99 protein-coding genes, 1 tRNA gene and 1 pseudogene (2 of these 101 cut by a window edge) are annotated in these 111917 nt (G+C 72.4%); 51 read left to right on the top strand and 50 right to left on the bottom strand.

Annotated elements, in window-relative coordinates:
• Both ACT3SP_RS09140 and ACT3SP_RS09145 read left to right on the top strand, forming a co-directional pair.
• Positions 1 to 895, top strand: partial view of an efflux RND transporter permease subunit gene (locus tag ACT3SP_RS09140; RefSeq protein ID WP_444586967.1) — the final stretch only. Its footprint begins 2561 nt before the window's first position; 895 of the gene's 3456 nt are visible here — the last part of the coding sequence; its start codon lies off the left edge, out of view; its stop codon occupies positions 893 to 895.
• A 186-nt stretch (positions 896 to 1081) separates the two neighbouring features.
• Positions 1082 to 2020 carry a glycosyltransferase family 2 protein gene (locus ACT3SP_RS09145; protein ID WP_444586968.1) on the top strand — a complete coding sequence of 313 codons (939 nt, stop codon included), beginning with the start codon at positions 1082 to 1084 and terminating at the stop codon, positions 2018 to 2020.
• Positions 2021 to 2062: 42 nt separating this feature from the next.
• Here ACT3SP_RS09145 and ACT3SP_RS09150 read toward each other — a convergent pair whose 3' ends face one another.
• The 3 genes from ACT3SP_RS09150 to ACT3SP_RS09160 form a co-directional block, all read right to left on the bottom strand.
• The gene (locus ACT3SP_RS09150; protein ID WP_444586969.1) at positions 2063 to 3238 is read right to left on the bottom strand and encodes a phenylacetate--CoA ligase family protein; all 1176 of its coding nucleotides are present in this window, start codon (positions 3236 to 3238) and stop codon (positions 2063 to 2065) included.
• Between the two features lie 173 nt (positions 3239 to 3411).
• Positions 3412 to 4368, bottom strand: coding sequence for a glycosyltransferase family 2 protein (locus tag ACT3SP_RS09155; protein WP_444586970.1), 957 nt, complete (start codon positions 4366 to 4368; stop codon positions 3412 to 3414).
• Complete coding sequence (locus ACT3SP_RS09160; protein WP_444586971.1) at positions 4365 to 5318, bottom strand: glycosyltransferase family 2 protein; 954 nt, start codon at positions 5316 to 5318, stop codon at positions 4365 to 4367. Before ACT3SP_RS09160 ends, ACT3SP_RS09155 begins: the two co-directional genes overlap by 4 nt.
• Before the next feature lie 228 nt (positions 5319 to 5546).
• Here ACT3SP_RS09160 and ACT3SP_RS09165 point away from each other — a divergent pair, with 228 nt between their 5' ends.
• The 6 genes from ACT3SP_RS09165 to ACT3SP_RS09190 all read left to right on the top strand — a co-directional run bounded on the left by ACT3SP_RS09165 (position 5547) and on the right by ACT3SP_RS09190 (position 16253).
• Positions 5547 to 6275: a CDP-alcohol phosphatidyltransferase family protein gene (locus ACT3SP_RS09165; RefSeq protein ID WP_444586972.1), complete on the top strand. Its 729-nt coding sequence runs from the start codon at positions 5547 to 5549 to the stop codon at positions 6273 to 6275.
• Complete coding sequence (locus tag ACT3SP_RS09170; protein ID WP_444586973.1) at positions 6265 to 6873, top strand: arsenate reductase/protein-tyrosine-phosphatase family protein; 609 nt, start codon at positions 6265 to 6267, stop codon at positions 6871 to 6873. Before ACT3SP_RS09165 ends, ACT3SP_RS09170 begins: the two co-directional genes overlap by 11 nt.
• Before the next feature lie 139 nt (positions 6874 to 7012).
• A complete protein-coding gene (locus ACT3SP_RS09175; RefSeq protein ID WP_444586974.1) occupies positions 7013 to 7747 on the top strand; it encodes a hypothetical protein in 735 nt (244 codons plus the stop codon).
• A 32-nt stretch (positions 7748 to 7779) separates the two neighbouring features.
• Positions 7780 to 13554 (top strand): PKD domain-containing protein, encoded by a 5775-nt coding sequence (locus tag ACT3SP_RS09180; protein WP_444586975.1) that lies wholly within the window; start codon positions 7780 to 7782, stop codon positions 13552 to 13554.
• Positions 13555 to 13563: 9 nt separating this feature from the next.
• Entirely contained in the window at positions 13564 to 14895 is a 1332-nt protein-coding gene (locus tag ACT3SP_RS09185; RefSeq protein ID WP_444586976.1) for a hypothetical protein, read from the top strand.
• Positions 14892 to 16253, top strand: a complete 1362-nt coding sequence (locus ACT3SP_RS09190; RefSeq protein WP_444586977.1) for a polysaccharide biosynthesis tyrosine autokinase — start codon at positions 14892 to 14894, stop codon at positions 16251 to 16253. Before ACT3SP_RS09185 ends, ACT3SP_RS09190 begins: the two co-directional genes overlap by 4 nt.
• Here the strand turns inward: ACT3SP_RS09190 and ACT3SP_RS09195 are convergent.
• Positions 16244 to 17311 carry an acyltransferase family protein gene (locus tag ACT3SP_RS09195; RefSeq protein ID WP_444586978.1) on the bottom strand — a complete coding sequence of 356 codons (1068 nt, stop codon included), beginning with the start codon at positions 17309 to 17311 and terminating at the stop codon, positions 16244 to 16246. The genes ACT3SP_RS09190 and ACT3SP_RS09195 overlap by 10 nt on opposite strands.
• Positions 17312 to 17775: 464 nt before the next feature.
• Here ACT3SP_RS09195 and ACT3SP_RS09200 point away from each other — a divergent pair, with 464 nt between their 5' ends.
• Positions 17776 to 18795 carry a Coenzyme F420 hydrogenase/dehydrogenase, beta subunit C-terminal domain gene (locus ACT3SP_RS09200; RefSeq protein WP_444586979.1) on the top strand — a complete coding sequence of 340 codons (1020 nt, stop codon included), beginning with the start codon at positions 17776 to 17778 and terminating at the stop codon, positions 18793 to 18795.
• Positions 18796 to 18874: 79 nt separating this feature from the next.
• Here the strand turns inward: ACT3SP_RS09200 and ACT3SP_RS09205 are convergent, their stop codons facing one another.
• The 4 genes from ACT3SP_RS09205 to ACT3SP_RS09220 are packed head-to-tail and all read right to left on the bottom strand — an operon-like array spanning position 18875 to position 23778.
• A complete protein-coding gene (locus ACT3SP_RS09205) occupies positions 18875 to 20335 on the bottom strand; it encodes a lipopolysaccharide biosynthesis protein (RefSeq protein ID WP_444586980.1) in 1461 nt (486 codons plus the stop codon).
• Entirely contained in the window at positions 20325 to 21476 is a 1152-nt protein-coding gene (locus ACT3SP_RS09210; RefSeq protein WP_444586981.1) for a polysaccharide pyruvyl transferase family protein, read from the bottom strand. Before ACT3SP_RS09210 ends, ACT3SP_RS09205 begins: the two co-directional genes overlap by 11 nt.
• The gene (locus tag ACT3SP_RS09215; RefSeq protein WP_444586982.1) at positions 21473 to 22639 is read right to left on the bottom strand and encodes a glycosyltransferase family 4 protein; all 1167 of its coding nucleotides are present in this window, start codon (positions 22637 to 22639) and stop codon (positions 21473 to 21475) included. Before ACT3SP_RS09215 ends, ACT3SP_RS09210 begins: the two co-directional genes overlap by 4 nt.
• The gene (locus ACT3SP_RS09220; RefSeq protein WP_444586983.1) at positions 22636 to 23778 is read right to left on the bottom strand and encodes a DUF1972 domain-containing protein; all 1143 of its coding nucleotides are present in this window, start codon (positions 23776 to 23778) and stop codon (positions 22636 to 22638) included. The genes ACT3SP_RS09215 and ACT3SP_RS09220 overlap by 4 nt, the downstream gene beginning before the upstream one ends.
• 268 nt (positions 23779 to 24046) lie before the next feature.
• Here ACT3SP_RS09220 and ACT3SP_RS09225 point away from each other — a divergent pair, with 268 nt between their 5' ends.
• The 3 genes from ACT3SP_RS09225 (at position 24047) to ACT3SP_RS09235 (ending at position 27004) form a co-directional block, all read left to right on the top strand.
• On the top strand, positions 24047 to 25708 hold the full coding sequence (locus ACT3SP_RS09225; protein ID WP_444586984.1) for an ATP-binding protein: 1662 nt from the start codon (positions 24047 to 24049) through the stop codon (positions 25706 to 25708).
• Positions 25705 to 26394, top strand: coding sequence for a response regulator transcription factor (locus ACT3SP_RS09230; protein ID WP_444586985.1), 690 nt, complete (start codon positions 25705 to 25707; stop codon positions 26392 to 26394). Before ACT3SP_RS09225 ends, ACT3SP_RS09230 begins: the two co-directional genes overlap by 4 nt.
• A gap of 142 nt (positions 26395 to 26536) precedes the next feature.
• Entirely contained in the window at positions 26537 to 27004 is a 468-nt protein-coding gene (locus ACT3SP_RS09235) for a hypothetical protein (RefSeq protein ID WP_444586986.1), read from the top strand.
• A 125-nt stretch (positions 27005 to 27129) separates the two neighbouring features.
• Here ACT3SP_RS09235 and ACT3SP_RS09240 read toward each other — a convergent pair whose 3' ends face one another.
• Entirely contained in the window at positions 27130 to 27918 is a 789-nt protein-coding gene (locus ACT3SP_RS09240; protein WP_444586987.1) for a ferritin-like domain-containing protein, read from the bottom strand.
• Between the two features lies 1 nt (position 27919).
• Positions 27920 to 28852 carry a hypothetical protein gene (locus ACT3SP_RS09245; protein ID WP_444586988.1) on the bottom strand — a complete coding sequence of 311 codons (933 nt, stop codon included), beginning with the start codon at positions 28850 to 28852 and terminating at the stop codon, positions 27920 to 27922.
• A gap of 133 nt (positions 28853 to 28985) precedes the next feature.
• Between ACT3SP_RS09245 and ACT3SP_RS09250 the strand changes: the two genes are divergently transcribed.
• The 5 genes from ACT3SP_RS09250 to ACT3SP_RS09270 are packed head-to-tail and all read left to right on the top strand — an operon-like array spanning position 28986 to position 33480.
• Positions 28986 to 30911, top strand: a complete 1926-nt coding sequence (locus tag ACT3SP_RS09250) for a hypothetical protein (protein ID WP_444586989.1) — start codon at positions 28986 to 28988, stop codon at positions 30909 to 30911.
• A gap of 48 nt (positions 30912 to 30959) precedes the next feature.
• The gene (locus tag ACT3SP_RS09255; RefSeq protein WP_444586990.1) at positions 30960 to 31535 is read left to right on the top strand and encodes a hypothetical protein; all 576 of its coding nucleotides are present in this window, start codon (positions 30960 to 30962) and stop codon (positions 31533 to 31535) included.
• Positions 31536 to 31551: 16 nt separating this feature from the next.
• Positions 31552 to 32556: a DUF4097 family beta strand repeat-containing protein gene (locus tag ACT3SP_RS09260; protein WP_444586991.1), complete on the top strand. Its 1005-nt coding sequence runs from the start codon at positions 31552 to 31554 to the stop codon at positions 32554 to 32556.
• A gap of 53 nt (positions 32557 to 32609) precedes the next feature.
• Entirely contained in the window at positions 32610 to 32936 is a 327-nt protein-coding gene (locus ACT3SP_RS09265; protein WP_444586992.1) for a GNAT family N-acetyltransferase, read from the top strand.
• A gap of 34 nt (positions 32937 to 32970) precedes the next feature.
• Entirely contained in the window at positions 32971 to 33480 is a 510-nt protein-coding gene (locus ACT3SP_RS09270) for a mycothiol transferase (RefSeq protein ID WP_444586993.1), read from the top strand.
• Here ACT3SP_RS09270 and ACT3SP_RS09275 read toward each other — a convergent pair.
• The 4 genes from ACT3SP_RS09275 to ACT3SP_RS09290 all read right to left on the bottom strand — a co-directional run bounded on the left by ACT3SP_RS09275 (position 33468) and on the right by ACT3SP_RS09290 (position 37340).
• Positions 33468 to 34895 carry a carbohydrate-binding domain-containing protein gene (locus tag ACT3SP_RS09275; RefSeq protein WP_444586994.1) on the bottom strand — a complete coding sequence of 476 codons (1428 nt, stop codon included), beginning with the start codon at positions 34893 to 34895 and terminating at the stop codon, positions 33468 to 33470. The two genes, ACT3SP_RS09270 and ACT3SP_RS09275, sit on opposite strands and share 13 nt — an antisense overlap.
• Before the next feature lie 144 nt (positions 34896 to 35039).
• The gene (locus ACT3SP_RS09280; protein WP_444586995.1) at positions 35040 to 35906 is read right to left on the bottom strand and encodes a VTC domain-containing protein; all 867 of its coding nucleotides are present in this window, start codon (positions 35904 to 35906) and stop codon (positions 35040 to 35042) included.
• The gene (locus ACT3SP_RS09285; protein WP_444586996.1) at positions 35903 to 36535 is read right to left on the bottom strand and encodes a DUF4956 domain-containing protein; all 633 of its coding nucleotides are present in this window, start codon (positions 36533 to 36535) and stop codon (positions 35903 to 35905) included. The genes ACT3SP_RS09280 and ACT3SP_RS09285 overlap by 4 nt, the downstream gene beginning before the upstream one ends.
• Positions 36536 to 36842: 307 nt before the next feature.
• On the bottom strand, positions 36843 to 37340 hold the full coding sequence (locus ACT3SP_RS09290; protein ID WP_444586997.1) for a DoxX family protein: 498 nt from the start codon (positions 37338 to 37340) through the stop codon (positions 36843 to 36845).
• 215 nt (positions 37341 to 37555) lie between these two features.
• Between ACT3SP_RS09290 and dnaB the strand changes: the two genes are divergently transcribed.
• On the top strand, positions 37556 to 38932 hold the full coding sequence (gene dnaB, locus ACT3SP_RS09295; RefSeq protein ID WP_444586998.1) for a replicative DNA helicase: 1377 nt from the start codon (positions 37556 to 37558) through the stop codon (positions 38930 to 38932).
• Positions 38933 to 39088: 156 nt separating this feature from the next.
• Here the strand turns inward: dnaB and ACT3SP_RS09300 are convergent, their stop codons facing one another.
• A complete protein-coding gene (locus tag ACT3SP_RS09300; RefSeq protein WP_444586999.1) occupies positions 39089 to 39565 on the bottom strand; it encodes an SRPBCC family protein in 477 nt (158 codons plus the stop codon).
• A gap of 166 nt (positions 39566 to 39731) precedes the next feature.
• Here ACT3SP_RS09300 and ACT3SP_RS09305 point away from each other — a divergent pair, with 166 nt between their 5' ends.
• The gene (locus ACT3SP_RS09305; RefSeq protein WP_444587000.1) at positions 39732 to 40070 is read left to right on the top strand and encodes a DUF485 domain-containing protein; all 339 of its coding nucleotides are present in this window, start codon (positions 39732 to 39734) and stop codon (positions 40068 to 40070) included.
• The gene (locus tag ACT3SP_RS09310; RefSeq protein WP_444587001.1) at positions 40070 to 41656 is read left to right on the top strand and encodes a solute symporter family protein; all 1587 of its coding nucleotides are present in this window, start codon (positions 40070 to 40072) and stop codon (positions 41654 to 41656) included. Before ACT3SP_RS09305 ends, ACT3SP_RS09310 begins: the two co-directional genes overlap by 1 nt.
• Positions 41657 to 41721: 65 nt before the next feature.
• Here ACT3SP_RS09310 and ACT3SP_RS09315 read toward each other — a convergent pair whose 3' ends face one another.
• The 3 genes from ACT3SP_RS09315 to ACT3SP_RS09325 form a co-directional block, all read right to left on the bottom strand.
• Entirely contained in the window at positions 41722 to 42699 is a 978-nt protein-coding gene (locus ACT3SP_RS09315) for a hypothetical protein (protein ID WP_444587002.1), read from the bottom strand.
• Positions 42700 to 42730: 31 nt separating this feature from the next.
• Complete coding sequence (locus tag ACT3SP_RS09320) at positions 42731 to 43168, bottom strand: OsmC family peroxiredoxin (protein WP_444587003.1); 438 nt, start codon at positions 43166 to 43168, stop codon at positions 42731 to 42733.
• 374 nt (positions 43169 to 43542) lie between these two features.
• A complete protein-coding gene (locus tag ACT3SP_RS09325; RefSeq protein ID WP_444587004.1) occupies positions 43543 to 45480 on the bottom strand; it encodes a solute carrier family 23 protein in 1938 nt (645 codons plus the stop codon).
• Between the two features lie 180 nt (positions 45481 to 45660).
• On the opposite strand from ACT3SP_RS09325, the gene ACT3SP_RS09330 reads away from it, so the two are divergent.
• The 3 genes from ACT3SP_RS09330 to ACT3SP_RS09340 all read left to right on the top strand — a co-directional run bounded on the left by ACT3SP_RS09330 (position 45661) and on the right by ACT3SP_RS09340 (position 48607).
• Positions 45661 to 46914 (top strand): MFS transporter, encoded by a 1254-nt coding sequence (locus ACT3SP_RS09330; protein ID WP_444587005.1) that lies wholly within the window; start codon positions 45661 to 45663, stop codon positions 46912 to 46914.
• Positions 46915 to 46943: 29 nt separating this feature from the next.
• Entirely contained in the window at positions 46944 to 47771 is an 828-nt protein-coding gene (locus ACT3SP_RS09335) for an alpha/beta hydrolase fold domain-containing protein (RefSeq protein WP_444587006.1), read from the top strand.
• A 125-nt stretch (positions 47772 to 47896) separates the two neighbouring features.
• The gene (locus ACT3SP_RS09340; RefSeq protein ID WP_444587007.1) at positions 47897 to 48607 is read left to right on the top strand and encodes a hypothetical protein; all 711 of its coding nucleotides are present in this window, start codon (positions 47897 to 47899) and stop codon (positions 48605 to 48607) included.
• An 8-nt stretch (positions 48608 to 48615) separates the two neighbouring features.
• Here the strand turns inward: ACT3SP_RS09340 and ACT3SP_RS09345 are convergent, their stop codons facing one another.
• The 3 genes from ACT3SP_RS09345 to ACT3SP_RS09355 all read right to left on the bottom strand — a co-directional run bounded on the left by ACT3SP_RS09345 (position 48616) and on the right by ACT3SP_RS09355 (position 51209).
• Entirely contained in the window at positions 48616 to 49938 is a 1323-nt protein-coding gene (locus ACT3SP_RS09345; protein WP_444587008.1) for an alkaline phosphatase family protein, read from the bottom strand.
• Between the two features lie 129 nt (positions 49939 to 50067).
• On the bottom strand, positions 50068 to 50934 hold the full coding sequence (locus ACT3SP_RS09350; RefSeq protein WP_444587009.1) for a hypothetical protein: 867 nt from the start codon (positions 50932 to 50934) through the stop codon (positions 50068 to 50070).
• On the bottom strand, positions 50931 to 51209 hold the full coding sequence (locus ACT3SP_RS09355; protein ID WP_444587010.1) for a hypothetical protein: 279 nt from the start codon (positions 51207 to 51209) through the stop codon (positions 50931 to 50933). The genes ACT3SP_RS09350 and ACT3SP_RS09355 overlap by 4 nt, the downstream gene beginning before the upstream one ends.
• Before the next feature lie 88 nt (positions 51210 to 51297).
• Between ACT3SP_RS09355 and ACT3SP_RS09360 the strand changes: the two genes are divergently transcribed.
• Positions 51298 to 52743 carry a serine/threonine protein kinase gene (locus ACT3SP_RS09360; protein ID WP_444587011.1) on the top strand — a complete coding sequence of 482 codons (1446 nt, stop codon included), beginning with the start codon at positions 51298 to 51300 and terminating at the stop codon, positions 52741 to 52743.
• 76 nt (positions 52744 to 52819) lie between these two features.
• Here ACT3SP_RS09360 and ACT3SP_RS09365 read toward each other — a convergent pair whose 3' ends face one another.
• From ACT3SP_RS09365 to ACT3SP_RS09380, 4 genes are all read right to left on the bottom strand, one after another.
• Positions 52820 to 54415, bottom strand: a complete 1596-nt coding sequence (locus ACT3SP_RS09365) for a serine hydrolase domain-containing protein (RefSeq protein ID WP_444587012.1) — start codon at positions 54413 to 54415, stop codon at positions 52820 to 52822.
• 28 nt (positions 54416 to 54443) lie between these two features.
• Positions 54444 to 55181: an SWIM zinc finger family protein gene (locus tag ACT3SP_RS09370; RefSeq protein ID WP_444587013.1), complete on the bottom strand. Its 738-nt coding sequence runs from the start codon at positions 55179 to 55181 to the stop codon at positions 54444 to 54446.
• Entirely contained in the window at positions 55178 to 58258 is a 3081-nt protein-coding gene (locus ACT3SP_RS09375) for a DEAD/DEAH box helicase (protein WP_444587014.1), read from the bottom strand. Before ACT3SP_RS09375 ends, ACT3SP_RS09370 begins: the two co-directional genes overlap by 4 nt.
• A 63-nt stretch (positions 58259 to 58321) precedes the next feature.
• Positions 58322 to 60010, bottom strand: coding sequence for a MinD/ParA family ATP-binding protein (locus tag ACT3SP_RS09380; RefSeq protein ID WP_444587015.1), 1689 nt, complete (start codon positions 60008 to 60010; stop codon positions 58322 to 58324).
• An 89-nt stretch (positions 60011 to 60099) separates the two neighbouring features.
• On the opposite strand from ACT3SP_RS09380, the gene ACT3SP_RS09385 reads away from it, so the two are divergent.
• Positions 60100 to 60855, top strand: coding sequence for a protein phosphatase 2C domain-containing protein (locus tag ACT3SP_RS09385; protein WP_444587016.1), 756 nt, complete (start codon positions 60100 to 60102; stop codon positions 60853 to 60855).
• Positions 60856 to 61520: 665 nt separating this feature from the next.
• Here ACT3SP_RS09385 and ACT3SP_RS09390 read toward each other — a convergent pair.
• On the bottom strand, positions 61521 to 62285 hold the full coding sequence (locus tag ACT3SP_RS09390) for a winged helix-turn-helix domain-containing protein (RefSeq protein WP_444587017.1): 765 nt from the start codon (positions 62283 to 62285) through the stop codon (positions 61521 to 61523).
• Between the two features lie 210 nt (positions 62286 to 62495).
• Here ACT3SP_RS09390 and ACT3SP_RS09395 point away from each other — a divergent pair, with 210 nt between their 5' ends.
• Positions 62496 to 62624 (top strand): hypothetical protein, encoded by a 129-nt coding sequence (locus ACT3SP_RS09395; RefSeq protein ID WP_444587018.1) that lies wholly within the window; start codon positions 62496 to 62498, stop codon positions 62622 to 62624.
• Positions 62625 to 62728: 104 nt separating this feature from the next.
• Here the strand turns inward: ACT3SP_RS09395 and upp are convergent, their stop codons facing one another.
• Positions 62729 to 63367 (bottom strand): uracil phosphoribosyltransferase, encoded by a 639-nt coding sequence (gene upp / locus ACT3SP_RS09400; protein WP_444587019.1) that lies wholly within the window; start codon positions 63365 to 63367, stop codon positions 62729 to 62731.
• Positions 63368 to 63534: 167 nt separating this feature from the next.
• Here upp and ACT3SP_RS09405 point away from each other — a divergent pair, with 167 nt between their 5' ends.
• The 6 genes from ACT3SP_RS09405 (at position 63535) to ACT3SP_RS09430 (ending at position 68407) form a co-directional block, all read left to right on the top strand.
• The gene (locus ACT3SP_RS09405; protein WP_444587020.1) at positions 63535 to 64473 is read left to right on the top strand and encodes a helix-turn-helix domain-containing protein; all 939 of its coding nucleotides are present in this window, start codon (positions 63535 to 63537) and stop codon (positions 64471 to 64473) included.
• The gene (locus ACT3SP_RS09410) at positions 64470 to 65012 is read left to right on the top strand and encodes a dihydrofolate reductase family protein (protein ID WP_444587021.1); all 543 of its coding nucleotides are present in this window, start codon (positions 64470 to 64472) and stop codon (positions 65010 to 65012) included. Before ACT3SP_RS09405 ends, ACT3SP_RS09410 begins: the two co-directional genes overlap by 4 nt.
• A gap of 24 nt (positions 65013 to 65036) precedes the next feature.
• On the top strand, positions 65037 to 65540 hold the full coding sequence (gene tadA / locus ACT3SP_RS09415; RefSeq protein ID WP_444587022.1) for a tRNA adenosine(34) deaminase TadA: 504 nt from the start codon (positions 65037 to 65039) through the stop codon (positions 65538 to 65540).
• 175 nt (positions 65541 to 65715) lie between these two features.
• The gene (locus ACT3SP_RS09420) at positions 65716 to 66504 is read left to right on the top strand and encodes an ABC transporter ATP-binding protein (protein WP_444587023.1); all 789 of its coding nucleotides are present in this window, start codon (positions 65716 to 65718) and stop codon (positions 66502 to 66504) included.
• Positions 66501 to 67322, top strand: coding sequence for an ABC transporter permease (locus tag ACT3SP_RS09425; RefSeq protein ID WP_444587024.1), 822 nt, complete (start codon positions 66501 to 66503; stop codon positions 67320 to 67322). Before ACT3SP_RS09420 ends, ACT3SP_RS09425 begins: the two co-directional genes overlap by 4 nt.
• 56 nt (positions 67323 to 67378) lie before the next feature.
• On the top strand, positions 67379 to 68407 hold the full coding sequence (locus ACT3SP_RS09430; RefSeq protein WP_444587025.1) for an ABC transporter substrate-binding protein: 1029 nt from the start codon (positions 67379 to 67381) through the stop codon (positions 68405 to 68407).
• A gap of 1 nt (position 68408) precedes the next feature.
• Here ACT3SP_RS09430 and ACT3SP_RS09435 read toward each other — a convergent pair whose 3' ends face one another.
• From ACT3SP_RS09435 to ACT3SP_RS09445, 3 genes are all read right to left on the bottom strand, one after another.
• Complete coding sequence (locus tag ACT3SP_RS09435; protein ID WP_444587026.1) at positions 68409 to 69047, bottom strand: response regulator; 639 nt, start codon at positions 69045 to 69047, stop codon at positions 68409 to 68411.
• Positions 69044 to 70213, bottom strand: coding sequence for a sensor histidine kinase (locus ACT3SP_RS09440; RefSeq protein WP_444587027.1), 1170 nt, complete (start codon positions 70211 to 70213; stop codon positions 69044 to 69046). Before ACT3SP_RS09440 ends, ACT3SP_RS09435 begins: the two co-directional genes overlap by 4 nt.
• Positions 70214 to 70322: 109 nt before the next feature.
• On the bottom strand, positions 70323 to 70832 hold the full coding sequence (locus ACT3SP_RS09445) for a hypothetical protein (protein ID WP_444587028.1): 510 nt from the start codon (positions 70830 to 70832) through the stop codon (positions 70323 to 70325).
• 295 nt (positions 70833 to 71127) lie between these two features.
• Here ACT3SP_RS09445 and ACT3SP_RS09450 point away from each other — a divergent pair, with 295 nt between their 5' ends.
• From ACT3SP_RS09450 to ACT3SP_RS09465, 4 genes are all read left to right on the top strand, one after another.
• Entirely contained in the window at positions 71128 to 72801 is a 1674-nt protein-coding gene (locus ACT3SP_RS09450; RefSeq protein ID WP_444587029.1) for an ABC-F family ATP-binding cassette domain-containing protein, read from the top strand.
• A 189-nt stretch (positions 72802 to 72990) separates the two neighbouring features.
• A complete protein-coding gene (locus ACT3SP_RS09455) occupies positions 72991 to 74007 on the top strand; it encodes a methionine ABC transporter ATP-binding protein (protein ID WP_444587030.1) in 1017 nt (338 codons plus the stop codon).
• Positions 74004 to 74705 (top strand): methionine ABC transporter permease, encoded by a 702-nt coding sequence (locus ACT3SP_RS09460; RefSeq protein ID WP_444587031.1) that lies wholly within the window; start codon positions 74004 to 74006, stop codon positions 74703 to 74705. The genes ACT3SP_RS09455 and ACT3SP_RS09460 overlap by 4 nt, the downstream gene beginning before the upstream one ends.
• A 103-nt stretch (positions 74706 to 74808) precedes the next feature.
• Positions 74809 to 75648 (top strand): MetQ/NlpA family ABC transporter substrate-binding protein, encoded by an 840-nt coding sequence (locus ACT3SP_RS09465; protein WP_444587032.1) that lies wholly within the window; start codon positions 74809 to 74811, stop codon positions 75646 to 75648.
• Between the two features lie 235 nt (positions 75649 to 75883).
• On the opposite strand, the gene ACT3SP_RS09470 is transcribed toward ACT3SP_RS09465, so the two are convergent.
• Complete coding sequence (locus ACT3SP_RS09470; protein ID WP_444587033.1) at positions 75884 to 77998, bottom strand: S9 family peptidase; 2115 nt, start codon at positions 77996 to 77998, stop codon at positions 75884 to 75886.
• Positions 77995 to 80127, bottom strand: a complete 2133-nt coding sequence (locus ACT3SP_RS09475; protein WP_444587034.1) for a prolyl oligopeptidase family serine peptidase — start codon at positions 80125 to 80127, stop codon at positions 77995 to 77997. The genes ACT3SP_RS09470 and ACT3SP_RS09475 overlap by 4 nt, the downstream gene beginning before the upstream one ends.
• Positions 80128 to 80665: 538 nt before the next feature.
• On the opposite strand from ACT3SP_RS09475, the gene ACT3SP_RS09480 reads away from it, so the two are divergent.
• The 3 genes from ACT3SP_RS09480 to ACT3SP_RS09490 all read left to right on the top strand — a co-directional run bounded on the left by ACT3SP_RS09480 (position 80666) and on the right by ACT3SP_RS09490 (position 82833).
• The gene (locus tag ACT3SP_RS09480; RefSeq protein WP_444587035.1) at positions 80666 to 81661 is read left to right on the top strand and encodes a helix-turn-helix domain-containing protein; all 996 of its coding nucleotides are present in this window, start codon (positions 80666 to 80668) and stop codon (positions 81659 to 81661) included.
• 133 nt (positions 81662 to 81794) lie between these two features.
• Complete coding sequence (locus tag ACT3SP_RS09485) at positions 81795 to 82655, top strand: universal stress protein (RefSeq protein ID WP_444587036.1); 861 nt, start codon at positions 81795 to 81797, stop codon at positions 82653 to 82655.
• Between the two features lie 90 nt (positions 82656 to 82745).
• A tRNA-Ser gene (locus ACT3SP_RS09490) sits at positions 82746 to 82833 on the top strand.
• Positions 82834 to 83021: 188 nt separating this feature from the next.
• Here the strand turns inward: ACT3SP_RS09490 and ACT3SP_RS09495 are convergent.
• Together ACT3SP_RS09495 and ACT3SP_RS09500 are read right to left on the bottom strand one after the other, a co-directional pair.
• Positions 83022 to 83303: an HPr family phosphocarrier protein gene (locus ACT3SP_RS09495; RefSeq protein WP_444587037.1), complete on the bottom strand. Its 282-nt coding sequence runs from the start codon at positions 83301 to 83303 to the stop codon at positions 83022 to 83024.
• Between the two features lie 200 nt (positions 83304 to 83503).
• Complete coding sequence (locus tag ACT3SP_RS09500) at positions 83504 to 84355, bottom strand: hypothetical protein (RefSeq protein ID WP_444587038.1); 852 nt, start codon at positions 84353 to 84355, stop codon at positions 83504 to 83506.
• A gap of 97 nt (positions 84356 to 84452) precedes the next feature.
• On the opposite strand from ACT3SP_RS09500, the gene ACT3SP_RS09505 reads away from it, so the two are divergent.
• Positions 84453 to 85154, top strand: coding sequence for a TetR/AcrR family transcriptional regulator (locus tag ACT3SP_RS09505; RefSeq protein WP_444587039.1), 702 nt, complete (start codon positions 84453 to 84455; stop codon positions 85152 to 85154).
• 88 nt (positions 85155 to 85242) lie between these two features.
• Here the strand turns inward: ACT3SP_RS09505 and ACT3SP_RS09510 are convergent, their stop codons facing one another.
• Both ACT3SP_RS09510 and dps read right to left on the bottom strand, forming a co-directional pair.
• A complete protein-coding gene (locus ACT3SP_RS09510) occupies positions 85243 to 86601 on the bottom strand; it encodes a M20/M25/M40 family metallo-hydrolase (protein WP_444587040.1) in 1359 nt (452 codons plus the stop codon).
• A 58-nt stretch (positions 86602 to 86659) separates the two neighbouring features.
• Positions 86660 to 87151 carry a DNA starvation/stationary phase protection protein Dps gene (gene dps / locus ACT3SP_RS09515; RefSeq protein ID WP_444587041.1) on the bottom strand — a complete coding sequence of 164 codons (492 nt, stop codon included), beginning with the start codon at positions 87149 to 87151 and terminating at the stop codon, positions 86660 to 86662.
• A gap of 264 nt (positions 87152 to 87415) precedes the next feature.
• On the opposite strand from dps, the gene ACT3SP_RS09520 reads away from it, so the two are divergent.
• On the top strand, positions 87416 to 88243 hold the full coding sequence (locus ACT3SP_RS09520; RefSeq protein WP_444587042.1) for a hypothetical protein: 828 nt from the start codon (positions 87416 to 87418) through the stop codon (positions 88241 to 88243).
• Between the two features lie 82 nt (positions 88244 to 88325).
• On the opposite strand, the gene ACT3SP_RS09525 is transcribed toward ACT3SP_RS09520, so the two are convergent.
• From ACT3SP_RS09525 to ACT3SP_RS09535, 3 genes are all read right to left on the bottom strand, one after another.
• Positions 88326 to 88754: a PadR family transcriptional regulator gene (locus ACT3SP_RS09525; RefSeq protein WP_444587043.1), complete on the bottom strand. Its 429-nt coding sequence runs from the start codon at positions 88752 to 88754 to the stop codon at positions 88326 to 88328.
• Positions 88755 to 89239: 485 nt separating this feature from the next.
• Positions 89240 to 89689: a SufE family protein gene (locus ACT3SP_RS09530; RefSeq protein ID WP_444587044.1), complete on the bottom strand. Its 450-nt coding sequence runs from the start codon at positions 89687 to 89689 to the stop codon at positions 89240 to 89242.
• Complete coding sequence (locus ACT3SP_RS09535; protein ID WP_444587045.1) at positions 89686 to 90600, bottom strand: sulfurtransferase; 915 nt, start codon at positions 90598 to 90600, stop codon at positions 89686 to 89688. Before ACT3SP_RS09535 ends, ACT3SP_RS09530 begins: the two co-directional genes overlap by 4 nt.
• Before the next feature lie 143 nt (positions 90601 to 90743).
• Here ACT3SP_RS09535 and ACT3SP_RS09540 point away from each other — a divergent pair, with 143 nt between their 5' ends.
• The gene (locus tag ACT3SP_RS09540) at positions 90744 to 91166 is read left to right on the top strand and encodes a VOC family protein (protein WP_444587046.1); all 423 of its coding nucleotides are present in this window, start codon (positions 90744 to 90746) and stop codon (positions 91164 to 91166) included.
• A 27-nt stretch (positions 91167 to 91193) separates the two neighbouring features.
• On the opposite strand, the gene ACT3SP_RS09545 is transcribed toward ACT3SP_RS09540, so the two are convergent.
• From ACT3SP_RS09545 to rlmC, 3 genes are read right to left on the bottom strand one after another with little or no spacing between them, the layout of a single operon-like run.
• On the bottom strand, positions 91194 to 92180 hold the full coding sequence (locus ACT3SP_RS09545) for an asparaginase (protein ID WP_444587047.1): 987 nt from the start codon (positions 92178 to 92180) through the stop codon (positions 91194 to 91196).
• Positions 92177 to 92821, bottom strand: coding sequence for an SRPBCC domain-containing protein (locus ACT3SP_RS09550; RefSeq protein ID WP_444587048.1), 645 nt, complete (start codon positions 92819 to 92821; stop codon positions 92177 to 92179). The genes ACT3SP_RS09545 and ACT3SP_RS09550 overlap by 4 nt, the downstream gene beginning before the upstream one ends.
• 38 nt (positions 92822 to 92859) lie before the next feature.
• A complete protein-coding gene (gene rlmC, locus ACT3SP_RS09555) occupies positions 92860 to 94044 on the bottom strand; it encodes a 23S rRNA (uracil(747)-C(5))-methyltransferase RlmC (protein ID WP_444587049.1) in 1185 nt (394 codons plus the stop codon).
• Between the two features lie 396 nt (positions 94045 to 94440).
• On the opposite strand from rlmC, the gene ACT3SP_RS09560 reads away from it, so the two are divergent.
• Entirely contained in the window at positions 94441 to 95478 is a 1038-nt protein-coding gene (locus ACT3SP_RS09560; RefSeq protein ID WP_444587050.1) for a hypothetical protein, read from the top strand.
• Between the two features lie 41 nt (positions 95479 to 95519).
• Here ACT3SP_RS09560 and ACT3SP_RS09565 read toward each other — a convergent pair whose 3' ends face one another.
• Complete coding sequence (locus ACT3SP_RS09565; RefSeq protein ID WP_444587051.1) at positions 95520 to 95987, bottom strand: DUF3817 domain-containing protein; 468 nt, start codon at positions 95985 to 95987, stop codon at positions 95520 to 95522.
• A gap of 154 nt (positions 95988 to 96141) precedes the next feature.
• On the opposite strand from ACT3SP_RS09565, the gene ACT3SP_RS09570 reads away from it, so the two are divergent.
• The gene (locus ACT3SP_RS09570; RefSeq protein ID WP_444587052.1) at positions 96142 to 96801 is read left to right on the top strand and encodes a GOLPH3/VPS74 family protein; all 660 of its coding nucleotides are present in this window, start codon (positions 96142 to 96144) and stop codon (positions 96799 to 96801) included.
• Between the two features lie 79 nt (positions 96802 to 96880).
• Here ACT3SP_RS09570 and hrpB read toward each other — a convergent pair whose 3' ends face one another.
• Both hrpB and ACT3SP_RS09580 read right to left on the bottom strand, forming a co-directional pair.
• On the bottom strand, positions 96881 to 99484 hold the full coding sequence (gene hrpB, locus ACT3SP_RS09575) for an ATP-dependent helicase HrpB (RefSeq protein WP_444587053.1): 2604 nt from the start codon (positions 99482 to 99484) through the stop codon (positions 96881 to 96883).
• 59 nt (positions 99485 to 99543) lie between these two features.
• Positions 99544 to 100110 carry a hypothetical protein gene (locus ACT3SP_RS09580; protein WP_444587054.1) on the bottom strand — a complete coding sequence of 189 codons (567 nt, stop codon included), beginning with the start codon at positions 100108 to 100110 and terminating at the stop codon, positions 99544 to 99546.
• Between the two features lie 100 nt (positions 100111 to 100210).
• Between ACT3SP_RS09580 and ACT3SP_RS09585 the strand changes: the two genes are divergently transcribed.
• Complete coding sequence (locus tag ACT3SP_RS09585) at positions 100211 to 101014, top strand: hypothetical protein (RefSeq protein ID WP_444587055.1); 804 nt, start codon at positions 100211 to 100213, stop codon at positions 101012 to 101014.
• Here the strand turns inward: ACT3SP_RS09585 and ACT3SP_RS09590 are convergent.
• Positions 100956 to 101696, bottom strand: a complete 741-nt coding sequence (locus ACT3SP_RS09590) for a MerR family transcriptional regulator (RefSeq protein ID WP_444587056.1) — start codon at positions 101694 to 101696, stop codon at positions 100956 to 100958. The two genes, ACT3SP_RS09585 and ACT3SP_RS09590, sit on opposite strands and share 59 nt — an antisense overlap.
• A 93-nt stretch (positions 101697 to 101789) precedes the next feature.
• On the opposite strand from ACT3SP_RS09590, the gene ACT3SP_RS09595 reads away from it, so the two are divergent.
• Complete coding sequence (locus ACT3SP_RS09595) at positions 101790 to 102299, top strand: DUF2306 domain-containing protein (RefSeq protein ID WP_444587057.1); 510 nt, start codon at positions 101790 to 101792, stop codon at positions 102297 to 102299.
• A 349-nt stretch (positions 102300 to 102648) separates the two neighbouring features.
• On the opposite strand, the gene ACT3SP_RS09600 is transcribed toward ACT3SP_RS09595, so the two are convergent.
• Positions 102649 to 103335, bottom strand: coding sequence for a DUF4352 domain-containing protein (locus ACT3SP_RS09600; protein ID WP_444587058.1), 687 nt, complete (start codon positions 103333 to 103335; stop codon positions 102649 to 102651).
• Between the two features lie 193 nt (positions 103336 to 103528).
• Here ACT3SP_RS09600 and ACT3SP_RS09605 point away from each other — a divergent pair, with 193 nt between their 5' ends.
• Complete coding sequence (locus ACT3SP_RS09605) at positions 103529 to 105331, top strand: BCCT family transporter (RefSeq protein WP_444587059.1); 1803 nt, start codon at positions 103529 to 103531, stop codon at positions 105329 to 105331.
• A 103-nt stretch (positions 105332 to 105434) separates the two neighbouring features.
• Here the strand turns inward: ACT3SP_RS09605 and ACT3SP_RS09610 are convergent, their stop codons facing one another.
• The 3 genes from ACT3SP_RS09610 to ACT3SP_RS09620 all read right to left on the bottom strand — a co-directional run bounded on the left by ACT3SP_RS09610 (position 105435) and on the right by ACT3SP_RS09620 (position 108822).
• The gene (locus tag ACT3SP_RS09610) at positions 105435 to 106442 is read right to left on the bottom strand and encodes a bile acid:sodium symporter family protein (RefSeq protein ID WP_444587060.1); all 1008 of its coding nucleotides are present in this window, start codon (positions 106440 to 106442) and stop codon (positions 105435 to 105437) included.
• A gap of 117 nt (positions 106443 to 106559) precedes the next feature.
• On the bottom strand, positions 106560 to 108062 hold the full coding sequence (locus ACT3SP_RS09615) for a glutamate--cysteine ligase (protein ID WP_444587061.1): 1503 nt from the start codon (positions 108060 to 108062) through the stop codon (positions 106560 to 106562).
• Between the two features lie 91 nt (positions 108063 to 108153).
• The gene (locus ACT3SP_RS09620; RefSeq protein ID WP_444587062.1) at positions 108154 to 108822 is read right to left on the bottom strand and encodes a hypothetical protein; all 669 of its coding nucleotides are present in this window, start codon (positions 108820 to 108822) and stop codon (positions 108154 to 108156) included.
• On the opposite strand from ACT3SP_RS09620, the pseudogene ACT3SP_RS09625 reads away from it, so the two are divergent.
• From ACT3SP_RS09625 to ACT3SP_RS09640, 4 genes and pseudogenes are all read left to right on the top strand, one after another.
• Positions 108767 to 109369, top strand: a pseudogene (locus tag ACT3SP_RS09625) (DUF817 family protein); the annotation flags it as partial. The gene ACT3SP_RS09620 and the pseudogene ACT3SP_RS09625 sit on opposite strands and share 56 nt — an antisense overlap.
• A 61-nt stretch (positions 109370 to 109430) precedes the next feature.
• Positions 109431 to 110648, top strand: coding sequence for an NAD(P)/FAD-dependent oxidoreductase (locus tag ACT3SP_RS09630; RefSeq protein ID WP_444587063.1), 1218 nt, complete (start codon positions 109431 to 109433; stop codon positions 110646 to 110648).
• A 48-nt stretch (positions 110649 to 110696) separates the two neighbouring features.
• A complete protein-coding gene (locus ACT3SP_RS09635; protein WP_444587064.1) occupies positions 110697 to 111545 on the top strand; it encodes a nucleotidyltransferase family protein in 849 nt (282 codons plus the stop codon).
• Positions 111542 to 111917 carry the 5' end (the start) of a galactokinase family protein gene (locus ACT3SP_RS09640; protein ID WP_444587065.1) on the top strand. 884 nt of this gene lie beyond the right edge of the window, so 376 of the gene's 1260 nt are visible here — the first part of the coding sequence; its start codon is at positions 111542 to 111544; its stop codon lies off the right edge, out of view. Before ACT3SP_RS09635 ends, ACT3SP_RS09640 begins: the two co-directional genes overlap by 4 nt.

Raw genomic sequence — 111917 nt, forward strand, 5'->3', positions numbered from 1 at the left:
CGTCACCGTCTCGCTCACCCCGGCGGGCGAGGACGTCTCCGAGGCGACCGAGGCGGCGGAGGATGCGATCGAGGCCGCGGAGCTGCCCGAGGGCGTCGAGGCCACGGTCGGCGGCACCGCCGCGGACATCGACGAGACCTTCGGCCAGCTGGCCATCGCCATGCTCGCCGCGATCCTGCTCGTGTACGTGCTGCTGGTGTGGATCTTCAAGTCCCTGATCCAGCCGCTGATCCTGCTGGTCTCGATCCCGTTCGCGGCGATCGGCGCCCTGGGCCTGCTGATCATCACCGGTGTCCCGCTGGGGCTGCCCTCGATGATCGGCCTGCTGATGCTGGTGGGCATCGTGGTCACCAACGCGATCGTGCTCATCGACCTGGTCAACCAGTACCGGCGAGCCGGGATGGGCCTGGACGAGGCGCTGCACCTGGGCGCCTCCAAGCGTCTGCGCCCGATCCTCATGACCGCCGCGGCGACCATCTTCGCCCTCATCCCGATGGCGCTGGGGATCACCGGCAACGGCGGCTTCATCGCCCAGCCGCTGGCCGTGGTGGTCATCGGCGGTCTCATCTCCTCGACCCTGCTGACCCTGGTCATCGTGCCGGTGCTCTACCGCATCGCCGAGGGCCCGGCGGAGCGCAGGCGGCTGAAGGAGGAGGCCCGTACCGCACAGCTGCGCGAGACCCGCCGGACGGCCGAGGATCGCGAGCGCGCCGAGCAGGCCCGACGCCGGGAGCAGGAGGCCGCGGTGACCGCCCCGGCCGAACCGTCGGCGCAGCGCCTCGCGCAGCCGGGCGACCGGGCCGAGAGCGGTAGCGGCGACGCCGAGCGCCGCCGCAGCCTCAAGGAGCGCGGCGGGCTGGTCGGGATCCTCAGGCGCCGCTTCGGTCGTCGCTGAGCGGGGCGCTGCGCGCCCGCAGAAGCGGTGGGTGCGCAGCGCGGTCCCAGATCGGATTGTCCCGCGGTCGCGCTGGCCATAAGCTCGCGGGAGAGCATCCCGCGAGCGAGGCCACCGTGATTCGGCAGCGTCGGGGACGAAGGGAAGCGAGGGGCAGTGCGGTCATCGACGAGTGTGGTCGTGGGGATGGCGACCTTCCGCAGGCCGGACCTCCTGGCCGATCTCCTCCCGCGCCTTCTGGAGCAGATAGAGCACGCCGTCGCGACGCCCGGTCTGCCCTCGGAGTATCGGATCTCCGTGGTGGACAACGATCCTGACGAGAGTGCCCGGGTCACGGTGGAGCGCGGTGCGGACCCTCGGATCCGCTACGCCGCAGAGCCGACGCCCGGGATCAGCAGCGCGCGCAACCGTCTTCTCATGGAGGCACGGGACGCCGACGTCCTCGTGATGATCGACGATGACGAGACCCCGCACCCGGACTGGCTCGTGAACCTTCTGAGCACCTATCTCGAGCACGGAGCGGACGCGGTGAGCGGACCCGTCCACGCGGTGTTCGAGGGTGGGGAGGACCCGTGGGTCGCCGCCGGCGGATACTACCTCGGTCAGCGTCGTGAAGGTGTCGCCACCGGGACGATCCTGCGGCGGGCCGCGACGAACAATCTCCTGCTCGACATGCACAGAGTGCGTGGACTCGGCCTCCGATTCGACGAACGCTTCGGGCAGACCGGTGGCGAGGACTCATTGTTCACCGGCCAGCTGTCGGCCGCTGGAGGTCGGATCATCTTCTGCGCCGAGGCTGTCGTGGATGACCTGGTGCCCCGCGCGCGGAACAATCGGCAGTTCAATCTGGCGCGTCGGCGTGCTCAGGCAGCGACGCATGTGCGCGTCGATCAGACTCTCGCCGGCTCTCGTCGCGACCGTTCGCGCAACGCGGTGCGGTGGATGATGATCGGTTCGGGGCAGCTCGTCAAGGGCGCGGCACTCTCGGTCATCGGACGGGCCAAGCGTGATCTGCGTTTGCAGGCGGCCGGGGAGAGTCGTGTCGCGAGCGGACTGGGCGTTCTCGGGGGGTGCGTGGGGCTGGTCTCCAGGCCTTATGCGCGGCGCCCGGGGTCCACGGCGTGAGGTGATGCCCGGCACCGACGTCCATCGACGGTGTGGCCGACGTCAGGACGGCGCCACGTCGCTGACGATGTACTTCGTCTTCCCCCCGGTGTAGGGGAGCGAGTCGACGTAGTCGACCCGCACCGGGACCTCATCGTGGATCCGCTCCCGCAGGCCCTGGACCGCGTTCTCGATGTGCGTCTCGGCGTCGGCGCCCTCGCCCTTCACGATGTGCAGGGTGATCGAGTGGTCCGCGAGCTGGTGGATCTGGAAGAGACGCACCGATTCCGGGTGCGTGCTGAACATGGCGGCGAGCCGGTGCGCCATGACGGCTCCGCTGGGAAGACGCAGCACGTCGACGGTCCGCCCCTGCGGCGGCTCCATCAGAGGGAGGGAGCGCCCGCAGGCGCAGGGCTCCGCTCGCAGAGCGCCGCGGTCTCCGGTGCGGTAGCGGATCAGCGGGAAGACCTTGTTGCGCAGGTCGGTGATCACGAGATCGCCGACCTCGCCGGGAGCCGCCGGCCGGCCGTCGGCGTCGAGCACCTCGATCCGTCGCACGTCGGAGAAGATGTGCAGGCCATCGCGCTGAGCGCACTCTCCGGCCATCCACCCCATCTCCGATCCTCGGTACTCGTCGTGCACGGGAGCGCCGAAGACCTCCTCGAGCCGCAGGCGCGCACCGGCGGTCAGCGGCGCGGCCGTGGTGGCGACGGCGTGCGGCGCGGGGACGGAGAGCCCGCGCTCCTGCAGGAAGTCCGCGAAGGCGAGCAGGGCACCGACATAGCCTTCCAGCAGGCGCGGCCGGACACGGGTCAGCGAGCGCTGGAAGGCGGTCATAGTCTCCTCGGAGATGAGGCCCGCATCGAGATAGATCTGACGGGTGGGCCACCAGGAGGCGGCATTCTTCAGCTCTGCCGCGCGGCCGAAGCTCCATCGCCCCACCCGGGCGAGGTCGTCGTAGGGCTGCACGCCCCACCAGGAGTACATCCGCCAGCTCAACGCCAGCGAGGGGACACGGGCGTCGTGCAAGGTGCGCAGGGGCTCCCCGGTGCTGCCGCCCGTGAGTGCTGGACGCACCGCACGCCCCACGGCGTCCGGGGTGGGGATCTCGTCGCTGTGCGCTTTGATCGTCGCCCTGTCCAGCACGGGCAGGTCCGCCCAGGCGGCGGGGTCTGCCAGGGTCGAGGGGTCGATTCCGAGGTCGCCGTAGGTGCGGCGATAGTACGGAGACTTCTGCATGGCGAACTCCACCATGGCGATCGCGAGGGCATCATGCTTCGCGCGAAGCTCCGCAGCGGGGAGACGTTCGTTCTCCGTCAGCTCGCGCAGGAACCGTCCGGAGCACGCGCGGACGGTGGAGCTCTTCGCTCGGAAGCACACCGCCCGCGGGCTGTGACGACACCTGTGCTCGTTCACGGCGACGCCTGTGGCGTGCGCGCGTACTCCTCGTGGCGGTGGCCGAGCACTGCCGCAACCATGCCGCGCCCTCGATAGTGCGTGCGGGTGCCGCGGGCGTCGTGTCGCAGGTGTCCGATCAGCCGACCGGCGCAGAGGCGCGACGTGCCGACCGCCACTCGGAGCAGTCCGCCGCTCAGGAGACGAAGCCGCAGAACATGGCGCTCGACCGGTCCGTCGGTCAGCACCAGCTGCGTGAACGCTCCGGAGTTCCCGGAGCTGAAGGCACGCTGCTTCGCCCAGGAACGCGTCAGTCGTTCGGCGACGACGTAGTCCTCGGCTTCCGACTCCGCGCAGTACACGATCGTGCCGCCCCGGGCCACCAGCTGGCGACTGAAGAGGGTGTCTTCCCCGCCTCCCAGACCGAGCGACTCATCGAACCGCACGCCGAAACTGCTCACCTGCGCCACGTCCACGAGCAGGTTGCCCGCAGCGGCGGCCTCCAGCTGCGTCCCCGTGGGTCGGGGAATCCTGGTGAAGGTGCCCGTGGCGATCACCCACGGATCCACGTCGTCGTCGTCGAACATCGAGATCACCCGACCCATCACGGCACTGCTGCGATGCGCGCGCCACGTGGTGAGCAAGGAGGCGAGCCACAGAGGGCGGGGCAGCTCGTCGTCGTCGATGAAGGCGATCAGATCGCTCTCACCACACTCGTCCAGAACCCTGTTCCGGACTGCCGCGATACCGGGAGTCGGCTCGCGGACGTAGCGAACCTGCAGAGCTCTCCCATCGATCGCCCGCTCCCCTGAGCCATCGCGATCGTTGTCGACGACCAGCACATCGACCTCGACCTCGGGAACTTCCGCAAGCCGAGCCGGCAGTGCATCCAACAGCAGCCCGAGACGCTCCGGGCGCCGAAAAGTGGGGATCGCGACCGTGACCCGCAACGTCGAAGCTCCCGGCCCGGTCATCGCTGCCCCACCTCTTCACGAGGAACGGAAGTGAGGACTTCTCTCGGTGGTCGACGGGCGAGGAGGACCAGACCACTCGCCATGCCGCGGAGGACCGCCCACGCTCCGCGCGGAGCAGTGACCAGCTGCTTGCGGCCCCCGCGCAGCCAGATCAGCCATGACTGCCGAGGAGTGGCGAGCACCCAGCGACCCAGCTCGCGACCCTGCAGGTGCCGACGCCCGAACAGCACGCGTCCTCTGACGTTGTAGAAGTAATAGAGCGGCGACTTCGCGCGAGATCCCCGTTCGGTGTGTGTGCCGCCCTCGTCGTGCACCACGCGCAGATCGTCCCGGAGTTCGAGGCGAAGGCCTCGCGACGCTGCGAGACGAGAGAAGTCGACGTCCTCCCAGTACAGGAAGTACTGCTCGCTGAATCCACCGATGCGTTCGAAGGCTTCCGCTCCGAAGGCGAGACACGCCCCGCTGAGCCAGTTCTTCCATGTCGGATCCTGATCCCCGGGAGACCAGCTCGACCGCATCTGCCCGGTCGCGAGGCTGACCTGCGTCCCACGGAAATGCGGCCTCCCGTCGCTGGTGTCCATGAAGGGGGAGACCAGCTCCCCGGGGTGATCACGGACATGGGACGCGAGCTCGCCCAGCACCGTGGACGTCGCCGTGGCGTCCGGATTGAGCAGGATGAACTGTTCGTGTCCTTGCGCCATCGCAGCTTCGACGCCCTTGTTGACGCCAGCCCCGAAGCCGACGTTCGAGGAGGGCACCAGTAACCAGCCCCGGTCGCGACACAGCTGTGCCGTCGCTTCGCGGGAATCCGTCGAGTGGAAGTTGTCGACCACGACGACTGTGGACAGGGGGGAGGCGTCGAGCGCGGGGTCGATGTTCTCCGCGAGCAGCTGCGGGGACCCGTAGTTGACGATGACCACCGCGAAGTCCACTTCCAGATGCTCTGCCACGTCACTCCTCAGCGGTGATGAGGCCGTCTCGTCCCGTTGCTGACGCCGACCGGCCGGAGCGCGGCCCGCCCTGATTCGCGGGACCTGTATGCGCTGGACAGCAAGCATAGTCCGATTCGTCCACTATGAGTAGTATGACCGTCTATGCATCGTAGACGGCCGGGACACGGCGTCGATGCGGCCCGGCCGGTACGCGGGTGGGCCATCATCCGAACACAAGGAGTCGCCGTGCTGGTCGAGGCATATCGCAGTCTCGGAACCGCTCAGAAGGGGCACGCCCGAGGTGCTCCGGCGTACTCGGTCTACATCAACCGCCGGCTCGGTCGTGTGTTCGCCGCTCTCGCGCATGGAGCAGGCCGCACGCCGAACCAGGTCTCCGTGCTGAGCGCCGCCCACACCTTCCTCGCTATCGGGCTCATCGCGTTCGCACCGGTGACCGGGGTGGCGGGGGTTCTCGTCGCCCTCCTGCTGGTCCTCGGGTACGCCTGGGACTCCGCCGACGGCCAGGTGGCACGCCTGCGCGGCGGGGGCAGCCCGCAGGGCGAGTGGCTCGACCACTTCATCGACACCGTGAAGATCTCGTCCCTCCACCTCGCGGTGCTCGTCGGCCTGCATCGCGCACTGCCGGCGGACGCTTCTTGGGAGCTGGCGATCCCCCTCGTCTTCTGCGTGTGCGCGTCGACGACCTTCACCGCGATGCTCCTCAACGACCTCCTCAAGGGGAAGCACGCTGTGGCCTCCACTCATGAGCGCGGAGGCGGGACGCTCACTCGCTCGCTCCTGGTGCTGCCCACGGACTTCGGCCTGGTGTGTCTGGTCTTCGTGCTCTGGGGCTGGACCTCAGTGTTCCTCGTCGCGTACGGACTCCTGGCACTGGTCTCGGTGGCATTCCTGGCGATGGCCGCCGTGAAGTGGTTCCGGGAGATGGGTTCTCTGGGGGCCCGCGATGAGCTCTGAGCTGCTCCTGGTGGTGTGTGCGGCGAACGTGTGCCGATCTCCGCTCGCGGAGCTGCTGCTGCGGCAAGGGCTCTCCGACATGCCTGACATCCGCATCGAGAGTGCGGGAGTACGGGTGAAGAGGCCTGCGAGGATCTGCGAACTGGTCGCCGATCGCGAAGCCGACGCCGCATGGCGGCGCGCGGCCGACGACCATCGCTCGCGGTTCGCCACGCGGGAACTGGTCCAGGACGCCACCCTGGTTCTGGCTGCCGACCGTGCCGTTCGTTCCGCGATCGTGCGGTCCACTCCGGAGTCCCGCGATCGCGTCTTCATGCTTCGCGACGCGGCGACGCTCGCGGAGAACTTCTTCCCGGACGAACCCACCCGCAGTGCGGGAGTGGTCTCTCGGCTTGCGATGCATCTCGATCGGAATCGCGCGCTGCGCGGTCCGCGGCACAGGGGGCGCGGCAGCTTCTGGGGTCACCGAGAGGCTGACAGATCGAGCATCGAGGACGGTCACGGCAGCTCCTCTCGGCGGCACGGCGCGACGCTCGACGAGGTGGCTGCGTCCGCCGGAGCCATCACGGCTGCGCTGGTGGGCGACCGGAGCTCGTGAGGCGGCGGCCGCCTGCGCGATGTCCATTTTGACCGTTGCGCGAAGTATGCCCGGAGTTCTATGCTGAGGGGGCGCCCCGAGTCGCGGTGGCGACGAGGTGCTGTGGCACCAGGATTGACGGTGCCGACGGAGGTTCCTGATGGATGGCAGGGCCTCGCGAGCGGCAGCTCTGATGCTGATCGTCCCCTTGTTCTTCGCCCTGGCTCTCGGGGCGTGCTCGCCCGAGCAGTCTCCCGAGGATTCTTCCCCGACCGTCACCGCTGACGGGCCGGACCAGGACGAGGGCCAGCCGACTGAACCCGGCGAGGACGAGTCGTCACCAGATCCCGAGGATGACGGCTCGGCGACCCCGACCACGGCCCCTGACCCGAGCACCTCTCCCACTCCGACGGATGCTCAGCCTTCGGACGATGAACAGGGATCGGACTGGGAACCGCCCGCGGACCCTGACGCAGAGGGACCCACGGAAGCTCCCGAGCTGCCGGAGTTCCACGGCTCGGCCGACGAGGGGATCATCCTCCCCACCGACGTCACGGTCACACTGTCCTCCATCACCACCACCACGCTGACCGCGGAGACCCCGGGAGAGACCTCGGGTCCCGCCGTCGTCGTGAAGGTCCAGGTGTCCAACGACTCCGAACAGGCGCAGGACGTCAGCTCCGCGGTGGTCTCTCTCGACTCCGATGACGACGAGGTGGGCGTGCCCACCTGGGCTTCGCCGTACGCACCCTTCGACGGCCAGGTGGCTGCGGGGGAGACGGTCGAGGGCACCTATGTCTTCATGCTCGATCCCGCGTCCGGCCGTTCGGTGACCGTCCGCGTCAACTATTCGGCCGGTGAGCCGCTCGCGGTCTTCACCGGGCAGACCACCTAGCCGCCCTCGTGGTGCGAGAACCGGGGAACACGATGTTGCACAACGTAGGACAACTCCCGAGTGCGGCAGGACGCGCCCTCGCGCTCCTGCTCACGGCGGCTCTGATCGGCGTCGGCCTGACCGCTGTGGTCGGGCCGACGGCCCAGGCCGACGAAGCTCCGCTGCCCTCGCCACCGCCCCTGCTGCAGCGGGATGAGAACGTCGTCACCTCGGACCCGATCCCGACGGTCCAGATCGACAACGGGTACGTCTGGGCGCAGGCGACGATCGGCACCACGGTCTATGCCGTCGGAGACTTCGACAACGCGCGTGCGCCGATGGCCAATCCCGGGACGCAGCTCACCGCCCGTTCGAACGTGCTCGCGTACGACATCGAGACGGGGGCACTGCTTCCCTTCGCCCCGCAAGTCAACGGTGTGGTCAAGGCCGTCGCCGCCTCGCCCGACGGCAGCCGGATCTACATCGGTGGGTCGTTCACGTCGGTGAACGGGCAGACGAGATTCAACATCGCCGCACTCGACGCGACGACGGGCGAGCTGCTGTCCGACTTCAAGCCGTCTGTCGGGGGCACGGGGGTCTATGTGCTCGTCGCCCAGGGCTCGACCGTCTACGCAGGGGGACTCTTCACGCAGGGGAACGGCACGGCTCGGAAGAACCTCGCCGCCTTCAACGCGCCGAACGGTGCCCTCCTGCCCTGGGCGCCCGAGACGGACCTGCAGGTCGACGCGATGGTGGCGGACCCTGGCGGCGAGAAGATCATTGCCGGCGGCCGCTTCTCCCGAGTCAACGGCAACACCACCATGCGTGGTGCCGTGGCGCTCGACCGCAGCACGGGTGCTGTCGATCCGGACTGGGAGCTCGTCCAGACCGTCAAGAACGGTGCTACGACGGGAAAGGCAGGCATCTACTCGCTCGCCGCTGACGATTCCGCTGTCTATGGCACGGGCTGGGTGTATGCGGGCGTCACGATCGGCAACCTCGAGGGCACCTTCGCGGCGGAAGCCGATTCCGGCGAGGTCCGGTGGATCGCTGACTGTCTCGGTGACCATTACGGCGTCTACTCCACCGGGGAGACGGTGTACACCACGAGTCACACCCACGCCTGCTCGACGATGGGTCTCCACCCGGAGCAGAACCCTCGCGAGCATCGGTACGCCGAGGCCTACACCGCCGATGTGCGGGGAACCCTGGGCCGCAATCCCCACGCCGGCGGCACCTATCAGAACTGGGAGGGCACGCCGGCGCCGTCTGCCTATGCCTGGTACCCGGACTTCTACGTCGGCACGACCACGGGCATGGGCCAGGCCGGGCTCTCGATCACCGGAGTGGGGGACACGATCTCGATCGCCGGTGAGTTCCAAGGGGTGAACCAGGGTCGTTTCGAAGGCATCGTCCGCTTCTCCAAGAATCCACCCGATGGGGCGAAGGACGGGCCGCGGCTGTCCTCCACGGCGTGGCAGCCGTCGGCGAACTCCCAGGTCCCCGGGCGAGTCAGGGTCTCGATCCCGGCCAACTGGGACCGTGACGATCTGAATCTCACCTATGAGCTGCGGCGCGCCGGAACCAGTGCTCCCGTGGCGACCACGACGAGGGAATCCACCTGGTGGAACCGACCCACGGTGACACTCGAGGACGCCTCGGTTCCGGTCGGATCCTCTCCGAGCTACACGGTCGTGGCCCGGGACGGCGACGGCAACACCCGGACGAGTGCATCGGTCTCCGTGGACGTCGCTACCGGTACGGCCGCCGAGTACACGCAAGCGGTGCTCGACGACTCACCCCAGCTCTACTACCCGCTGGGCAGCACCATGCAGGACTGGGCGGGGGCGACTCCGGCCGTCGCAGGAAGCGGCGTCACCGCGCGAACGCCGGGCATCCCGAACTCCGCGACAGGCCACTCGGACGTCAACGGCACCGCCAACGGTCGGGTCGTGTCGAACGCGCGAGTGGACATCGGATCCGAGTTCTCCACCGAGCTGTGGTTCCGCACGACGACGAGTCAGGGAGGAAAGCTGATCGGCTATGGTGACGCCGCCTCCGGGAACTCCGGCAGCTACGACCGGCACATCTACATGCGCAATGACGGTCGCCTCGTGTTCGGCGTCTATCCCGGCGAAGTGCGCACCGTCCAGAGCTCCGATTCCTATGCCGACGGCCAATGGCACCATGCTGTCGCCACGCTGAGCAGCTCGGGCCAGCGGCTGTACGTCGACGGCACCCTGGTCGCGTCCGATCCGTCGACCACATCCGCACAGGCGTATCGCGGGTATTGGAGGATCGGAGGCGACAACCTCAGCGGCTGGACCAACCGGCCGTCCTCCGACTACTTCATCGGTTCGGTCGACGAGGTCGCCGTCTACGACCGAGCTCTGACGCCGGCACAGATCAGTTCGCACTACGCAGTGGGATCCGGGCTCGAAACCCCGAGCGCCTCCTTCGAGGTGTCCTCGGACGGCTCCGAAGTGTCCGTCGACGGCATCGCCTCCACGGCGGCCGGCGGGGCCACCCTCGTCGAGCACCGCTGGGACTTCGGTGACGGCAGTCCCGCCGTGACGGGCACGACAGCCGCTCACACTTACCAGGCCACAGGGACCTACACGGTGACGCTCACCGTGACCGACAGCAACGGTCTGCTGGCCTCGACCACCCGCGAGGTGTCGGTCCTCGGCCCGAACACTCCTCCCGAGGCCGCCTTCACCGTGGACACCCTCGGTCTGACGGCGACGGCCGACGGCACGGGCTCTGTCGACCCGGATGGCGCTGTCGTCTCCTACGAATGGGACTGGGGCGACGGAACCAGCTCGAGCGGCGCGGTGTCCTCCCACACGTACACCAGCGCCGGCGAGTACACGGTGACGCTGCAGATCACCGACGACCGTGGCGCGACGTCGGAGACCTCGCGCACCGTGACGGCCACCCACGAGGATCCGATCGCACGGTTCGTCACCACGGTCGGAGGGCTCGCCGTCACAGCGGACGCCGGGGACTCCACGGCCTCGGACGGAGCGACCCTCGAGTACTCCTGGGACTGGGGAGACGGCACGTCGTCGAGCGGGGTTGTCGGCACGCATACATATGCCTCCGACGGCGTCTACGAGGTCACCCTCACCCTCACCGACTCCTTGGGCGGGACCGACGAGACCTCCCAGTCCGTGACGGTGGCCGCAGAGGCGCTCGCCGCCTCCGACACCTTCTCCCGAACCGTCACCAGCGGGTGGGGTGCGGCGGATGCGGGAGGAACCTGGACTCCGGTCGGCGGCAGCGCCTCGGTCGCCTCCGTCGCGAACGGCACGGGGCGCATCGCTCTCACCCCGGGGAACGGTCGCAGCCTCGTCCTCCCCGAGACGTCGCTCGCTGAGAGCGGTACAGAGATCACCTACACGCTCGAGGGTGCACCGTCCACGGGCGCCGTCTACATCGGCACCGAATCGAGGTACGCCGCCGGCAGCAGTTACCGCACCATCGTCTTCCATCGCGCCGACGGGACGTCATGGCTGCTCATCCAGCGCAACGGCACGGTCATCGCCTCGTGGACGAGTGCCTCCCGATGGACAGCCGGCAGCTCGTTCCACCTGCGTTCCGAGGTCGTCGGTGGGGATCAACCCACCATACGGACCAAGGTCTGGGCCGACGGGACCTCAGAGCCCGCAGGCTGGCAGCTCGAGACCACGGACTCGGCGGCCAACGCACTGACTGGTTCCGGTGCCTCCGCGGTGTATGCGTATCGTGCCGGCACGGCGACAGGTGCTGCCCCGATCACCGTGGACAACTACCGGTTGAGGGACCTCAGCGGACCGCAACAGGAAGCCCCGAACCAGGCACCCGTCGCGTCGTTCACGGCCTCCGTCTCCGGGAGATCCGTCACGGTGGACGCCGGCGGCTCGACGGATGCGGATGGATCCATCTCGGCATTCGCCTGGGACTTCGGTGATGGCGCGACGGATTCTGGTGCGATCGCGACACATGAGTACCAGACGCCGGGTTCCTACACCATCACGCTCACGGTGACCGACGACGACGGTGATACGCACTCCACCGCGACCACGCTGGTCGTCACCGAGGACGTCCTCGCGGCCTCCGACACCTTCGAGCGTTCGAGCACCGCTGGCTGGGGCACCGCAGACATCGGTGGTGGCTGGGCCGTCACGGGCGGCTCCGCCGCAGTTGCCCAGACCGCCGGCGGTACCGGTGTGCTGACGCTCCCCGCCAGCAGCGGACGAAGCATGGTCCTTCCGGGCACGGAACTGCTCGACAGCACGTCCTCCATCACCTATACACCCACGGGCGCCCCGTCGACCGGTGCCCTGTACGTCGGGATCGAGTCGCGCTACAGCGGCGGGAGCATCTACCGCTCCACGGTGTGGCACAGGGCTGATGGCACGGTATGGCTGCTCGTCCAGCGCCGTGGTGCAGTGATCGCGTCCCAGCCGCTGACCGGCCGTTCCTGGGGAGCCGGGGACACCTTCCGGCTGAAGACCGAGGTCTCCGGTGGCGAGGATGTCACGATCCGGGTCAAGCTCTGGAATGACGGCACGACCGAGCCGTCCTCCTGGCAGCTGGAGACCACCGATCAAGCGGGCACTGCCGAGACCGGATCGGGCTCCGTCGGTGTCTACGGGTACCGGGCCGGAGGCGGTACAGGGCAGCCTCCGATCCGGTTCGACGATCTCAGAGCACAGGATCTGGCCGACCAGCAGGGCGCCGAGCTCCGAACCGCCCAGGAGGAGGAGCCCGCCCTGGGCACGGCCGAGTCAGCGGCCCGCGGCTCGAAGTCGGCTCCTGACCCCGAGGACCGGGTGACGGCGGACAAGGCTCCGGTGGAGGAAACTGAGACCGAGCCCGCTGACAAGGATGAGCCCGCTGATGAGGCCGGTGCTACGCACCAGCAGGGGTCCGAGACGACTCCGGACTCCGAGGAAGGCTCCGCGCCCGCGAGGACTGCGGAAGCGGCGCCCGATCCTGAGCCGGTTCCCGACTCGGAGCCGGGATCCGGCCAGGATTCCGGCGGTGTCGCCGAGGCGGACCCCGAGCCTGCGCCCGAGGCGGATTCTGAACCCGCCGAGGAGGACGCGTCGGCGTCCGCACCCGGGGCCGAGCCGCCCGCAGAGGAGGAGTCGGGGCCTGTGACGGAGCCCGGTACCGGGTCCGACCAACCGGAGGAAGCCGATGAGCACTCCGGCGCCGAAGAGCTCCCGAGCGACGACTTCGAACGGGACGACGCCTCGAGCTGGGGACGTACCGCGCAGGGCGATACCTGGAACGTGAAGGATCTCCCGGGGTCGGCTGCGACGGTTCAGGACGGGGCCGGGCGCCTCGATCTGCATGCCGGTGATGCAGGTCGCGTGATGTTGGACCCGGCATCCTTCGAGGACGGCGTCCTCGACGCCGAGTTCAGCGTCGATGCGGACAACGAGGTCGACGGCACCGAGATCGGGGTCGTCGCCCGCGCGACGGAAGCCGGTGAGTACCGGGTCGTCGCGCACGTCGGCCCGGACGGCGCTGTGACCCTGCAGCTCAACGCGGGAGACGAAATGCTGACCTCCCGGGTGGTGGAAGGGCTCCGGCTCGAGGCCGGCACGCTCTACACGCTCCGGGTGGAGGTCACCGGATCCTCGCCGACCACGGTGTCGGCAAAGATCTGGGAGAGCGGCGCCGAGGAGCCTGCCGACTGGCAGCTGGTCGCAGACGACGACAGCCCTGGTCTCCAGGCGGAAGGCAGGATCGGGGTCTCCGTCGGTCGGGATGAAGGGGCGACGACTCCCGCGACAGTCGTCGTCGAACGGTTCGAGGCGGTGGCTCCCGAATAGGATTAGTTCATGACCATTGGTGCGCCGAGTGCGCTGCTGGCGCTCGGCGCACTGGCGGCGGTGGTGATCGTCCTGTTCTGCCTGAGAGCATTGCCCAGAGCCGGCTTCGCGCTGTGGGCGTCGGTCGCCTTCCTGCTCCCGGTCTGGGTGGGCGTCGCCGTGGGTTTTCATTGGCCGGCGATCATCGCGCTCACCGTGCTCCTCCTGGTGGCCAACGCCCACAAGGTGCCTCTGCACCCGGCGGATGGTGTGATGGCCGCCTTCGTGACGCTGGTTCTCGGCCTTCGTTTCCTGGGCGGCGTGACGCTCGGCGAGACCGTCACTGCCGTGACCGAATGGGTGATCCCGTACATCTGGGGCCGAATACTGCTGGCACGGGTGAGCACGCAATGGGTGACCTCGGTCGTCACGGTGCTCGCAGCGCTCGCCGCAGTCCTCGCCTTGATCGAGTTCGCGACCTCGTTCAATCCTTTCGTGCTGATCCCCGGCTCGGAGCCCTTGCATTCATCGTGGAACACCCTTCAGGAGCGTGGGGGCATCCTGCGCGCCGAGGGCGCCTTCGGGCACTCGATCGCTCTTGGTGCCACGCTCGCCATGAGCTCCGCATTCGCCGTCGCCGCCCCGTGGCGCACCGCTCCGAAGATCCTCGCGATCTGCCTGATCGCAGCGGCGACCGTCGTGACATTCAGTCGAGCGGGTCTGATCACGCTCGTGCTGACGGCAGTCCTGTCGATCTGCCTGCTCCACGGAGTGTCGCGTCGTTTCCGCGTCGTGGTCGTCGGCGCGGGAGCTATCGGCGTCCTCGTCGCCCTCCCTGTGATCAATGCTGTTCTCGGTGCGGCGGGGGACGAGGCCGAGGGGAGCGCCGGGTACCGAACCGATCTCCTCGTCCTCCTCGAGCAGGTCCGTCCCTTCGGCAATGCCGGGCAGTGGCAGACGCTGGTCACCGGCGAGTATTACCTCGGATACTTCGCGCGATCGATCGACAACGCGTTGATGTTGACCCTGCTCAGATACGGTGCGGTCCCTACGGCTCTCGCCGTCGCAATAATCGTCAGTGCAGCATTATTGGTGCTGCCCCGGAACAGTCGAAACCCCGCGGCGATCGCCGTGGCGGGGCAGCTGCCGAGCCTGGTCGTCGTCGCTCTCATCACGCAGTACGGTGCAATTTTCTGGTTCTGCGTCGGTCTGGCTCTATCGTGGCCGTGGGCCCGTTCCGCAGGGGCGGACGACGAGCCGTCCGGCACCGTGGGCGGGGAGATGTCGGACGCCCGCAATGGGGCGACACTGAGTGAATCGGCGACTGGGGGAAGTCGCCGTGTCAGAAGAGGGGAAATGTGACGGAGCATAAATTGTCCTTGGGGTCGATGATCTCTGCAGTCCGGAAGTTCTGGTGGCTGGTGGTGGTGCTGGCGGTCAGCGGCGGGATTTCGTCCTTCGCCTATGCGGCGACGCAGACCCCGATGTACCAGGCGACGTCGTCCTTGCACTTCGCGCTGGATCAGGGAACCTCGGCCGTCGACCTGAACCAGGGGTCCGCATACACCCAGAGCCAGATGCTCTCGTACGCCCAGCTGGTCCGAGGGTCGCGAGTGCTCGAGCCGGTCATCGAAGAGCTCGAGCTGGAGACCACCCCCCGGGAACTGGCGGAGTCGATCGAGGTGACGATTCCTCAGGACACGGTGACCATGAACATCACCGCGACGACTCCAGGACCGCAGAGCTCCGCGGAGCTCGCCTCGGCCATCAGCGATCAGCTGATCGCAGAGGTGCAGGAGATCGCCCCGAAGAACCCCGACGGCGGATCGACCATCACCGTGGTGGTGTACGACGATGCGGTCGCACCGCAGTTCCAGTCGTCCCCGGACAAGAGGACGGACACGCTGCTCGGGTTCGCCGTGGGCGTTGTGGTCGGGATCGCGGCGGCGCTACTGATCTCGGTCCTGGACACCAGGATGCGCACCGAGGAGGAGCTCGCAGACGCCACCGACCTCCCCGTGCTGGGGGTGATCTCGAGGTCGCCTCTGCTCGCGCAGCGATCGATCGCGATGATCCAAAAGAGGCTCAGCAGCACCACGGAGGAGTACCTGCGCATCCGAACAGCGCTGAACTACGCGAACGTCGTCTCCACCGTGAAGGTGCTCCTGGTCACCGCCTGCAAGCCCGGCGAAGGGAAATCGACGGTCTCGGTCAATCTCGCCATGGCGCTCGCCGGTGAGCACGACTCGGTGCTCCTGATCGATGCGGATCTGCGGCGCCCCCGAGCCCACGAGTACGCGGGCATCGACGGCTCCGTCGGTCTGACCAACGTGCTGTCCGGAGAAGTCGACCTCGATGTGGCGTGCTACCGGTTCGCCGGAACTGGGCTCGACCTGCTTCCTGCAGGGACGATTCCGCCGAATCCTGCTGAACTGCTGACATCGACCAGGATGGAAGAGCTGGTCACCGCGATGTCAGAGAGGTATAGCTATGTCATCATCGACTCGCCGCCGGTCCTCAGCGTGGCCGACGCGAACCTGATCAGCCCCCTCGCGGACGGGGTGCTCCTGGCCATCGACGCGCGGAGGACCCGGCGATCCTCGCTGGCCAAGACCACGAAGGTTCTCGAGGGTGCGGGGGCACGCGTTCTCGGAACCGTGCTCAACCGGGCAAAGCCCGAACGTGCCCGTGAGGGGTACTACGCGGAGGATCAGGGCTGATCGACCCTGTCCGGGCCTGCGGTGGAAGCCGCGGCGGGGACCCTGGTCGATGCCCGCGCCGGCCGCAGCATCCAGGTCATCGCGGTGGTCACCCCTGCGGCAAGGGCGTCGGGCGCCTGGAAGAGCCAACGTGCCGGGGGCACGGACTTCCATCGCGCGAGAAGCGAGCCGACCGCCAGTGCTGCCACGAGATTCACCGCCGCCAGCACGAGCGCCCCCCAGGTGGACAGCGCGCTCTGGGATATCAGTGCCATGACTGGGAAGTGGCTGACGTAGAAGACGATCGACGAGCGCCCGAGGGCCTCCAGGCCGCGCCGTGCGAAGCCCTCAGGAAGCGCCGCTGAATAGGTCCCGACCAGCGCCAGCGCGCCGGCGATGCTGAGGGGGGCACCCCAGATGAGGTACTGCAGCGCATCAGGACGGGCCACCGACGCCGCGCCGAACGCAATGGCCGGCAGCGCGAGCAGCACGGTCCATCGTGGTCGTGAAAGGCGCTGGACGAGGTCAGGGAACCTCGCCAACCAGTGCCCTCCGAAGAAGAAGATCGCGAAGTATGCCATTCGCTGCTCCATCGACCCCGGTTCCAGAAGCAGTCCGCCGGCGATGGCGATGACGATCGGCACCCAGGCCGGAAGGCGTCGCAGCAGAGGCGCTGCGATGTAGTAGATCCCGATGAAGAACAAGAACCACAGGTAGCTCGTCGCGTACCACGCACGCCAGTGCCACCACGGCAGTCCGGCCATGTCCAAGAAGGTCAGCTTCGCGATGACTACCCAGATGAGATAGGGCCACAACACCATCGCGATCTTGCCGACGAGGTAGCGGGGGAGCGGCTTGCGCAATGAGCGACCGAGGAGCATGCCGGACAGGAGCATGAGCGTAGGCATCCGGAAGGGCAGGAAGAACGCGTTGGCGGAGCGGACGATCTCCGGCATCTCCACGCCGAACAGCACCGGGACCGCACTCGCGTGCCACAGGAGCAGCAGGAGGATCGCCGTCCCCCGGACGGCATCCATCCAGGTCATTCTGGTCTGGTCGGTCAGTACCGTCGTCGACATCGGGTGCCCTGCCTTCGGAGGGTGCCGGATCGGAGGCGCGCACCGAGATGGTCGTGGGCGACCGGCACAATCGTCGTCCATCACCGATGGATCGCCGACCCATCGTAGCAAAACGGGCATAACGGGCGGTAGGATCGTGACGCCCCGGAACAGGGGCTCTACGGAGGTGTTGAGTGTCCGCGCCTCGGATCCCACGGCGCTGCTCCGCAGCCCCCGTCGGATCTCATCGTGCAGATGGCGTCACTGGAAGAGGTGCATGAGTGGGCAAGACGCTCGACGGTGCGATCGACGAAGTCGTCGCGGGAGGAGCCTGCAGCGGATGCGGTGCTTGCTGCCTGATCGATCCAGGACTGTCCATGGCGATGGGGCCGGACGGATTCCTCCGCCCGGTGCGGCGTGATCCGACACGTGCCGCTGGCAGCTCGGGTCTCGACGAGTTCACGCGGGTCTGTCCTGGTCGTGTCGTGTCCTCTCCTCACCCGCGTGGTGCCGAGCGGCATGCCCAGCTGGGCTCCTACCTGGAGTCCTGGGTGGTCTGGGCGGCCGATCCGGACGAGCGGCACCGCGGTGCCAGCGGCGGAGTGCTGACCGCCCTGTCCGCGTGGCTCACGGAGACCGGGCGCGTCAACCGCGTGATCGGTGCGGGTCCCGCGGAGGACTCGCGGAGAACCGTCTCGGTCACGATCACTGATCGGGAGACCGCCCTGGCGTCTGCCGGTTCACGGTACGCACCGGTCGCGACCCTCGCGTCGCCGGACGTGCTCGACTCCGACGGGGCCGTCGTCGCCAAGCCGTGCGAGGCGAGTGCTCTGTCCCGTCTGGCTGAAGGGCGCGACCTGCAGGAGCGTCCTCTGCTGCTGTCGTTCTTCTGCGCGGGGACCCCGAGCCAGAAGGCGACGGACGACCTCGCCCGCGAGCTCGCAGGGGCCGACGACACACAGGTCAACGCCCTGCGCTATCGAGGTTGCGGATGGCCCGGGGACTTCACCGTCACCACGGACGAGGGCGAGTACCGCACCGACTACCGGACCTCCTGGGGCGACAAGCTGGGTCCCAGCATGCAGTGGCGCTGCAAGATCTGCCCCGACGGTGTGGGCGAATCCGCGGACCTAGCCGCCTGCGACTACTGGGAGACCGACGCCGCCGGCTACCCGCTCTTCGAAGAGGGTGATGGGCGGAGCGGTCTGCTGGTGCGCACCGAGCGAGGGCGTGAAGTCCTCCATGCTGCCCTCGAGGCGGGGGTGCTGGTCGGAGAACCTCTCGAGGCAGGGAAGATCGCTGCCGTCCAGCCCGGTCAGACCTGGCGTCGCGCCAATCTCGCGGGCCGTCTGCTCGGAGCGCGGCTCGCAGGCGTGCCTGTTCCCCGATATCGAGGATTTCCTCTGGTGCGCCTTGCCTTCGGAGATCTCCGCCAGAGCCTTCGCTCCGCACGGGGGTCGTGGCGGCGGGCACGGTCCTCGATGTCGCGCCGCCGTCGACCATGACGCTGCTGCGAGGGGTCGCAGCGACGCGGCGCGCCGGAGATCTCCGTGCCGCTTATCGTCCCCGCATGCACCACTGACGTCAGTTCGCGGAGCGATGCCGGAGCAGGCCCACCGTCTCCTTTAGGACGCGGGCATCCCGACGGAACGCGGGAACCGTGAGAAGCGCACCGAGCATCGCCAGAACCACACCGCACACGATCGCAATCTCCGCCAGAGCCGGGAGAGGCGGCAGTGCGGCGACGACCACCGCGGCCATGCCCGCAGACAGTCCGGAGACGCCGATGATGCGCAGGGCGCCTGCGTACAGGGAGCGGGTGGGGACGTCTGTCACCCGTGACAGCCATGCGAGGGAGATCGGCCAGGCGATCCACGGCGCGATCGCGAAACCTATGGCCACACCGACCACACCCCATTGCGCGCCGATCACCACGCAGAGGACCTTGATCGCGCCGGTGACCATCGAGTACCGGAACAGTGAGGCGCTCAGACCTCGCACCACGTAGACCCAGTACCCGACGTAGGCGAGATTCCTGGCGATCCCGGCGAGCGCGAAGAGCTGCAGGAGTGGCACAGCCGCAGTCCATTGCTCGCCGAGCAGCAGTACGGTGAACGGCTCAGCAGCCACGGCCACGGTGGCGAGGCCCAGTGAGATCGGATACCCGAGCGCAAATTGCCCCCTCACGATGTATGCCGAGAAGCGAGGGCGATCCTCTTGGATCTTCGCCAGGATCGGCACCGCGACTTGCGTGATCGGGGATTGAATTTGGCTGAGTGGGGTGACCACCAGTTGGTAGGCGCGGTTGTAGAGCCCCAGCGGGCTGGCGCCGTGCACCACGCCGACGACAGCAGTGTCCACATTGCTGGTCGCATAGGTGACCAGCTGGGACAGCACCAGATTCCCTCCGAAGCGCAGGAAGGATGCCATCGGCACGCCGCGCCGGGGGAGACCGGGCAAGTGCCGCACTCCGAGGAAGACGCCGATCAGCACAACGAACGCTTGGGTGATCTGTTGGGCGACCAGCGCCCAATATTCCCAGCCGAGAAGTGCGCTGAGGAGTGCGACAGCGAGAGCGAACGCCGCAGCGAGAACGTCCACTCCCGCGAGCCATCGGAATCGCAGGCCTCGCACGATGAGCGCTCGGTACTGGGTGGTCGCACCGTTGAGCAAGAAGACGACCGACATCGCGCGGGCGATGCCGTACACCTCTTCCTGGTCGAGGAAAGCGGCTAGCGGCCCGGCCAGTCCGAACAGCAGAGCGGCAAGTAGCAGCCCGATCGCACTGTTGATCCAGAACAGGTTCCCGCTCTGCGCTCGCGACAGTTCCGGCGCTCGTACGGCTGCGGAAGACAGTCCGAAATCTCGGAAGATCTCCCCGACGCCGATCAGCACAGCGACGATCGCGATCAAGCCGTAGTCATGTGGGCTGAGCAGCCGAGCTAGAGTAACGACGCTCAAGAACTGGAGCAGGATGCGCATGCCTTGGCCGGTGAGCATGACCACCGACCCGCGTGCCGCAGTTGCTGCGAGGCTACCGGCCATCGGTGCCCTGCAGCGAAGTGAGCCTTGGCTCGCGAGCTGCGTTGACGTGTCGCAGCAGCTCCACTGCGGCGTCCAAGCTCGCTCGTCCACGGGCGGCGGCGGCATGTGCTGTGGCCGGATCGGCACTCGCGACGGCAGCGGCGATCCCCTCCGGCAGCGTCTGTGGGTCATCGCTCCGGAGGTCGAAGCCTGTCTCCCAGCCCACCGACTGCAGGAGCGGCGCGAACTTCCGCGAGTAGGCCAGAGGCACGGCCGGCACGCCGACGGAGAGCGCGTTCAGGCAGGCGTGCATCCGGGAGCCGATCAGGACATCGGCGCCCGCGATGGTCGTGCGGACGTCGTCCAGCCCTGTCGGCACCACCACCTCGAGCTCACCGCCCAGCTCTGCGGCGAGCTCCTTCACCACGGGAACGTCGTTGTCCGGGTCAGGGGAGTCGAGAACATGGGCGAGCAGCGTCACCTCCCGTCCTTCCGCGCGGAGCACGGCGATCGTCTCCCGGATGATTCGCTGATACGACTGTGCGTCGACGTGGGGGTTCTCGTTCCACAGCAGGCCGCTCACGTTGAGCAGCACGTCGAAGGACCGCTCGGGAGCCGGGGGCTCGATCGCGAATGCGAGGTCTGCGGTCATGAGGTCCGCCGGCCGCCCCAGCTCGTCCGCTGCGCGGGCGCTGTCGGGGTCCCGCGCGAGAACCGTCGTGGAGCGGTGCAGTGAGCGATGCGCCAGGGCGCGGCCTCGCCGGGTGCCGAAGGGCCCGATCGTCTGCGGGGCCATCACCACGGAGGCTCCGGCCTGCGTCGCGAACTCGTGCACGAGGCTCATCGTCAGATGCCGGCCGACCCCGTAGATGTCCGCGAAGCTGTCTCCGGATCGGGTGTCCCAGACGAGATCGAATCCCGCGAAGAACTCCTGCATCCCGAATCTCGGAACGACCCTCTCGCGCAGGAGCGACCGCGGGCGTCCCCAGGGCACCTGCGGGGGCCGCGCGCCGTAGTTGGCGAACACGAGCTCGACGTCCGGGTGGAGGCGGCGCAGGAGATCCCGCGAGCCTCGCGCGAGCGCGGCGACGCCGAGATTCGGTGACGACTCCGCCGCCCAGAGGACGAGGACGCGCGGCGCGTCGGTCGGTGTTCCACTCATGACGTTCTCTCCGTGAGGTCGCCGGGCGACGTCCCTGCGGTGCAGGCACGGGCGATCGCGGCGCGATAGACGTGGGGTGCATGGCGCCGCAGCGCTCGCTTGCGGCTTGCGGGAAGGTCCTCGACGATGAGCGGCCAGAGATCGGCGATCTCGACGAGGGCGTCGGCGATCGACTGGGCGTCGTCGGGTCTCACCAGGCGGCTGGTCGGGTAGCCACCTGCTGCCTCCCGCAGTCCGCTGGAGTTGCTCGCGACGACCGGGCGCTGAGCGAGGATGCCTTCCACTGCAGTATTGCCGAAGGGCTCGTCAGTCCTGGACGGCACCAGCAGGATGTCCGCCTGCGCGAGGAACGGCCAGACCTCGGTATGGAAGCCGGCGAACTCGACCTCGGTCTCGCCATCGGCGGCCTGCTCGCGCAGCTGGTCCTCGTACCACTCGTACCCGGCGAACGCGGTGCCCAGCAGCGTGACCTTCGTGTGCCGTCCGCGTCGGTGCAGCAGCTCGGCGGCGTCGAGGACGAGATCCACGCCCTTGCGGGGGGACAACCGGCCCATGTACAGCAGCCGCAGAGCGCCCTCGAGGGGTTCGCGCGGAGGCGTCGAGTGGGAGGGCGAGGCGACCCCGTTGTAGACGACCTCGGAGCGCCTGGCGAGGGCGGGGAGCGCCCAGCGGATGGTCTCCTGACTGAACTTGCTGTTGACGAGGACGCGCTGCGAGGCGAGGTGGGGGAGATAGAGGAGCCTGTTGATCCAGCGGCTGCCGGATCTCTCCGCCTCGTGGACATGGCTGATCGACCGGGCGCCGCGAAGGCGGGCGAGGAGGGGCCACTGAGGGATGATGATGGTGGAGACGTACACGGCCGCGGGCCGTCGACGGCCGAGCATCCGCCAGGCGGCGACGAAGCCCTGCAGCGCGGTGCGCAGAAGCATCGGCCATCCGCGCGGCGTGAGCAGCTGCTTGCGGAGCACGAGCATCGGCACGATCTCCACGGGAGCGCCCATCTCGGTCAGCTCGGAGACCAGCGGTCCATCGGAGGGGAGCGCGACGGTGACGTGGAAGCGGGCTTCCTGCAGCCCTTTCACGCTCTCCAGGAGCATCCGGTCCGAGCCGAACAGCTCGGCTCCGGGGTGGACGACCAGCACGGACCTCGAGTTCCGCCTCATCCGGCCCACTCGTCCTCTCGTCGCCGGGCACGGCGCGCGGCACCGTGGATGGAGCCGCCGCCGGCGAGACGCTGGGCGAGGTCCTCGTACGCGGCGGCGACGTCGTCCCAGCGGAACCGACGGCCGACGGTCTCGCGGCACTGGCGCCCGAGGGCCTCGACGGCCTGCGGGTCGCTCTCGGCGTCGAGGAGTGCGGTGCTGACGTCCCCGGGGGAGCGGAAGAACCATCCCCGGTCTTCCAGCACCTCCCTGTTGAAGCCCGCGTCGAAGGCGATCACCGGGGTGCCCGCCCCGAGCGCCCGCAGGAGCGAGGGATTCGTCCCGCCGACGCTGTGGCCGTGCACGTAGGTGAAGGCGTGGGCGTACAGGGCGTCGAGCAGGGTCTGGTCGTAGACGCCCCCGAGCAGTCGGATCCGCGGATCGCCGGCGGCCGCCTCGTGGATGGAGCGGGTGTATGCGGCGCTGTACGGTGCCGATCCGACGACCACGAGGGGGCGCTCTGCGGCGCTGCGTCGGAAGCCCTCCACGATCTCCAGGACATGGTTCTCCGGCTCGAAGCGTGCCACCACGAGGTGGTAGCCGCCGGGCTCGAGCCCGGCGTCCCGGATCCCCTCCTCGGGCGCGCCGTCGAGGAGCGGTGCTCCGTAGCGGATCAGCTCGGTGGGTGCATCGAACTGGTGCCGGTAGTAGTCGGCGATGCCGGGGGCGTCGGCGATCAGCGCGTCGGCATGCCGGACTCCGTACTGCTCGGCCCAGCGGTAGTAGGCGCGCCCTCGACCGTCCCATTTCGCGCGCTTCCACTCGAGTCCGTCCATGTGCAGCGCCACCGGGATGCGCGCCGTGCGGAGCAGGGGGAGGAAGGGGGCGTTGGCGGCGTTGAAGAGGAAGGCGGCGTCGGGCCGTTCGCGCACCAGCAGATGGACGCTCGACAGGGCGCTGTGGCTGAGGGTCTCGAGCTGCTTCTGCGGGAGGGCGGGGAGGTGGACGATCTCCATCCCCAGATGCTCGCGACGGCGGTCGTCGGAATGGCGCGTGTACACGACGACCCGGTGTCCGCGGGAGACGAGACGGCGACCCACCTCCTCCACGGCGGTCTCGAAGCCGCCGTAGGCGGCCGGCACACCTCGCGTGCCGACCATGGCGATCGTGAGGAGGCGCGACGGGGACGGGGTGAGGTCGGACGCCGACGAAGGACGGTCCGAGGCTGAGGCCTCGCGTCCGCCCCGTGAGGGTGAAATGTCCGTTTTGTCGAGCATTGCTCAAATCTAGGCCGAATCGCCCTCCAGGTCCAGCGCTGACCGCGGAAGTCACTGCTGCCGATCCCGAGATGCCGTTGCTCTCCTGCCCGCGCCGGGCGAGGGTCGCGCCCCGCGCCCGCCCCGCTCTCCGTCGCCTACCATGCGCATCATGGCCACGCCCCGCCCCCGCGACCGCATCGCCGGGCTCATGACACGGAGATCCTCCGTCCGTCTGCGGGTGCTGACCACGATGCTGGCCTTCATGGCGGTGGGCCTGGCGGTCACCGGTCTGCTCACCTACGCTGCGCAGTTCCGCGCCCTGGACCAGCGGGTCACCGCCGAGCTGTGGCAGGAGTACGACGAGCTCACCCTGATCGCCGAGAACACGGAGGCGGACGGCACCGCGTTCCACACCACGGTGGACAGCGTGCTGCTGCACGCCACCGACTCCGCCGCCCCCTCGGACCACGAATCCGTCGTCACCTTCCTCGACGGCGCCCCTCTCTACCAGCCGCGCCAGCAGGACTACGCCCTGATCCCGGACGACTCGCAGGAGTCGGACCGGATCCGTCGGGAGCTCCTGGACGCCCACCGCCCCGGCTCCGCGGAGATCGTGCCGCTCGAGGCGCACGACCGGCACCTGCGGGTGCTGGTCGCCTCGGTGAACGTCGAGGGGGACGACGCCCAGGGTGTGTTCGTGGTCGCCAACGACATCGGCGCCCAGCGCGCGGACCTGTGGCGGAGCGTGCTGATCTTCGCCGCGCTGTCCGTGGTCGCGCTGCTGATCGCCGGCTGGGTGGGCTATGCCGTCACCGGTCGCCTGCTGCGCCCCCTCGAGGACCTCCGCGCGGCCACCGAGCAGATCACGGTCGACGATCTCGAGCACCGGGTGCCGGTCCCCGAGGAGCGCGACGACGTCTCCGCGCTCGCGCAGAACTTCAACCGCATGCTGGAGCGCATCCAGGAGGGCTTCGCCGAGCAGCGCCGCTTCATGAGCGACGTGGGCCATGAGCTGCGCACCCCGCTGACGATCGTGCGCGGCACGCTGGAGACCACGGACGTCGAGGACGTCCAGGATGTGCGCGAGTCGCGGGAGATCGCGCTCGAGGAGCTGGACCGGATGGGCCGCGTCGTCGGCGACCTCTCGGAGCTGGCGGCCTCGGCGCGACCGGACTACGTGCGACCGCGACCCCTGGACCTGGCGGCCTTCACCCGCTCCGCCTTCGCGCGCATCGAGCACATCGCCGAGCGCGAGTGGATCCTCGAGCGCACCGCCGATGTGGTGGCGGACGTGGACGAGCAGCGCCTCGCCCAGGCCGTGGTGCAGCTCGCCGCGAACGCGGTGCGCTACAGCGAGGAGGGCAGCCGGATCCGCTTCGGCGTGGATCGGGTGCTGGGCCCCGACGGCCCCGAGATCCATGTGACCGTGCAGGACGAGGGCGTCGGGATCGCCGAGGAGGACCAGCAGCGCATCTTCGAGCGCTTCACCCGGGTCGACTCCAGTCGCGGCTCGGGCACGGGGCTCGGACTGCCGATCGTGCGCGCGATCGCCGAGGGGCACGGCGGGGCGGTCCGCCTGCGCTCCGTCCCGGGGGAGGGCTCGACCTTCACGATCGTGCTCCCGCAGAGCGCCCACCGGCCCCCGACGGCGGAGGGCGCCGCCGGGCAGGACGCTGCGGGGGACGCCACCGCCGGGCAGGAGCGGGCGCGGACGGCGCACGACGCCGACACAGCAGCGCACGATGCCGATACCGGGGCACGGGATACTGAGGGCCGGGAGAGCATCTCCGCCGCGGACGAGACCCCTGCACGACGGAAGGACGACGGATGAGGATCCTGATCGCCGAGGACGAGGCGCGCATCGCCCGCTTCATGGAGCGAGGGCTGACGGCCAACGGCTTCGCCTCGACCGTGGTCGAGGACGGCATCGCCGCTCTCGACCTCGCCTCCAGCGGCGACTTCGACCTGCTGATCCTGGACGTGGGCCTGCCACGGATGGACGGCTTCCAGGTGCTCGACGCCCTGCGCGGGATGGACGTGCAGATCCCGATCCTCATGGTCACCGCCCGCACCGGGGTGGACGACACCGTGCAGGGCCTGGAGGGCGGGGCCAACGACTACATCGCCAAGCCCTTCCGCTTCGAGGAGCTGCTGGCCCGGGTGAAGCTGCGCGCCCGGGAGGCCGCCGCCGGTGCGGGATCCGCCAGCGCGGACGTGCTCGAGCTCGGCGACCTCTCGCTGGACCTTCGCACCCGGGTCGCGCGCTGCAGCGTGGAGGGCGAGCACCGCTCGGTGGAGCTGTCCTCGCGAGAGTTCACGATGGCGCGCGTGTTCCTGGAGAACCCGCAGCAGGTGCTCACCCGCGACCTGCTGCTGTCCAAGGCGTGGGGATACGACTACGACGGCGCCTCGAACGTGGTGGACGTGTACGTGGGCTACCTGCGCAGCAAGCTCGGCCCGTCCCGCATCGTCACCGTGCGCGGCGCCGGGTACAAGCTGGTCGACCCCGCCGCATGAGCACCGACGCCCCGGCTCACCACGCCGTCCCGGCCCGTCACGCTCTCCCGGCGCGCCGCGCCGCCGCCGGTCAGCGCGTACATGAGAGTCCTCTCATGACGCGCTCACCGGCATCTCATCCCGGGAGGCGAGGATGCCGGGCATGAAGACCGTGCGCGCCCTCGGGATCATCGCACTGATCGCCCTGGCGGCGATCGGTCTCGCGGTGCTGCCCCCGGCCGACGACCTCTCCGAGGCCCGGCCCGGCATCGCCGTCGGGAGCGGCTCGGACGGGACCGACGGCGCGTCCCGGAGCGCCGGCGGCGAGGACGGGCAGGGCATCGCGCTCCCGTCCGCCACCGCCGGGCAGAACCCCCGCAGCGGCGCCCCGCCGGCCGACGGCTCGGGGACCGTGGAGCCGGAGCCCACGCAGGACCCGCAGACCCCGGCCGCCCCGCCCCGCACCGGCTCCGGGAGCACGGGCGGGGAGCAGTCCCGGCCCTCCGGCGTCTGCGAATGGGACGACGGCGAGCTCGAGTGCGACGACGACGACGACGATGACGACGACGATGACGATGACGATGACGATGACGATGATGACGACGACGATGACGACGATGACGACGATTGATCGCGCCGCCCGGTCACTCTGACCCTGCAGGGGGCCTGCGGTGAGCGCCGGCCGTGAGAGCAGGCCGTGAGCGCCGGCTGCGAGCGCCCGTCGAGCAGCGCCCCGACGGATCGTCGAGCAGCTCCTCAGGCGGGGATGCCCAGGCGGGCGAAGGCGTTGCGGAAGATGGTCAGACCCTCCAGGCCGGGCAGCTTCTGGATCCGCTTGTCGAGCTTGTCCAGCTCGTCGGACCTCCCGGCGAAGAGATGGTCCATGACGTGCACGACCTCGGACTCGTCCATCATCCCGCTGCCCACGGGCTTCCACACCCGCCCCATCACCAGGCGCACGATCCTCTGCGCCGCCTCGGAGGCGAGCAGGCGCTCACGGCCCTGGGTGGTGTAGAAGGCGACGTGACGGGTCTCCTGCTGGGCGATGCGCTTCAGCAGCGGCGAGAGCACCGGATGGTCGGTGAGCGCGGAGAGGCGGCGGTACGCGGCGACGGCGGAGAGCTCGTTGGCCGCGCCCCACACCATGTGCACGGCCACGAAATCGGTGCCCGCGAGGTTGGAGAGCACCGACTGCTTGAGCGGGCCCAGCGCCCCCACCCAGCCGAGCTTGACCCGCTTGGCCTTGATCTCGTCGTAGTCGACCACGATGCCGTGCCGCTCCAGCACCTTCGACAGCGCCTCGCCGTGCCAGAACTCCTCACGGTTCCACATGGTCATGAAGCCGCCGGCGTCCTCCTCGCGGTGCGAGGGGGTCACCAGCAGATCCCTCAGGAAGCAGGACGTGTGGTACTCGACGTCGCACATGTAGCGCAGGGAGCGGAGGGTGGCTGCGTCCAGCGGCTCGCTCTCGAAGCGCGCGAAATCCAGGTCCTCGTACTTGACGGGGACCGAGGATTCGGCGAACTTGTCGAGGTCGAAGGCCATGTCACTCTCCGGTGCGAGGCAGCGAGCCGAGGTAGGGATCCGGGAGATCGGGCCCCGGCAGCAGCCGGGTGATCTCGTACCGGGCGCGGCGCAGCGCGGCACGGTCCTCCGCCGTCGCGCCGAGCACCGCCAGCGCGGGGCGCAGGTCCGGATCGACGATACCCCCGCCGTCCAGGGGCGAGTCCAGGGAGAGCAGCACCCGGGCAGTGACCGCCTCACGGCGCGAGCGGGTGATGCGAGCGATCGCCTCGGCGGTGAAGAAGTCGACGGCGGCGTCGTGGCGGGCGCTCACCGTGTCGACCACCCGGCGCGCCTCACCGGGGAGACGGCGGGAGACCGCGGCGAGCGCCGCCTGCAGCGAGGCCTCCTGGATCGCCATCCTGGCCATGTGCCCTGCGGCCACGGCCTCGCCGGCCAGACCGTTCCACAGCGGGGTCAGCAGCGGCTGCAGGCGGTCCACGTGGACCCGGCGCAGCGCGCGCAGGGGATGCAGGGAGTGATGGGGGCGGGGCCGGTCCACCGGGTGGTCGCCCGTGAGCACGTCGCGCAGGGCTCGGGACTGCCAGAAGCGGTCCACCAGCCAGGTCGCGAGGAAGGCCGTGATCCGGGCCTCGTCGCCGGTGGCGGTGGCGAGCATCGCCCTCGATTCGGCGAGCGCCGAGGACTCCCACCGCTGCAGCACCCCGAGGGCGAGGCGCAGGTCACCGCTCAGCGGCTCCTGGGAGGCGAGCAGCGCGGTGTCGACCTCGAGACGGGCGGAGCCGCGGTGCACGTACGCGTCGACGTCGAAGCCGGTGCGCAGCACGGGCCGGACGGTCCGATCGAAGTGCAGGTGCCCGGCGTAGGGGCCCGTCTCCGGCATCGAGGCGTGGGGGTCCGGTGCCGGAGGCGGGGATGCGGCGGACGGCGCGCGGACGCTCAGGTCGACGGGCACCGGCCACCTCCTTCCCCGGGATGCTCGGGAGGGCGCCGCGAGGTGCGGGCTGTCCCGGGAGGACCTCGGTCATTGTACGGAGATGCGCTGGCCGTGGGCGGAGCGGCGGCCGCTTGGTAGGTTTCCCTCTGTGATGACCTCCGGTGCCGCCTCGCTCCCGTCCGCGGGCAGCGACGGCGCCGGGGCCGACCTGCCGGATCTCGACCGCCTGCGCGTCGCGCTGCGTCCCGCGGAGCTGCCGCTGCCCCGTCCGCACGGGGTGCGCGAGGCCGCCGCCCGCGTGAGCGATCTCATACACGCCGAGCGGCGTCGGGAGGCACGGGCCCTCGCCGAGGAGTTCCGCGACCGGCCCGCTCCGCCCGAGGACCGCTGTGCGCTGCTGCGCGCGGCCCTGCAGGGAGCGACGATCACGGCCGACCCCGAGCAGGTGCGGCGCGATGCCGCCGACCTGGTCTCCGTCCTCCATCGCAGCGGCCACGTCGAGCAGGCGGCGGCCACGGCGACCGTGCTGCTCGAGCGGGAGCCGACGGAGGGGCGCTCCACCGCGGCGACCCGCGCCGCGCTCGCGGAGGCCGCCGCGCCCCGCGCCGCGCCGCGCGGACGGCGTCGCGGGAACAGCCCGCAGGTCTCGCCGGAGATGCTCGCCGTGGTGCGCGCCCTCGCGCTGTCCTCGTCGGCCGGGACCGCCCGCGGGAGCGACCCGCGCCGTGCCCTCGGCCCGCTGCGCGCCGCCCTGAGCGCGCTGCCCGCCGTGCGCGAGCGCCTGCTGGTCGATCCCGAGCCGGAGCTGCGGCTGCGGCTCGCCCAGACCCTCGAGGCGCTGGGCGACGAGGCCGGCGCGACCACGGCCGCCCTGGACGTGCTCGAGCTCCTCGAGGGGCGCGCCGCAGGGGTGCCCGCCGCGGAGACACCTGCCGCGAAGACGCCTGCCGCCGACGGGCTCGCGGGGGATCCCTCGTCGGATCCGCGGCCGGGCCCCTCGCCGGATCTCCCGTGGGACCTCCCGTCGTCCCCTGCGCCGGACCCGGCCCGCACCGAGACCGCCGCCCGCGCGGTGTTGGCCCGCACCCTCGTCGCCGAGCATCCCGTGGATGCGGCCCACCATGCGATCGACGCCCTGGACACCCTGCACGACGTCGAGGACCCGCCGCTGCGGATCGGCCTGATCACCGCCCTGCTGCAGGCGCTGATGACCGCCGGCGCCACCCGCCACGCCACCTTCACCGCCGGTCGCCTCGCCTCCCTCCAGCGCACCCTGGCCCGCGACGCCCAGCGCACCGCCCCGCTGCTCGCCGTGGCCGCCCAGCGGCTGCAGGCCGAGCGCTTCGAGGCCGCGATGGTGCCGCTCGAGCAGGCCCGACGCATCGCCCGCGAGCACCGTGACCATCGCGCCCTGCTCGAGGCCGCACGGCTGGGGGCGAGCATCCACGAGCGCACCGGCGCGGGGGAGGAGTCGCTGCGGGAGCTGCGCCGACTCGCCGCCGAGGCGCGCTGGCTCGCCGACGACCTCGACACCACGGCCGCCGCGCGGGCGGAGCTGATCCGCACCGAGCTGGGCGCGAACGCGCTGGTGCTGCGCCGTGGACTGGACCTCGGGCGGCTTGCGACGGTGGTGGAGGCGGCGAGGGAGATCGAGCGCCGCACCCGGGACGACGGCGGGTCGCCGCTGCCCGCGGAGCTGCGGTGGGACCACCGGGTCGATGCGCGGGTCGGGCTGTTCATCGCCACCGGCGACGCCCTCGCCCGCGGCACCGTCGGGGTGGAGGAGGACGCGTACGAGGCGCGGCGTCGCGAGGCGCAGCAGGCGGTGGACGAGATGCCGCCCGGGCACGACGAGCGCGCCCGCTACTGGGCCGCCTACCTCGACGACCGCCACGCGCACCTGCTGGCCGAGCGCGGCCGCGGCACCCCGGCGCGGAAGGCCGCCCGGCGCGCCCGCGACGGCTGGGCCCACCTCGGCATGGACGAGGACGCCGCCCGGGTCGTGGCCCTGCTGGAGACCCTGCAGGAGAGGCGGCACGGGTCCGTGCGGGGGTCGGAGCCGGCGCAGGAGGGTTGACGCCAGATCGCTCTTGACGTGACGCCAGAGTGACGTCACCATGAAGTCATGGATCTGAGAAGCCTGACCCGCTCCGTGCAGGAGCAGCTCGCCGCCGGCGCGGCCGTCGGCGACGAGTCGACCCGGCGCGCCGCCCAGCTGCTCTCCGTCTCCCTCGAGCCGGCCCTGCGCCTCGCTCTCCAGGAGGCGGTGGGCCAGGTCGCCGCCGAGGTCTCCGCCGACCTCGCCCCGGGCCGCGTCGACCTCGCCCTCGTCGGCGGCGAGCTCACCGTGCAGGTGGTGCCGCCGCCCACGGCGCCGGCCCCGGCCGCGGCGCCTGCCCCGCCCGCGGTGCCCACCTCGGCCACGGCGCCCACCTCGGCCTCCGCGCCGCAGCCCCCGCCCGCACCGGCGGGCCCCGCACCCGAGGAGGAGCAGGCGGAGGCCGGCACCGCCCGGGTGACCTTCCGCCCGCCGCAGCCGCTCAAGGCCCGCCTCGAGCGCGCCGCCGCGGAGGAGGCCCTGAGCCTGAACACCTACCTGGTGCGCGCCCTGAGCGCACACCTCGACCAGCCCGCCCCCGCCCCCTCGCCCGCCCCCTCGTCCGTCCATGGCGCCGGCCGCACCAGCGGCTGGTTCCTCTGAACCCCGGGAGATCCCGATGTCCGAGCAGTCAGCCCCGTCAAGCCAGTCAGCCCAGTCAGCCCAGTCAGGCCCGTCAACGCCGTCGGACCGGTCCTCGCAGGACGCAGGGCCCACCGTCCACGAGTTCACCGCCGCCGGCCCCATCGATGCGAACATCCAGAACCTCCGCGGGAGCGTCACCCTGCGCGCCGAGCAGGGCACCGCCGTGCGGGTCGAGCTGCGTCCGCACGGAGCCGCCGGACGGGAGCTCGTCGAGCGGATGAGGATCCGCTTCGACGGCGACCGGCTCACCGTCGACGCTCCGGCCGAGGAGGCCCAGCGCTTCGGCGGGAGCCTCAGCGACCTGTTCTCCGGGAGCTCTCGCGGCGGGTCCTGGTCCGATCGGCTCGCCGAAGGGGTCCGCTCCGCGCTGCGCGGCGCCGAAGGGCTCGTCGGCGAGATCGACCTCGTGGTCGTGGTCCCCGCCGGGTCGCGGGTCGTCCTCCACGACGGTGCCGGAGACGTCACCGTCCGCGGCGCCCTGGCCCGGCTCGAGGCCCGCACGGGCACCGGATCCCTGTCCCTCGAGCGCGGCGCCGAGGAGGTCTCCCGGCTCACCACGGGCACGGGGGACATCGCCGTGGGTCCCGCGCCCGGTGCGATCACGGCGACCACCGGCACCGGCGACATCCTGCTGGGCCCCGCCGCCACGACGGTCGCCGCGACCACCGGCACCGGCCGGATCGACCTCGCCCGGACGGGCGACGCGGTCTCCGCCACCACCGGGGCCGGCGACATCCTGATCCGGCGCGCGGACTCGGGGACGGTGCGGGCGCGCAGCGGACTCGGCGACGTGACGATCCGCGTCGCCCCCGGCACCGCCGCCCACCTCGATCTCGCCACCGGCTTCGGCGACCGCGACGTGCGGCTCACTCCCGCCGACGGCGCCGGAGGGGCCGAGCGCACCCTCGAGATCGAGGCGCGCTCCGGCAAGGGGGACCTGCACGTGCTGCGCGCGGAATCGGAGCCCTCCGCGCGCTGACACCGCGGTCCCCCTGTCGTACCGTGGACGCATCGGCCGGAAGGAGTCCGATGATGTCCATCGGCACCGAGGACCACGTGCACGGACCCGACGAGACGGTCGCCGTGCGGGACAACGCGGTGGCCGGCCGCTACGAGGCGGTCCGCTCCGGGGACGTCGTCGGCATCATGATCTACGAGCGCACCCGCCGCCGGATCGAGCTGATCCACACCGTCACCGACCCCGAGCACCGCGGCGAGGGCGTCGCCTCGGTGCTCGTGCGCACCGTCCTCGCCGAGGCCCGCGCCGCCGAGCTCGCCGTGCTCGTGATCTGCCCGTTCCTCGAGAGCTGGCTGCAGCGCCATCCGGAGCAGACCGACGGCCTCGTGCTCGAGGAGTGAGCCCTCTCGGAGCGGACGGAGTAGCGTCGGGCAGATGGACGCCCTCGACATCCTCCACGATCTGACCACCCGCCCCCGCGACGCCGCCGCGGCGCTGCGCACCGAGCTGAACCCCGTCACCCTCAACGCCCGCCCCGGCGGCCACGACAACTCCGTGGCCTGGCTGCTCTGGCACACCGGGCGCGAGGTCGACGTGCAGCTCGCGGACCTCTCCGGGACGCAGCAGGTGTGGCACGCCGGCAGCTACGCCGAGCGCTTCGATCTCGGCGAGGCCGGGGACGCGGTGGGCTACGGCCACACCCCGGAGCAGGCCCGACGGATCATCGTCGAGGACGGTGCCGGACTGCTGGAGTACGTCGATGCGACCCTCGCCGAGCTCGACGGGTATCTCGGCACGCTCACCGCGGACGACCTGGAGGAGATCGTCGATCCGCAGTGGGATCCGCCCGTCACCCGCGGAGCCCGCCTGGTGAGCATCCTCGACGACGCGATCCAGCACCTCGCCCAGGCCGCCTATGCGCTCGGGATGCCTCAGCCCTCCTGAACGCCCCCGGGCGGGGTGCCGCCCCGGCCGCCGCCACCGCCCATGCCCCCGTCGCCAGCCATGCCTCCGCCGCCGCCCATGCCTCCGCCGAGGTCCTCGGCGGAGGCGACCTCGGCGCCGTTCGCCGTGAGCGTCGCCCCGTCGAGGGTGATCTCGCCGTTGGCGTCCACGGGGGAGTCCCCGCCGTTGTCCGCGCTGCTGATGGTGATCTCTCCGCCGGTCAGGGAGATGGCGCCGTTGGAGTCGAGGCCGTCGGTGCCGGCGTCGATGGTGAGGGTGCCGCCGCTGACCGAGAGCAGCGAGCCGTCGTCCTCCTCGGAGCCGCCGCCCATCGGGCCCGCCTGCTCCTCCGTGGTCTCCGCCGTCCCCGCCTCGTCAGCGGCGTCGTCCTCCGCTGCCTCCTCGGCAGTGGTCGCGGCGGTGGCGTTCACGCCGTCGTCCGCGGCGGTGATGTCGAGGGAGCCGCCGTCGAGCAGGACGTCCTGCGCCTCGATCCCCTCCTCGGACCTGGTGATGGTCACCGAGCCGGCGGTGACCTGCACGGCCTGCTCGGCATCGATCCCGTCGTCCCCGGCATCGATCGTGAGGGTGCCGCCCTCGATCAGCACCCAGCCGCGGTCGGCGTCCTCGTAGTTGTCGGCCTTCAGCGCGTCGCCGCCGCTGCTCAGGTCCAGGGTGCCGTCCTGCACCAGCACGTAGTCCTTGCCCCGCACGGCGTCGTCCACCGCGGTCACGGTGAGGGTTCCCGAGGCGATCACCAGGCCGTCCTTGGTGGAGATGCCGTCGTTCGTGTTCCCGGTGACCTCGAGGGCGCCGGTGCCGGCGATGGTGACGTCCGCGGTGGAGGCGATCGCCGCGACGGGCGTCGAGTCGTCCTCGACGGTGTAGTCGGTGCCATCGGCCACGGTGTTCGTGGAGCCCTCGGCGAGGGAGAGCAGCACCTCGTCCGCGCTGGTGACCGCGATCGCGGGACCGCTGGAGCTGGTGATCGAGGCGCCGTCGAGGATGATCGTGACCTGCGCGTCCTCAGGGGCGGAGACCACCAGCCGCCCGTCGGCGAGCGCGCCGGAGACGCGGTACACGCCGCCGTCGGTGATGGTCACGGTCGAGCCGTCCACGCTCACCGCGTCGGAGTCCGAGCTGGAGCCGTCCTCGGCGAGGGTGATGGTCTGCTCCTCGGAGGCGTCCCAGCTGAGGTCGTCGTCGTCGAGATGGGTGTCGAGGTCGGCGAGGTCCAGGCTGCTCAGCAGCTCGTTGCTCACCCCGGCGACCTCTGCGGTGGAGGCGGCGGCCGAGCTGGCCGTGCTGCCGACGGCGCCGCTGCTGCAGGCGGCCAGGGCGATCGCCGCGGCTCCCGCGGCGAGGGTGAGGGAGGCGCGGCGGATGCGGCCGATGCGAGGGGTCGAGGCGTTCATGATGCTCCTTGGGTGGTGGATGTCGGGTGGTGGGTGAGTCCTGCGGTGGATGAGTCCTGTGGTGGGTGAGCGCGGCGGTGGGTGAGTCCTGCGGTGGGTGAGATCCGCGGTGGATGCGTTCGGCGGTCCGTGCTGCCGGGGCGCTCAGGCGGCGTGGGTCGCGACGGGGGAGGCGAGGTCCTCGTGCAGGGTGCGCACCGTGCGGTGCCACCGGTTGGTGGGCAGCTCCTCACGGGTCAGGGCCATCCCGGTCGCGTACTTCGACAGCCGGGTGGGGCGGTGGCCGAGCGCCCAGAGCAGGCGGTCGGCCGCGCTGGGCCGGGTGCCGGCCTTGGTCTCGACCACGGCCAGGCGGCGCAGGGCGCTCGCCGGGGCCGTGCGGGGGAGAGCGGCGGCGGGAGCGGGCGGAGCAGTGAGGGGGAGCGGGGCGGCGCGTGCGGGAGACGGGTCGCCGGGCACCGTCCACACGAGCTCGGTGTCGATCGTGAGGCGGGCGTCCTCGTCCTCCAGCAGCACGGTGGTGCGGGCGTAGCGGGTCCCGAGCACGGGCAGCAGCGGCTCGTCCGGGGCGGAGCAGCCCGCCTCGTGCAGCGCCTGCCGCACGAAGTCCGTCGCGGCGGGGTCCAGCGGTCCCTCCGGCCCCGGGCCGGTGCCCGCCTCCAGCGGGATCCGTGTCTTCGAGGACTCCCCGCGGCCCGTCGGGGTCTTCACCTCGAGGTAGGAGGCGCCGGTGTCGAGGTAGTCGCGGCGGCGCACCTTGAAGCGCCGACGCCGCTTCCCGGCCGCGCCGCGGAAGGCGAGCAGCTCGGGGGTGTCGTAGTAGGTCGAGGCGTAGGAGAAGGTGCGCCGTCCCTCGATCTCGAGGACCTGCAGCCGGCCCCCGAGGGTGTCCAGCACGGACCCGAGCGCGCCGAGGGGGACCAGGTACTTGCGGTCCGTGCGGGTCATCAGCCCGGCGCGGGCCGAGAGCTCCTCCAGGCCGATCGGGGGCAGATCCGCCAGGGAGGTCATCGCGTGCCCGCCAGGGAGGCGTCCCGCGCCGGCGCCCGGCCGGGTGCGCGGGTGGAGGCGGGCTCCGGGTCCGACGGGCGACGGGCGGGGCGGAGCCGGTACCGCACGTCCACCGTGGTGGTGTCGGAGACCAGGTCCAGCTCGCGCACGGTGAGCGCGGTGACGTCCGCCCCCAGCAGCTCCTCGAGGTATCCGGTCAGCGAGGCCTCGTCGCGCAGCGCCCGGTCCAGCACGATCACCTGGCGGCGGTGCGCGGCGAACAGCCCGGGGTGGTCGATCAGCGCCATCGTGGCCACGATGACCGCCATGAACACGATCGGCAGCACGCTCCCGGCGGAGGACAGCCCGCCCACCAACGCCAGCGCCAGGAAGGCGAAGTAGTAGGCGATCTCGTGCTGGGCGAGCTCGTCGGAGCGCAGGCGGATGATCGAGAGCACACCGAACAGGCCCAGCCCGATCCCGGCGGAGACCGCGGAGCCGGCCAGCAGCGCGGAGACCGCGAGCACGCCCACGTTGATCCCGAGGAACGCGACCACGAGGTCCCGTCGGCGGTGGCGCGGCCAGTAGACCGCGAAGGTCAGGATCGCCGCGGCGACGAGGTCCAGGGCGTACAGGGCGTAGGTGGGCATCGGAGTTCTCCTCAGGACGACAGCGGTTCTGGGAAGAACTCTCCGGCGCGACGCTGTGCGGAGGCTATGTCGGACCTGTCGCGCCGCGATGTGAGGCGGACCGGGCACGGCGGACCGGGTGATGCCCGGCGCGCGCTGCGCTGTCCGCGGCGGGGATCGGGCCGCCGCGACGGATGATGCGCAGCCCGGCGCGGATGCCGCGGCTGGGCGGCCATGGCGGGCCGTCCCGAGGCCGTGTGCCAGTGGTGCCAGTGGTGCCAGTGGTGCAGGACCTATGGGCACTGCACCACTGGTGCACGGCCGGGTGTCACGAGCCGGCGGACGGCGCGGGCGCCGCGGAGCTCGTCGCCTGCGAGGAGGCCGCGGTGCGGCGGCGCGCCCCGCGCTTCCGGCCGGGGCGGAGGCGGTCCAGCGAGAACCGGCCGGCTCCTGCGGCGGCCAGGACGAGGGCGCCCGCGCCGAGCGCGCCGACCAGCTCCCAGCCGCCGTCGTCGATGAACAGGCCCATCGGCAGGTGTGCGACCAGGGCCGCCACCAGCATGTCGGCGGCCAGCACGAGGCCGACGACGGAGGTCAGCGCCCCGAGCGCCAGCAGGATCCCGCCGACCAGCTCGATCCCGCCGATCAGGGGTCCGGTGATCTCCGGGGCCGGGATGCCCATGCCGCGGAAGCTCTCGCTCACGCCGGCGGGGCCGAACACGAACAGCTTCTGGTAGCCGTGGGCGGCGAAGATCGCGCCGAGGACCAGGCGTGCGAGAAGCAGGCCGAGATCGTGGACGGGGCCGAGGGTGCGAGCGGAAGCCATGGAGGGCCTTTCGTCGGAGGGTGAGGATCGTCGGAGATCACGGAGCGGCCACGGTAGATGAAGCGTCAATCAGGAGGGGAGGGAGGGGGTGCCGACGAGGCATGGATCACCGCAGGCGCCTCCGTCGGCCGGCGATCCCTCCTCCCCACCTGCCCGTCGTCCACCGGGGCGGTCGCGGGGCCCCGCCGGTGGGCGGGGGTTCCTACACTGGACCGGTGACATCCACCGAAGCCTTCGAAGCCGGACCCGACCGCGGCCTGGAGCGCACCCCGCCCCAGGACCTCGGCGCCGAGCGCGGCGTGCTGGGCGGCATGATGCTGTCCAAGGACGCGATCGCCGACGTCGTCGAGACCGTGCGCGGCCACGACTTCTACCGCCCCGCCCACGAGATGATCTTCGAGGCGATCATCGACCTGTACGGGCGCGGCGAGCCCGCGGACCTGGTCACCGTCTCCGACGAGCTCTCCAAGCGCGGCGAGCTGCAGCGGGTGGGCGGCGGCGCCTATCTCGCCGATCTCATCGACATGGTCCCCACCGCGGCGAACGCCGGCTACTACGCCGAGATCGTCGTCGAGCGCGCGCAGCTGCGCCGCCTGGTCGAGGCCGGCACCCGCATCGTCCAGCTCGGCTACGCCTCGGACGGCGGCGAGGTCGACGAGGTCATCAACGAGGCGCAGTCGCAGATCTACGCGGTCACCGAGCGCGGCCAGAGCGAGGACTTCCTGCCGCTGGGCGAGGTGATCGACGAGACGCTCAACGCGATCGAGGCCACCCAGAACCGCGGGGGCCAGGTCACCGGCGTGCCCACCGGCTTCGCCGAGCTCGACGAGCTCACCCAGGGCCTGCACGGCGGACAGATGATCATCTTCGCCGGCCGCCCCGCCATGGGCAAGACGACCCTCGGCATGGACGTGCTGCGCTCCGCCTCGATCCACAACGGCAAGACCTCGGTGATCTTCTCCCTGGAGATGGACAAGACCGAGATCACCATGCGCCTGCTCTCCGCGGAGGCGCAGGTGCCGATGAACCGCATGCGCGACGGGTCGATGGACGACCGGGACTGGCAGGCCATGGCCCGTGCCATGAGCCGGATCGGCGACGCGCCGCTGTTCATGGACGACTCGGCGAACATGTCGCTGATGGAGATCCGCGCGAAGTGCCGCCGGCTGAAGCAGAAGCACGACCTCTCGCTCGTGGTCATCGACTACCTGCAGCTGATGAGCTCGGGCAAGAAGGTCGAGTCCCGCCAGCAGGAGGTCTCGGAGTTCTCCCGTGCCCTGAAGCTGCTGGCCAAGGAGATCGACGTGCCGGTCATCGCGATCTCGCAGCTGAACCGTGGCAGCGAGCAGCGCACCGACAAGACCCCGATGATGAGCGACCTGCGCGAGTCCGGCTCGATCGAGCAGGACGCCGACGTCATCCTCCTGATCCACCGCGAGGACTACTACGAGAAGGAGTCCGCCCGCGCCGGGGAGGCGGACCTCATCGTGGCCAAGCACCGCAACGGCGCCACCAAGACGGTCCCGGTCGCCTTCGAGGGCCACTACTCGCGGTTCAAGGACATGGCCGGCGCCGGCGGCTTCAGCGGCTGACGGGGCGCGGGCTGCCTGGTCCCCAGGTGGCCGGTCCCCGGGCGGCCGGTGCCTGGGCGGCCGGTCCCCGGGCGGCCGGTGCCTGGGCGGCCGGTCCCCGGGCGGCCGGTGCCTGGGCGGCCGGTCGGGGCGCGCACGGGCCGACCGGCCCGCCGCTCAGCGCTCGCCCACGGCCGCCAGGATCTCGGGGTCCGCGCAGGCCGCGGCGAAGGCGTCGATGCGGGCGCGGATCTCCCTCCCGAGCAGCCACCGCCCGAGCGGCTCGGCGAGGACCCGCAGACCGCGAGGCCGGATGGTGAAGGTGTACTTCCACGCCGCCTCGGTGCCGCCGTCCGGGTGCGGGGTGAAGCGCCAGCCGCCGCCGAAAGTGTCGAAGAACCACGGCCCGTCCACCATCGTCATGCCCACGCTGGTGGGCGGCCGGTAGGAGACGTACCTGCTGACCATCGACGGTCCCAGGCGCGTCCTGGTGACGGTCCGCACGCCCTTGTCCGGAGCCGTCGCCCCGTCCAGGAAGTGCTGCTCGCGCAGGAACGCGTCCCAGCGCAGGCGCAGTGCACCGGTGGTCTGCGAGACCGCGAAGGCGACGTCGGGCTCGCAGGGAACGATCGCTCGCGCCGAGACCTGGGGCATGGGAGGAGTGTAGAGCCGGCAAACGGCTCCGTGCGGTGGCCACGACGGTCCTCGGAGGTCGAAACACTCCGAAACTTCTTGTGGCACCCATCACTTCTGCTAACGTCGTGCCGGTCTCGGCGTCCCCGGCCGAGACCCCGCAGTGCAGAACGAAGGAGTTGTGCTCGTGTCATCCCCTCCTCAGGACACCACCCCCACCCCCGAGCAGTTCGTCGCCGTCCAGCGGTCGGAGGAGTTCGGGAAGCTGCGGCGCAGCTTCCGCGGCTTCGCGATCCCGATGACCGTCGCCTTCCTGGTCTGGTACTTCGCATACGTCATCCTGTCCACCTACGCCGAGGGCCTGATGTCCACCCCGGTGTTCGGCAACCTCAACCTCGGCATCCTGTTCGGGCTCAGCCAGTTCGTCATGACCTTCCTGATCACCTGGCTGTACATCCGCCACGCGAACAAGTCGCTGGACCCGATCGCGTCGCAGCTGCGCGGCGAGCTGGAGGGTGATCTCTGATGGAGTTCGGCAACCCGATCCTGAACATCGCGATCTTCCTGGCCTTCGTGGTGGTGACCCTGGTGGTCGTCATCCGGGTCTCGAAGCAGAACACCACCGCCGGCGACTTCTACCATGGCGGCCGCGCCTTCTCCGGCCGTCAGAACGGCATCGCCATCGCCGGCGACTACCTCTCGGCCGCCTCGTTCCTCGGCATCGTCGGCGCCGTCGCCCTGTACGGCTACGACGGCCTGCTGTACTCCGTCGGCTTCCTGGTGGCCTGGCTGGTGGCGCTGCTGCTGGTCGCCGAGCCGCTGCGCAACACCGGCAAGTACACGATGGCGGACGTCCTCAGCTTCCGCATGAAGCAGCGCCCCGTGCGCACCGCCGCGGCGACCTCCACCCTCGCGGTCACCTTCTTCTACCTGCTCGCCCAGATGGCGGGCGCCGGCGCGCTGGTCTCGCTGCTCATCGGCATCGAGGGCCGCGTGGGTCAGTCCGTCGTGATCGCCGTGGTGGGCATCGTGATGATCGCCTACGTGCTGATCGGCGGCATGAAGGGCACCACCTGGGTGCAGATCATCAAGGCGGTGCTGCTGATCACCGCCGTCGGCGTCTCCACCGTGTGGATCCTGGCGCTGAACGGCTTCAACCTCTCCGCGGTGCTGGGCCAGGCGGTCGCCAACCACCCCGACGGCGACACCATCCTCGAGCCCATGCACCAGTACGGCACCTCGGGCGCCAGCAAGCTCGGCTTCGTCTCCCTCGCGATCGCGCTCGTGTTCGGCGCCGCCGGCCTGCCCCACGTGCTGATGCGGTTCTACACCGTGCCGACGGCGAAGGAGGCTCGCCGGTCGGTGGTCTGGGCGATCGCCCTGATCGGCTTCTTCTACCTGTGCACCCTCGTGCTCGGCTTCGCCGCCGCGTACATGGTGGGCGTCGACGTGATCGGCACCCTGCCCGGAGGCTCCAACGCGGCCGCGCCCGCGCTGGCCTACGCCCTCGGCGGCACCGTGCTGATGGGCATCATCTCCGCGGTGGCGTTCGCGACCATCCTCGCGGTGGTCGCGGGCCTGACCATCACCGCCTCGGCCTCCTTCGCGCACGACATCTACAACGGCGTGCTCAAGAACGGCGAGGCCGATCCGAAGAAGGAGGTGGCCGTCGCCCGGCGCACGGCGCTGGTGATCGGCGGCGTCTCGATCGTCGGCGGCATCCTCGCCGCCGAGCAGAACGTCGCCTTCCTGGTCTCGCTCGCCTTCGCGATCGCGGCCAGCGCGAACCTGCCCTCGATCCTCTACTCGCTGTACTGGAAGCGGTTCAACACTCGCGGCTCGGTGTGGAGCATCTACGGAGGCCTGATCAGCGCGATCGTGCTGATTCTGTTCTCCCCGGTGGTCTCCGGCGCCGACACGGCGATGTTCCCCGGGGTCGACTTCGCCTGGTTCCCGCTGACGAACCCCGCGATCGTCTCGGTGCCGCTGGGCTTCTTCCTGGGCTGGCTGGGCTCGGTGACCTCTCCGGAGGGCGACGAGCTCAAGCAGGCCGAGATGGAGGTGCGCTCAATGACCGGCGCCGGCTCCGAGAAGGCCACGGTCGCGCACTGAGCGACTGCTGGACGGCCAGCGGGCCGTCCGCCACCGATCCCGGCACGGCCCGGGCGGGGCCTCGCTCAGGCGAGGACGAGCCCCGACCCGGGCCGCGTCGCGCGGTCGTGCAGCTCGATGATCTGCTGCTCGACCGCGGTGGGCGCAGGGCCGGAGACCTCGAGCAGACGGCACACGGCGACGTCCTGCGAGGCGGCGTCGTAGCGGCGCACCCAGTCCCGGTGCACGGCGTCCTCCGCCGTGCGGGTCCCCAGCTGCTCGAAGCGGTCCATCCCCACCCGCCACGGCTTCGGGGTCAGCCGCGCCCGGTAGCTGTCGTGCACGCGGCACAGCAGCACGTACAGCCGATCGCTGCGCAGCTCCTCCATCAGCTCCCGGGCCCGGTCGCTCGACGGCTCGGCGCCGCTGCCGGAGATCAACAGGCGGAAGCCGCCCCGGGTGCGATAGGTGCGCACCCCCAGCTCGGGATGCCGTGCCGTGAACTCGTCGATGGTCCCGAGGATCCGGGCGTGCGCCTCGCCGCGCTCACCCGCCCCCTCCAGGCCGATGGCATCGGGATCAGCGGCATCGGGCTCCGCGCCGGCGGGCTCCGCGCCGGCGGGCTCCGCGCCGACGGGGCCCGCGCCGTCGGCCCCGCCGCCGAACAGACGCGTGAGCAGACCGGGCCGCTTCCGTGCCGCACGGGCGCGCCTCGTCGGCTCCGCCGGCAGATCGACGTCGCTGATCAGCAGGGCATCGGTGTTCAGCACCGCGGCGCCGTACCGATTGCGGGTGAGGGCCGCGACGAGGGCGCCGTCCGCGGCGCGGACCTCCTCGAGCAGCTCCTCGGGCAGTCGGCGCAGCGGGTAGTACTCGTGCCCGGAGGCGTGGAGCTGCTCGGGCCCTCCGGCCGCGATCAGCGCGTCGAGGCGCTCGCGGGCGTCGCGCCGCGCCTCCTCGACGGAGACGTCCGAGCAGCCGTGGATCGTCAGGGCGAAGGCTCCGGTGCCCGGGAAGCTGTGGGTCTCGTGGACGGTGGCCCAGTGGCGGGGGATCGGTCGCATGGCGGCACGCTACCCCGCCACCGGGAGTCTGTCAGGCGAGGGATGCGGTCAGCGAGATGTCCACGCCGGCCAGGGCCTTCGAGACCGGGCAGCTGCTCTTGGCCTCCTCCGCGATCCGCTGGAAGTCCGCGTCCTCGATCCCTTCGATGCGGGCGGTGACGCTCAGCGCGATGCCGGTGATCCCGCCCTCGCCGACGTTGAAGTCGACGGACGCGGAGGTGTCCACCGCCGTGGGCGGGGTGCCGTTCTCGGCCAGCATGTTGGAGAACTGCATCGAGTAGCAGGCGGCATGCGCGGCCCCGAGCAGCTCCTCCGGCGAGGTGGTGCCCTGCGCGGACTCCTCGGCGCGGGCCTTCCAGCTGAGGTCGAGGGTGCCCAGCTGCGAGGTCTCCAGGGTGGTGGTCCCGGAGCCGGAGAGCAGATCGCCCTTCCAGGCGGTGGAGGCGGTGGAGGTGACGGTGCGGGGCATGGTGACTCCTTCTGTGACGGGTCGCCCCCGCGCTCCGGCGAGGGCGCTCCCTGCCCACCGTAGTCCGGACGTCCAGTGGCCGCGAGGGGTCCCCGTCCTGCCCGCCCGTCCCCGCCCCGCGTCGCACCCGCCCCGCCCTCGCGCGCCGCACCCGCCCCGCCCTGCCCCCGCGCCGCACCCGCCCCGCCCTGCGTCGCGACGAAGATGGGGGAATGGGGGCGTGATTCCCCCAGTTTCGCAGCGCGCGCGGGGTGGGTGGGTGTGCTGAGGGGGTGGGCCAGCGTTGGTGTGGCGAACGTGGGGGAATGGGGGCGGGGTTCCCCCAGTTTCGCAGCGCTCGCTCGCGGGGAGGCGCGTGACCGGGGCGGGCGGCGCTACTGCAGCGACTCGAACTTGCGCACCCAGGCGGAGCCGACCGGGTTCGCGTCGGCGACCATGATCCCGAAACGGTCCCCGGCCACCTCGGCCACCTCGGTCAGCGCCACCCGGCGCTCGTGCTCGGGGGAGTGGTCCAGGCGCCGCACACCGTCCTCGATGATCTTCGCGAAGGAATCGGTGCGGCCCAGGAAGGCGACGAAGGGCATCGCGAACTTCTCCTGGTAGCGGGCGGAGAGGTCGCGGACCGCCTCGACGTCCTCCTCGGTGAGGTTCTCCAGCGCGAAGGAGCCCACGTCCTGGCTGATCGCGCCGGCCTGCTCCTCGTCGGCCGTGATCAGGGTGGCCATGTCCGGATAGCTGCGCACCAGGGAGTCCTGCTCGGAGCGGTCCGCGGTGAGCACCGCGTCCTCGATCGCCGCGCGCAGGGCCGGGGCGTCCTCGAAGGGCCGCGCCTCCCACGCCCGCTCGAGCGGCCAGGTGGCGCCGTTGAACAGCGAGCCGAAAGTGGACACGAAGGTCTCGCGGTCCATCTCGCCCACCTCGGAGATCCCGATCCGCTCGCCGGCGGCGGTGGTGGCGACCATCGAGCCGCGCTGGCCCCCGATGTGGAAGAACAGCAGGTTCAGCACGATCGCGGTGATCGCGCCGACGGTCACGCCGGAGGAGACGAACACCTGCGCCCAGGCCGGGAACACGCCGGCGATGTCGGGCTTGAAGCTCACCAGCATCGCCAGGCCCAGCGAGGTGCCCACGATCACCGAGTTGCGGTTGTCGGTCAGGTCCACCTTCGACAGGGTCTGGATGCCCACCAGCGCCACCGAGGCGAACAGAGCCAGCGAGGCGCCGCCCAGCACGGGGGCGGGGATCGCGGCGACCACGGCGCCGGCCTTGGGCAGCACGCCCAGCACGATCATGATCACGCCCGCCCCGGCGACCACCCAGCGGGACTTCACGCGGGTCAGGCGCACCAGGCCGATGTTCTGCGCGAAGCAGGTGTAGGGGAAGGAGTTCAGCACCCCGCCCAGCAGGGTGGACAGGCCGTCGGCCCGGATCGCCTGGGAGATGTTCTTCGGCCGGATCCGCTTGCCGACGATCTCCCCGGCGGCGAAGACGTCCCCGGTGGTCTCCACCATCGTGATCAGCATGACGATGATCATCGAGATGATCGCGGTGAGGGAGAAGGTGGGGATGCCGAAGTAGAAGGGGGTGGTGACCCCGAAGGCGGAGGCCTCGGTGACGCCGCTGAAGGAGGTGTCCCCCAGCAGCAGCGCCGCCGCGGTGCCGATCACCAGGCCCAGCAGCACCGCGATCGTGCCCAGGAACCCGCGGAAGAACCGCTGCACGAGCACGATGATCGCGAGGGTCCCCAGCGCGTAGACGATGTCCCGGCTCGCGGGGGTGCCCTCGGCGTAGTTGGTGATGTCCCCGGCGGAGACGCCCAGCAGGGTGATGCCCATCGTGGTCAGCACCGTGCCGATCACCACCGGCGGGAAGAACCGCAGGATCCTCGCGAAGTAGGGGGCGACCAGGAAGGTGAACAGGCCCGCCACGATGATCGAGCCGTAGATCATCGGCAGGCCCTCGGCGCCGCCGGCGCCCCCGGTCGCGGCCAGGCCGATCGCGATGATGGGGCTCACCGCGGTGGTGGTCACGCCCTGGATGATCGGCAGGCGCACGCCCACCTTCCAGAACCCCACCGACTGGATCAGGGTCGCGATGCCGCAGGTGAACAGGTCCGCGTTGATCAGGTGGATGGTCTGCTCGGCGGTCAGGCCCAGCCCGGAGGCGATCAGCAGCGGCACGATCACCGCGCCGGCGTAGAAGGCCAGCACGTGCTGCACGGACAGCACGGTGAGGCGCCCGGGCGGCGGCACCTGGTCGACGGGATGGCGGCGCGAGGCGGGCGCGGGAGCGGAGGAGGCGACGGTGGTCATGGACGTCCTAGAGGTCCGTCGAGCGGGGAGCTCTCGACGCGGGGAACGGGAGGGGCGGGATCGGGCCGCGCACCAGCGTAGGCCCCGCCGACGCCCTGAGGCGGCCGGGATCCCGCCCCGCGGACGTGACATCCGAGGCAACCGGTGGCCCGGATCGCGCGACGGGAGTAGAAGGGGAGGGTGACGAACTCCCCGCCGCCCCCGCTGCCCGAGACCGCCCCCGTCGAGCGCACCCCCTCCGCGCGCCGACGCCCCGTGGGCGCTGTCCTGGCCGTGCTCGCGGTCGCGGTGCTCGCGGTGAACCTGCGCCCGGGCGCCACCAGCCTCGGACCGCTGATGGAGCAGGTGGTCGGTGCCTACGGACAGGGCGCCGTCGCCTCCGGGCTGCTCACGGCGCTGCCGCCGCTGGCCTTCGGCGCCCTCGGCCTGCTGGCGGTGCCGATCTCCCGCAGGCTGGGACTGACCGGCACCATCGTCGCCTCCTTCGTGCTGGTCGCCATCGGGCTGCTGCTGCGCCCGGGCGTCGGCGGCTTCGGCCTCTTCGTGGCGCTGTCGGTGCTGGGGCTGCTCGGCCCGGCTCTGGGGAACGTGCTGGTGCCCGCCTGGATCAAGCTGCACGGCGGGGCGCGCACCGTCGCGCTGATGACCCTGTACAGCGTGGCCCTCGCGATCGGCGGCTCTGCCGGCCCGGCGCTCGCCGTGCCGCTGGCGGGCGCGGCGGCCGACGGGTGGCAGGACTCGCTGCGGTTCTGGGGCATGGTGGTGGCCGTCCCGGTGGTGGTGTGGGCGATCGTGCTCACCCGCACGGGGCACGACTTCCCGCCCGCCCCGCCGCGCGGCACGTTCAGCGGCTCGCTGCTGCGTTCGGGGACGGCGATCGCGCTGACCGTGATGTTCGCCCTGCAGTCGATGAACGCGTACATCCAGTTCGGGATGCTCCCGCAGATCCTCACCGATGCCGGGATCAGTCCGGCCCGCGCCGGGCTGCTGGTCGCCGTGATCGCGGGCTGGGGCCTGGTGGGCGGTCTCGTCATGCCCACGGTGATCGCCCGCGCCCGAGGCCTGTCCTGGATCGTGGGCGGCTTCGGGGTGCTCACCACCGCCGGGTACCTCGGGCTGCTGCTGGCGCCGACGGTCAGCCCGCTGCTGTGGGCGTGCGTGCTCGGCATCGGCGGCTTCGCCTTCCCCACGGCGATCGCGCTGCTGCCCGCACGCACCCGGTCCCCGCTGATCACCGCGCGGCTCTCGGGCCTGGTCCAGCCGATCGGCTACCTGCTGGCCGCGCTCGGCCCGATCGTCGCCGGTGCGCTGCTGGGGGTCACCGGCGCTCCCTCGACCGTGCTGTGGTTCCTCGCCGGGTCCGGTGTGCTGCTGGCGATCGCCGGGTTCCGGGCGGGCCTGCCGCGGTTGGTCGATCACGAGATCGAGGACTGAGCCCCGCGGAGCCGTGGGATGATGCCCCCATGAGCCTCGTCCGCACCCTGCGCATCCTGGCCTCCCAGCGGCCGTCCACGCCCTCCCGTGCCGTCGCGGACCCGGGGCGGGTCCAGCGCCTCCGTCACGGCCGGGTGCCCGTCACCTGGATCGATCAGCACCTCGCCGGCACCGCCGCCATCGTGCACCTGCACGGCGGCGCCTACGTGGCCGGCGAGTCCCCGCAGACCTGGAGCTGGCTCGAGGAGGTCGCGCGCCGCTCGGGTGCGGCGGCGGCGATGGTCCATTACCGCCTCGCCCCGCGCCATCGCTACCCGGCCGCGGTCGAGGACGTGCTGCACGTCCTGGAGGACCTCTCCACCCGGGCCGTGCTGCGGTCCGGGCGCTGGTTGCTCTCCGGGGACAGCGCCGGCGGAGGGCTCGCCCTCGCGGTCGCGCAGACCCTCTCCGCCAGCGGGGTGGACTCGCCGTCGGCCGTGCTGCTCGAGTCGCCGTGGGCGGATCTCGACGACGACGCCCACGGCCGCGAGGACCTGCGGATCGCGGCGCGGCTGTACGCCGGCGCCGTCCCCCGCACCGAGCCGCGGATCAGCCCGCTGCACGGGGAGCTGGCCGGCCTGCCCCCGGTGCATCTGGTCTCCGGCGCTCGGGACGAGCTGGTCGGCGACAGCCGCCGGCTGGACGCGGCGCTGAGCGCAGCCGAGGTCCCGCACGAGTACCTCGAGATCCCCGGCGTCGGCCACCAGGTCGCGATCGCCGAGGACGGACCGGCCTCCCAGCAGGCACGCCGGTTCCAGATCGCCGCCGTCCGCTCCGCGGTGGGCGCCGACGGCGGCGCCGAGGTCGCCGCGCACTGATTCGGCCCCTGCACACTGACGCCGCCTCCGCGCACTGATTCGGCCCCTGCGCACTGATTCCGCCCCCGTCCACGGACGCCGTCGCCGCGCACTCGCCCCTCGCGGCGGGCGCTACTGTGTGCCCCATGAGGCGACGCGACCCGGGGGTCGACAGCAGAGACGACCATCGCACCGACGACCATGGAACCGACGACCATGGCACCGACGACCCGGTGGCCGGTGACCCCGCATCCGGTGACCCCGCATCCGACGACGGTGCTCCCGGCGATGGCGCTCCCGACGACCGCGCACCCGACGACCACGTGACCTGGGACGGCCGCTCCACGGCCGTGGGCGCTCTGCGGGACGTCCTGGTCGAGCACGCCCCCACCGGCGCTCTCCGCCTGGTGCTGCAGCGACTCGCGCTCCACGAGCAGGGTCGCCCCGCGGGCACCCACGAATCGATCGATGCGATCCTCGACGTGCACGGGAACCTGGTCTCGATGTCGATCGCGGCCGCGGTGCGCTCGGATCCCTCCTCGTCCGCGCGCTTCGAACGGGCCGTGTCCACGCTGCGCGCCGACGTCGCCGCCGATCTCGAGGCGGAGGCGGACTCCCTCGAGGTGGTCCTCGACGCCGACGGGACGCAGCGAGTGATGGTGATGCTCTCGGCGGACGTCTCACCGCAGGAGGTCGCCGAGCGCTCCCACCCCCGCGCGCTGCACGGCGGTCCGCACCACATCACCCATCACGCGCCCGCTCTCGACGAGCTGCGGGACCGGCTGGCCGCGCCGTCCCCCGGCCCGATGCGCCGAGCCTGGAGCGCTGTGCGGGCAGGGCTGCGTCGCACCCGCTGAGCAGCAGGTCAGCGCCGCGGCGCAGACGACGGAGCCAGGGGGCGGGACGCAGCAGGGCCTGACGCCGGAGAGTCCGACGCCGCAGGGCCCGACGCGGTCGGGCCCCGTGCCCGCAGCCCTGTCGCGGTCGCCCCGGGCAGCTCGAGACCCATCGCGGCGGCGAGCGTCACCCCGAGATCCGCCCAGGACCCCTCGGCGGTCCCGACCGGCAGACCCGGCCCGCGCCCGAGCGCCGTGACCGCGGCCGACGGATCGGAGACGGCGCGCGGACCCGCGCAATAGGGATCGTCCCCCGCGACCAGCGGACGGTGCGTCGCGGAGAGCCCGAACACGGTGCCGGCGGTCCCCTCGAGCACGCCGATCACGTCGGTCTGCGCGCTCGCCCCCGCACCGCCCCCGTCGCCCTCCTCGACCCGCCGCAGACGAAGGCGGGAGTGCGCCGCGATCCCGGCGAGGGAATCGAGGGCGAGGGCGCGCAGCGCGGAGCCCTCGGACCGGCGCGCGTGCACCAGCGCGCGGGGCCCGTCGGGCCAGACCAGCGCGCGGAAGTCCGTCAGGTGCGTGCCGCGGGTGCGGACCAGGCCCGGGCCGGTGAGCGCGGCGTTGGGGTGGACCAGCAGGGTGGTGGCGACCAGGGGTCTGCCCGGCAGCAGCAGCACCCGGTCCTCCTCGGTGGCGGCGAAGGCCTCGAGGATCGTCGTCAGCGACGCCGCGGTGTCCTGCAGAGCACGGAGCGCCTGCGGGGAGGCGGGACCGTCCCGTCGGCGCACGGCCCCGAGCCCGGTCAGGCGCGCGGCGAGCAGGTCGATGCGGGCTCCGGCCAGGGCGTCCGCGGCGATCCCCGCCACCAGGTCATCGGCCGGGACCTGCGAGAGCCGCACCCCCGCCGCGCGCCGCGGGGCGAGATGCTCGGCGACCATGCGCGGTGAGCTGGTCCGCTCGGCCGTCTCCCAGCGGCGGCGGAAGCGACCGCCGTCCTCGTCCGGCGGCAGGCACAGGTCGATCGGCGCGCCGGCGGTCGCGGGCCAGTGCAGCGCGGCGGTGACCAGACCCGCCCGCCGCGCCTGCGCGAACAGGGTGGGCAGGCGCAGGGATCTCGCCTCCCAGGGGGAGCGGGTCTCGGGCTGCTCGGGCAGCAGCGGGATCTCGGTGGTGATCCCGGTGCGCTCGGCCGAGGTGCCGGTGAGCAGGCTCGTGAGCGCCGGGGTCGGCTCCGAGGGGCCGTCGGGCAGGAGGCGGAGGGCGGAGGCGCCCGCGCCGAGGGGCGACGCGGCGGCCTCGGCGGCGGTGAGCCCGTCGACGGCGAGGAGCAGGGTGCGGCCGGCGCTCATGGGGGCGACTCCTCGCGGTCTCGACGTCGGTCCCGGCACTGTAGGAGCCCGGTCTTGCCGGGGTGCGAGGCGCGAGTGAGCACCCGGTCACCGCGCGGTGAACTCCGGGTGCGCCGCCCGGCCGCAGTCTCAGTCGCAGTAGAGGTACGTGTCCTCGTCCCCGGCGAAGAGCGGGGAGTCCTCGTTGCGCACGTCCCGGAGCGGGACGCGCGGGGAGGCGAGGACCTGGTCGTGGGTGGCGCGCTGCACGGAGCGGTGGCGCTCGTCGTCCTCGAGGGCGGGCACCGCCAGTCCGTCCTGCTCGGAGCTCGCGCAGCCGTCGAGGCCGTGGACCGTCACGCGGATGTCGCCGTCGGAGGGCGTGCCGTCGTCCTCGAGGTCGACCATGAGGCCGAGACGGTAGGCGAGGACCCCGACGGCGCGGGTCTCCGTGTGGATCACGGTCCAGGCGATGGTGGTGCCGAGCGCCAGGATCGGCACGTCCTCGATCTCGGAGCGGTGCCAGTCCGCGCAGATGGCGGGGCGGCCGACGGTGCGGAAGGGCTCGGCGAGCGCGAGCGCGTAGAACAGCCGGTTCCCCTCGTCCCAGACCGTGCGCAGCCCGTCGTGCCAGAACTCCGGGGAGGCCGAGGAGATGCGGTCGAGCGCGTCCTCGTCGTCGAGGCCGTGCAGCTCCTCGGGGGTGAGGTAGGCCGCGGTGACGAAGTCGAGCACCGCGTCCCGGGCGGTGTCGAGCACGCCGTCCTCCTCCCCGAGATCGGCCCAGGTGCTGAGGTCCTGCGCCGAGCCCTGGACGGGCAGCGCCCGCAGCTCCTCGGGAGAGCGGGCATCCCAGTCGGCGTCGTCGAGCGCCGCGAGCGGATCGCGGTCCACGTCCGTGGAGGTGGGGACGGGGGAGGTGCCCCCGCATCCGGCGCCCAGCAGGGCTCCGCCCGAGGCCACGGCCAGCGCGGCCATCGAGCGTCGGCGGAGCGGTCCGGGACCGGGTGTGCTCATCGCAGATCGGGCTCCGAGGTGTCCGCCCGGCCGGCGTCCGCATCGAGCCGACGGCGGATCGTCGTCGCCGTCTCCCGGTCCTGCCGCACGGCCTTGTCCACCAGCGGCTCGGTGTCCGTCTCGGGATCCTCGGGCTGCACCACCAGCCACACCACGAAGGCGATGGTCAGCAGCAGGCAGATCGCCACCAGGATCAGCAGCAGCGACCAGGAGAACGGGACCGGGTCCCAGAGGGGGTCGCCCTGGAAGATGCCCACGAGCCCCCCTCTGGTCATGACGCACGGATCCCGGGCGGGCCCCGGGGCGCGGAGATCATCGCCAGCATAACGCGGGTCCTCTTCCTGCCGTTATGCTGGAAAAATCATGGCTGACGTAATTGTCGGGCGCTTCGCGCTCATCGACCTGATCGCCAAGGGCGGATCCGGGTCCGTCTGGCGAGCGTGGGACTCCAAGGCCGAGGAGCTGTGCGCCGCGAAGGTCCTGCGGCAGCGCGATTCGGCCGATCTCATGCGCTTCGTCCGCGAGAAGGGCGTCAGCTTCGACCACCCGCATCTGCTCACCCCGTACGGCTGGGGCGCCGAGGACGAGCACGTCGTGATCGCGATGCCGCTGGTCTCGGGGGGCACCCTGGAGTCGGTCGTGAAGAAGCGCGGCAAGCTCGCGGAGCCCGCCGTGGTGGTGATCCTCGACCAGCTGCTGGACGGCCTCTCCCATGTGCACGCCGAGGGATGGATCCACCGCGACGTGAAGCCCGCGAACATCATGTTCGAGCCCCGCGGCCGCGCTCACCCCGCCTCCCGCCTGGCCGACTTCGGCATCGCGGTCCACGAGACCGACGTGCGCTTCACCCACGTGGGCATGGTCAACGGCACCCCGGGCTACATGGCCCCGGAGCTGTTCTCGATGGCCGAGCCCGCCCCCTCCCACGACCTGTACGCCGCCGGGGTGGTGGCGCTGGTCGCGCTGAACGGCAAGATCAAGCTCCACGACGGCGCCTTCCGGCCCGACGAGCTCACCCAGCACCTGCGCGGCGTCACCCCGAAGCTCTCCGCGGTCATCCGCCGCCTGGTCGCGGCGCAGCCCGAGGACCGCTACCAGGACGCCGAATCGGTGCGCCGGGATCTCCCGCGGGTGCCGCAGGGCTATCCGCTCACCCACGCCGACGGCGCCCCGCTCGAGTTCCAGGACACCCTGGACCCGCTGCCCGCGGACGCCCCCGGCGCCGCGAGGCCCCAGCGCCCCGCCCCCCAGGTCGGTCCCACCTCGATGGAGGCGATCCGGGCCGGACAGGTCCAGCAGGGCTTCAGCGCCGCCTCCGCCTCCCCGCACACCGGCCAGCAGTGGGCGCAGCCGACACCCCCGCACGCGACCCCGCCGCAGTCGACGCCCCAGCACTCGACCCCGCCGCACCGGTCCCCGCAGCAGGGCGCGCCCCCGCAGGGCACCCCGCCGCAGCACGGCGGGCAGTTCACCCCGCAGCCGTACACGGGAACGCAGACGGGCACCGGCTTCACCGGCCCCACCCGCTCCGGCAGCCGGGGCACCATGATCGCGGTCGCGATCGGGGCGGGCGCAGCCCTGGTGCTCGGGGTGATCGTCGCGATCGTGCTGCTGGTGGTCTTCAACGGCATCTCGGCCTCGGGGCCGGGCGGCGACGAGGCGGTCAGCAGCATCGACTCCGCCTTCGCCGAGGTGGAGCCCGGCCAGGAGTGCGTCCCCGAGGACGAGGGCGTCATCGCGCTCACCCCGGAGGGCTCCTACGTCTCCTGCACCGAGTCCCCCGACGGGGAGGGCCTCGCCTTCTCCTGAGCCGTGCGCGCCCCGCACTGCTGACCTCTGCTGACCTCCGCTGACCTCTGCAGTGCTCTGGGCTCTGCTCGCGGGGTCAGCCCGCGGGGACCGCGGTGGTGTCCAGAGCCTGCACCAGCGCGTCGCGGCGCGGATCCATCAGCAGGTCGATCCGCACCGACGCCGCCCCCGGCCCCGTCCCGGGCACGGTCCAGCGCAGCTGGGCACGGCTGAGCACGCGGGCATCCCCTGCGCCCAGCCCCGCGAGCGCGGAGCGGTCCAGCCCCGCCGTCGCGAGCGCCGCGGCCAGACGGCGGCGCCGCTCCTCCCGCGGCACGTCGAGGTCCATGGTGTCGGCGAACCAGGCGTCGGCGAGGGTGTCCAGGTCGTCCTCGCCGCGCAGCCAGGCCAGCGCCGCCTCCGCCGCCCGGTGCGTGCGGGGCGCGGCCTGCGGTGACCGCCGGGCCAGCAGCTGCGGGACCTCGCGCTGCAGCAGGCGCAGGGTCTGCATCGACAGCGGAGTGGCGGGGGCGTACTTGGAGTTCGCGAGCGCCACCACACCCACCCCGGAGTCGCGGTGCCACACCATGAACGAGCCGTAGCCGGGATAGCCGCCGGAATGGGAGATCACCTGGCCGAGATCCGGGAAGTGCTCGACGACCAGACCGTAGCCGTAGCCGCGCACCCGGTCGTAGCCGCGGGAGGTGCCGGAGGGCTCGCCGGGCTCCACGGGCAGGGCGGCCAGCGGGTGGTGGCGGTGCAGCTGCTGCATCTCGCGGCGGGACGCGGTCGCGAGCGGACCGGCGGGGCGCTCGGCGGCGTCGGGCGCATCGGCCGCGGCGAGGAAGCGCACCCAGGCGGCGATGTCGTCCACGGTGGAGAACAGCCCGGCCATCGCGCCGTACACGCCGTGGCCGTCCAGCGGCACGGGCTCGAAGCGGCTGGCGTCGGTGCGGTCGGCCAGGCGGTGCCCGGTGGCCAGGTGCGAGGTGTCGATCTCCGCGGCGGACCAGCCGCTGGCCGCCAGGCCGAGCGGGGTCAGGAACCGCCGGCGGACCTCTCCGGCGAAGTCACCGCCGGTGACCTCGTCGATCACGCGACCCAGCAGGGCGTAGCCGGTGTTGGAGTACTCGAAGCCGGTGCCGGGGCGGTGCACGTGCCCGAGCCCGCCGTCCAGCACCCGGGCGAAGTCCTCGCGCGCCATCGCCTGCTGCCGGTCGCCCCAGGGGTTGTCGGTCACCAGGCCCGCGCTCATGGTGAGCAGCTCCCGCAGGGTGGGCTCGCGATCGTCGGCGGCGAGATCGAAGGCTCCGGTCGCCTCGGGGACATGGGCCGAGACCGGGTCGTCCAGGCGCAGGCGCCCCTCGTCCCGCAGGGCCAGGACGGTGGCGGCGGTGAAGGACTTCGTCATCGAGGCGATGCGGGAGACGGTCGCGCGGTCCATCGGCCCGGACCCCGCCGCGGGAGCGCCGTCGGCGAGCTCCCGGTGCCCGGCCGCGCCGTGCCCCAGGACCGCCTGCCCGTGCTCGTGCCCGCCGACGATCGCCCAGGTCACCCCCGAGGTGCGGTGCTCGGCGACGGCACCGTCGAAGAGCGCGGCGACCTTCTCGAGGACGGTGTCCGGCACGGTGCCGGGCACGGTGTCGGTGACGGCGTCGAGGGGGGCGGGGGTCGCGAGGTGGGTCTCAGGCATGCTGATCACTGTAGGGGCTGCGGGCCGCTCAGGAGGCGTCGGTGTAGAAGCGGTGGATGACCGCGGCGACGTCCTCCCCGACCACCTCCGCGAGCCGCGCCGGATCGGTCCGCGCGGGGTCGAAGACCGGTGCTTCGGGCTGCTCCGGGCCGTCGCCGTCCGCCTCGGCACCGTCCGCCTCCTCGGCGCCGTTCGGCACCGTTCCCTCGCCCGGGGTCACCCCGCCGGGGCCGGGCCCGGCCGGCGCCACCAGGTCCTCGAGCGCGAGGCCGCGCAGGGTCAGCAGCAGCGCCGGCGCGTCGTCGACCGCCTCGACCAGCACGTACACGAGCGCACCGACGTGGCGGCAGGGACCGGGCCAGTCCAGGCAGGAGCAGTCGTGGGTGAGCTCGGAGGCGTCCCGCGGCAGCAGCGAGATCTCCGAGGCGGCCAGCTCCGCCTCGATCCCCTGCGGGTAGTCGCCGCCGGCCATGCGCGCCGGGAGCTCCGGATGCGAGCGCGCGACCTGCAGGAAGGCGCGGCGGTCGTCCGGGCGGAAGGCGGGCAGGTCCAGCCGTGCCTGATGCAGCTCGCCCTCGGCGTCCAGCACGTCGCCGCGCACGATCCCCGCCTCGACGTCCAGCCACTGCACCCGCCCGGCCCGGGCGTCGGCCTTCCCGCGACCCACCCGGGCCGGGCCCAGCAGCTGCTCGGCGCCCTCGCGCAGGGCCACCGCGTGCCAGCGGGTCCCGATCGCGCCGCGGCGCGAGCGCAGGATGATGCTCATCGTCCGTCCCTCCGGTCGTCGCCGTCGTCCTCGAGCGCCAGCAGGTCCAGCAGCCGGTCGTCGTCGAGCCCGGACAGCCAGTCCTCCCCGGGGCCGACGGTCAGCTCCGCCAGCGCCTGCTTGTCCTGCAGCACGGTGTCGATCTTCTCCTCGACGGTTCCGGCGCTGACCAGCTTGTTCACGGTCACGTCGCGGCGCTGCCCGATGCGGAAGGCGCGGTCGGTGGCCTGGTTCTCGACCGCGGGGTTCCACCAGCGGTCGAGGTGGACGACATGGTTCGCCGCCGTGAGGGTGAGGCCGGTGCCGCCCGCGCGCAGGCTCAGCAGCATCAGCCCGGGCCGGTCGCGATGCTGCTGGAACTCGGCGACCATCTGGTCGCGGTCGCGCTTGGAGACCCCGCCGTGCAGGAAGGGCACATCGATCCCGAACTCGGCGAAGCGCTCCTGCCAGTAGGGCACCAGCAGGTGCCCGAAGGTCGTGAACTGGGTGAACAGCAGCGCCTTCTGGCCCTCCTCGAAAGCCGTCTGCAGCAGGTCGTCGACGAGCTCGAGCTTGCCCGAGCGGTGCTCGCCGTCGCGCACCAGCGCAGAGCCGTCCCCGAGGTAGTGGGCGGGATGGTTGCACACCTGCTTCAACCGGGTGATCGCGGAGACCACGAGGGTGCGTCGGCGCTTCTCGTCGGCACCGTCGATCTGCCCCATCAGCTCCTGCACGATCGCCTCGTACAGCCCCGCCTGCTCCGTGGTCAGGTTCACCACCCGGTTCAGCTCGATCTTCTCCGGCAGGTCCTCGATGATGGTGCGGTCCGTCTTCAGGCGGCGCTGGATGAACGGGGCGGTGACGAGCTTCAGACGGCTGAGGGCACCGCCGTCGCCCTCCTCCTCGATCGGGGTCGCCACCCGGTCCTGGAAGTCCTTCGCCCCGCCCAGCAGGCCCGGGTTCACGACCTCCATGAGGGAGTGGAGGTCCGCGAGCCGGTTCTCCACCGGGGTGCCCGTCAGCGCCAGCCGGTGCGGGGCCTGCAGCGCGCGAGCGGCCCGGGTTACCTGGGTGGCGGGGGTCTTCACGTGCTGCGCCTCGTCGAACACCAGCCGGTGCCAGGACACGGCTGAGAGCGCCTGCAGGTCGCGGGCCAGCAGCGAGTAGGTGGTGATGACGAGGTCGAGGTCCGCGGCGCCGGAGACGAATGACTCGTCCCGCAGCCGGTCCCCGCCGTGATGGACGTGCACGGCGAGGTCGGGGGCGAAGGTCGCGGCCTCGCGCTGCCAGGCGCCCACCACCGACATGGGGCACACCAGCAGGGTGGGCCCGACGCGCTCTGCCGGGGCCCGGCCGTGCGTGCCCTCCCGCTCCCGGCACAGCAGGGCGAGGACCTGCATTGTCTTGCCCAGCCCCATGTCGTCGGCGAGGATCCCGCCGAGTCCCTGCCGGTCCAGGGCCCACAGCCAGTTCAGCCCGTCGAGCTGGTAGGGCCGCAGGGTCGCGTGCAGCGCATCGGGCTGCGGGTGGGGGGAGGGGCCCTGCCCGCCGGGCATCAGGCGGGCCAGGCCGTTGCTGCCCCCCGAGAGCAGCGCATCGAGGCCGAAGTCGACGTCCGCCGCGTCGGGGGAGAGGATCAGCGAGAACATCTCCATCCAGGGCGCCCGGCCCGTGACCTCGGCGGGCACCGGTGCGGGGGGCAGCGGCGGCGGCTGCGCGCTCGCACGCTCCTGCCGCCGTCGCGACGACGGGCCCCGCTCCTGCCCCTGCCCCTGCGCCGGTCCCTGCCCCCGCTCTCCGCGGGTGCGCTCGCCGAAGGCGTCGAGGAACCGCTCGGCGGCGCGCAGGGTGCTCGCGTCCAGCCGCACCCACTGCCCGCGCAGCTGCACCAGCTCGGTCTGCGCCTCGCGGATCTGCTCCATCTCCTCCTCGGTGAGCTCGGTGTCCCCGACCGCGACCCGCCAGCGGAAGGAGGCCATCGCCCCGAGACCCACCCCGGAGCCCTTGCGCTCGCCGGGCTCCTCCTCGACCTCCTGCGGGCGCAGTGTCGTGCGCTGCGTGGTCCAGTCGCGCGGCAGCAGCACGGTGACCCCGGCCTCCTCGAGGGCGGGGGTGTCGCGGGAGAGGAACGCGGAGGCCTCGGCGGTGGTCAGCAGCCAGTCCACGCCGGTGTCGTCCACGGCCGCACCGCGGACCGTCGGCGCGAGGCGCATCACCGCGGCGGAGGCCTCGGCCGCGCCCGCGGTGGTGAGGTCGCCCACGGCGCGCAGGTCCGCGACCGGGTGCACCGTCCCGTCGGCCTCCCGCAGGCAGGTCTGCAGCGGCCAGGCCGTGCCGATCGGCGGCTGGAACAGGCGCACCACCAGCTCGCTGTCCCGCGAGCCGAGCTTCACCCCGGGCCGTCCGGAGTCCACGAAGTCGTCGAAGGCCGCGGTGAGGCGGCGCTGGGTGGGGAGGTCGGCGTGCAGCTCGCCCTCGTCGGCCAGCGCCCACAGCACCCCGCAGCGGTCCTGCGCGGGGGCGGGCTGCCGGCGCAGGTGCTCGGCGAAGGCGGCGCGGGCGTGTCCGTCCACGAGCGAGTGCAGCAGCGGCGGGGCGTCCTTCTCGGGGGCGCGCCATTCCATCACCGGGCGTCCGTACTGCTCGTGCGCCCGGGCCCGCAGGTGGCGGCGCTCGACGAGGGACTGCGCGCGCAGGTCCAGCACCACCGCGGCGACCAGATCCGGCATGGCGATCAGCTCGGCGTCGAGCCGGGCGGCGGCTCCGTCGCTGATCAGCGCGGCGAGATGGTCCGCGAACTCCTCCCCGAAGCGCTCCTCGAGCAGGACGGTCGCGGCACCCACCAGGGCGGTCAGGGCGGTGCCGGCCAGCGGCAGCGCCGGGACCCGGCGATCGCCGTCGCGGCCGGGGATCCGCACCCGGTGGCGAAGCTGGTCCGGCGCCTCGCAGAGGGCCTGCGCGATCCCCTCCGGAGCCTCGCGGCGCAGCGGGCCGAGGTCCTCGAGGGCGCGGGAGCGGCCCGGCCCGGTCTGCTCGCGCACCCACAGCGCGGGTCCCAGGTCGTCGTCGAGGACGAGATGGAGGCGGCGGAGGGGCATGACCTCAGACTAGGGCTCCGTGCCGACGCGCGTCGGTGCGGAGCCCGCGCTGTGGACGACGGCTCAGAGGCCGTCGATGATCAGCGAGGTCGCGTCGAGCCAGGCCTCCTTGGTGGCCGGGGAGACGCGGCTCCAGTCCAGGTGGGAGCCGTCGACGAACTGCTTCTCGTAGGGCACCTCGGTGACGGCGCGGGTGTGGGCGCCGAAGTGGGCGAGCAGCCGTCCGCGCAGCGTCGGGTCGAACTTCCCCTTCGAGGAGTGCGACAGGATCGTCACCGCGTGGTCCACCTGCTCGGCGAGACCCGTGGCCCGCAGCTCGTCGATCATCCAGGCCGCGGCGTTGAAGGTGTCCTCGCGCACGGTGGAGACGATGACCAGCTGGTCCGCGCTCCGCACGGCGGCCAGCCAGTTCGAGGCGCGCACGTTGTTGCCGGTGTCGATCACCTTGATCCGGTAGAAGCGCGAGAGCGCGTCGTCGAGCTCGCCGAAGGCCGCGGCGTCGATCGAGGCGGCCGAGCCCGGGTCCTCGTCCGAGGCGAGGATGTCGAAGCGCATCCCGCCCTGCGGGCGCACGTAGGGGTCGAGGTCCGCGCTGCTCGCCTCGGGCGAGCGCATCCGGTCGATGTCGTGGAGCAGGTCCACCGCGGTGCGGTGATGGTCCGAGGGGATGCCCCGCCAGCCCAGGGTGCCGCGGGTCTCGTTGTTGTCCCAGGCCAGGACGTTGCCCCCGCGGGTCACGCCGAGGGTCGCCGCGATCATCAGGGAGGAGGTGGTCTTGTGCGCCCCGCCCTTGAGGTTCACCACCGCGATGTTGCGCGGTCCGTCCAGCGGCCGACGGATCCGCTCCAGGCGCTCGGTCTCCCGGCGCTCGCGCGCGTTCGGTCGCGGGGTGATCAGCCCGCCGCTGAGCCGGGTGACCAGCCCGGGGATCCCGAGAGTGGCCCGGACCTTCTCCCGCTTCGCGGTCGAGGTCTGGAGGTCCTGCAGGGTGGGGCGCGAGGAGTCCTTCTGCGGCACGGTGCGCGCCGGCAGCGGGCGTCGCGCCGTCGGCTCCTCGGCAGGTGCGGCCGACGGCGCGGAGGCGGCCGACGGCGCCGACGGCGCGGAGCCCGACGGTGCGGCGGACCCTGCCGATGCGGCGGACCCCGCGGAGGCGGCGGAGTGCACCTGTGCGGCGGATCCCGCCGAGGCGGCGGAGTGCGCCGACGGCGCTGAACGGGCCGAATGCCCGGAGCGTGCTGACGGAGCCGACCTCGCGTCCCGGTCCCCGTCGGCCGCCGAGGGCGGGAGCGCCGCGGCACGGCGCCGCCGGCCTCCGTGGGGGCGCACGGAGGGCAGCTCGCCGGTGGCGGGGCTGCCGAGCGCCCGCCGGTCGAGGTGGGCGGGTTCGCCGGGCTCGGCGGTGTCGGCGGGATCGACGGTCTCGGCGGGAACGTCGGTGTCGCGGGTGTCGTGCGCGTCGCCGGTGGCCGGGGCGGTCAGCGGGTCCTCGATGTCCGGGCCGTGCACCGGGCGGTCGTCCGCATCCCGTCCCGTGATCCGTCCCGAGGGCTCCACCCGCAGGTGGTGGCGGACGCCGGGCTCGACGATGACCACGTCGAGGTCGTCCTCGGCGGCCTTCGCGGAGCTGATGAAGACCTGCTTGACGCGGTCTCGGATCTCCGGCAGATCGGCGCCCGAGACCTCGACCGTCTCGTCGGCGAGATGCACGGTCGCCGTGGTGTCGGAGGTGATCCGCGCCTGCACGATCATCTGGGGTTCCTTCCGCGTCCTGATGGTTCGCGTCCACTCTACGGGCGCTCGGGGCAGGAGCCGGGCCCCGGCCTCCCTACAGTGGTGGCGTGCACACCACACTGCTCAGCGACCCTGCGATCCCCGGAGCCGACGAGGACGCCGCGGGCGTCCTCGGGGACGTGGCCGTCCTGCTCGACGGAGCCGGGGTGGCCCGGCGCTTCCGCGCGGGCTGCCATCACTCCGTGGCCTGGTTCTCCCATGCCCTGGCGGCGCGCCTGCTCGCTCTCGCCCAGGACCCCTCCGTCCCCCTCGCCCGGGCCCTCGCCGAGGCGATCGGGGAGGTGCGCTCCCTGCACGAGGGGGAGTGCGATCTCGAGCGCGGCGGGCCCTCCGCGACCGTCGTCGCGGTGCGATGCGGGAGCGAGCACCTCGAGCACCTGGTGCTGTGCGACTCCTCCCTGCTGCTGGTGGACAGGGCGGGCGCGGTCACCCGGTGCACCGATCCCCGGGTCGACGACGTGGTGCGCGAGGAGGCGGACTCCCCGGCGATCGAGGCGCGCCGCAACGCTTCCGGCGGATTCTGGGTGGCCCGGCACGAGCCCGAAGCGGCCGCGCAGGCGCTGACGGGCCGGGTCCCGCTGGCAGAGCTGAGCGCCGTCCACCTGGTCAGCGACGGGATCACCCGCGCGGTCGACCTGCTGGGGCTGCATGACGAGGCCTCGCTGGCGCGGTCCCTGTCGGCGGACCCGGCCGCGCTGCTGCGCGAGCTGCGCACCGCGGAGGCCGCCCTCACGCCGGATCGCGCTCCGCGCAAGAGGCATGACGATGCGACGGTGCTCACAGTTTCCCTGGATCGCGCCTGAACCATCCGGTCGAAGCCGGGAGCCGGCTGGGTGCGGAGAGCGGTTGGCGCCCGTGCGCGAGGAGGTGCCGGCTCCGCGGGAACCGTCGCCTCGCCTCGTGATTTGGTGCTTCCATGACGAAGGGATGAGGTGCGCACCACTGAGGTCACCCTTCCCTGAATCTGCATGTCACCTGCAAAAACAGCCGGGGGTGGCGCGTTTACACAGCGGGGGAGAGGGCCTAGACTCAGTGGCACGACGAATCCGCCTCCGGGCGGGCCGTCACCGGCGATCCGGGGGGCGCCTCCCGAGATCTGCTGGTAGTCTTCCGGGTGTCGGAAGACGTTGAAAATTTTATAGATGTGCCGCTTCCCACGACCCCCCTCATGGGGAGCGGCCGGACGGGCAACAACGCCAGGTTCCCCCACCTATGGCAGCCCGTCCAGCCTGTTCGCCCGCACCCACCCCTGACGGACGACAGGCCCAGACGAGCGGTCCGTGAGCCCCCGACACTGTCGGTGAAGAGCTCCGGGCCGCTCGTCGCATTTCCCGGCTGATTCCCCAGGCCGGCTCCGGGACCGATTCCCCGGCAGCGCGCGAGGTCGCAGCGCGCGACGGGCGACCGCGACGGGCGACCGCCGGCGCACGAGCTGCAGATCACGGTCGTGCGCCGGCGGAGCGCGGCCTCAGGAGAGGATCGCGACGTCGCTGCCCGGGTCGAGGCGGTAGCCCGCACCGCGGACGGTCGAGATCAGGCGACGGTAGCGGCCGAGCTTGGTGCGCACCCGGCGCACGTGCACATCGACCGTGCGCTCGCCGGTGTCCTCGGACGCCTCGGCCCACACCGTCTCCATGAGCTCGGTGCGGGAGATCGTGCGCCGCGCGTTGCGCGCCAGCTGCGCCAGCAGCTCGAACTCCTTGTACGTGAAGTCCACGTCCTGCCCGTCGATCCGCACCCGACGGCCGAACAGGTCGACGACCAGGCTGTCCTCGGGGGCCAGCGACGGGCTCGCCGGGCTGACCGCCGTCGCCTGGAGGGCGCGGCGACGAGCAGCCTCGGCATCCCGACGGGCCGGCGAGTTCGGCGAGACCACACCGGCGCGACGGGGACGCAGCGGGCTGACGGCGGCGGCGCCCTGGCCGCGCGGCGGCAAGGTGCGGGCGGTCGAGCGGCCGGTGGCGGAGAAGGACTGCGGGCTGTTGACCGCGACCGCGGTGCGGCCGTCGCGGGCTGCGACCAGGCGCTGGGCCCGGGTGCGCAGCTCGTCCGCGATGAGGGCGGTCTCGACGTCGCCGGTGCCGACCGGCAGGGTGACGGACACGGTGATGGTCACGGCGTCCTCCGCGGCCTGGGGCCGCGGCGCGGTGCCTCCGACCCGTCGCAGGGCGCGGGGGGAGGGGGTACGGGTGTCGGTGACAGGGGTGGTGGGGCGATCCAGGGCGATGGTCATGATGCGAGTTCTCCGAGAGGCGGCGCGATGAGCGCGGCGGCTGGTGGACCCGGGATCCCAGGGATCGACGCCCGCAGGCGGATCGGTCAGGGGGTGTGCTCCCGGTGGCACCTGGAGCCCGCGCCTTCCGGCCGGCTCCTGTCAGCCGACCTCGGAGGAGTCGTGAGCGCTCAGAGGCTCGGCTGACGATGCATCATCGGCATCATCATCATGCACATCATCGAACGCATCGCGGAGCGGACCACCCGGCAGGTGGTCTCGCGGAACGCGGCGATCGAGGTCATGGGAGAGATCCTGCCCCGAACCGCCGCAGGGGGCAAGGACGCGTTCACAGTGTGAAACAGCGCAGGTCATCCCTGCGCTTCCGGCAGGTCAGGCCGTCGCCTGCGGCGGAGCCCCGCCGGGGCGCGACGTCGTCCCGGGAGAGTCGGACCGGCCGTGCGTCAGTCGACGACCCCGAAGAGGCGATCGCCGGCATCGCCGAGGCCGGGCACGATGTAGCCCCTCTCGTCGAGCTTCTCGTCGATGGACGCGGTGACGACGGTCAGGTCGATCGAGGGGTCGAGCTGCTCGTCGAGCGCCGTCAGACCCTCGGGAGCGGCCAGCAGGGTCACGCAGGTGATGTCGCGGGCGCCGCGCTCGTGCAGGTACTCGCACGAGGCGATCAGGGTGTGGCCGGTGGCGAGCATCGGGTCGAGCACGAAGCACTGACGGCCGGTGAGGTCGTCGGGGAGGCGGTTCGCGTAGGTGGTGACCTCGAGCGTCTCGTCGTTGCGGACCATGCCCAGGAAGCCCACCTCGGCGGTGGGCAGCAGACGGGTGAGGCCGTCGAGCATGCCGAGGCCGGCGCGCAGGATGGGCACCACCATCGGCTTGGGGGAGGCCAGCTTGGTGCCGGTCATCGTGGTCACCGGGGTCTCGATCTGCACCGGCGCGACGGCGACGTTGCGGGTCGCCTCGTAGGCCAGGAGGGTCACCAGCTCGTCGGCGAGCTGACGGAACACCGAGGAGTGGGTGGCGCGATTGCGCAGCACCGACAGCTTGTGGGCGACGAGGGGGTGGTCGATCTCCAGAACGCGCATGGGGGGAATCTACCGGAGCGACCGGGACGGGGCCGACGAATGCGCCGTCTGCGGCGGGAGAGCCCGCTCTCACGCGCACCTGCCCCGTGTCCCTCCTCGCGTCCCTCGCGCTCAGGTGCGCAAGATCGGTCGGGCGGATCCCGTGCGAGCGTGCCGATACTGGATCCATGACCGAGACGGATCCCCTGCGGCGACTGCTCGACGCGGTGCTCGAGGCGGACGGCGCCTCCCTCGAGGAGATGGCGGCCGGCGCGCACCTGTCCCCCTTCCACTTCCAGCGCACGGTGCGCCGGCGCGCGGGCGAGACGCCCTCGGCCATGCGCCGACGGGTGCGGCTCGAGCGGGCCGCCTGGAGCCTGCAGGGCGGGGCGGCGGTGACCGAGGTGGCCTTCGCCGCCGGCTACGACTCCGTCGAGGGATTCTCCCGGGCGTTCCGTCGGGCCTTCGGCTGCGCGCCCTCGGACCTGCCCTCCCGTGCGGAGCGAGGCCACTGGCTGCCCGCCCCCAACGGCATCCACTTCCACTCGCCGACGACTCTGTACGTCGATGCCGGCCGCGCCCGGGAGAGCTCCTCGGGGGACGTCCTGACCCTCCTCGTCCAGCACGACCTCGACGACGTCGACGTGCTGCTGACCGCGGCCGCCGAGGTGGGGGAGGACGCCTACCGGGCGATGCGCCTGCCCGGCAGCCGCCCGCGCGGCTTCGACGGGCCCGACGAGACGCTCGCCCAGGTGATGCGCCATCTGGTGCTCAGCAGGGAGCCGTGGCTGGCCAGCATCGCCGGGGAGGGGGAGCCCGACCTCTCCGGCCCCGACGACCCCGCATCTCTCGCCGCGCGCCACCGCCGCACGGCCCCGCGGTGGCTCGCGATGCTCCGGGACGTGGACCGCCGCGGCGCCTGGCAGGACGCGATCGTCGACGCGCTGTGCGATCCGCCCGAATCGTTCCTGCTCTCGCAGATCCTCGCCCACGAGCTCACCTACTCGACCCATCGGCGCCAGCTCGCGCGCTGGATGCTCGCCGACGCCGGCCTCGACACCACCGCCGCCCACCTGGACCCCGATCCGATCCTCTGGCACCGACGACGCACAGGAGAACAGCCATGACCCGCTACCGCTTCTACACCGCGACCACCCTCGACGGCTTCCTCGCCGACGAGCACCACAGCCTGGACTGGCTGCTCTCCCAGCCCACCGGTGAGGACTCCATCCTGCCCTACGACGACTTCATCGCCGGGGTCGGTGCGATCGTCACCGGCCGCAGCACCTACGACTGGGTCCTCGCCCACGACGGGACCGTGGAGGGGGCCTGGGTCTTCACCCAGCCCACCTTCCTGTTCACCCATCGCGCGCCCGCGGAGGAGCGGGAGGGCGTCACCGTCGTCTCCGGGCCACCCGACGGCCACCGCGCGGCGATCGAGGAGGTGGCCGGCGGCGAGGACGTCTGGATCGTGGGCGGCGGAGGCCTCGCCGCCGAGTTCGCCCGCGCCGGGATGCTCGACGAGATCCTCGTGTCCATCGCCCCTGTCACGCTCGGGGCCGGCAAGCCGCTGCTGGACGGACGCTTCGACCTCGAGCTGCTCGAGCACGGCACCAACGGCGCGCTGCTCGAGGCCCGCTACCGGGTGGTGGGGGAGCGGTCCTGAGGCCCGAGGCGCGACAATGACCCCATGACCGATCCCCCGACCGTCGACGCGCTGACCGACGACTCGCTGACCGACGACGCGCTGATGGGCCTCGCGATCGACGAGGCCCGGGCCGCCGCCGCCCGCGAACCGGCCGACGTCCCGATCGGCGCGGTCGTCGTCGGCGCCGACGGCACCGTGCTCGCCGCCGCCGGGAACCGACGCGAGGCCGACGAGGACCCCACCGCCCACGCCGAGATCCTGGCCCTGCGCCGGGCCGCGGAGGTCACGGGGCGCTGGAACCTCACCGGCTCCACCCTCGTGGTCACCCTCGAGCCCTGCACCATGTGCGCGGGAGCGATCGTGCTGGCCCGCACGGAGCGCCTCGTCGTCGGCGCCATGGACCCCAAGGCCGGGGCCGCCGGTTCCCTCTACGACCTGGTGCGCGAGCCGCGCCTGAACCACCGCGTCGAGCTCACCACCGGCGTGCGCGCGCAGGAGTGCGGGGACCTGCTGCGCGACTTCTTCCGCGCCCGCCGCGCGCGCTGACGCCTCCGCGCCCGCTGCGCGCGGACTCCTCTGCATCCGCCGCTCGCTGAGCCCGGTCCCCCGCGGAGCGGGCCCCCGGCGAGCGCCGAGCTCCGTCCGCACCGTGGGCCGCCGGTCTCGCGATGCGAACATCGGGACTATCGTGGTCCCGCCATCGTGAGGTCGAGGAGCAGCCATGAACGCAGACGTGCCGCCGTCCGGCGTCGTCGCCGACGACGTCTCGAAGGTCTTCTTCTCCGGGCAGGACCCGGTGTGGGCCCTCGAGGACTTCTCCCTCACCCTCGAACCGGGGTCCTTCACCTGCATCGTCGGCCCCTCGGGCTGCGGGAAGTCCACCTTCCTGCGCATCCTCGGCGGGCTCGAGGAGCGCACGGTCGGGACCGTCACGATGCCCGACGAGGGCCAGCGGATCCCCGCCGCCTTCGTGTTCCAGGAGCACGGCGTCTTCCCCTGGATGACGGTGCGGGAGAACGTCGCCTTCGGCCTGCGCATGAGCGGCACCGGGACCGCCGAGCGCCGCCGCATCGCCGACGACTGGCTCGCGCGGGTGCGCCTGACCGATTTCGCCGGCGCCTACCCCCACCAGCTCTCCGGCGGCATGCGCCAGCGCGTCGCGATCGCCCGCGCCTTCGCCACCGGCTCGCCGCTGCTGCTCATGGACGAGCCGCTCGGCGCGCTGGACGCCCAGACCCGCATGCTCATGCAGGAGGAGCTCATCGCCCTGTGGGAGTCCGAGCGCAAGACGGTGCTCATGGTCACCCACGACATCGACGAGGCGATCATCCTCGGCGACCGGGTCATCGTCATGTCCGGCCGCCCCGGCACGCTGCGCGAGGACATCACCGTCCCCTTCGAGCGCCCCCGCTCCTTCGACATCGAGCGCAGCCCCGAGTTCAGCGAGCTGCGCGCCCGCATCTGGAACCTTCTGCGCGAGGACGCGCGCACCGCCGAGGAGTCCGCATGAACGACCGTGAGCAGCGCACCCTCGTCGCCGCCCGCGCACAGCGGTCCCGCGACCGCGCCCTGGCCACCCGCGACCTGGTGCTGTCGATCGCCACCCCGATCCTGCTGCTGGTGCTGTGGGAGGTCAGCGCCCGGGTCCAGATCATCGACCCGCGCTTCTTCCCGCCGCCCACCCGGATCGTCGCGGCCGGCTACGAGATGGTCCTCAGCGGCGAGCTGTGGATGCACACCGCCCCCACCCTGATGCGACTGCTCGTGGGCGGCGGTCTGGGTGCGCTGTCCGGCATCGTGGTGGGCCTGCTGATGGGCTCCTCGCGCGCCCTGAACGCCGCGCTCGGACCCCTCTTCTCCGCGCTCTACCCGCTGCCGAAGATCGCGATCTTCCCGATCCTGCTGATGATCTTCGGCCCCACCGAGCTGCCGAAGATCATCGCGGTCTTCATCACCACCTTCTTCATCATGCAGATCAACACCGTCTCGGGCGTGTGGGCGATCGACCGGAAGCTGCTCGAGGCCGGCTCGGCCTACGGCGCGCGGGGCTTCGACCGCTTCCGCTTCGTGGTCCTTCCCGGGGCGATGCCCTTCGTGTTCTCGGGGCTGAAGACCGCCACCGGCACCGCCGTCGTGGTGGTCACGGCGGTCGAGTTCACCGGCGCCACCTCCACCGGGCTCGGCTACCTGATCTGGAACTCCTGGCAGCTGTTCATCCCCGAGAAGCTGTACGTGGGGCTGGTGGTGATCGGCGTGATCGGCGCCGTGGTCACCACCCTGCTCAGCCGCTCGGAGACGCTGCTGCTGCCCTGGCGCCGCGCGCGCTGACCCCGCCACCGCACGATCCACGGCATCCCGCCACGACCACTGCAAAGGAGCACGTCATGCGACGACGCACCCTTCTCTCCCTCGCCTCCGCCTCCGCGGTCGGCACCGCCCTGGCCGCCTGCGGCTCCGCCGTGACCGGGGAGGACCCCGATTCCGGCTCGGGAAGCGGCACCGACGGCACCGTGCGAGTGGGCCACCTGCCCTCGGCCCTGTTCGCGCCGCTGTACGTGGCCGACTCGATGGGCTACTTCGAGGACGAGGGCATCACCCTCGAGCTGACCCCGCTGCAGTCCGGCCAGGACGGCGTGCCGATGCTCTCCAACGACCAGCTCGACGTGATGGTCGCCGGGTTCAGCGCCGGCATGTTCAACGCCCTCGAGCAGGGGCTGGCCTTCAAGGTGGTCGGCTCGATGGGCATCTCCCCGGGCGACCCCGAGAACTCGCCCACCGCCCTCGAGGTGCGCCAGGAGCTCATCGACGACGGCACGGTCTCCACCGTCGCGGACCTCGAGGGCCGCACCATCGGCGTCGCCGGCGGCCCCGGAGCGACCGGCGGCTACCTGCTCGCAGCGATGCTCGAGGAGGGCGGGCTGACCCTGAACGACGTGGAGATCTCCAATCTCGCCACCCCCGACCAGGAGCCCGCGATCACCAACGGCTCCGTCGACGCCGCGACCCCGTCGGCCCCCTTCTCCAGCTCGATGGAGGAGGCGGGCGTCGCCTCCCCGATCGCGGTGCCCGCGCAGGGCACCACAGGCACCGGCGTCATCTACTCCGAGACCTTCGTGACCGCCGAGCACGCGCAGGGCTTCTTCACCGCGCTCGCGAAGGGCGCGCAGGAGCTCTCCGAGGACGGCACCCAGAGCGACGACGTCTACCAGATCCTCTCCGACACCCTCGGCCAGGACATCGAGGTGCTGAAGTCCTCCCCGATGTACACCTACCTGCCCGATCTCGCCCCGCAGCCCGATCAGCTCGAGGCGATGCAGAGCGTGTGGATCGAGGCCGAGCAGATCACCTACAGCGAACCGCTGGACGTCGCGGAGATCGTGGAGACGAGCTTCGCCGAGGGCGCGAGCGCCTGACTCAGATCCAGCCCTGACGGCGCGCGATCGCGACCGCCTCGTGCCGGTTCGCGGCGTGCAGCTTCGCCTGGGCGCTCGAGAGATAGTTGCGCACCGTGCCCTCGGCGAGGTGGGCGCGCCGGGCGATCTGCTCCACGGCGGCACCGTCGGCCGCGTACTCGAGCACGTCGGACTCCCGGGGCGTGAGCGGGGAGTCGCCCGAGGAGATGGTCTCCGCCGCGAGCTCCGGGTCGATCGCGCGCCTTCCCGCGGCGACCGCGCGCACGGCACGGGCCAGCTGCTCGGCCGAGGCGGTCTTCGGCAGGAAGCCCAGCACCCCCTGCGCGAGGGCGCGCTTGAGGTAGCCGGGCCGGGCGTGCGAGGTGAGGACCAGGCAGCGCGTGGCGGGGGAGACCTCCGCGATCCGGGCGCACAGGTCCAGGCCGTCCCCGTCGGGCAGCTGCAGGTCCACGACCGCGACGTCCGGCTGCTCGGCGCCGGCCAGGCACACCCCGTCGGCGACCGACCCGGCCTCGCCGCCCACCGCGAGGTCGTCCTCGAGGGAGAGCATCGTGGCCAGGGCCGAGCGGATCAGGTGCTCGTCGTCGACGAGGATCACCCGCAGGGGCTCGACGGGAGGGGAGCTGGGCTCGTGCGTCATCGGGGCTCTCCGGTGGTCTCGAAGCGGACGTCGAGGGTGAAGGTCCCGCCCTCGCGAGTGACGGTGAGGCGGCTGCCGGGATCGAGGCGCTCGCGCAGGCCGGTCAGGCCGCTGCCCTCGTGCACCTCGCCGCTGTCCGGGGCGCCGTCGTTCGTGAGGGTGATCCCGTCGGGGCCCAGCGCGAGGGTGACGGCCGACGGGTCGGCGTGGCGCAGGATGTTGGTGCCGCCCTCGCGCAGCACCCAGGCGGCGGTCGCGGCATGGTCGGCGGGGACGAGGTCGGCGTCGCCCTCGATCCGCACGCTCGCCTGGGCGGAGCGCAGCAGCGAGGCGGTGCCGCGCAGCTCGGAGGCGAGATCCGCCTCCCGGTAGCCGCGCACGAGCGCGCGGATCTCGGCCAGCGAGGTGCGGGCGATCTGCGCGACCTCCCGCCCGTGCTCCACGGCGCGGGGATCTCCCCGCTCGGCGAGCTGGGCCACCAGCTCGGACTTCACCGCGATCACGGACAGGTCCCGCCCGGTGACGTCGTGCAGGTCGCGGGCGAAGCGCAGGCGCTCCTCGGCGACGGCGAGCTGTGCCAGGGCGTGACGGGCGTCCTCCAGCTCGCGCACCACCGCTGCCAGCCAGAGCGTCGCCCGCACGGAGGTCACCGCCGCGATCACGAAGAGGACGCCGACGGCCAGCGGCGGTGCGGCGGCGCCGAGGGCGAGCGCTCCGGCGCCCAGCACCACGGCCGCGAGGCTGCTGATCCACCAGTGCCAGCACATCCCGAGCAGGGCGAGCAGAAGGGTCAGCGAGGCGATCAGCAGCCGCGGATCAGCACCGGTCATCGGCGTGACCACGGTCATCGCTGCGCTGAGGCCCAGCACGACGAGCATGCTGCGGTCCGGTCGCAGCCATCCCAGGCGCGGCAGGTCCCAGCGCCCGTGCCCGGCGGAGGTCTCGGACCTCGACCAGTGGTGCATCGTGCGCCAGGCGGCCCAGCCGCCGACGGCGAGCTGCACCAGCAGCAGCACGGTGGCGAACGGGTGGGCGGCCAGCGCGTCGGGGAGCCGTGCGCTGAGCACCAGCAGCACCCCCAGCGGCATCAGCACCAGCACGACCACCACCGAGTACGCGGTGTAGCTGAAGAAGATGCTCCACTGGCGGGTGCTGGTCGTGGTCACGGCTGTCCTCTCCGGGCCGGTGGCGATGGGGTGGCAGGGCGGGGCCTGCCCGGGAGCCTACTCAGGGCGCCCCGGGCGCGGTGCCCCGGGAGGCGCCTCAGGCGGTGCTTCAGGCGATGGCGCCGCCGACCAGGTTCCCGAAGAGCCCGAACAGGATCCCCCAGGCGGCGATCGAGATGCCCATCCAGACGTAGACCTGCCGGCGGGTGGCGCCGAGGGCGACCAGCGTGGGAGCGGTGATCTGCGAGGCCACCACGAGCGGTCCCAGCAGGCACACGCCGGGGACGCCGTACTTGTCCAGCGAGGTGGCGACCTTCTTGCGGAACCCCGACTCGGCGTCCGCCGCCCGGGCCACTCCGCGGGCGTCGCCGCGACCCCGGGTCACCGCATCCCGTGCCCGGCCGGTCAGCGCGATGATGCCGAAGGTGCACAGCAGATTGCCGAGCACGGCGGCGGGGATCGCGACCAGCGGATGGATGCCCACGATCGTGCCGAGCATGCTGCCGAGGTAGGACTCGATGAAGGGGATGGCGCCGACGGGCACCAGAGCGAGGACCTGCTGCCAGGCGTCGAGGCCTTCGACGAAGGACGTGAGCTGGGTGAAGAAGTCCTGGATCATGGGGCGCCTCCTCGGCGGTGGTGCGGGGTCGTGTGGCTCCACTCTCCCGTGGACGGCGGCGAGGCAGTAGGGCGGGGGATCACCGGCGTGCGGGCACGCTTCACGGGTGGGCCATGAGATTTGTCAGGCGGGTGCCGGGGTGCCGGGGTGCCGGGGTGCCGGGGTGTCAGGGCCGGGCCGGGGCCAGGACCGGACCGGGCCGAGCCAGGGCCAGGGCCGGGCCGGGCCCGCGGCGAGGCGGCCGCCCGGAGAAAATGTGCTGACTCCGGCCGCCGATCGCGGTACACCTGGAGCCATGGGATACCTCGATGTCGCCTCCGTCGACCACGCGCTGCCCGACGGCCGTCCGCTGCTGCGCGAGGTGTCGCTGCGCGTCGGTGACGGGGAGCGTCTGGCGCTGATCGGGGCCAACGGGGCGGGCAAGACCACCCTGCTGCGGATCATCCTCGGCGAGATCGTGCCCGAGGCCGGCGCCGTCACCCGCACCGGTGGGCTCGGCGTGATGCGGCAGTTCCTCACCGGCGCCACGGTGCATGCCCTGCTGCTGTCCCTCGCCCCACCACAGGTGCGGGAGGCGGGGCTCGCCCTGGAGAGCGCGGAGCACGCCATGGAGGAGGATCCCTCCACCTCGCGCCAGATGGCGTTCGCCTCCGCCCTGACCCGCTGGGGCGAAGCGGGCGGCTACGAGGCCGAGGTGCTGTGGGACGTGTGCACCGTGGCAGCCCTGGGCACCACGTTCGAGGGGTGCCGGGATCGCGCCGTCGCCTCCCTCTCCGGCGGTGAGCAGAAGCGCCTCGCCCTCGAGGCGCTGCTGCGCGGTCCCGACGAGACGCTGCTGCTGGACGAGCCGGACAACTTCCTGGACGTCCCCGGGAAGCGATGGCTCGAGGAGCGGCTGGTGGAGAGCGGCAAGAACGTCCTCTACGTCAGCCACGACCGCGAGCTGCTGGACCGCACCGCCACCGGCATCGTCACCCTCGAGCTCGGCGCCGCGGGCAACACCGCGTGGACCCATCCGGGGGGCTTCAGCACCTATCCCGAGGCGCGTGAGCGGCGCTTCGCACGCCTGGACGAGCAGCGCCGGCGCTGGGACGAGGAGCACGCCAAGCTGCGCGCCCTGGTGCAGATGTACAAGCAGAAGGCCGCGTACAACTCCGATATGGCCTCCCGCTACCGTGCGGCGCAGACCCGTCTGGAACGGTTCGAACAGGCGGGCCCGCCCGAGGAGCAGCCGCGCGAGCAGAAGCTCGGCATGCGCCTGCGGGGCGGCCGCACGGGCAAACGGGCGATCATCTGCCGGTCCCTCGAGCTCACCGGTCTCATGGACCCCTTCGACCTCGAGGTGCGCTTCGGCGACCGGGTCGCGGTGCTGGGCTCCAACGGCTCCGGCAAGTCCCACTTCCTGCGCCTGCTCGCCGCCGGCGGCAGTGATCCGGACCCCGAGCACCTGCCCGTCGCGGAGGTCCCGATCGAGCGGGTGGAGCACGCCGGCACGGCCCGCCTGGGTGCCCGCGTGCGTCCCGGATGGTTCGCCCAGACCCACGGGCGCGCCGACCTCCTGGGCCGCACCCTGCTGGAGATCCTGCACCGCGGGGACGAGCACCGGGCGGGCAGGCCGCGCGAGGAGGCCGCGAGGGCCCTGGCCCGCTACGAGCTCGCACGCTCCGCGGAGCAGACCTTCGAGTCCCTCTCGGGCGGTCAGCAGGCACGGTTCCAGATCCTGCTGCTCGAGCTCGGCGGCGCGACCCTGCTGCTGCTCGACGAGCCCACGGACAACCTCGACCTCGAATCCGCCGAGGCGCTGCAGCAGGCGCTCGCCGCCTTCGAGGGCACGGTCGTCGCCGTCACCCATGACCGCTGGTTCGTGCGGGACATGGACCGCTTCGTCGTCTTCGGAGCCGACGGGGCGGTCCGGGAGTCCGACGTGCCGGTCTGGGACGAGGCCCGGGTGGAGCGCTCCAGAGGCTAGATCGCGACGCCGGGGAGCGTGGGGAGCCGCAGGGCCCGGGGCCCCGCACGGCCCGGCAGTGGGAAGGGCTGCCGGGCGGTCGACGAGCCCGTGACCCCATCCACATCCCGGCCTGCGGGTCTGTGACCTTTGTTGCGCCGGATGAACAAGTGCTCGGAGCAGGGACGGTGCGGGTGCTGTACTTCCGTGGTGATCACTCTCGACGGCCTCACGAAGGTCTTTCCCGCACCGGGCAGGGGAGACCCCGTCGTCGCGCTCGACGGCATCGACCTCCATCTCGAGCCCGGCCGCGTGCACGGCATCGTCGGCCGTTCCGGCGCCGGCAAGTCGACCCTGATCCGCTGCCTCACCGGGCTCGAGAAGCCCACCACGGGGCGGGTCGAGGTGGACGGCACCGACATCGCCGCCCTGGAGGGGAAGGCGCTGCGCGCCGCCCGGCGCAACATCGGCATGGTCTTCCAGCACGCGAACCTGCTCGACTCCCGCACCGCCGCCCAGAACATCGCGCACCCGCTCGAGATCGCCGGCGTGCCCGCCGCGCAGCGCCGGGAGCGTGTCGCCGAGCTGGTGGACCTCGTGGGCCTCACCGGCCGCGAGCACAACCACCCCGCGCAGCTCTCCGGCGGGCAGGTCCAGCGCGTCGGCATCGCCCGCGGCCTGGCGGCCGAGCCCAAGGTGCTGCTGTGCGACGAGCCCACCAGCGCGCTCGACGGCTCCACCACCCGGCAGATCCTGCGCCTGATCAGCGACCTGCGCGAGCGCCTCGGCATCACCGTCGTGATCATCACCCACGAGATGGGCGTGGTGCGCGAGGTCTGCGACACCGTCACCCTGCTGCAGGACGGGCGCATCACGCAGACCGGCGAGCTGCTCGACGTGGCCGCGGACCCGCACGGTCCGCTGAGCTCCGAGCTGATCCCGCTGCCCCCGGCGCCCACCGGGATCGACGCCGTCGTCGTCAACTGCGACTACGGCGACTCCGGGCGCTTCCGCACCAGTGAGGACCTGATCCGCGCCGCCTCCGAGCACGGTGCCGAGGCGACCCTGGTCGCCGGCACCATCGAGACCATCGGCGGGCGCCAGGTGGGACGCGTGCAGCTGGCCCTGCGCAACCGCTCCGGGGCCGCCATCAGCACGGAGGGCCTCGCGGCCTATCTCGCCGAGCTCGACGCGGCCGGCGTGGTCGTCAGGGAGGTGTCCGCATGATCGAGACGCTGCAGGAGTGGCTCCAGAACCCGCTGCTGACCCGCTGGGACGGCGGGCCCTGGCAGGCCACCGTCGTCACCCTCTACATGACCGTGGTGACCATGGCGCTCACGGTGCTGCTGGGCCTCCCGCTGGGGATCGCCCTGTTCGAGACCGACGACTCCCCTTCGCCGGTGGTGCGCCGGATCAACCAGGTCACCGGGTTCGTGGTGAACGTGCTGCGCTCCTTCCCCTTCTTCATCCTGATCATCGCCCTGATCCCGATCACCTCGGCGATCACCGGCCGCTCCACCGGCCCGAACGCCGCGATGATCGCGCTGACCATCGCCGCGGTGCCCTTCGCGGCGCGGCTGTTCGAGCTGAACCTGCGCGAGATCCCCGCGGGCAAGATCGAGGCGGTGCGGATGATGGGCGCCGACCGCTGGCAGGTGATCCGCCAGGTGCTGGTCCCCGAGGCGCTGCCCGGCATCATCGGCTCGATCACCACCACCACGATCGCCGTCATCGGCTACACCGCGATGGCCGGCTCCGTGAACGCCGGAGGCCTGGGCCAGCTCGCGTACAACCGCGGCTACACCGGCTACCAGACCGAGATCATCATCGTCACCGTCCTGCTGCTGGTCGCCATCGTGATCCTCGTGCAGCAGATCGGCGACCGCCTCTCCCGCGCGGTGGACCACCGCGCCCGCACCGTCTGACCCCCGTCCGGCTCCCCCCCCCGCCTGACTCCCCCCGTTCGACGTCCACCGCCTGACTCCCCCCCCCGGCCCGACCCCTGTCCCATCCCCTGGAGGATCCCTCATGAGCACCGTCTCCCGCCGCACCCTGTTCGCCTCCGGCGCCGGCCTCGCCGCCCTCACCCTCGCCGCCTGCGGCGGGGAGGAGGGGACCCCGCTGGCCGAGGAGGGCGGCACCACCACGATCCGCATCGCCGCGACCCCGCTGCCGCACATGGAGATCCTGACCTTCGTCAAGGACAACCTCGCCGCGGACGCCGGCCTCGAGCTCGACCTGCAGGAGCAGACCGAGTACCCGATCCCGAACCGTCTGCTCAGCGAGGGCGAGGTGGATGCGAACTTCTTCCAGCACCTGCCCTACCTCGAGACCGAGATCGCGGAGAACGGCTACGAGCTGACCCCCTTCGAGGGCGTGCACATCGAGCCGCTCGGGATCTTCTCCGACTCCCTCTCGAGCGTCGACGACATCGAGGACGGCGCCTCCGTCGGCATCCCGAACGACCCCACCAACCGCGGTCGCGCCCTCGCGCTGCTCGCCGGCGAGGGTCTGCTCACCCTGACCGACGGTGTCGAGCCCACCCTGGCCACCCCGGACGACATCGCCGAGAACCCCCGGAACCTCGACCTCCAGGAGATCGATCCGGCGCTGCTGCCCCGCACCCTGGGCGACTACGCGCTCGCCGTGATCAACGGCAACTACGCCCTCGAGGCGGACATCGACCCGGTCGAGGATTCGCTGGTCCTCGAGTCCGGGGAGGACAACCCCTTCGCGAACATGCTCGTGGTCCGCACCGAGGATGCCGAGAACGAGGCGCTGATCAAGCTCGACGAGCTGCTGCACTCCGAGGACGTCAAGGCGTTCATCGAGGAGACCTACTCGGGCGCGGTCCTGCCCGTCGAGTGAGCTCGCCGGGCCCTTCGGCCGATGAGCTCGCCGGGCCCTTCGGCCGAGGGCGCCTGACGCGTCGGTATCCGGCCCTGATTCCGACACGTCAGGCACCGTGCCCGGTGCGAGGTGCGAGGTGCGAGGTGCGAGGTGCGGGGTGCGAGGTGCCTGGTTCCCGGTGCGCGGTGCCCGGCGCCGGTGAGCGGCGCCCGGTGCGGGGTGCGCGGCACGCGCATGCGCTCGTGCCCTGCTGTCAGAGCAGCTCGGTCGCTCCGAGCTGGTCCAGCAGCCACGCCAGCTCGTCGGCCCGCTGCTCCCACTTGCGGTAGCGGCCCGAGCGGCCGCCGTGCCCGGCGACCATCTCGCAGCGGAACAGGATCGGGCGCTGCGCCTGGTCGGAGGTGACGGTCTCCCGCAGCCTCGCCACCCACTTGGCGGGCTCGACGAAGAACACCCGGGTGTCGTTCAGCGAGGTCGAGGCGAAGATCGCCGGGTACTCCACCGCGGCGACGTTCTCGTACGGGGTGTACTCCTTCATGTACGCGTACACGCCCGCGTCGTGCAGCGGGTCGCCCCACTCCTCCCACTCGCCGACGGTCAGCGGCAGGGAGGGGTCCAGGATCGTGGTCAGAGCGTCGACGAAGGGCACCCCGGCGATGATCGCCCGGAACCGCTCCGGCGCCAGGTTCGCGACGCCGCCCATCAGCAGCCCGCCGGCGCTGCGTCCCTCGGCGGAGAGCCGGTCAGCGGCCACCTGCCCGGTGTCGACGAGGTGCGCGGCCGCGGCCACGAAGTCGCTGAAGGAGTTCTTCTTCTCCAGCAGCTTCCCGTGCTCGTACCAGTCGCGGCCCATCTCGCCGCCGCCGCGCACGTGCGCGATCGCGACCACCAGGCCGCGGTCCAGCAGCGACAGTCGGGTGGGGACGAAGCTCGGGTCGATCGACATCTCGTAGGAGCCGTAGCCGTACAGGTAGCCGGGGGCGGTGCCGTCGGCCGGCACCTCGCGCCGCGCCGCCACGCTGAGCGGGATCGCGGTCCCGTCGGCCGCCGTCGCCCACTCGCGCCGCTCGACGTACAGGGACGGATCGAAGTTCGGCACGGGGGTGACGCGCAGGACCGTGGTCTCCCCGCTCGCGACGTCGCGCTCGGCGATCGTGGGCGGGGTGAGCATGCTGGTCAGCTGGTACCGCACCACGCTCTGGTCCCAGTTCGGGTTCGTGTCGAGCTCGACGGTGTCCAGCTCGCCGCCGTGGGAGATGTCCGTGGCCTCGGCGATCCGCAGCGACCCGTCGGCGGCCCGCGGGATCAGGCGCACGCTCGCGAGCCCGCCGCTGCGCAGCTCGAGGGCGACGAAGCCCGCGAACGCCTCGACCGAGAGCAGGCGCTCGCCCTCGCCGGCGACCAGCAGCTGCTCCCAGGACTCGGGCGCGTCCAGCGGGGCCTGCGCGAGCGCGAAGCCGCGGTGGCCGTCGTTGTGCACCACCAGCAGCCGGTCGCCGGCGTGCTCGAGGGCGTAGTCGACGCCGTCGCGGCGGCCGCCCGCGGGCACGGGGGCCGACGTCGGGTCCGCGAGATCCAGCAGCCACGCCTCGGTGGTGGACGTCGACCCGGCCTGGATCACCAGCGTCGAGCCGTCGCGCGAGCGGTCGAAGCCGATCATGAAGCGCTCGTCGGGCTCCTCGATGACCAGAACGTCCTCGCTCGCGGGGCCGCCGATGCGGTGGCGCCAGATCTGGTGCTGGCGCCAGGCCTCGTCGACCCGGGCGTAGAACAGCCACTCCTGGTCGGCGGAGAACGCCAGGCCGTAGCCCGCCCCGGTCACGGCCTCGTCGACGACGGCGCCGGAGGCGATGTCGGTGACCCGGATCGTGAAGCGCTCATCGCCCGCGGTGTCCACCGCCGAGGCGTGGAGTGTGTGGTCGGGGGAGGGGACGAGTCCGCCGAGGGAGTAGAACTCGGAGTCGGCGGCCTCGGCCTGCGCGTCCAGCAGCACCTGCTCGCCCTCGAGCATCACCCCGGGCTCGACCAGCGGCAGGGCGCCGGCGTCCGCCACCCGGGTGAACCGCGGATAGTCGTCCCCGGCGGTGGTGCGGGTGATGTACCACCAGTGGTCGCGGCGCACGGGGACGCTGAGGTCCGTCTCCTGGGTATGGCCGACGAATTCGCCGACCAGGGTGCGCCGCAGCGGCTCCAGGTGCGCGGTGCGGGCGTCGGCGTAGGCGTTCTCCGACTCCAGGTGCGCGATCACCGCAGGATCGGTCTTGTCCCGCATCCATTCGAACGGGTCCACCACGACGTCGCCGTGGAAGACCCGTTCGGTGGGGTGATGTGCGGGGGTCGGTGCGGGGTGCGGGAGCTCCTGGGTCATTCCTCGAGGGTAGCCGCGCCGAGCTGATCCAGGAGCCAGGCCACCCCCTCGACCCGCGGGTCGCCCGCGGCGCCCAGCGTGGGCGTGGCGCGCAGCAGGATCGGACGCTCCGCGGGGTCGGAGGTCACGTGGTCCCGCAGCTGCGCGACCCAGATCGCCGCGCAGGCCGGGGGGACCTCGGTGCCGTCGAGGGAGGTCCAGGCGAAGACCGCCGGGTACTCGGCCTCGCGCACGTTCTCCGCCGGGCTGTAGGAGGCCAGGGAGCGGTAGGTCGCCTCGTCGGCCGCCGGGTCGCCCCACTCGGCCCACTCCTCGAGGGTGAGCATCACGTCGGGGTCCAGGAGGGTCTCCAGCGGGTCCACGAGCGGCAGCCCCGCCAGCACCGCGCGGAAGCGTTCGGGGGCGAGGTTCGCCGCCGCGCCGACCAGCAGCCCGCCGGGTCCGGTGCCGACGGCGCCGAGGCGGTCCGCGGCCGCCCAGCCGGTCGCCACCAGGTGGCCGGCACAGGCGACGAAGTCCTCGAAGGACGCGGTCTTGCGCAGACGTCGGCCCTGGCGATGCCAGTCGGGGCCCAGCTCGCCGCCGCCGCGCACGTGCGCGATGGCGACCACGACGCCGTGATCGGCGACGGCCAGGGCCTCCCGGCGCAGCAGCGGATCGGTCGAGGTGCCGAACGCGCCGTCCCCGTACAGGAGGCCGGGCGCGGTCCCGTCCAGCGGCACGTCGCGCCGAGCGAACACCGAGATCGGCACCCGCACGCCGTCGGAGGAGCGGGCCCACAGCCGACGCTCCACGTACCGCTCGGGGTCGTGGCCGGGCACCTCGGCCCGCAGCAGCACGGTGTCCTCGCCGGTCTCCACGTCGTGCTCGAGGACGGTGGGCGGGGTGAGGAAGCTGTCGAGGCGGTACCGGACGGCGCGCTGGTGCCAGTCCGGTGTGGGCTCGAGGCGGATCGAGGTCAGCTCGCCCCCCTGTCCCACGGTCCGCATGGTCAGCGTGTCGAGTGAGCCGTCGGCCCGCCGCGGCAGCAGCCGCACCTGCGGGAGCCCGTCGGAGCGCAGCTGGAGGGCGACGAAGCCGGCGAAGGCCTCGACGGACTCGAAGTGCTCGCCCTCGCGGGCCGTCAGCAGCGTGGACACGGAGTCCAACCCGTCCATCGCCTCGAGCCCGACCTGGCCGAGCACGCTCAGGCGGCTCCCGGGCTCCTCATGGATCACGAGCAGCCGGTCGCCGGCGTGCTCGACCACGGGGTGGGCGTCGGGGATGCGACCGGTCAGCGACCGTGCCGGGGCGCACGCCTCGTCGAGATCCGTGATCCAGACCTCGCTCCCCGTGGGGGAGACGGACCGGATCAGCAGGGAGGAGCCGTCGCGGGAGCGGGTGAGCTGCAGATCGGCCCAGTGGTCGGGCTCCTCGAGCAGGAGGGCGTCCGACGCGGGCGAGGAGCCGAGCCGGTGGCAGCGGACCTCGTGGCGTCGGCCGAGATCGTCGAGCCGCGTATGCAGCAGGCAGGCGGAGTCCGCGGAGAACACCAGGTCGGGCCCGGCGCCGTCGACCGAGCCGTCCACGACGTCGCCGGTGGCGATGTCGGTGACGATCAGACGGCAGCCGCCGATGGCCGCCTCGGCGCGTGCGATCAGCCGGTGATCGGGGGAGACGGCGAAGCCGACCATCGCGAGGCAGTCGGCCACCAGGATCTCCTCGCCCTCGAGGAGGGTCCCGGGCACGACGTCGGGGACGCCGGACGGGCCGCGCAGACCGTCCCGGTCGCGGACGCGGGAGAGGGTGGCGCCGTCGGCGGGATCCGCGCGGTCGATGTACCACCAGCCGCCCAGGAGGACCGGTGCGGACAGCTCGATCTGCGGTTCCGGGCGCTCGAGGTCCCGGCTCAGCGAGGCGTGCAGCGCTCCGAGATGCGCGGTGTGCTCATCGGTGCGCGCGTTCTCGGCGGCGAAGTGCTCGGCGACCGCCGGGTCCCGGTGATCGCGCAGCCAGCTGTAGGGCGTGCGGACCGCATCGCCGAACAGGATGCGTTCAGTCGGTCGAGGAGCAGGACGGGGTGAGAGCTCGGGAGGCTGCTCCGGAGCGCGGGGAGTCGTTCCCGTCGTATCGACTGTGTGCTGAGTCATGGGGACAGCGTTCCTCTCGGTACGGCCGAATCGTCGAGCTGAGCGGCATCGCGGAGGTCTCGGCCTCACTGCCCGCGACGCTCGGGGTCGTACTCCGCGCGGCGGTGCCGCGGGACGCACGGTGAGCGGCGAGGATGCCGCTCATGGGATCGGGGTGGTCGCCCGTGCGGCGCAGGGGTCGACCGCGGTGGCGCGGGCGGGGCATGATGTGCCCATCACGGGTCGGTGCGCTCCTCGGGCTGCGGGTCGCACCGGTCGTGGAGCCCGGGACGCCATGGCGCTGGAGGTGGTCCACGTGGCCACCGCTCGCCGCTGTGGGCGAGGATGGGCCGATCGGGAACAGCTCGACCTGGCGCATAGCGGTCTGACCTCCTGACTTCCAGATTGCGAGGACCCGCGGTGTGAGGTCCGTCATGGACGCTACGCTCAGTGTTTTACAGGTATGTCAAAAATGCTGAACGGGCCCTGCGTCCGGGCGGCTCGGCAGCCGCTCGGTGACGCGTCGCGACGGGGTGGAGGCACGGAGAGGTGAGGCGAGATGGGCACAGGTGGGAGTGAACGCTTCGCGACGGAGCTGCGCAGGTCGATCGAGCAGAGCGGCCTGTCGCTGACGGTCATCTCCCACCGCCTGCGCGCACGGAACCGGCCGGTCAGCGTGGCGACGCTGAGCAACTGGCAGTCGGGCAGGAGCCTGCCCGGGGGCGAGCAGTCGCTGGGGGTCGTGGCGGCGCTGGAGGACCTGCTGGGCCGCCCTCCGGATTCGCTCGCGGACCTGGTGGGAGCGCCGCGGCTGCGGGGCCGGTCCGTCCAGGCGACCAGCTTCCTGGGCCGACGGAGCAGCCGTGACGTCTTCCGCGAGGCGCTCCAGGCCCTCGGGTTCGAGTCCGCGCAGCAGTACGCCCACGAGCGGGTCTTCCATCAGCTCGCGACGATCGATTCCACCCGGGACGTGCAGAGGTTCGACTATCGGTTGATGGTCCGTGCTCTCGAGTCCGGGGTGTGCCGTCTGCCTGCGGTGCACGTCCTCGAGCCCAATGAACCGAACGTCGCGCCGCACTACACGGCGCTCGAGGGATGCACCGTGGGGCGGAGGGTGGTGTGGCCCGAGCGGAGGGCGTACGGGGTGGAGCTGCTCGTGGACGGCCGGCTCGACGCGGGCCAGGTCGCCTCGCTCGCCTACCGGGTCGAGATGAGGGCGCATGCCACGGACGTGACCGGCGCGATGTACAGCCTGCCCCGCCGGGCGAACGACGTCCTCCTCGAGGTCGAGTTCCGGGGGGATCTGAAGCCCGTCGACTGCGAGAAGTACCGACGCACGGAGTCGGGGGAGTCCGTCGCCTCGGTGCGTCTTGATCATCGCGATCGTCTCCAGCTCAGCGAGGCCCGCTTCGGTCCGGGCACCTTCGGGCTGCGGTGGTCCTGGGAGGACGGGGTCGAGGAGGACGAGGAGGACGACGAGCTGCTCGACCTCGCGCTCGGGTGGCAGCCGACGCCGGGGTCCCCTCCCCGCAGGAGCGGGCCGAACAGTCCGTGAGACGAGGTGGCCCGGCCCGGCCCTCCCCAGCCCGGGCCGCCCCGGCCCGAGCCGACCCGCCCACCCTCGCCACCCCGCACCCGTCGGCGTATCCTGGAGCCCCGTCGCCGACCCGCCCAGGGAGGTGTGGATCGTGGCTCTCACCGGTCAGAACATCGTGGTGGGATATGACGACACCACGGCATCGACGGCGGCTGTGCGCTGGGCCGCCGAGCTCGCGCGGAGCACGGACTCGGGTCTGCATCTCGTCCATGCCTGGACCTGGCCCCTCCTCGGGCAGGGGATGTCCGGGATCCCCGTGATCGATCCTGCGGGGCCGCGCAACCAGGCCAGCCGACTGCTCGACGACGCGGTGGAGCGGATCGCCGCCCTGTTCCCCGAGGTGCCGATCACCGCCGAGCTGCTCACGGGGATGCCGCGCGAGGCGCTCCAGGAGATCTCCGGCAGGACCGACCTGCTGGTCGTCGGCACCCGGGGCCTCGGAGCGGTGATGGGCACCCTGCTCGGCTCGGTCAGCCGCGGGATCCTCCACGACGCGGGCTGCCCGGTCGCGGTGATCCGCTCGGACCAGCACCGCGCCGGCCCCGTGCTGGTCGCCTACGACGGCTCCGACGCCGCAGGGGACGCGATCGATGTCGCCGCCGATCTCGCCGCGGCCTGGGAGGTCCCGCTCCGTGTGGTCCATGTGCAGGCCGGGGCCCATGCGCCCTCTGCGAGCAGCGCGGAGGCGTGGAGCGCAGGAAGCCGTTCGCGGGGCATGCTGGATGAAGGGGCCGCGCGGGCGTCGGCCCGGCAGGAGGGGATCGTGGTCCGGTCCCGGGTGGTGGTGGACCGTACGGTCGCCGAGGGACTGCTGACCGCGGCGGCCGGTGCGCGGATCCTGGTCATCGGACATCGCGGGCTGAGCCGGGGGCGATTCGGCTCGACCGCCCATGCGACTGTCCTGCACGCCACCGGCAACGTCGCGGTGGTGCGGGCCTCCTCGCAGGAGTGACTCGCAGGAGCGGCTCGCAGGAGTGATGTGACTCGCGTCGCCGCCCGGACGGTTTGAACGCCCGGCCTCGCGGCGGCTAAGCTGTTCGACGGTAGCGTGTCCGAGCGGCCGAAGGTGCATCACTCGAAATGATGTGTACGGTAACCCCGTACCGCGGGTTCAAATCCCGCCGCTACCGCCCATGACCTGGGGATGTTCCGGGTCCGCGAAGGCCCCCGCCGGGATCCGGCGGGGGCCTTCGCACATCGCGGCCCGAGGCGCGTGCCGCGCTCGGCGCGCTCGACCCAGCGGCGCGCCTGGCCCAGCGGCGCGCCTGGCCCAGCGGCGGGCCCGACCCAGCGGCGGGTCCGGCTCGGCGCGCCTGGCTCAGCGGTCCTGGAAGTCCTCGTCGAGATTGGTCTCGAGCAGGCCCGCGAGCGTGTCGAGGGACTGCTCGGCCGCCTCGCCCTCCGCCCGGAGCGTCACCTCGTCCTCGTGGTCGACGTTCAGGGTGAGCAGCATCAGGATGCTGGAGGCCTTCACCGGCCCGGCGTCGGCCGTCTCGATGGTGACGGCGGCGGGCTGCTCGCTGGCCGCCTGGGAGAAGATCGCGGCCGGGCGGGCATGGAGGCCGCTGGTGCTCGCGACCTTCACGGTACGTGCGGGCATCTCGACCGCCTTTCTCGACGTGGTGACCTTCAGGGTAGCGCCGCGCGAGGCGCCGGGGCGCCACCGGGGCGGAGGGGGCGCTCACGTTACCGGAGAGAATGCTTACAGATGGCCAGAACCGGTGCGGCAGGTCGGGCCGAGCACGACTACGGTGACGGGGTCCATCAGGGGTGAGGGACTCCGCGGCCCGGGGGAGGGCCTCAGCGGAATCCGCCGACCACCCCCGGGGAGTCGTAGCCCGACATCCCCGGGGGCATGGCCTGGGCGCTCGTGGGTCCCAGCGCCTCCCGGCCGACGTCGGTGATCTCGAACCAGGCGATCATGTCGGGCCCCGGGGTGCGGCCGCCGACGGCGACCCAGGTGGTGCCCACGTGCTCGACGACCTCCTCGAGCGACAGGTCCCAGGCCGTGAACCGGCCCGCGGTCACGAATCCTGCGCGGATCTCACCCCGGGCGAGCAGACGCGCCAGGAGCAGGGGGCCGCGGCGCTCGAACTCCGCATCGTCCAGCGCGCCGGCGCTCGCGAGCACGGACACCACATGGCCCGGGTGCAGGCACTGGTCGCGCCCCAGGGCGAGCAGCCGCTCCTCGATGCCGCTGCGGGAGGAGGCGGCGTGCGCGGCGAGGGCCTCGGGGGTCGCGTGGACCGGCGGTCCGGGCGGCCGATCGGTGAGCTCGCCCTTCTCCGCCACCTGGAGCATCGCCCCGCGCGGGCCGTCCAGCCGCCAGGCGGGGACCGTGCTCAGCCGCAGCGGGCCTCGGGGGGTCCGCAGGGTGAGCGTCAGGCGGCCCTCGATCATCTCCGCGTCCTGGACGGCGGTTCCCACGAGCCGCGGATCGCGCAGGCCGACGGCCGCGGGCTGCTCGGAGGTGGCCCCGGGGCCGTCCAGGAGCTGGATCCGCGACTGCAGCACCCATCCGCGAGCGGTGACCGTCCAGGTGCCGCGGGCGGCGACGCGGGTGTGCAGGATCGTCTGCCCGCGCAGGCCGTCGAGGAGCGGATGCCGCGCCGGCGGACGGGCCCCGGTCATTCCGGAGAGGAAGGAGCGCATGGCCCCATCCTGCCGCACCTCCCCGTCGTGCGGCGCGTCCGTACGACGTGCCACAACGGCGCAGGCCCTGGCGGTGCGGACCGGTTACGATGGGCCAATGCCCAGCACGAGCGACCGCGCCCCGGACCCCCGCCCGGCCCGGACCAAGGCCGCGATCTTCGCCGCCGCCCGGGACCTCTCCGCGAGCGACGGCGAGGTGACCGTCAACGCCCTCGCCAAGCGCGCGGGCGTCAGCCGTGCCGCGTTCTACAGCCACTTCGCCGGCCTCGACGACCTCATGGGCGCGATGCTGCAGCAGATGTTCGACGCCGCCTGGGACCGCGGTCGTGAGCTCGCGATGCAGGGACTCTCCATCCAGCGGGCCGTGCAGTTCGGCTTCGGGATGCTCGTCGCGCACGTCGAGCGCCACCACGCCTTCCTGCGCGGTGCCCTGGACCTGAAGTTCACCCACCGCACCTACATGATCCTCGTCGACACCATGACGAAGCTCCACGGCATGGCGATGGATCGGCTCGGCGACGCTGTCCCGCCCCGGATGGGCGGAGAGGCCACCTGCCGCTTCATCGTCGGCGGCACCCTCGCCCTGGTGGACCGCTGGCTGGTCGAGACCGAGCAGCAGGCCCGGGACGGCGAGCGGCTGGACGCCACCGAGCTGCTGGAGCAGGTCCTGAGGAACGCTCCGAGCTGGTACACCGGGATCGGGCCGGAGGATCCGATCGAGGCGGAGGAGATCATGGCGGTGTGCCGCGCCGCCCAGGACGCGGCCGGGGAGCCCGGCGAGGGGACCCCCGAGCACTGACCCGGGCGTCCCCCGATCCCGCGCGCACGCGCTGTGATCCGGCGCGCGCTGCCGGTCATGCAGCGCAGGCGCTGCTGCCTCGCTCGCCTCAGCAGTCGCCCACCAGGCGCAGCAGCACCCGCGCCCCGAAGCGGACCGCCTCCACGGGCACCCGCTCGTCGACGCCGTGGAACAGCGGTGCGAAGTCCAGATCGGGCGGCAGCTGCAGCGGCACGAAGCCGTATCCCGAGATGCCCAGCAGGCTGAGCGACTTGTTGTCCGTGCCGGCGCTCAGGCAGTAGGGGAGCACGCGGCAGCCCGGGTCCTCGGCCTGGACGGCGGCGGTCATCGCGTCGACCAGCGGGGACTCGCGCGGGGAGTCGACCGACACCCCGACGTGGTCCACGATCACCTCGACGTGCTCGCCGGACAGCTCGTCGAGCAGCGCGAGCACCTCCTCCTGATGACCGGGCAGGAAGCGGCAGTCGAAGCCGGCCTCCGCGGTCTGCGGGATCACGTTGACCTTGTACCCGCTCTCGAGCATGGTCAGGTTGACCGAGTCGCGCAGCGTGCCGGAGACGAACTGGCGGGCCCCGCCGGCCAGGGGCAGGAAGGAGTCGATGTCGCCCTCGTCCCAGCCGGTGCCCGTGATCTCCGTGATCCCGTCGAACAGGGCCCGCACGCTGGCGATGCACTGGAGGGGGAACTCATGCTCGTCGATCGCGGCGATCGCGCGGGCCAGGCGCACGATGGCGTTCTCCTGGTTGGGGACCGAGCCGTGGCCGGCACGTCCGTGGGCGCGCAGGCGGCCCCAGGCCAGGCCCTTCTCCGCCGTCTGCACCAGATAGGCGCGCACGTCCTCGCCGGTGTCCTCCTCCGGCAGGGAGATCGAGTAGCCGCCCACCTCGCTGATCGCCTCGGTCATGCCGTCGAACAGCTCGGGGCGGTGCTCGGCGAGCCACTCGGTGCCCCACACGCCGCCGTTCTCCTCGTCCGCGAAGAAGGCGAACATGAGGTCGCGGGGCGGGGTCTGCCCGCTGCGGGCGAGGTGGCGGGCGAGGGCGAGGATCATCCCGACCATGTCCTTCATGTCCACGGCGCCGCGGCCGTAGATCATGCCGTCGATCAGCTCGCCGCCGAAGGGGTCCACCGTCCAGTCCTCCGCGCGGGCGGGGACCACGTCGAGATGGCCGTGCAGGATGAGGCCCCCGCGGGAGCGGTCCGCTCCGGGGATCGTCACCAGCACGCTCGGCCGGCCGGGGGCCGACTCGACGACGATGGGCTCCAGGCCCACCTCGCGGAGCAGGGGGACGACGTGGTCCGCCGCCTCGGTCTCCCCCCTGCCCCAGGTGGCGGGGTCGTCGCCGCCGAAGTTGCTGGTGTCGATGCGGATCAGCTCGCGGGTGAAGCGCACGGCCTCGTCCTGGAGCAGGGCGAGCTCGTCAGCGGTGGGGGCGGCGATCGGCATGCCGGGATCCTCCTGGGGGTCGGGTGGCCTCACCGTACCCGGCCCCCAGGCGGGGTGATCAGGACTGTGAACCCTCGAGATGGGCGCGGACGAACCACTGGAACTTCTCGAGGCCGCGGGTCTGCTCGACGAGGATGTCCTCCGTCATCGGATCGAGCTCGCCGGCCAGCGTGATGGCTTTGCGGTTCGAGGCGATGATGCCGTCGTAGACCTCGTTCAGGGCCTGGAGGTGCTCCTGGGTGTCGGCCTTGCCGAGGGTGTAGTCCGACCAGCCGCGCTCGGCGACCAGGCGGCCCGGGGTGCCGCTGGGGGAGGCGCCCAGCTGGGCGATGCGCTCGGCGAGGTCGTCGGCATAGCCGCGCACCGCCTCGACCTCCGGGTCGAGCATCTCGTGCACGGCGATGAAGCGCGGGCCGGTGACGTTCCAGTGCGCGTGCTTCAGCGTCAGGTGCAGGTCGTTCATCGCGTGGAGACGGTCCTGGAGGGACTCCACGAGGCGGAGGGAATCATCGGTCCCGAGGCCGGGAACGGTGTATGCGAGGTCAGCCATGTCATCTCCTGAACGTCGTGCGGGAACTCCTGCGGTTCATTCTGATCCTTCCCGACGCAGAGGGGAAGGACGATGTCCCTGCAGGTCCTGACTCCCGTCTCACGCAGGGGAGCCTCACCTGCACCGGAGCGGCGAGAGGGCGGATCCCGCCGCCGGGGGATCCCGTGCCGATCATCCGGTCGGCTCCCTGACAGGGATCCTGGGAGGCCCGGCGCGGCGGCCGTACGATGGGGGCACCAGACCGCTCCCGCAGGAGGTGCGCCCATGGTGCAGATCTACACGTTCCGCGAACGGCTCGCCGCGCTCCCCTCCACGGTGCGCCGACGTGCCGAGGCGGTGAGCGCGCGGACCTCCGTGGTCGCCGACGCGAGGGCGGTGGCTCCCGAGATCCCGCGGGACGCGGACGCCGGGCACCTCGAGCGCGCGGCACGACGACTGCTGCGCCGCGCCGCGCAGGACGAGTTCGCGCGCGAGGGCGTGGCCCGGGTGCCGCTGCCCGAGGAGACCGGTCGCACCGACCTGCGTCGCGCCGACGTGCCGGGGGACGCGAGCTTCCACGCCTTCGTCGAGGACCTCCTCAGCGCCGTCGACATCGCCGCCAGCCCGCTCGAGAGGGACGACGCCGTCGCGCTGCGCGATGCGCGCGGCTCCTCCGACGGCTACGGCCTCTCGCCCGAGGTCGCCTCGGACCTCGCCTCCTACCTGCTGGGCAGGGCGTTCGTGCTCGCGGAGCACGAGGGTGAGCAAGGCGGGGAGCTCGAGGCCTATCTCGAGGAGCAGGCCGAGCAGATCCGGGAGGACGTGCGCGCGGTGCTGGTGCGCCAGGTGCGGGTCCCGCTCGAGCTCAAGGTGGCCCGCGAGCGGCACCGGCGGATCGGGGGCGGGGTGGGCGAGGAGGTGCCGGCCCCGGCGGCCGACGGGACGGGGGCTCCGGGCACGGATCCCTCGGACCTGCCGCAGCGCGCTCGGGCGGCCTTCGAGTTCGCCCAGAACGAGGCCGGGCGTGCCGCCTTCGGGGCGCTGCGAACGGGGGCGGCGAAGGCGTACGAGAAGTACGGCCACCCGCGCACCCCGCCCCCGCCGCCGCGCTGACTCCCGGCCCCCGCCGCACTGCCTCGCTCCTCCTCGGCTCGTTGCGCGTCGGCTCATCTCTCGCCGACTCGCGTCTCGCGGCTCACTTCTCGCCGGCGAGGATCCGGTAGATCCCGCGCCGGGTCTCCTCGAGCAGCTGGGCGGTCTCGCGCACCTGCTCGTCCGTGCCCGTCCGGGCGACCTCGCGGGCCGCTCCGAGCAGGCCGTGGCCCAGCTCCCGCAGGTCGATGACCTGCTCGTCCGCCGACTGCGCGGCCGACGGGAAGGGGTCGGGCCACGAGGCCGAATGCTCCTCGACGTGGGCGCGGCCCGCCTCGGTGAGGGTGGCGAGCTTGCGCCCGCCCTCCTTCTCGGAGGCGACCAGGCCCTCGTCCTCGAGCTGGCTCAGGGTGGGGTAGACGGCGCCCGGGCTCGGGGACCAGCGGCCCCCGGTGCGCTCGGCGATGGTCTGCATCAGCTGGTAGCCGTGCATCGGCTCCTCGGCGAGGAGCAGCAGGACGGCGGTGCGCACGTCCCCGCGGGGGGCGCGGTGCGGGCCCCGTCGGCCGCCGCCGCGGCGATCAGGACCTCCGCGGCGATCAGGGCCTCCGTGCCGATCGGGACCTCCGCGACGGTCGGGGCCGCCGCGTCCGTCCGGGCCCCCGCGGCGTCCACGGCCGCCTCCTCGGCCCTCGCCGGGGCCTCGTCCTCGGCGCTCGTCCGGACCGTCGGACCACTCGGGGCCATGGGGCCCGCGGGGTCCGTCGTGGTGGCGGCGCATGCCGCGCTCGGCGCCCTGCTCGGGGCGCTGGTGATGGTGGTGATGGCGTCGCATGGGCGACCCCCTCTCTGTTGACGTGCCATCACGATATATCGTTATGTATCGCGATGGCAAGGCCTGAGAGGTTCTGCACGATGCGGGGCGGCCCGGGAATGCGTCGCGGCGCCACCCCGGGAGAGGGGCGACGCCGCGGATCGGCAGGTCGGGGAGGGGCGCTCAGGGCGCCGACGGCTCGCTCAGAGCCCGGCCCTCTCCGCCAGCTGGCGCTTGATGCGCGCGAGCATGCCGGCCATGCCGTTCAGCCGCAGCGGGCTGACCACCTCGGCGAGCCCCAGCTCCCCGGTGACCGTCTCCGGGGTGTCCAGCACCTCGCCCACGCTGCGCCCGTCGAGCGCCTCCGCGAGGATCGCGGCGAACCCGCGGGTGGTGGGTGCCTCGGGCGGGGCGGAGAAGAACAGGCGGGCCGTCGCCTCGCGGCCCTCGCCCTCGACCTCGGTGGCCAGGAAGATCGGGGACTGGCACTCCGGGACCGGCTCGAGCAGCTCGGGATGCTCGGCGTAGCGCTCCGGCAGGGCGGGCAGTCCGTTGGCGAACTCCAGCAGCATCTGCAGCCGGTCCCGCCCCGAGAGGGCGTGGAAGTCCTCGGCGATCTCGGCGAAGGCGCCGGGAAGGGCGGTGTCGGTCATCGGGCGGGGACCTCACCCGGCTCGCTGCCCTGGGCGATCGGCAGGCGCACGCCGTTGCCCCACTCGGTCCAGGAGCCGTCGTAGTTGCGCACGTCCTCGAAGCCCAGCAGGTACGTGAGCACGAACCAGCTGTGCGAGGAGCGCTCGCCGATGCGGCAGTACACGATCGTCGGGGTGCCGGCGTCGAAGCCGAGCTCGCCGAGGTAGATGGCCTCCAGCTCGGCGCGCGGCCTGAAGCGGCCGTCCTCCGCGGCGGCGCGGGCCCACGGCACGGAGCGGGCGGTGGGGATGTGCCCGCCGCGCACGGTGCCCTCCTGCGGGTAGTCCGGCATGTGGGTGCGCTCGCCGGAGTACTCCTGCGGGGAGCGCACGTCGATCAGCGGCCCGCCGAGGGTCTCGAGCACGTCCTCGCGGAAGGCGCGGATCGGGGCGTCGTCGCGCTCGACCACGGGGTATCCGGTGGTCGGGGCGGGGCGGCCCTCGTCGGAGGTGGTCAGCTCGCGGCCCTCGGCCTCCCAGGCGGCGCGGCCGCCGTCGAGCAGGCGCACGTCGGCGTGGCCGAAGAGCTCGAAGACCCACAGCGCGTACGCGGCCCACCAGTTCGACTTGTCGCCGTAGATCACCACGGTGGTCCCGCGGGTGATGCCGGAGGCGTCCATGAGCTTCGCGAAGCCCGCGCCGTCGACGTAGTCGCGGGTGACGGGGTCGTTGAGGTCCAGGTGCCAGTCGATCTTCACCGCACCGGGGATGTGCCCGGTCTCGTAGAGCAGCACGTCCTCGTCGGACTCGACCACGACGAGGTCGGAGGGACGGCCGGCGTCGAGCTGCTCGGCGAGCCACTGCGTGGTCACGAGCTTCTCGGGGTGGGCGTACTCCTGCAGGGCAGGGGTGGGATCCACGGGGACGGTCATCAGTGCACCTTTCGACGGTCGATGGCACGAAGCATGCACCCAGTCTGTCACCGGTGCCCCGGACATGGCACCCGGGAGACTTCGCCCTGGGCGGACAGCGCGTCGTGCTTCCGCTGGGCGGGCCCGGCTCCTACCGTGGGGACATGGAGAACCTGGAGCAGGATCCCGTCATCCCCACTCTCGATCTCGTCGTCCTGGACTGCACCGATGCGCTGCAGCTGGCGACCTTCTACGCGAAGCTGCTGGGCTGGAGGGTCCAGGAGGGAAGCGACGCCGACTGGGCCGAGCTCACCCCGCCGCGCGGCCGCGTCGGCGAGGACGAGCCCGAGGGAGAGGCCTCCCTCGCCTTCCAGCAGATCGCGGACTACCGCCGCCCCACCTGGCCCGAGGGGGAGCATCCCCAGCAGTTCCACCTCGACCTCGCGGTCTCGGACATCGACGCCGCGGAGCCGCGCGCCCTCGCCCTGGGCGCCACGGTCCACGACCACCAGCCCTCCGGCTCGGGCAGCTTCCGGGTCTACCTCGACCCCGACGGTCACCCGTTCTGCCTGGTCCGCTCCGTCTGAGCCCGCAGCCTCGGGAGGGGAGACCTCTCAGCTGGCGAAGGCCGCGAAGGCCCCGCGGATCGAGTCCGCCGAGGCGCCGTCGGCCAGCAGGGCCTGCAGCAGCAGCCGCGCCTTCGGCGCGGGCAGCAGCCCGGACATGACGGCGCCGGCGGCGAGCAGGTCCACTTCGCTGCCCGGATAGGAGTAGTGGTGGGTCGAGGTGCCGCCGTGTGCGGTCCGGGCCGCGACCACCACCGGCACCCCTGCCCCGAGCACGCGGCGCAGCCGCGGCATCGCGACGGGGGAGACGTGCCCCATCCCGACCCCGGCGACCACCAGGCCGCGCAGCTCCTCGGCGGGCAGATGGTCGAGCAGGGAGAGGTCCTCGTCGAGCCCCGCGGTCAGCAGCGGCACCGCCGGGAAGCGGTCCGGCGGAGCGCCCGGCAGGAGAGCGGCCCGGGGCAGCGGGCGGTGCAGCAGGCGCAGATCCTGCTGCTCGACGATCGCGAGCGGCCCGGAGGGCGTGGAGGCGAAGGCGGAGACCGAGCGGGAGGAGGCCTTGGTGACCTGGTCCGCGAGATGCGCATGACCGTCGAAGACCACCAGCACCCCGAGTTCCCGGGCCGACGGGGCGGCCGCGGTGCGCACGGCGTCGCGGAGGTTCGCGGGCCCGTCGGCCCCGAGGTCGCTCGCCGGGCGCATCGCACCGGTGACCACCAGCGGCGCCTCGCGGTCCCAGTAGCGGCCGAGCACGAAGGCGGTCTCCTCGAGGGTGTCGGTGCCATGGGTGAGCACCACCCCGTCCGCCCCGCCGTCCACCGCGGCGCGCGCGTGCTCGAGCACGGTGCGCAGGTGGTGGGGGCGCACATCGGAGGACGAGGTGTTCGCGAGCGGGAGGGCGGTGAGCTCGACCTCGCCCCCCGTCGTCGCGAGCAGGCGCTCGCCGGCCCCGTCGTCGGGCCGGGCCCCGCCGGCGGCGTCCTCGGTCATGAAGATGGTGCCGCCGAGGGAGAGCAGCGTGACGGCGGTGCTCATGCCAGGTCCGGCTCCTCGCCGAGGTAGAACGCGGCCGTGCGCACCGAGGCCTTGCGGGCGGGCTTGCGGTCCGCGCCCGCGGCGACGTGCGCCTCGTACCAGGCGTCCGCCGTGGCGCGCGTGAACTCCGCGCCCTCGGGGGAGGCGGCGAAGGCGCCGAGGTCGACGAGGACATCCGCCGCCGGGTCCTCGAGGTGCAGGGCGAGGCCGTGGAGCGCACCGTCCCAGCCGCAGCCGGTCGCGGCCGGGCCGAAGGTCTCCCAGTGCGCGTCGGCGGGGACCGTGTGGCGCAGCTCGAAGCGGGTCGCGGCGGGCTCCTCGCCCTCGACCGGCGTCACCAGCAGCTCCATCTCGCTCGAGCTCTTGCCGAACTCCCAGCTCAGCAGCAGGCGGTGGGGCTCCTCGACGGCGAGGACCGTTCCGCTGGTCTCCATGTCGGGCAGCTCGTAGCGCCCGCCGGTGACCACCTCGCCGCCGGCACGCCCGAACCACACCTCGAGGTGAGCGCCGACCGTCAGCGCGGACCACAGCTCCTCGGGGTGCACGGGGAAGGTCTGGGCCAGGGAGACGACGTGCCCTCCGGTCACCGGGATGACGGTGCGGGTGACGTCGCTCAGCTGGCTCTGCGGGGTGGCGGTCATGGAGGCTCCTTCGAAGGCGGGTGTCGGGACCCACTGTGTCAGGTGTGCGGCCGGGGGTCCGTCCGGCGCAGGCGCACGATGACCTCGGCGTGCTCCGTGTGCGGGAACATGTCCACGTACCTCCCGGCCGTGATGCGCAGCGAGGGCATGGCCTCGAGGTCGGCGGCGAGGGTCCCCGGATGGCAGCTCGAGTAGAGGACGTCCCGCACTCCGGAGCGCTCGAGCCAGCCCGCCAGGCGCTCGCCGAGGCCGCGCCGGGGCGGGTTCACGACCACCAGCTCGGGCGGTCCTGCGGGGCCGGCCGCCTCGGCGACCGCCCAGGAGGTCGCGTCGCCCGTGAGGAACTCGGCGGTGGTGATCCCCGCGGCCGCAGCGGCCTCGCGGGCGCCCTCGACCGCCTGCGCGGAGACCTCGACCCCGGTGACCCGGGCGGAGGGGACCGCGCGGGCGAGATGCAGGGCGAAGCCGCCGAGCCCGCAGTACAGGTCCCAGACCCGCGGCACGGCGGCACGGGCGGGCTCCGCGAGGATCCCCTCTGCCCACCTCGCCGCCTGCCGGTACAGCTGCCCGGCCACCTCGGTGTTGGTCTGCAGGAAGGACTGCGGGCGGGAGAAGAGGGTGACCTCCCCGGTGCGCACCGCGATCGAGGAGGCGCCGGCGAGGTGGATCTCCTGCTCGCCCTCGACGTCGGTGGTGTGCTCCGGATGGATGTTCGCGGTCACCGCGACGAGGGAGGGATGCGCCGCGAGCAGGCGCGGCAGGTGCTCGCGGAGACGACCGAGCGCCTGCTCGCTGCGCAGCACCAGGCGCAGCAGGTGCTCCCCGTCCGGGGACGCGGTGACCAGGACGTTCTTGATCTCGCCGCGGCGGCGTGCCACGTCGTACGGCGGCACTTGCGCCCGACGGATCAGTGCCTTGGCGCCTTCGAGCACCTCCTCGACCCCGGCCGGATAGAGCGGGCAGTCGCACAGGTCGGTGCCCGCGGACTGGCCCGGCAGCGTCAGCACCGGGGCCGCGGCGGTGCCGCCCACCGCCATCTTCCCGCGGGCCCGGAACCCCGACTCGGGGCCGAGGATCGGCTCCGAGAACTCCGCCCCCGGGGCGAGATGCGGCGAGAGCAGGGACTCGACCCGGGCGCGCCCCTCGGCGATCTGCCGAGGGCGCGGGAGGCCCAGCAGCGTGCAGGACCTGCACGCGCCGGAGTCGAAATGAGCGCACCGCACCCCAGGAGTCTACGAGCCGCGGCAGTCCGCGGGACACGGCCGCCCGGGCGCTGCCGGAGCTGCCGGTGCTGCGGGCGCCGTCGGGCGGCGCTCGGGTGTCGGGGCCTCGCGCTAGCGTGACCCGTGGGTCAGGAGACGCGGCCGGACTCCCTCGACAGAGGCCGCGCGGCAACCGGAGCCGAACCCGGTGCCCGTCGAGGAAGACCCGGCCGGAGGGCGTCCGCCCGTCCGGTCAGGTGGCCCCTGCCCGGGGCCGGATCGGAAGGACCCGTCGTGACAGAGGACCACATCCCAGGCGACGACCCAGGTGACATTTCTGGCGACGTCCCAGGCGAGATTCCTGGCGACATCCCTGCCGGCAGGCCCGGCACCGCCCCTGCCGGGATCCCCCACGAGGTGGCCGCGAGCTGGCGCGACCAGCTCCTCGAGCTCGACCTGCCCGGCGTCGGCGCGATCACCGCGAGCGCCCTGTCGGGGCCGGAGGGGGCAGGCCCCGAGGAGCCGGTGAGCCCTCGTGAGCAGGAGCGTCACGAGGAGGCGTTCCGTCGCCGTGCGCCGACCTCGCCGCCGGAGGCCGGGACGGTGCGCGCCACCTTGCGCGCCCGGGCCCCGCTCGCCCTCGAGCACAGCTGGCTGGTGGTGCCGGCGCTGGGCCCCGTGCTGCCCGCGTCCGGTCCCGGCGGGACCGTCGTCGCGGACCTCACCGGCCGTGAGCCCCCGACCGAGGTGCGGCCCCGTCGTGCGGATCCGCCCGCGGTGCGTCCCAGCCGCGAGGGCGTGCTCGCCGGGGCCCCGGTGCCGCAGCGCCCGGGGGACCGGCGCGGCCAGGGGGTGCGTCCGCCCGAGCGCAGCTGGTACCGCCGCCCCGTCGTGGCCCGCGAGCTGCGCCGCCGGGGAGGCGCGGTCGCGCTCGGCGCGCTCGTCGGGCCGCGCCGCGACTGGTTCGAACCGGCCGTCGCCGCGCGGGAGGACCTCCTCGCCCCGCACCCCGACCAGGCGCTCGAGAGCGCACTCGCGGTCGCGGCCGCACAGGGGCAGGCGGCCGTGCTGAGGATCGGGCCCGCGGGCCTGGACCTCCACCCGACGCGCGCGGATCCGCGCGTCCCGGCGCTGAGCGGTCTCGCGCTCCTGGTCACCGCGCGTCCCGCCCAGTGCCCCTTGCAGGGGGAGGACGGCTGCGGGCCCTGCCGGCCCGTCGGCGGTCGCTGGATCCGTGCCGCGCAGACCGCGCAGATCGCCTGGGAGGCGCGACGCTCCCAGGCGCTCGCGGTGCTCGACTGCGGCGTGTGCTTCGGGGAGGCGCTGCCCCCGGAGCCCGATCAGCCGCCCGTGCCGCGGATGGGCCGACGCGCCCCGGTCCCGGAGATCGACCGGCTGCACCTGCGCGGCGGGGAGGTGGTGCGGATCGATCCGATCGCCCCACCGCGGCGCTGAGCGCGACGCCGGGCCGAGCGCAGGTCGGAGAGCTCAGCCGATCAGGAGAACCACTGCGTGGGCGGGCCGGCCATCAGCAGAGCGGTGAACACGATCACGAGCACCACGATGGTGATCAGCGCGGCGGGGAGCGGGTGGCGCAGTGCGAGGGACACGAGCCGCTCGGGGGCGGCGCGACCGCTCTCCCCGCGCAGCCGCCAGCTCTCGCCGAGCAGGCCGCGGCGGTGCGCCGAGCGCTCGAAGGGGACCGTCAGGTACGGGACCACGGCCGAGCCGACGCCCAGCAGCAGATCCCGCAGGCTCCAGCGCTGATCGACCGCGACCAGCACCGTCACCACCACGTAGGAGAGGAACACGAAGCCGTGCAGCCCGCCGCCGACGCGCACCAGCGCATCGGTCACCTGCAGCACGTACTTCAGCAGCATCCCCGCCAGCAGCAGGGTCCAGGTGACGACCTCCGCCAGGGCGAGCACGCGGTAGAGGCGGGAGGGGGTCGAGAACAGGCGCATGGTCCCATCGTGCCAGGGGGCGGCTCGGCGCCCGCTGGATGCGGCGCCCGGGCAGGGGGAGGACGACGAAGGACGACGGGGGCCGACGAAAGGGGGACACGCCGGTGGACGATCCGAGGTGCTGTGAGGCTGTGGGGGCGGTCACAGTAGTGGCATGAGCACGCACACGATCCCCGGAGAACTGTTCCTGCTGCTGACCGACGACGCCGGTCGTCAGGACTCGACCCAGTACCGTCGGCAGGCGCTCGCCGCCGCCGCGGTCGCCGAGCTCGCCCTGCGCGAGAAGATCGCGCTCAGCGAGGAGCGGGCGCCGAAGGTGCGGGTACTCGACGCCGAGCCCACCGGCCTGCCGGATCTCGACCATGCCCTCGGCGCGCTCCCCCCGCTCGACGGCAAGCCGGTCAAGGCCGTCATCGCCCGCCGCTCGATGGACCTCACCGAGGTGATCGGCGAGGGCTTCGTCGCCGAGGGGGTCGTGTCCCGCAAGGACGGCTGGTTCCTCACCTCCTGGCCCGCCGAGGACGACTCCCTCGAGCGCGCCCTGCGAGCGCGCCTGACCGCCGCCCTCACCGACCCCTCGGTGGCGAGCCTGCAGGACGGGATCCTGCTCGAGATGCTGCGCGCGCTGCGCATCGCCCACCGGATCCTCAAGGACGACCTGCCGGACGTCGGACGGCGCGAGCTGGACCGGCGCATCCAGCAGCTCGCGATCGATCATCCGGCGGCGACGGCCGTCCGCAAGATCATGGACGACATGGCCGCGGCGATGATCGCGACCACCGCGGCGGCGGGCGCCGTCGGCGCCGGGGGCTGAGCGGGGGACTGCGGCGCCCCGCGGGCTCACGTCCTCCGCGGCCTCGACGTCTCCTGCTGCCTCAGCGTCCCCCGCCGCCTCAGCGTCCCCCGCCGCGCGTGGTGCGGGCCGTGGCCCGTGCCGTCCACGGGTCCTCGGGCCAGGGGTGCTTGGGATACCGCCCGCGCATCTCCTTGCGCACCTCCCGGTACGGCCCCTCCCAGAAGGAGCGCAGATCGTCGGTGACCGCGAGCGGCCGACGGGCCGGGGAGAGCAGGTGGAACAGCACCGGCACCCGGCCGCGCACAAGGCGCGGGGTCTCGGCGAGACCGAACAGCTCCTGCAGCTTCACCGCCACCACCGGGCGGCCCTCCTCCGCCTCGGGGGCGGGGTAGTCGATGCGGGCGGTGCCTCCGGAGGGCACCGCGAGGCGCTGCGGCACCAGCTGATCGAGCTCCGCCGCCTCCGGCCAGGGCAGCAGCAGCCGCAGCCCGCCCACGACGTCGATGCGGTCCAGGCGGGTGGTGCGCCGGGAGAGCTGCGGGGCCAGCCAGGTCTCGAGCCCCGCCAGCAGCGAGTCCTCGTCCATCGCCGGCCACGGCTCCCCGAGCTCCCGGTGCACGAGCGCGAGGCGGGCCCGCAGATCCTGCGCGGGCGCCTGCGCCCCCAGCGAGTCCAGTCCCCGGTCACGCACGTGCTCGAGGATCGCGGGGACCGTGTCCTGGGCGGTCGCAGGGACCGGTGTGGAGGTGAGCTCGATCGCGCCGAGCGCCCGCCGGCGTCGAGCACGCACCGCTCCCTCCTCGAGCCGGGCGGTGCGCTCCTCGAGGAGCAGCCCGGCCCCGGCCAGCAGGGCGTCCTCCTCGCTCAGCGGGGCCGCCGTGCGCACCACCGCGCCGGTGCCGTCGGCCGCCCGGCCCGGCGCCCGCTGCACCTCCCAGACCGCGAGCCAGGGCGCCCCCAGCAGGCCGCTGCCCTCGGGCAGCGCGGCCCGGGTGCCGGAGGCCAGCAGGTAGGAGCGCGAGCCCTCGCCGGTGCGGCGCGCGATCCGCTCCGGCCGTGCCAGGGCGAGCACCGCACCGGCCTGCTCGGCCGGGGAGCTCGCGGTGATCGGGTCCTTCCGCACGCCCTCGGAGGAGCGCTCGGCGCCGAGGCGGGCGAGCCGGTCGCGTTCGCGGCGCCAGCGGTCCGTGCCCGGGGCGCGGCCGGCGCGCAGGTCCTGCAACAGGCGGGGCAGGTCGGCGCCGACGGGGCGGTGGTCGTCGGAGACCGCGGCGACCACCTCCGCGGCCGTGCGCGCACCGTTGCGGCCGGGCAGGCGCTGCGCCCCGTCGAGCAGGGCCCGCGCCTCCCGCACCCCGACGGGCAGGCGCGCCACCCGTCGGCCCCGGGGTGTGGGGCGGCCCTCCGCGTCGACCAGGCCCAACGCCTGCAGGGTCGTCTCGGCCGCGTCGATCTCGACCCGGGGCGGCGCGGTGAGCAGGGGCAGTCCCTCCCCGCGCGGCGTCCCCCAGCAGGCCAGCCAGAGAGCGGCGTCGGTGAGATCGGCGGCGGTGATCTGCGGCGGGGACTGGGCGGGCATGCCGGCCAGATCGGACGCGGCGAAGACCCGCACCGCCGAGCCCGGGCCCTGGCGCGCCGCACGGCCGGCCCGTTGCTCGGCCGCTGCCCGGGAGGCGCTGACGGTGACCAGGCCCGACATGTCCCGTCCACGGTCGCGGCGCACCTCGCGCGAGAGGCCCGCATCGACCACCAGGTGCACGCCCGGCACCGTCAGGGAACTCTCCGCGAGCGCGGTCGAGACCACGATCCGCGGCAGCTCCCCGGGGCGCCGGCCACCGGTGGCACGGTCCTGCTGCGCGGCGGGCAGCCGGCCGTGCAGGGCCAGCACCTCCACCTCCTGGCCCACCAGGGGCCGCAGTCGGGAGACCACCTCGTCGACCTCCCGCGCCCCGGGCAGGAACACCAGCGCATCGGTGCCGTGCTCGCGCTGGGCGCGGGCGGTGGTGCGGGCGAGATGGTCGAGGTACTCGCGGGTGATGCCGCGGGCGTCCAGCCGCGGCGCCGGCGAGGGCGCGTAGGAGACGGAGAGCTCGTGCAGCGCGCTCGGCACCTCGACGATCGCGGGGTCGTCCGAGCCCCCGTCGTCTCGTTCTCCGCCGTTCAGCACAGCGGCGACCGCCGCCGCGTCGAGCGTCGCGGACATCGCCCCGACCAGCAGGTCCTCCCGCAGCTGCCGGGCCTCGGCGAGCATCCCCAGCAGCAGATCCGTCTCCAGGGACCGCTCGTGGACCTCGTCGAGCACCACCGCTGCGACCCCCGGCAGCTCGGGCTCCGCCAGCAGGCGGCGCAGCAGCACGCCCGGGGTGAGCATCTCCAGCCGGGTGCCGCCGCCCACCTGCCGCTGCCCGCGCACCGTGAAGCCCACCGGGCCGCCGAGCTCGCTGCCGTCGAGCTGGGCGAGACGGCGGGCGGCGGCGCGCACCGCGACCCGCCGCGGCTGCGTGACCAGGGTGAGGCCGCCGGACAGGTTCGCGACCAGCGGCGGCACGAGAGTGGTCTTGCCGGTGCCGGGCGGGGCCGTGACCACCATCGCGCCCGTGGCGGCGGCCGCCTCCAGCTCGGCCCGGGCCTCCGCGACGGGCAGCCCGGCACCGATCGCGGCGAGGTCGAAGCGGTGCGGTGCGGACGGAGCGGGAGGCATCGGTCCATCATGCCGCTCCGCGCCCCGGGCCGGCGCGGCCCGTCGTCCGGCGGCCGCGGTCAGTCGATCAGGTCGAACTCGACCTGGTCGGTGTCCGCGCACACGCTGGTGACCGAGATCGTCCACAGATCGATGGTCGCCGTCTCCCCGAGGGTCATGTCCTCCACCGGGCGGGCGCTGCCGTCTCCGATGGTGGCGGACAGCTGCGCGTGATCGCCCTCGATGCCGGTCAGCTCGACGCTCAGCGACTCCCCGGCCCGCTCGGGCAGATCCGGGCTGGCGGTCTCGCCGAGCTTCGCGTAGTACGCGCCCTCGCCGGAGCAGGGCTCGGGCGCCTCGAAGTCGTCCGGGGCCGGGGTGACGGGGTAGGGGTCCCGGGGCACGCCCGCGGCCGACCGGCCGCCGCCGTCGGAGGCGTCGTCGTCGGAGGCACCGGAGTCGGAGGCGCCGGAGTCGGAGGCGCCGTCGTCCTCGGCACCGCCCTCGTCCGAGGCCGCCGGAGCGGCGGCGGACTCCTCCGGCGCGGGATCGGACTCGCCGCAGCCGGCGGCGAGCAGGGACAGGGCCAGCAGCGCCCCGGCGAGCCGGGTCACGGAGGGGCGGACGAGGCAGGGGCGAACGCTCACGCGGTTCCTCACGACGGGGAGGGGGACGGGCATCACGCTAGCGGACCGCAGCGGCATGCCACCATCTGAGGTGAGCCCGCGTGCATCGGAGGAGGATCCCATGGAGGCAGCGAGCGGTCCCCGACCGACCCCGAGGGCCCTCGTCGGCAGCACCGACCCCGCCCGACGGGTCCGTCCCGTCGACTGGAGCGCGCACGGCCGAGCCCGGCGCGCGACGGAGGAGGGGGCCGAGCCCGCGCACGGCGCGACCTCGTCGGGCGCGATCCGGTCGGCGAGGGCCGCGACCCCGTCGGCCCCGCTGCCGCGCCGTCGGGTCCGCACCATCGAGGTGCCTCGCCCCGTCCCCGCCGCGCCGGAGGGGGCCGTCCACTCCCTCAGCGCCGAGGATCCGCGCCCGCTGCCCCGGCCGCTGCGGATCGAGGACGCGGACATCCGCACCGTCGGGGTGCAGGGACTGCCCGCCGAACGGATCGTGCAGACCGTGGCCGATCCGGAGGACGCCTGGACCGCGGACGCCGGCGCCAGCGACCACTTCCTGCGTGAGGACCTGGTGGTGCAGGTGCGCCGGGCGGACAATGCCGTGATCGGCCTCTTCACCGCCCGCTACGCGCTGTCCGTGCGGCCCGAGGACCACCAGCCGGCGCTCGACATCGCCGAGGACGCCGCCGGACCGAGCGCGCGCGGCGGCCGCGGCACCCGGCACCCCACCTCGCGCCGGGAGCTGCTGCGCCGGATGGAGTCGGCGGGGTTCGTGGTGACGCCGGGCGCGACCCATGGGCGGGTCACCCATCCCGATCATCCCGGGCTCGTGCTGCCCTTCGCCTCGACCCCGTCGGACCGGCGCTTCACCCGGCATGCGGTCGCCCAGATCCGTCGGGTGTTCGGGATCGACCTGCGGCGCTGAGCTCAGCGCCCAGGACGCTGTAGGACGCGTGCCCCAGCGCGCGCAGCAGGCGGACCATCCTGTCGAAGGCGATCGCCCCGGCCACCGCGCGCATCACCTGCACGTCGTCGCTGACCGCGATCCCCTCCCCGCCGCCGGCACCGTCCCCGTCGCGGTCCGAGGGCAGCTCGCGGATCGAGTCGACATCGGCGCGCGCGATCTCCGCCATCGGCTCCGCGTAGCGGTGCAGCACGTCGGGGCCGATGGGGATGCCCCAGCCCTCGAGCGAGCGCAGCAGCTCGTCCAGGGCGCGACGCGGCGCCGAGTCGACGTCCGGCCAGCCCAGATGCTCCAGGAGCGGGAGGATCGAGGGGTGCTCGGAGCGTCCGACGGCCTCCTCCGACGCCTCGTCCGTCCCCGACCCGTCGAGACCGATCGAGATCTCCTGCGCGGACTCGAGCGCGTCGAGCAGGGTCCTGTCTGGGTCGTCCAGGATCGCGGTGAGGCGGGCGATGCGCGCGATCGAGGCGCCGGCGACCTCCCGCAGCACCTGGATCAGCGCCAGGCGCTCGAGGTGGGCGCGACCGTACTCCTGCCGGGTCGCGGTCACCCGCCGACCGGCGGGCAGCAGGCCCTCGCGCCGGTAGTACTTGATCGACGCGGTCGAGACCCCGCCGGCCTCCGCCAGCTCCGACAGCTGCATCGCGTCCCCTCTCGTCCAGCGCGCCCGGATAGTGCGTCGACCAGCAACTATCCAGATGGCGCGGTAGTGGATAGCAGCACTATCGTGCCTCCTATGGACGCCGTGACGCCAGTGATCGCCGTGCACGCCCTCGCCGCCGGGTACGTGCTGCTGCTCGGGCCTCTGCAAATCCTGCGCCGACGCAGGGACCTCGCCCACCGGCTGCTCGGAGCCAGCTGGGTGGCGGCGATGCTCCTGGTGTGCGGCTCCAGCTTCTGGATCATGCCCGACGGGTTCTCGTGGCTGCACGTGCTGTCGATCTGGACCCTGGTGTGCATGGTCGCGGCGATACTCGGGATCCGACGAGGGAACGTGGCCGTCCACCGCGGATTCATGATCGGGTCCTATCTGGGGACCCTCACCGCCTTCGCCTTCGCGGCCCTCGTGCCGGACAGGCTGATCCCGCAGCTGCTGCGCAGCGAGCCCGTCATCGTGCTCGCCGCCGCGCTCGGGATCGCCGGGATCGTGCTCGTGCTGCAGCTGAGTGCTGTGCGGGCCGTGGCTCCGCGGCCCCGGACGGCCGCCGCGTCCCGGACGGCCTCGCCCCGGGCGGAGGGGGCCTGAGGTCGAGGGCGAGGGGCCCGAGGGCGTGGGTGGAGGGGCAGGCCGAACAGGTCCCGACAGAAGAGTGCCCCGGCTCGTCCCCACGAGCCGGGGCCATCCCTTTCCCCCGCGTCCCGGATCAGCGGATGCCGCCTTCTCCTCAGTCAGCGGATCCTCCGGTGACGCGTTGCCACTAGTAGACCCCGTCTCCCGGGAAGAGCGCTGAGCCGGGCCTGGTCTTTCCCTGAGTGCGGGGCGCCGGTGGCAGCGAAATGGCGGATGACCGGGGCGGACGCAGGCGCGGACCGAACGGTCGCTCAGCTGGTTCCTCCGGCTGTGCTCCTGCCGCTCGTTCCTCGCAGCACGTCGCTCAGCTGACGGGGAAGGTGATCTTCTCGCCGGCCGTGCCGACCTCGTCGGTGTAGCTGACCGACTCGAGCACCATGTCCTTCTCGACATCCGCGTACAGGAGCGCGGTCGCCTCCTCGCCGGGCTCGATCCGCGGACCTGAGGTCGAGTACGAGCCGTAGATCAGCGTGTACTCCTCGCCCTGGTCGTCGTAGAAGCGGAAGTTCTCGTTGGCCAGGCCGACGGCCTCGTCGCCCTCGTTCGTGATGATCACGGCCACGCCGATGAACTTGCCGTTCTCGGTCTCGAGAGTCTCGTCGTTCGTGTCCAGGGTGGCGCCCTCGGAGGGCTCCGAGACGTTGACCGTGAGGGAGGTGCCGGGCTCGGAGGTCGGATCCTCCGAGGGATCCTCGGTGGGCGTCTCGACCGGACCGTCGGACGGGCCGTCGGTCGGCTCGTCCGTGGGCTCGTCCGTCGGGTCCCCGGTGGGCTCGTCGGTCGGCTCGTCCGTCGGCGTCTCGGAGGTGGCGGGGCCGCCGGTGGGCTCCTCCTCGCCGCTGCTGCTGACGAGCCACAGCGCCACGCCGGCCACGGCGATCAGCACCGCGACGAGCAGGAGGCAGCCGCAGGAGAGGCCGACGTACAGGCCGGTGCGGCTCTTCGGAGCCGGGGTGCTGGGTGCGCCGGGCACTCCGTAGGGATTGCTCATGGTCTCCTCCAGCTCGGCATCCGATCGCTCCGACCCACGGTATCGGGCAGTCGTCCACGGCGCGATGGGGAGAACTGCCCTGCCGGGTCGCCGGTCTCTGGAACACTGGCCCCGAGGTCGTACCGTGAGGAGGCGGCCTCGCCCGCACGTGCACGACTCCCCATGACGCACCAGCCCCACGAGGAGCATGACCATGTTGACCAGACTCCATGACGCGCTGCACCTGCGCACGTCGCCGGTGATCTTCTTCGGCTCGGCGGCGATCATCATCGCCTTCGTCATCGGGACCATCGCCTTCACCGATCCTCTGAACACCGCGACCACGGCGGCCTCCGACTGGCTGCTGACGAACCTCGGATGGTTCTACATCCTCGGCGTCACCGTGTTCCTCGCCTTCCTGCTCTTCATCGCGATGAGCCGCTTCGGCCGCGTGAAGCTGGGCCCGGACGACGAGCCCCCGGAGCACTCCGGCGGGGCGTGGTTCGCGATGCTCTTCGCCGCGGGCATCGGCTCGATCCTCATGTTCTGGGGCGTGGCGGAGCCGATCAGCCACTTCGGGGACCCGCCGCGCGGGGCAGAGCTCGGCATCGACGGCGGGACCTGGTCCGCCGCGCGCGACGCCATGAACTTCACGTACTACCACTTCACGCTGCACACCTGGACGATCTTCACGCTCCCGGCGCTGTGCTTCGCCTACTTCATCCACAAGCGCAACCTGCCGCCGCGCGTCAGCTCGATCTTCCAGCCGCTGCTCGGCGAGGGGATCCACGGCCCCGTCGGCAAGCTGATCGACATCGTCGCGATCATCGGCACCGTCTTCGGCATCGCGGTCTCCGTGGGCCTGGGCACCCTGCAGATCAACGGCGGCCTGAACCAGCTGTTCGGGGTGCCCGAGAGCGCGGGCTGGAACCTCATCATCATCGGCGTGGTGTGCGGGCTGGCCCTGATCTCGGTCTCGGCGGGTCTCGAGAAGGGCATCAAGCTGCTCTCCAACATCAACATCGTGGTGGCCGTGCTGCTGCTGATCTTCGTCGCGGTCGCCGGCGGTGCCACCCTGTTCGTGCTCAAGGGGACCCTCGAGTCCTTCGGCACCTACATCGTGAGCCTGCCCGAGCTGGCCCTGTGGAACGACTCCTTCGCGAACTCCGGCTGGCAGAACACCTGGACGGTCTTCTACTGGGCCTGGACCATCACCTGGTCGCCCTTCGTGGGCATCTTCATCGCCCGCATCTCCCGCGGCCGCACCATCCGCCAGTTCGTCTCCGGCGTGCTCGCGGTGCCCGCGGGCTTCTCCGTGATCTGGTTCGGCATCTTCGGCTACGCGAGCTTCGACATCGAGCTCAACGGCGAGGGCGGGCTGGTCGAGCGGGTGGTCGACGACGGGGACATCCCCGGCGCCCTGTTCGCGTTCCTCGACCACTACCCGGCGTCGTTCTTCGTCTCGGTCGTCGCGATCATCCTGGTGATCATCTTCTTCGTGACGTCCGTGGACTCCGCCGCCCTGGTCACGGACTCCATGGCCAACGGCCACGAGGACTTCAACCCGCTGGGGCAGCGCATCTTCTGGGGCGTGGCGATCGGGCTGGTCACCGCGGCGCTGCTGGTGTTCTCCGGCGCGGACGGGCTGGACGCCCTGCAGTCGACGATCATCCTCGTCGGACTGCCGTTCTTCATCATGGGCTGGTTCCAGATGTACGCCCTGCTGCGCGCCCTGAAGGAGGATGCGGGCGAGCTCCCGAACATGCGCACCCGCGAGTGGGCGCAGGTGCTGCCCCCGGAGGAGTACGAGCGGCGCGAAGGGGACGACGAGTTCGACGCCGAGGACTACGTCGTCGAGCCGACGTTCACCACGGAGATCCCGATCCTGCGCGACCCCTACGAGGATGTCGAGGAGGTCGTCGAGACGGCGGCCGGCCCCGATCGCGGGACCCTGCCCGCGCGCACCGGCAGCTCCCGGGCCGACCTCCCGGAGAGCGGGCGGCCGCAGTCGACCTGAGCCGGCGGCCTCTCGGCTCGAGGAGCCCGGCACGAGGACGGGCCGATGCCCGCGGACAGCGGTGCATCGGCCCGTCCTCGTGCGGCGGGAGGGACGGGACGGCTCAGACGCGATCCGTCCGGTGCCGGTCGGCGCTGCGGCGGTAGTACATCGCGAGCACGGCGCCGGAGAGGTTGTGCCAGATCGAGAAGATCGCGGCGGGCAGCGCGGCGGCGGGGCTGAAGGCGCTCGCGGCGAGCGTCGCGGCCAGGCCCGAGTTCTGCATGCCGACCTCGATCGAGGTGGTGCGGGCGGCCCGCTCGCCCTGGCGGAGGAGGCGCGCGGCCAAGTAGCCGAGCAGGTAGCCCAGGGCGTTGTGCAGCACCACCGCCAGCAGCACGATGCCGCCCGCGGCGACGATCGCTTCGGTGGAGCCGCTGACCACGGCGATGACCACGAGCGAGATCCCGGCGACGCTGACCCACGGCAGGGCGGGCAGCACCCTGTCCACGAGCTTCCCGGCCACCAGGCGCACCACCAGGCCGCCGACGACGGGGATGAGCACCATCTGCACGATGGACAGCGCCATCGAGCCGGCGTCCACGGGCAGGTAGGAGCCGGCCAGCCACAGGGTGAGCATCGGTGTGAACAGCGGCGCCAGCAGGGTGGAGATCGAGGTCATCGTGACCGAGAGGGCGGTGTCCGCCCTGGCCAGGTAGGTGATGACGTTGGAGCTGGTGCCGCCGGGAGCGCAGCCCACCAGGATCACGCCCACGGCGAGCTCCGGCGGGAGCTGCAGCAGCACGGCGATGCCGAGACCGATCAGCGGCATGATCACGTACTGGGCGACCACGCCGATCAGCACCGGCAGCGGCCGCTTCGCGACCAGCGCGAAGTCGGGGATCGTGAGGGTCAGTCCCATCGCGAACATGATGACGCCGAGGTAGATGCTGGTGTGCGCGGCCAGCGCCTGGCCGACGCTCGGCACGAGGAAGCCGAAGGCCGCGGCGGCGAGGATCAGGGCGGGGAAGACGGTCACCGCGATGCGCGCGGAGCGGTCCTCCGAGGTGCGGGCGGCGGCGTCGCGCCGCGGCGCCTCCGCGGACGTGGGGGTGGGGGACGGGGTGCTCATGCGGAGCATCGTACTGCTTCATGAGACGACGTCCCATGATGTGGACCGCCGGAGGGGGTGGGATCGGCCACGGCCCGGGCGGGCCTCCGGACGGACCGGTGATGGCGAAGGAGGGAGTCAGTCCCGCTGGCGCGCCGGGACCGGCCAGGCGTGCACGGGCTCCTCGGTGTCGACGGCGGCGCGGTAGAGGCGGGTCATCTCCGCGAGGGCCTCGGAGCGGTCCGCGCCCCGCAGCTCGAGAGAGGTGACGGTGTCGATCTGCCATCGCGCCCCGTTGCGACCGGTGCGGGCGCGCCCGGTGAGGATGTCGCCATAGCGCTCGGCCACCGCCTCGTCGGCGCCGAGCCCGCGCAGGCCCTCCATCGCCTGAGGGATCAGCTGCTCGATGAGCAGGTCCGCCACCCGCACGCGCCCCACCCGCGGCCAGCGCACCCGGGCCTCCAGCCCCCAGCGGGCGCACTGCTGGAACGCCTCGGCGGCCTGCTCGAAGCTCATCCGCGACCACAGCGGGCGTCGCTCGTGGACCAGCGAGTGGAGGATCCCGTAGAAGAACGCGGCATTGGCGGCCATGTCCGCCGGGGTCGGCCCGGCCGGCAGCAGGCGGTTCTCGAGCCGCAGGTGCGGGACGTCGGTGCCGGGGTCGTAGATGGGTCGGTTCCACCGCCACACGGTGCCGTTGTGGAGCATCAGCTCGTGCAGCCGCGGGGAGGAGCCCTCGGTGAGCAGCGGCTCCTCCGCCATCTCCCGCGATTCCGGGATCAGGGCGGGGAACAGGCGCACGTTCTCCTCGAAGAGGTCGAACATGGAGGTGATCCAGCGCTCGCCGAACCAGACCCGCGGCCGCACGCCCTGTGCCGCGTACTCGGGCGGGCGGGTGTCCAAGGACTGCACGAAGGTGGGGATGCGGGTCTCGTGCCACAGCCTCCGGCCCAGCAGGTACGGGGAGTTCGCGGCGAGGGCGACCTGCGGGCCGGCGATCGCCTGCGCGGCGTTCCAGGCGGCGGCGAACTGCTCGGGCGGCACCTGCAGGTGCAGCTGCATCGAGGTGCAGGCCGATTCGGGGGCGATCGAGTCGAAGGTGACGTCGAGGCCCTTGCCCTTCCCCTCACCCTCGATGCTGAGGTAGATCTCCTCGCCGCGCGCCTCGAGCACCGTGGTCTCGAGGGCCTCGTAGCGGGCGCCCGGGGCGCGCCAGGCGTCGCCGGCGAAGAGCTCCTCGGTGATGGTGGGCAGGTGGCCGACGGGGATCACGCGGGCATCCCGGGCCCGGGCGGCGTCGTCCGCCCGGGCGACCTTCTCGCTCAGCTCCCGCTCCAGATCCGCCAGCCCGCTGCCCTGCGGGCGGGAGACGGGCAGGTTCACCTCGAGGTTGAAGCGCCCGATCTCGTGGACGTAGTCCTCGTCGTCCAGATCCTCCAGCACCAGGTCGGAGACCAGGGCGGGCTCCATGGTGTCCGTGCGGGCGAGGTTCATCTCGAGCTCGACGCCCACGGTCCCCTCGTCCACGAACTCCGCCGTGTCCAGGAAGATCTCGAAGATGTCGAGATTGCGGCGCAGCTCCCGGCGATAGCGGGTGCGCTGGGACCTGGTGTACTCGGTGCTGCCGATCTCGCGTCCCATGATGACCTCCAGGTCGTGGCGGGCGGATGCGGCTCATCCAAGCACGGCGCGGGCGGCGGCGGCGAACCGTGCTCGCGCCGGTGGTGTCCGCTCAGGCGGTGAACAGCCCGACCGCGCGGATCGCGGTCTCGACCAGTCCGTAGGCGAGCGCGACGACGACCAGCACGGCGAGGATGATCGCGGCCGCGCGGTGGCTCGCGCCGGCGGCGGCATGCGCCTCGGGGCCGCCGTTGCCGGAGATCGCATCGTGGGCGCCGGCGCGGTCGGCGTCCTTCTTCGCAGCCACCACGGATTCGTCGACGAGATGCTTCTCGTCCACCGCGCGGATCAGCAGGTTCGCGACGAAGCCGACGGCGAGGACGCCGGCCATCAGCCACATCGAGAGCGTGTACAGGTCCATGCCGGAGCGACCGGCGGCGGCCTGCGACTCGACGATGGTGTTCACCAGCAGCGGGCCCGCGACGCCCGCGGCGGCCCAGGCGGTCAGCAGGCGACCGTGGATCGCCCCCACCTGGTACACGCCGAACAGGTCCTTGAGGTACGCGGGCACGGTCGAGAAGCCGCCGCCGTAGAAGGAGATGATGATCAGCGCCGAGATCACGAACAGCGCGAGCGATGCCGAGCCCGCGGTCGCGATCACGACGTACAGCGCCGCGCCCACTGCCAGGTAGAGCGCGTAGTTGAGCTTGCGGCCCAGGTAGTCCGAGGTGGTGGTGATCCTGCTCTTCCACCTCGTGGGCACCGTGATGGAGGTGTTCAAGACGCACATGGGCTCCTGGTCCTACGAGAGCGAGGGGCTGCTGCGGATCGGGGCCGTGCCCCTGTACTCCGGATTCATGTACGCCGCCGTCGGCTCCTACATGGTCCGGGTGATGCGGCTGTTCGACCTGCGGTTCACCCGCTACCCGCCGCTGTGGGCGACCGCGGTGGTCGCCGCCGGGATCTACCTGAACTTCTTCACCCACCACCACCTGCCCGATCTGCGGTGGCTGCTGCTGGCCCTGGTGGTGGTGCTGTACGTGCGATGCATGATGAGCTTCCGGATCCGCCGCGGGGGGCGCTGGTACCGGATGCCCGTGCTCGCGGCGTTCGCGGGGGTGGCCTTCTTCCTCTGGATCGCGGAGAACCTGGGCACCGCGGCGGGAGCCTGGATCTACCCGCACCAGGCGGAGGGCTGGGAGCCGGTGCCGCTGACGAAGCTGGTGGCCTGGCTGCTGCTGATGATGATCTCGGTGGTGCTGGTGACCCTCGTGCACCGGCCGTCGGCCCCCGAGGCGCAGGAGCAGCGGCGTGGGCGCCGACGGTAGCGGTGGGGGCGGGACGGGCCTACCGTGAGAGGACACATTGGGTTCTGCGAAGGAGCGCGCGATGTCGGACCTCGAGCACAGCTACGACCACGTGATCATCGGAGGAGGCGTCGCGGCGGACTCCGCGGCGCGGGCGATCCGGGAGCTCGACCCCGAGGCGACCATCGCGATCATCTCGGCGGACGCCCACGGGCCCGTCCACCGCCCCGCCCTGTCCAAGGAGCTCTGGCACGGCGAGGACCCGGATCCGTCGAGCCAGGACCTGCACACCGCGGAGGAGACGGGCGCGCACCTGATCACCGCGACGCTGGTCACCGAACTGCGACCCGCCTCCCACAGCCTGGTCACCGCCGGCGGCCAGTGGGCGCACTACGGCCGGGCCCTCCTGGCCACGGGCGCCTCGCCGCGCCGGCTCCGGGAGGTCCACGACCCGCGGGTCGCCTACCTGCGCACCGTCGGCGACTACCGCCACCTGCGGGAGCTGGCGACCGAGGGCGCCCACCTCGCCGTGGTCGGCGGCGGCTGCCTCGGCCCCGAGATCGCGGCGGGCCTGAGCCGCACCGGCGCGCAGGTCTCCCTGGCCCATGCCGGTCGGCGGATCCTCGATCACCTGCTGCCCGCCTCGATCTCCGAGCACCTCGAACAGGTCTACGCCGAGCACGGCATCACCCTCGTGCCCGGGTACCGCCTGACCGGGATCGACACCGGCTCCGACACCCAGCTGACCCTGCACTCCGAGAGCGGCGAGCAGCTGCGGGCCGACGTGACCGTGCTCGCCCTGGGGGCGGAGCTGAACACCACTCTCGCGGCCCGGGTCGGCATCGAGCTCGAGCACGACGCCGTGGTGGTCGACCCGCGGCTGCGCACCAGCGCGACCGACGTCTACGCCGCCGGGGACATCGCCTGGTTCGACGACGCGCTGCTGGGCCCGCGCCATGTCGAGCACGTGGACAACGCCCAGGCCACCGGTGCGGCCGCGGGCCGGAACATGGCCGGGGCCGAGGAGGACCTCGAGCACAGCCCGCTGCTCTACTCCGATCTGTTCGACGACGGCTACGAGGCCGTGGGCCGCCTGGACACCGCGCTCGAGGTGCGGGAGGAGTGGAACCCCGAGCGCACCGCCGCGGTCGTCCACTACCTCGAGGACGGCGTGCTCGAGGGAGTGCTGCTGTGGAACACCTGGGACGCGGCCGACCGCGCCCGCGCCCTCATCGCCGCCTCCCAGGAGGGCGAGCTGAGCGCCGACGACCTCGCGCGGCGGATCACCCCCGGGGGCTGACCCGCACAGATCCCCGGGAGAGCGTCCGCACCCCCGTACACTTCCTGCGTGGCTGATCAGAACGAGACGACTCCCTCCGACATCCCGACCGCCCCGACCCGTGCGGTGATCCTCGCGCGCGGGCTCGGCACCCGCATGCGCAGGGCCGACGACGCCGCGCAGCTCGACGCGGAGCAGGCCCGGGTCGCCGCGAGCGGCGTCAAGGCCCTGATCGACGTGGGCCGTCCCTTCCTCGACTACGTCCTCTCCGTGCTCGCCGACGTCGGCGTCACCGAGGTGTGCCTGGTCATCGGACCCGAGCACGACGTGCTGCGCGAGTACGCCGCCCGCGCCTCCGGCGGCCGGGTGCACGTCACCACCGCGGTCCAGGCCGAGCCGCGCGGCACCGCCGACGCCGTCGCCGCGGCCCGCGGATTCGCCGGCGACCAGCGCGTGATCGTCCTGAACTCGGACAACTACTACCCGCGCGAGGCCCTCTCCGCGCTCTCCGCGGCCCCCGGCAGCGCCCTGGTCGGCTTCGACCGCACCGCGCTCGTCGAGCGATCGAACATCCCCGCCGACCGCATCCGCGCCTTCGCCCTGGTCGCGCAGGACGAGGCCGGTCTGCTGCGGGACATCGTCGAGAAGCCCGACGAGCAGACCCTCGCCGCCTACGGCGAGGACGCCCCGGTCTCGATGAACGCGTGGCTGTTCACCCCCGCGATCTTCGACGCCTGCGCGCGGATCGAGCCCTCGGTGCGCGGTGAGCTCGAGATCATCGACGCGGTGCGCCTGCTGGTCCAGGAGGGGGAGCCGATCACGGTGGTGCCCGCCGCGGCCGGGGTGCTGGACATGTCCTCGCGCGGGGACGTGGCCGCCGTCCAGCATGCCCTGGCCGGGATCGAGGTGCGCCTGTGAGCGACGTCCTCGGCCAGCTCGCCGCCGGATCCCCCTCGGCCGACCGGGTGCGCTGGTTCGTGCCCGGCCGCATCGAGGTGCTCGGCAAGCACACCGACTACGCGGGCGGCCGCTCCCTGCTGGCCGCCGTCGACGCCGGCCACACGATCGACGCCCGCGCCCGCGAGGACCGGGTGCTGCAGGTGCGCTCCGAGGTGGTGGGCGGCACCGTCACCATCGACCTCGACCAGCGCGAGGCCCGCCCCGCGGAGTCCGACGGCCACTGGGGCGGCTACGTCCGCACCGTCGCCGACCGTCTCGACGCGAACTTCCCCGGCCGCCTCCGCGGCGCCGACATCACCATCTCCTCGACGCTCCCGCTCGCCGCCGGGA

Source organism: Brachybacterium sp. AOP43-C2-M15 (assembly GCF_052446295.1).
Lineage (GTDB): Bacteria > Actinomycetota > Actinomycetes > Actinomycetales > Dermabacteraceae > Brachybacterium.

Excerpts from the sequence above, each read along its gene's own strand:
- ACT3SP_RS09145 (WP_444586968.1), top strand. The coding sequence starts at position 1,082 with ATGGCGACCTTCCGCAGGCCGGACCTCCTGGCCGATCTCCTCCCGCGC.
- ACT3SP_RS09150 (WP_444586969.1), bottom strand. The coding sequence starts at position 3,238 with ATGCAGAAGTCTCCGTACTATCGCCGCACCTACGGCGACCTCGGAATC.
- ACT3SP_RS09155 (WP_444586970.1), bottom strand. The coding sequence starts at position 4,368 with ATGACCGGGCCGGGAGCTTCGACGTTGCGGGTCACGGTCGCGATCCCC.
- ACT3SP_RS09170 (WP_444586973.1), top strand. The coding sequence starts at position 6,265 with ATGAGCTCTGAGCTGCTCCTGGTGGTGTGTGCGGCGAACGTGTGCCGA.
- ACT3SP_RS09175 (WP_444586974.1), top strand. The coding sequence starts at position 7,013 with ATGGATGGCAGGGCCTCGCGAGCGGCAGCTCTGATGCTGATCGTCCCC.
- ACT3SP_RS09180 (WP_444586975.1), top strand. The coding sequence starts at position 7,780 with ATGTTGCACAACGTAGGACAACTCCCGAGTGCGGCAGGACGCGCCCTC.
- ACT3SP_RS09185 (WP_444586976.1), top strand. The coding sequence starts at position 13,564 with ATGACCATTGGTGCGCCGAGTGCGCTGCTGGCGCTCGGCGCACTGGCG.
- ACT3SP_RS09195 (WP_444586978.1), bottom strand. The coding sequence starts at position 17,311 with ATGTCGACGACGGTACTGACCGACCAGACCAGAATGACCTGGATGGAT.
- ACT3SP_RS09205 (WP_444586980.1), bottom strand. The coding sequence starts at position 20,335 with ATGGCCGGTAGCCTCGCAGCAACTGCGGCACGCGGGTCGGTGGTCATG.
- ACT3SP_RS09210 (WP_444586981.1), bottom strand. The coding sequence starts at position 21,476 with ATGAGTGGAACACCGACCGACGCGCCGCGCGTCCTCGTCCTCTGGGCG.
- ACT3SP_RS09215 (WP_444586982.1), bottom strand. The coding sequence starts at position 22,639 with ATGAGGCGGAACTCGAGGTCCGTGCTGGTCGTCCACCCCGGAGCCGAG.
- ACT3SP_RS09220 (WP_444586983.1), bottom strand. The coding sequence starts at position 23,778 with ATGGTCGGCACGCGAGGTGTGCCGGCCGCCTACGGCGGCTTCGAGACC.
- ACT3SP_RS09225 (WP_444586984.1), top strand. The coding sequence starts at position 24,047 with ATGGCCACGCCCCGCCCCCGCGACCGCATCGCCGGGCTCATGACACGG.
- ACT3SP_RS09230 (WP_444586985.1), top strand. The coding sequence starts at position 25,705 with ATGAGGATCCTGATCGCCGAGGACGAGGCGCGCATCGCCCGCTTCATG.
- ACT3SP_RS09235 (WP_444586986.1), top strand. The coding sequence starts at position 26,537 with ATGAAGACCGTGCGCGCCCTCGGGATCATCGCACTGATCGCCCTGGCG.
- ACT3SP_RS09240 (WP_444586987.1), bottom strand. The coding sequence starts at position 27,918 with ATGGCCTTCGACCTCGACAAGTTCGCCGAATCCTCGGTCCCCGTCAAG.
- ACT3SP_RS09250 (WP_444586989.1), top strand. The coding sequence starts at position 28,986 with ATGACCTCCGGTGCCGCCTCGCTCCCGTCCGCGGGCAGCGACGGCGCC.
- ACT3SP_RS09255 (WP_444586990.1), top strand. The coding sequence starts at position 30,960 with ATGGATCTGAGAAGCCTGACCCGCTCCGTGCAGGAGCAGCTCGCCGCC.
- ACT3SP_RS09260 (WP_444586991.1), top strand. The coding sequence starts at position 31,552 with ATGTCCGAGCAGTCAGCCCCGTCAAGCCAGTCAGCCCAGTCAGCCCAG.
- ACT3SP_RS09265 (WP_444586992.1), top strand. The coding sequence starts at position 32,610 with ATGTCCATCGGCACCGAGGACCACGTGCACGGACCCGACGAGACGGTC.
- ACT3SP_RS09270 (WP_444586993.1), top strand. The coding sequence starts at position 32,971 with ATGGACGCCCTCGACATCCTCCACGATCTGACCACCCGCCCCCGCGAC.
- ACT3SP_RS09275 (WP_444586994.1), bottom strand. The coding sequence starts at position 34,895 with ATGAACGCCTCGACCCCTCGCATCGGCCGCATCCGCCGCGCCTCCCTC.
- ACT3SP_RS09280 (WP_444586995.1), bottom strand. The coding sequence starts at position 35,906 with ATGACCTCCCTGGCGGATCTGCCCCCGATCGGCCTGGAGGAGCTCTCG.
- ACT3SP_RS09285 (WP_444586996.1), bottom strand. The coding sequence starts at position 36,535 with ATGCCCACCTACGCCCTGTACGCCCTGGACCTCGTCGCCGCGGCGATC.
- ACT3SP_RS09290 (WP_444586997.1), bottom strand. The coding sequence starts at position 37,340 with ATGGCTTCCGCTCGCACCCTCGGCCCCGTCCACGATCTCGGCCTGCTT.
- ACT3SP_RS09300 (WP_444586999.1), bottom strand. The coding sequence starts at position 39,565 with ATGCCCCAGGTCTCGGCGCGAGCGATCGTTCCCTGCGAGCCCGACGTC.
- ACT3SP_RS09310 (WP_444587001.1), top strand. The coding sequence starts at position 40,070 with ATGGAGTTCGGCAACCCGATCCTGAACATCGCGATCTTCCTGGCCTTC.
- ACT3SP_RS09315 (WP_444587002.1), bottom strand. The coding sequence starts at position 42,699 with ATGCGACCGATCCCCCGCCACTGGGCCACCGTCCACGAGACCCACAGC.
- ACT3SP_RS09320 (WP_444587003.1), bottom strand. The coding sequence starts at position 43,168 with ATGCCCCGCACCGTCACCTCCACCGCCTCCACCGCCTGGAAGGGCGAT.
- ACT3SP_RS09325 (WP_444587004.1), bottom strand. The coding sequence starts at position 45,480 with ATGACCACCGTCGCCTCCTCCGCTCCCGCGCCCGCCTCGCGCCGCCAT.
- ACT3SP_RS09335 (WP_444587006.1), top strand. The coding sequence starts at position 46,944 with ATGAGCCTCGTCCGCACCCTGCGCATCCTGGCCTCCCAGCGGCCGTCC.
- ACT3SP_RS09340 (WP_444587007.1), top strand. The coding sequence starts at position 47,897 with ATGAGGCGACGCGACCCGGGGGTCGACAGCAGAGACGACCATCGCACC.
- ACT3SP_RS09345 (WP_444587008.1), bottom strand. The coding sequence starts at position 49,938 with ATGAGCGCCGGCCGCACCCTGCTCCTCGCCGTCGACGGGCTCACCGCC.
- ACT3SP_RS09350 (WP_444587009.1), bottom strand. The coding sequence starts at position 50,934 with ATGAGCACACCCGGTCCCGGACCGCTCCGCCGACGCTCGATGGCCGCG.
- ACT3SP_RS09355 (WP_444587010.1), bottom strand. The coding sequence starts at position 51,209 with ATGACCAGAGGGGGGCTCGTGGGCATCTTCCAGGGCGACCCCCTCTGG.
- ACT3SP_RS09360 (WP_444587011.1), top strand. The coding sequence starts at position 51,298 with ATGGCTGACGTAATTGTCGGGCGCTTCGCGCTCATCGACCTGATCGCC.
- ACT3SP_RS09365 (WP_444587012.1), bottom strand. The coding sequence starts at position 54,415 with ATGCCTGAGACCCACCTCGCGACCCCCGCCCCCCTCGACGCCGTCACC.
- ACT3SP_RS09370 (WP_444587013.1), bottom strand. The coding sequence starts at position 55,181 with ATGAGCATCATCCTGCGCTCGCGCCGCGGCGCGATCGGGACCCGCTGG.
- ACT3SP_RS09375 (WP_444587014.1), bottom strand. The coding sequence starts at position 58,258 with ATGCCCCTCCGCCGCCTCCATCTCGTCCTCGACGACGACCTGGGACCC.
- ACT3SP_RS09380 (WP_444587015.1), bottom strand. The coding sequence starts at position 60,010 with ATGATCGTGCAGGCGCGGATCACCTCCGACACCACGGCGACCGTGCAT.
- ACT3SP_RS09390 (WP_444587017.1), bottom strand. The coding sequence starts at position 62,285 with ATGACCATCGCCCTGGATCGCCCCACCACCCCTGTCACCGACACCCGT.
- ACT3SP_RS09395 (WP_444587018.1), top strand. The coding sequence starts at position 62,496 with ATGCACATCATCGAACGCATCGCGGAGCGGACCACCCGGCAGGTGGTC.
- upp (WP_444587019.1), bottom strand. The coding sequence starts at position 63,367 with ATGCGCGTTCTGGAGATCGACCACCCCCTCGTCGCCCACAAGCTGTCG.
- ACT3SP_RS09405 (WP_444587020.1), top strand. The coding sequence starts at position 63,535 with ATGACCGAGACGGATCCCCTGCGGCGACTGCTCGACGCGGTGCTCGAG.
- ACT3SP_RS09410 (WP_444587021.1), top strand. The coding sequence starts at position 64,470 with ATGACCCGCTACCGCTTCTACACCGCGACCACCCTCGACGGCTTCCTC.
- tadA (WP_444587022.1), top strand. The coding sequence starts at position 65,037 with ATGACCGATCCCCCGACCGTCGACGCGCTGACCGACGACTCGCTGACC.
- ACT3SP_RS09420 (WP_444587023.1), top strand. The coding sequence starts at position 65,716 with ATGAACGCAGACGTGCCGCCGTCCGGCGTCGTCGCCGACGACGTCTCG.
- ACT3SP_RS09425 (WP_444587024.1), top strand. The coding sequence starts at position 66,501 with ATGAACGACCGTGAGCAGCGCACCCTCGTCGCCGCCCGCGCACAGCGG.
- ACT3SP_RS09430 (WP_444587025.1), top strand. The coding sequence starts at position 67,379 with ATGCGACGACGCACCCTTCTCTCCCTCGCCTCCGCCTCCGCGGTCGGC.
- ACT3SP_RS09435 (WP_444587026.1), bottom strand. The coding sequence starts at position 69,047 with ATGACGCACGAGCCCAGCTCCCCTCCCGTCGAGCCCCTGCGGGTGATC.
- ACT3SP_RS09445 (WP_444587028.1), bottom strand. The coding sequence starts at position 70,832 with ATGATCCAGGACTTCTTCACCCAGCTCACGTCCTTCGTCGAAGGCCTC.
- ACT3SP_RS09450 (WP_444587029.1), top strand. The coding sequence starts at position 71,128 with ATGGGATACCTCGATGTCGCCTCCGTCGACCACGCGCTGCCCGACGGC.
- ACT3SP_RS09460 (WP_444587031.1), top strand. The coding sequence starts at position 74,004 with ATGATCGAGACGCTGCAGGAGTGGCTCCAGAACCCGCTGCTGACCCGC.
- ACT3SP_RS09465 (WP_444587032.1), top strand. The coding sequence starts at position 74,809 with ATGAGCACCGTCTCCCGCCGCACCCTGTTCGCCTCCGGCGCCGGCCTC.
- ACT3SP_RS09470 (WP_444587033.1), bottom strand. The coding sequence starts at position 77,998 with ATGACCCAGGAGCTCCCGCACCCCGCACCGACCCCCGCACATCACCCC.
- ACT3SP_RS09475 (WP_444587034.1), bottom strand. The coding sequence starts at position 80,127 with ATGACTCAGCACACAGTCGATACGACGGGAACGACTCCCCGCGCTCCG.
- ACT3SP_RS09480 (WP_444587035.1), top strand. The coding sequence starts at position 80,666 with ATGGGCACAGGTGGGAGTGAACGCTTCGCGACGGAGCTGCGCAGGTCG.
- ACT3SP_RS09495 (WP_444587037.1), bottom strand. The coding sequence starts at position 83,303 with ATGCCCGCACGTACCGTGAAGGTCGCGAGCACCAGCGGCCTCCATGCC.
- ACT3SP_RS09500 (WP_444587038.1), bottom strand. The coding sequence starts at position 84,355 with ATGCGCTCCTTCCTCTCCGGAATGACCGGGGCCCGTCCGCCGGCGCGG.
- ACT3SP_RS09505 (WP_444587039.1), top strand. The coding sequence starts at position 84,453 with ATGCCCAGCACGAGCGACCGCGCCCCGGACCCCCGCCCGGCCCGGACC.
- ACT3SP_RS09510 (WP_444587040.1), bottom strand. The coding sequence starts at position 86,601 with ATGCCGATCGCCGCCCCCACCGCTGACGAGCTCGCCCTGCTCCAGGAC.
- dps (WP_444587041.1), bottom strand. The coding sequence starts at position 87,151 with ATGGCTGACCTCGCATACACCGTTCCCGGCCTCGGGACCGATGATTCC.
- ACT3SP_RS09520 (WP_444587042.1), top strand. The coding sequence starts at position 87,416 with ATGGTGCAGATCTACACGTTCCGCGAACGGCTCGCCGCGCTCCCCTCC.
- ACT3SP_RS09530 (WP_444587044.1), bottom strand. The coding sequence starts at position 89,689 with ATGACCGACACCGCCCTTCCCGGCGCCTTCGCCGAGATCGCCGAGGAC.
- ACT3SP_RS09535 (WP_444587045.1), bottom strand. The coding sequence starts at position 90,600 with ATGACCGTCCCCGTGGATCCCACCCCTGCCCTGCAGGAGTACGCCCAC.
- ACT3SP_RS09540 (WP_444587046.1), top strand. The coding sequence starts at position 90,744 with ATGGAGAACCTGGAGCAGGATCCCGTCATCCCCACTCTCGATCTCGTC.
- ACT3SP_RS09545 (WP_444587047.1), bottom strand. The coding sequence starts at position 92,180 with ATGAGCACCGCCGTCACGCTGCTCTCCCTCGGCGGCACCATCTTCATG.
- ACT3SP_RS09550 (WP_444587048.1), bottom strand. The coding sequence starts at position 92,821 with ATGACCGCCACCCCGCAGAGCCAGCTGAGCGACGTCACCCGCACCGTC.
- ACT3SP_RS09565 (WP_444587051.1), bottom strand. The coding sequence starts at position 95,987 with ATGCGCCTGTTCTCGACCCCCTCCCGCCTCTACCGCGTGCTCGCCCTG.
- ACT3SP_RS09570 (WP_444587052.1), top strand. The coding sequence starts at position 96,142 with ATGAGCACGCACACGATCCCCGGAGAACTGTTCCTGCTGCTGACCGAC.
- hrpB (WP_444587053.1), bottom strand. The coding sequence starts at position 99,484 with ATGCCTCCCGCTCCGTCCGCACCGCACCGCTTCGACCTCGCCGCGATC.
- ACT3SP_RS09585 (WP_444587055.1), top strand. The coding sequence starts at position 100,211 with ATGGAGGCAGCGAGCGGTCCCCGACCGACCCCGAGGGCCCTCGTCGGC.
- ACT3SP_RS09590 (WP_444587056.1), bottom strand. The coding sequence starts at position 101,696 with ATGCAGCTGTCGGAGCTGGCGGAGGCCGGCGGGGTCTCGACCGCGTCG.
- ACT3SP_RS09595 (WP_444587057.1), top strand. The coding sequence starts at position 101,790 with ATGGACGCCGTGACGCCAGTGATCGCCGTGCACGCCCTCGCCGCCGGG.
- ACT3SP_RS09600 (WP_444587058.1), bottom strand. The coding sequence starts at position 103,335 with ATGAGCAATCCCTACGGAGTGCCCGGCGCACCCAGCACCCCGGCTCCG.
- ACT3SP_RS09605 (WP_444587059.1), top strand. The coding sequence starts at position 103,529 with ATGTTGACCAGACTCCATGACGCGCTGCACCTGCGCACGTCGCCGGTG.
- ACT3SP_RS09610 (WP_444587060.1), bottom strand. The coding sequence starts at position 106,442 with ATGAGCACCCCGTCCCCCACCCCCACGTCCGCGGAGGCGCCGCGGCGC.
- ACT3SP_RS09615 (WP_444587061.1), bottom strand. The coding sequence starts at position 108,062 with ATGGGACGCGAGATCGGCAGCACCGAGTACACCAGGTCCCAGCGCACC.
- ACT3SP_RS09630 (WP_444587063.1), top strand. The coding sequence starts at position 109,431 with ATGTCGGACCTCGAGCACAGCTACGACCACGTGATCATCGGAGGAGGC.